The following is a 113,951-nucleotide window of genomic DNA, read 5'->3' as shown; positions in this document are numbered from 1 at the left end:
GCCGCGGTGGTGCGCGAACAGGCCGTGCTCGGCCCGGTCGTGCTCGCGGGCAACTCGCTCGGCGGCACGATGAGCCTGCGCGCGGCGCAGAACCGCCGGCTGCCGACCACCGGCGTGGTGTCGATCGCCGCGCCCGGCTTCGTCGACTCGTGGCTGGTGCGCACGGTCGGGCGCAATCCGCTGCCGCTGCGGCTGTACTCCTCGCTTCCGTTGCCAGTGCCGGGTTTCCTGGTCCGCGCGGTCGCCGAACAGCTCGTGCCGAGGATCCTCTACGCCGACGCGAAGCACGCCGACGCGGGCCAGGTCCGCCGGTTCACCACGCTTTTCCCGGACTACCGGGCCACCACGTCCCGGCTCGAACAGGCGCGGCAGCTCGTCGCGGAGCTGGCCGACGCGTACCGGCTCGACCAGATCACGATCCCGCTGCTGGCGGTCGCGTGCGGCAAGGACAAGCTCGTGACGGCCGCGTCCGGGCGGAAGCTGCACACCCTGGTGCCGCACAGCAGGCTCGTCGTCCGGGAGGACTGGGGCCACTGCCCGCAGCTGGACGATCCGGCCGAGGTCGCGGAGCTGCTCACGTTCTTCGCCGCGGGCGCGGTCCGCTCCGCCGCCCGCCCGGCGCCCACGGTCAGCGACGTCGAGGACGACTCCGCGACCGGGTGACCCAGGCTGCCGAAATCGTCACACAATGGAGTCGGTGACAGGCGCGGCGCCTCCGGGTACGGTGCCCTGCCAGGGCCCGGAACCCGGGTCCGGCGAACCACCAGTCTGAGGAGACACCGATGTCAGCTCCGCGCGGCCCTAACCTGGGCACCGGGTCCGGGATCTTCCGGCGGAAGCCGATCGAAACCATCGAGCAGGCCGGCGAAAGCGGGCTGCAGCGCACGCTCGGCCTGCGGCAGCTGACCGCGATCGGCGTCGGCGGCATCATCGGCGCGGGCATCTTCTCGCTCGCCGGCGCGGTCGCGAACAAGACCGCCGGCCCGGCCGTGCTGATCTCGTTCCTGATCGCGGGCATCGCGAGCGCCGCGGCGGCGTTCTCCTACGCCGAGTTCGCCGGCCTCATCCCGCGCGCGGGCTCCGCCTACACCTACGGGTACGCCGTGCTCGGCGAGATCGTCGGCTGGTTCATCGGCTGGGACCTGCTGCTGGAGTACACCGCGATCGTGTCCGTGGTGGCGATCGGGATTTCCGGCTACTTCAACGACCTGCTCGGCTTCCTGCACATCTCGCTGCCGCACTGGATGTCCGGCGCGCCCGGGACGGAACCGGCGGGCGTCGAGCCGGGGTCGTACAAGATCAACCTGTTCGCGGTGCTGCTCTGCCTGCTGATCGCGTTCATTCTCAATCAGGGCATGAAGAACGCGGCGCGCTTCGAAACGCTGCTGGTGTACCTGAAGGTCGGCCTGGTGCTGCTGGTGATCGTGGTCGGTGCCTTCCACATCCAGAGCGGGAACTACAGCAACTTCTTCCCGTTCGGCCTGAGCGGCGCGTTCACCGGCGCGGCAACGGTGTTCTTCGCGGTCTTCGGCTACGACGCGATGTCCACCGCGGCCGAGGAGTCGCAGGACTCGCAGAAGCACATGCCGAAGGCGATCATCTACTCGCTGGCGATCTCGATGGTGCTGTACGTGCTCGCCTGCCTGGTCCTGACCGGCATGGTGAAGTACACCGACATCAACCCGGAAGCGGCGTTCTCGAGCGCATTCGCGAAGGTCGGCCTGGGCTGGCTGGGCGCGATCATCGCGGTAGGCGCGATCATCGGCATCCTGACGGTCCTGTTCACCTTCCTGCTGGGCGCGACCCGAGTGGGCTATTCGATGAGCCGCGACGGCCTGCTGCCGAAGTGGTTCTCGAAGACCCACCCGGTGCGCAAGGTCCCTTCGCGCATCACGTGGATCCTGGGCGTCGCTTCGGCGCTGATCGCGGGCGTGCTCCCGATCGGCGAGGCCGCGGAACTGACGAACATCGGCATCCTGCTGGCCTTCGTGGTCGTCTGCATCGCGGTGATCGTGCTGCGCTACAAGCGCCCCGACCTGCCGCGCACGTTCAAGACGCCGGGCATGCCGGTGGTCCCGGTCATCGGGGTCGTGTTCTCGATCTGGCTGATCACGTTCCTGAAGCCGGAAACCTGGCTGCGCTTCGCGATCTGGTTCGCGATCGGCATGGTGATCTACTTCGCCTACGGCAAACGCCACTCCGCGATGGAACGCGGCGAGGACGCCGGCGACGGCGAGCCCGGGGTCAAGTCCACTTCGGACTGATCCGGCGTTGGAACGGTTCGGACGCGGGGGACGCCTTTGGTGGCGTTCCCCGCGTTTTCTTTGCGTTGCTGGGCTTGCCGGGCTTCTCCTGGGCTGCGGCCGCTCGGGGGCCTTCGGATCGCTGGGCTGCTGGCCGCTGGTCCGGTGGCTTGTCCGCTGGCTCTTGGTCGCGTGCACTGTCGGGTGTTCCCAGCGCACGTCGCCTCCGCGCTCGTGGCTCTTCTTGTGACCGGCGCACGCACGGTCATCCGGGCCGTTCCGCCGCTACCCGGTCAGCGCTAGAACCCCCTGCCCGCGCCGGAACCCCGTGCGGGCAGCAAATCCCTCGCGCAACTAGAACAACCGCCCAACCCAATCAGGCCGTCACGGCTCCTGCCCGCACCGGAAACCCCAGCGCAGCCAGCAGATCCCTCGCACGGCTAGAACAACCAGCCAAGCCACAGTCCCAGCGAACCACCGCACAATCCAGTCACCCACTCGCGGCTCCTGCCCGCACCGAAAACCCCAGCGCAGGCAGCAATCCGTCGCGCGACAAGAACAACCGCCCAACCCGCAGCCCCAGCGAACCTCCCCGCACCCAGTCACGCCGCCGCGGCTTCTGCCCTCTCCTCAGCGCAGCCGGTCGAGCCGTTCCGCCGCTGCCTTCGCCTCGGTGCGCAGGCGGGCCACGATCGAGGCCGCCGAACCGTCGCTGGCGAGCGGGTAGGTCTGCCCCGCCCACAGCGACATCGCTTCCGGGTCACCGGCCTTGGCTGCCGCCGCGCGGACCGGTTTGCTCAGGTGGTGCAGCTGCGGGTAGGCGGCGGGCGCGTCCGCGGAGAGGTCGCTCAGGACGCGGTTCACCATGCCCCGCGCCGGACGTCCGCTGAACGCGCGCGTGAACGCCGTCGCCCGCCCGGCTTCTGCGAGCGCGCGCCGCTGGGTATCGCCGGTGCCGGCCTCCGTGGCGAGCAGGAAGGCCGTGCCCAGCTGCGCCGCCGACGCACCCGCCGCCAGCACCGCCGCGATGTCGGCGCCGTTGACCAGTCCCCCGGCCGCGATCAACGGCAGGCTCGTGCGCGCGCCGAGCAGCCGCAGCAGCGCGAGCAGGCCGTACTCCTCGCCGCCGGCCGGGTTGCCCGGGTCGTCGGTGAACAGCCCGCGGTGCCCGCCGGCCTCGAAGCCCTGCACGACCAGAGCGTCGGCTCCGCGCGCGGCGGCGAGGTCGGCTTCCTCCGGGTTCGTGACGGTGACCGCGACCTTGCCGCCGGCTTCGTGGATCCGCTGCACCTCGGCGGACGTCGGCGCGCCGAAGGTGAACGACACCACCGGGACCCGGTGCCGCACGACGAGGTCGAGTTTCGCCGGGTACTCGTCGTCGTCCCAGACCGGGTCGCCGAGGTCGACGCCGTAGCGCACGGCTTCGGCGAGCAACCGTTCGCGGTGCGCGCTCAGGTCGGCCACCGACCGGCCGCCGGGGACGAACAGGTTGACGCCGAACCGCCCGCCGGTGAGGTCGGCGGTGTGCGCGATCCGGGCGTCGAGCGTCTCCGGGCTGAGGTAGCCGGCGGCGAGGAAACCGAACCCGCCCGCGTCCGTGACGGCGCCGACCAGCTGCGGAGTCGTCGGCCCGCCCGCCATCGGCGCCACGATCACCGGGAACTCGAGATCATCGAACATGTCCCCGAGCCTAGTGCCGGACCGGAAATGCGCCGGGCCGCCGCCGCGTTGCAGAAGAGCATGACGGCAACCCAGGAACAGCTCCGCGCGCTGTCGGTGCAGGAAAACGGCCTCGCCACAGTGGCCACGACCCGCGCCGACGGCACCGTGCACGCGTCCGTGGTGAACGCGGGCATCCTGGACGACCCGGTGACCGGCAAGCCGAGCGTGGGCTTCGTCGCCGTCGGCGGCGCGCACAAGCTCACGCTGCTGCGCCGCAACGGCCACGCAACCGTAACGTTCCGCCGCGGCTGGCACTGGCTCTCGGTGACCGGCCCGACCCGCCTGATCGGCCCGGACGACCCCGACCCGTCCTTCCCGGCCGACGGCCTCCCGGCCCTGCTGCGCGAGGTCTTCCGAGCCGCCACCGGCACCCACGACGACTGGGCGGAATATGACCGCGTGATGGCCGCCGAACGCCGGGCCGCGGTGTTCGTGGAGGTGGGCAGGATCATCGGGAACGGCTGAGCGTCCCGGCAGGCGCCGGACGCGAGAAGTTCGGCTCCGCTCAGCCCCTCTCGACAAGCATCTTGGGCACCACCCGGACCGGGAACGGCTGCCGCGCTTCGAAGGCCTCGGCTCCCGCGGCCTTGGCGACCTGCTGGTACAAGCCGTCCGCGTCCAGTTCGAACACAGTCAGTTCGGGTGCGGCCGGGTCGATCACCCAGTAACTCGGCACCCGCAGCCGTTCGTAGACGGCTCTCTTGGTGTTCAAGTCGTGGATCGCCGTGCTCGGCGACAGAATCTCGACGGCGAGCACGGGCGGCACCGGCAGATCCTGGTCGGTGAAGTCCTCGCTGCGGCCGACCAGAACGTCCGGTTGCAGCTCCGTCCGGTCGCCGACGTGCACGGCGAACGGTGCGCCGAGGACGTCGAACTCCGGCGGGCAGGCCGCTTCCAGCACGTGGTAGAGCCGGTACCCGATCTTCTGATGGCGGTACCCCGGCGCCGGAGTCACGACCAGCACTCCGTCGATGAGTTCGTAACGGCGGCCATCATCCGGCATCCCCTCGAGGTCCCGCACCGTCATGGGACCGGACCCGGGCGGAACCTGGCTTTCCATCATGACTGTCATGGTGCTCTCCTTTCCCTGTGCGCACCAGAGTTCCTGTCCGCAATTGAGGACACCACCCGCCACCGACAAAAAACGGCGGCCCCGGAAACCCGGAGCCGCCGTTCACCCGAAGGTGGGACTACTTCTTGTTCTTCCCGTTGTCCTCAGTGGACAGTGCCGCGACGAAGGCCTCCTGCGGCACCTCCACCCGGCCGACGGTCTTCATCCGCTTCTTGCCTTCCTTCTGCTTCTCCAGCAGTTTCCGCTTCCGCGAGATGTCGCCGCCGTAGCACTTCGCCAGCACGTCCTTGCGGATCGCGCGGATCGTTTCGCGCGCGATGATCCGCGAGCCGATCGCGGCCTGGATCGGGACCTCGAACTGCTGCCGCGGAATCAGCTCGCGCAGCCGCGTCGCCATGCGGTTTCCGTAGGTGTAAGCAGCGTCCTTGTGCACGATCGCGGAGAACGCGTCCACCGTCTCGCCCTGCAGCAGAATGTCGACCTTCACCAGGTCCGCCACCTGCTCGCCGGACTCCTCGTAGTCCAGCGACGCGTAGCCGCGCGTGCGCGACTTCAGCGTGTCGAAGAAGTCGAAGATGATCTCCGCGAGCGGGATCGTGTAGCGCAGTTCGACGCGGTCCTCGGACAGGTAGTCCATGCCCAGCAGGGTGCCGCGCTTCGCCTGGCACAGCTCCATGATCGTGCCCACGAACTCCGACGGCGCGAGGATGCTCACCTTCGACACCGGCTCGTGCACCTCGGCGATCTTGAGCCCGGTCGGCCAGTCCGACGGGTTCGTGACGATCACCTCGCTGCGGTCCTCCAGCACCACCCGGTACACCACGTTCGGCGCGGTGGAGATCAGGTCCAGGCCGAACTCGCGCTCCAGCCGGTCGCGGGTGATCTCCAGGTGCAGCAGCCCGAGGAAGCCGCAGCGGAAGCCGAAGCCCAGCGCGACCGACGTTTCCGGCTCGTAGGTCAGCGCGGCGTCGTTGAGCTGCAGCTTCTCCAGCGCCTCGCGCAGCTCCGGGTAGTCCGAGCCGTCCACCGGGTACAGCCCGGAGAACACCATCGGCTTCGGGTCGCGGTAGCCGGCCAGCGGCTCCTTCGCGCCGTTGCGCTCGGACGTCACGGTGTCGCCGACCTTCGACTGGCGCACGTCCTTCACGCCGGTGATCAGGTAGCCGACCTCGCCGACGCCGAGTCCCTTGCTGGCCTTCGGCTCCGGCGAGATGATGCCGACCTCGAGCAGTTCGTGCGTCGCGCCGGTGGACATCATCTTGATCTTCTCGCGCGGCGTGATCTTGCCGTCCACCACGCGGATGTAGGTGACGACGCCGCGGTAGGTGTCGTAGACCGAGTCGAAGATCATCGCGCGGGCGGGCGCGTCCGCGTCGCCGACCGGCGGCGGGACCTGGCGCACGCATTCGTCCAGCAGCTCGGTCACGCCCATGCCGGTCTTCGCCGACACGCGCAGCACGTCCGAGGGCTCGCAGCCGATGATGTGCGCGATCTCCGCCGCGTACTTCTCCGGGTCCGCCGAGGGCAGGTCGATCTTGTTCAGCACCGGGATGATGTGCAGGTCGTTCTCGAGCGCGAGGTACAGGTTCGCGAGCGTCTGCGCCTCGATCCCCTGCGCGGCGTCGACCAGCAGGATCGCGCCCTCGCACGCCTCGAGCGCGCGCGAGACCTCGTAGGTGAAGTCCACGTGGCCGGGCGTGTCGATCAGGTGCAGGACGTGGTCCTTGCCGTCCACCTGCCACGGCAGCCGGACGTTCTGGGCCTTGATCGTGATGCCGCGTTCCCGCTCGATGTCCATGCGGTCGAGGTACTGCGCGCGCATGGCCCGCTCCTCGACGACGCCGGTCAGCTGCAGCATCCGGTCCGCCAGCGTCGACTTGCCGTGGTCGATGTGGGCGATGATGCAGAAGTTGCGGATCAACTCCGGCGGCGTGAAGGTGGTGTCGGCGAACGTCTTGGGCGCTGTCACTCGGGCTGTCCTCGGGATGGTGGGGGATGTCCGTACCCCATCGTCCCATGGACCTCCGGGTGCGGGTGGGGGTCATCCCCGATGCGGCCCCGCGCGTCTCGTGATGACCTCGAAGCATGACCACTTCACCCTCCCCCTCGCCGCCCGGCCCCGGCGTCCTCGACGCCGCGCTCGACCGGGCCTTCGGCCACCCCAGCGGCCTGCTGGGCAGGCTCGGCGGCAAGCTGATGGCGATCGGCAACGCCGCGACCGAGCACCGCGTCGTCGACCTCGCGCGCCTCGAACCGGACGAGACCGTCCTGGTCATCGGCCCCGGTCCCGGGGTCGGCCTCGACGCGGCGAGCAAACTCGCCGGCGAGGTGATCGGCGTCGAGCCCTCCCCGCAGATGCGGGATCTCTGCGCGGACCGCTGCGGCGACCGCGCCGAGGTGCGCGCGGGCGACGCGGCCCGGACCGGCTGCGAGGACGCGTCCGCGGACGTCGTGCTGACCGTGAACAACGTCCAGTTCTGGGAAGACCGCCCGGCGGCGTTCGCCGAGCTGTTCCGCGTGCTGCGGCCAGGCGGACGGCTGCTGCTCTCGGCGCACGAGAAATGGCTTCCGGTGACCCGGCACGAGCTGGCCGGCGAAGCCGCCGCGGCGGGATTCACCGACCTGCAGACCTGGACCTGGGACCCGCCGGGGTTCGCCGCGCTCGCCGCCCAGCTGCGGGCCGTGAAACCGGGCTAGCGCTGGTCGCGGCGCAACGGGTGGTCCTCCGGGACCTCGACGAGCACGATCCGCAGCCCGTCCGGGTCGGCGATCCACGCCTCGTCGGTGCCCCACGGTTCGCGCCGGGCCTCGCGCACCGGTTCGACCCCGCGCCCGGCCAGTTCGGCCAGCGTCGCCGGAAGATCGCGGACCTGCAGGAACAGGTTGACGTCCGGACCGGGCCCGGCCTCGCCCTCACCGACCACCTCGATCGACCCGCCGCCGGCGAAAAACCGCGTGCCGCCAGGGAATTCTCGCTCGATCGCGAGGCCGAGGACGTCGCGGTAGAACGCGGTGGACACCTCGTGGTCGCGGGGGTGGATCAGCACCCGGCTGCTCAGTACGTCCATGGCTCCTGCCTACCCGAGCCGCTCAGGCGACCGCAATCGCGGCGATCCCGGCCAGCACGACCAGCGATCCGGCGAGCCGGCGGACCGCGTTGCGCTCGCGGAGCACGAGCCAGGCGGCGACCCCGCCGAAGACGATCGACAGCTCGCGCGCCGGAGCGACGAGGCTGACCGGCGCGATCCGCAGGGCGTACAGGACCAGCAGGTAGCTGGCCGGCGAGGCGAGTCCGACGATCAGCACCTCGCGCCGGTGGTCGCGCCACAGCCGCTTGATCTCGGACCGGCCGCGCACGGCGGCCGGCGCGAGCAGGATGCTCTGGCCGATCGCGCCGCCGCCGAAGTAGACGAGCGGAGGCACGCCGAGCGACGTGACCGAATGCGCGTCCCAGAGCGTGTAAGCCGCGATGACCACGCCGGTGGCGACGCCGTAGAACACCCCGGCGCGCCGGGCTTTCGCGTCGCCGGTGCTGCCGCCGAGGCTGATCACGAGGACGCCGGCGACAACCAGGAAAGCGCCGATCAGCCCGAGCACCCCCGGCCGTTCTCCCAGCACGGTGACGGCCACGAGCACCGAGACCAGCGGGCCGGTGCCGCGCGCCAGCGGGTAGACGATCGACAGGTCGCCGACCTCGTATCCGCGCTGCAGCACGATCCCGTACGCCACGTGCAGGACCGCAGTGCCCGCGGCGGCGAGCAGCCAAGTCCACTGTGGACGTTCCGGTTCGACGGCCAGCGCTGCCGCGATCACCGGGAGCATCGCGACCGCCGAGACCGTGTAGTACAGCCAGACGAACCGCGGACCGCCGGAAACCCGTTTGGCGGCGAGGTTCCACCCGGCGTGCACGACCGCGGCGACGAGAACCATGGCGAGGGCAGTGGTGTTCATCCGGACCCCTTCAGGTTTTCAGCGCACGCTGAAGACCGGGTCCTCCAGGCTTTTGTCCCGTCAGATGAACGGCAAGGCTCGGCGCCCCGCCGAAGGTGCCGCTCGGACCAGGCCCGCCCGCCCTCGTTGTCTTCGCGACCCGCTCCGCGGGACCACGGGCAGGCGACGGAACCCTAGGCACTACCGAAACCCACCGTAACGGAGCCGCCGCCGGGATGCCGCGCGATTTCCGGCTCCGGGGCCCTCGCCGGGGCCGCGAGCAGGGCTGTTAAGATTTCCGACTGTTGCCGTGCGGCATTCCGTCAGGGAGGAAACCCGGCTGGTCCCTCGGGGTCGGCTTGGAGCCACACGAACGCGGCAGCGACCTTCACCGAGTGAAAGAGGAACGCCTCCATGGCCAACATCAAGTCGCAGGTCAAGCGCATCACGACGAACGAGAAGGCGCGGCAGCGCAACCTGGCGATCCGGTCCTCGGTGAAGACCGCGATCCGCAAGTTCCGCGAGGCCGCCGAAGCCGGCGACAAGGACAAGGCCCTCGAACTGCAGCGCGACGCCGCTCGCAAGCTCGACAAGGCCGTCACCAAGGGCGTCATCCACGCCAACCAGGCCGCGAACAAGAAGTCGGCTCTCGCGAAGCGCGTGAACCAGCTCTGAGCGCAGTCTTTCCGGAAGGCCCGGCGGCTTCGGCTGCCGGGCCTTTTCCGTGCCCTGGGGACGCGGCCGCTGCGGATCCGGCCGGGTTCACCTGGTTGCCGACGGCTCCCGCCGGGTGGTCCCGTCAGCCGAGGGACAGCGGTGTCCTCGGGCGCCATCACCGGGTCCGGGCGGCGTTGACCGGCTTGCTCGCGGCTCCCGCCGGGTGGTCCCGTCGGCTGGGAGGCAGGGGTGCCCTTCGGCCGCAACCGCACCGCCCCGGCGGCGTCACCAGCTCCCCACGGCTCCCGCCAGGTGACCCCGTCATCCCGAGGGGCAGCGGTGCCCTTCGGTAGCAACCGCACAGCCCCGGCGGCGTTCACCGGCTTCCCCGCGACGACTCCGCCAAAGCGGGACCGCCTCGAAGTCAGCGGTCTCCCCTGGCCGCGACCACGTCGAGGACCGCGCGCTGCAGGGCGTAGTTCGCATCCGCCGCCGCGCCCTTGACCTCGGCGTTCAGCCTCGCCACGACGCGCATCGCGGTCGCCAGGCCGTCCTGGCCCCAGCCGCGGGCCTGGCCCTGCGCCTTGCGGATCTTCCACGGCGGCATGCCCAGTTCGCCCGCCATCTGGTTCGGGTTGCCGCGCCCGGCGGCGGACACGCGGGCGATCGTGCGCACCGCGTCGGCGAGCGCGTCGGCCACCAGGACGTGCGGGACGCCCAGCTGCATCGCCCACTGCAGCGACTCCATCGCGGCGGCCCGGTCGCCCGCGACGGCCTTTTCCGCCACCGCGAAGCCGGTCACGTCGGCGCGTCCGGTGTGGTAGCGGCGGACTGCCTGCTCGTCGACGACTCCCCCGGTGTCGGCGACCAGCTGCGTCGCCGCCGAGGACAGTTCGCGCAGGTCCGAGCCGACCGAGTCGAGCAGCGCCATCAGGCCCGCGGCGTCGATCTTGCCGCCTGACCGGCGCACCTCGTTGCGGACGAACGCCTCGCGCTCGGCCGGTTTGGTCAGCTTCGGGCATTCGGTGATTTCCGCGCCCGCTTTTTTCAACGCGCCCGGCAGCGCCTTGGCGGCCTTGCTCCGGCCGCCGCCGCTGTGCACGACGACGAGGACGATGCCGTCGGCCGGCGCCTTCGCGTAGGAGAGGACCGCGTCGGACAGCTCCTGCGAGATGTCCTGCGCCGACTCCAGCACGATCACCCGCCCCTCGGCGAACAATGACGGGCTGACCAGCTCGGCGAGCGCGGGCGGTGTGAGATCGGACACCCGCGTCCGCGTCAGGTCGGCCGTCGGGTCCGCGGCCCTGGCCGCGTCGAGGGACGCTCGCACAGCCCGTTCGATGAGCAGTTCTTCCTCGCCCGTGACGAGGTGCAGCGGCGCGGGTGCGGTGGTCACCCGGCCATCTTCTCACCCGGCCCGCGAACCGTCCGCTCCGGTGATGTGGGCCGCCTCCGTGGCACGAGCTGATCGGGATGTCGTACGGTGTAGCCGAGGACGCGCCCGCCGGCGCTCCGACAACCGAATACCGCTCATCCAGAGGGGCAGAGGGAACGGCCCGACGAAGCCCCGGCAACCGGCGTACAGCCTGTCATCCCGCGATCGCGGGGTAGCTGACGACCACGGTGCCAATTCCGGCCCGCTTCGGCGGGGCAGATGAGGAAAGGAACCTCGCGATGACTGCAGCCCTCAGCGCCACCTCCGCCAACAAGACGCTCGACCTCGGTCCGGCCGTCGAACTGGTGTCGAAGGAAGAAGGGCACCGGCAGCCGCTCGCTCCGGAATTCGTCTCCGTCGAAGACTTCTCGCCGCTCGAGGTCGCCTACGACTTCGGCCGCGTCCGCCGCGAGGACATCGAGGCGGGCCCGCGCAACATCTGGCGCTACAAGAAACTCCTTCCCGTCCCCTCGACCGTCGAGGAGACTCCGAACACCGAACCCGGCTGTACCCGGCTCGTGCGCGCCGACCGGCTCGCCAAGGAACTCGGCCTCAAGCGCGTGTGGGTCAAGGACGACACCGGCAACCCGACGCACTCGTTCAAGGACCGCGTGGTCGCCGTCGCGCTCGCGGCCGCCCGCGAGTTCGGCTTCGAGGTCCTCGCGTGTCCCTCGACCGGCAACCTGGCCAACGCGACCGCCGCCGCGGCGGCCCGCGCCGGCTGGCGGTCGGTCGTGCTGATCCCGAAGAACCTCGAGCGCGCGAAGATCCTCACCACCGCGGTCTACGACGGCGACCTGATCGCCGTCGACGGCAACTACGACGACGTGAACCGGCTCGCCACCGAGCTGGCCGCCGAGCACCCGAAGTGGGCGTTCGTGAACGTCAACGTCCGCCCGTACTACTCCGAGGGCTCGAAGACGCTCGCCTACGAGGTCGCCGAGCAGCTCGGCTGGCGCATCCCCGAGCAGATCGTCGTGCCGATCGCCTCCGGTTCCCAGCTCACCAAGGTGGACAAGGGTTTCCGCGAACTCGGCCAGCTCGGTCTCGTGGACGCCAGCCCGTACAAGGTGTTCGGCGCCCAGGCCACCGGCTGCTCGCCGGTCTCCACCGCGTACCGCAACGGCCACGACGTGGTCCAGCCGGTGAAGCCGGACACCATCGCCCGCTCGCTCGCGATCGGCAACCCGGCCGACGGCCCGTACGTGCTCGACGTGGTCAACCGCACTGGCGGCGCGATCGAGGACGTCACCGACGAAGAGGTCGTCGAAGGCATCCGGCTGCTCGCGCGCACCGAAGGCATCTTCACCGAGACCGCGGGCGGCGTCACCGTGGCGACCGCGAAGAAGCTCGTCGAAACCGGCAAGCTCGACCCGGACGCCGAAACCGTCCTCCTCATCACCGGCGACGGCCTCAAGACCCTCGACGCGGTCGAGAACCACATCGGCCCGAAGGCCACCGTGCCGCCGTCCGCCGAAGCCGTCTCCAAGGCGCTCGGCTACTGACGCACCGGCCCGGGGTCCGCCGCACTACCGCGGCGGACCCCGCGGCTCGCCTCGACGCGCCACCGCCGGTCCGCTTCCTCCGGGCAGGACGGCGGTGTCACCGTCCACATCGGTCCGGGCGACCAGCACTCCCATCGTGCCGAGGACGTCCACTGTGGACTTGCTCGGATGCCCGTATCCGTTGCCCGCGCCCACACTGATCAACGCCGTGCGCGGCCGCACCGCCGCGAGAAACTGCGGCAGCGAATACCTCGAACCGTGATGCGGCACCTTCAGGACGTCTGCTCGCAGGTCGACGCCCTCGGCCAGCAGATCCGCTTGCGCGGCCAGTTCGACGTCTCCGGTCAGCAGAACCCGGCCGGCGTCGGTGTCCGCGCGCAGGACGACCGAACTGTTGTTGATCATCGTGCCGTCCTGCAATGCCGGTGCCCGGGTGGTGGCGTAGTGCGGACCGAGCACCTCCAGCGACAACCCCGGCCACTCCAGCCGTTGCCCTTCGCTCAGCTGCGCCAACGGCACGCCGCGACGCCGCGCTTCGCCGGAAACCGACTGCCATGCCCACGCCGGAGCACGCCCTGGCCCGACCGCGATCGCGCCTACCGCCCGTCCGTCGAACACCGAGGCGAGACCGCCGATGTGGTCCGCGTGCAAGTGGCTCAGCACGAGCAACGGAACCCGGTCGACACCCAGCCTCCGCAGGCATTCGTCGACCGGCCCCGGCTCCGGCCCGGTGTCGACGACCACGGCGCGGCCGGGTTCGGCGGTGGCCAGGACGAGCGCATCTCCTTGTCCGACATCGCATTCCACCATCGCCCAGCCGTCCGGCGGCCAGCCAGGCATCAGGACTTTGGCCGGGACCACCGTCAGCAGCACGACGACCAGCCCGATGGCCACCAGCAACCGGAGCCGACGGAACCGCGCCGCCACCACGACTACGACCAGCAGGGCGGCCGCACACAATCCGCCCCACCAGCCACCGGGCCAGGACAGCGCCGCACCAGGCGCTCGCGCACCATGCCGGGCGACGGTGAGCAGCCACCGGGCTTCCGGATCGGCCAGATGGATCAGCACCTGCCCTCCGCCTGGCCACCACGGCCCGACGACTGTTGCCAGCACGCCCAGCACCGTGACCGGCGCGACCACTGGTGCCGCAAGGACATTGGTGACGACCGAGACGAGGCTGACCGTGCCCGCCATCCCGGCAATGACTGGCGCGGTAACCACGAAGGCGGCTAACGGCACGGCGAGACCTTCGGCGTACCCGGGCGGAATCCCCTTTCGTACCAACGAATCTGCCCAGCGTGGCGCGAGCAGGACCAGCCCTGCCGTCGCGAGAACCGAAAGCGCGAAACCGAAATTTCCCGCCATCGTTGGGTCCCATGCCACCAAAACGCACACCGCGAAGGCCAGGGCGGGCAGCGCTGAACCGCGCCGTCCGAGGGCAAGCGCGAGCAAGCCGATACCGCCCATCACGCCGGCCCGCACCACACTCGGTTCGGGACCCACCAGCACGAGAAATCCCGCCAGACAGGCACCGGCCGCCGCGGCGGACAACCTCGGGCCTGCGCGGACCAACCGGCACAGCAGCAGAACGGCTCCGCCGACGATGACGAGATTTCCGCCGCTCACCGCCATCAAGTGGGTGAGCCCTGAGGCGTTGAACTCCCCTTCGACCCGCTGTGGCAACGCGCTCGTGTCGCCCAGCACCAGTCCGGGCAGGAGGCCCGCTGGTTCCTCCGGCAGGATCGAGCACAGCGAATGCAAGCTGTTCCGCAAGGCCGCGGCGGCGCGCTGCCACCAGGGTGCTGGCCCGATATCGACTGGCGCGGCACGGACGGAGAGGACCGCGGCGGTCAGTTCGCCGCCGCGTGCGGGCAGGAGGCGACCGGACGTGGTTACCTGCTGGCCGGGCAGCAACCCGCTCCATCCCGCGACCGGTGCCAGCAACAGCACCCGGCCGGTCGATTCGACTGGCCGACCGTCCACTGTGGCCGTTCTGACTTGCGCGGGAATCGCCACTGACCGGGTGCCGGCCTGTTGGTCGGCATAGCCAGCTTGGTGGATTGAGCGCGGCCGCTCGCTGATCTCGACCCGCAACGTCGCTGTGCCGCCTCGGGTGGCAGCGGCTCCCAACGGGTCAGCTGCTGCGTCGTGGATACGCAGGGCGGTCGGTATTGCGGCGACGAGCCCTACCAGCAGCAACGCTCCCCCGGCACCGAGGTATCTGGTGCGGCCGCGCGCGAGCAGTACGACGGCACCGACGACCGCGACGGCTCCGACCACGGTGGCGACCCACCAGCCGAGCTGCAGTCCGGCCAGCGTGGCCGCCCATCCGGCGACGGCGGCGGGGACGAGGCGGAAATCGTGGTCCCGCCGCGACTTTTCCTCCGTTTCCAGTCTCATCCGACGGTCACCTGCTCGCGGAGCTTTTCGAACTTGCTCTCGCCGATGCCGTCGACGTCGCGAAGTTGTTCGACGCTCGAGAATCCGCCGTGCTGGGTGCGCCAGTCGGTGATACGGCGGGCGGTGACCTCGCCGACGCCCGGGAGGCTGTCGAGTTGCTCGGCGGTCGCGGAGTTCAGGTCGATCTTGCTGGCTGCGGCTCCGGAGCCGACCGGTGCTGCCTGGGCGGCTGGGACCCCGACTGCCAATTGCTCGCCGTCGGCGAGTTTGCGGGCGAGGTTCAGCGTGGTCAGGTCGACGCCTGGGTTAGCTCCACCAGCTGCGCGGAGGGCGTCGGCGACGCGGGAACCGGCCGGCACGGTGACGAGTCCTGGCGAACGCACGTGGCCGACCACGCTGATTACCAGGTTCTCCTTGGCTTTGGACGCGTGCGGCACTTGCGCGCGGGCGGTCGGGAGCGGCGGGGCGATCTCGGCTGCGGGTGCGCGGCCGAAGATTGCCAGGCCTCCGGCGATGACGGCGGCAGCTGCGAGCAGGGCCAGGGCGAAGATCATTCCCCGGCGGCCCAGAAAGCCGGGCAGGCCGGTCGGTCCGGGGAGCCACCGGCGGGTCAGGCGGTCTTCGGTGTGTTCCGGCAGCCAGCCGCGGACCAGTTTTCCGCCGGGCACTTGGCTGTCCGGCGGGGCTGGGTTGTCGGCAAGTGCGGACAATCGGGCTGTGCGGCCCGGTGTCCGCAACAACGGCGTATCAGCCGCGTCGGGCCCCGATCGGCCGTCAGGGAGCGGCGGACTGTCGGCAACTGCAGACAGTCCAGCGTCCGTGCCGCCTGCGCCTGCCAGCAGGCGACTGTCAGCGACCGCGGACAGCGAAGCCTCCTCGTTCGGCCGTCGGCCGCCCACCGCCCGGCCGAGGGGCAGCCAGCGGCGTGCCGACCGGCTGCCGGGTCCGGCGGCATGCGGGATCGCGGCCAGCTGGTCGGCCAGCCAGGTGAGCCTGACGTTGACGGGAGTGCCCTGGTCTCGGGCGGACTGCTCGAACACACGATCGACGCTAGGCGTTGGCCGGCCCGGCGGCGAGAGGGTTCCGCGCGATCTGTGGACAACCCGCCCCTTGGGGACAACTCGGCCGTCATCGCCGGTGACGCGCCCGAGTCTGTCGGGGTACGCGGTCATACTGGCGGGTTTGGCCCGCGGCACCGGTGCGTGAAAAGCGTTCGCGCCCGCCGCCCCGTCGACCAGCCGGTCCGGGGTGGAAATGCAGCGTGACGCGCCACGCCGGATCGGCCCGGCTGCCGGTCGCCAACGCGGCGACGTGGGCGACCGCGCGTTCCCAAGGCTCCATTCGGATCACTGCCAGGCCATGGTGATCGCGCGTTCGAAATTGACGTATCCCGCGCGCCGGAATGCGTTCGCCATGGGGACATTGCCGAGATCTTTCGCCGCTCGGAGGCGAGGAACCTCTTGTGCGGCAAGGATTCGAGTGACTTCGGCGAGAATCATCCGGTGGTAGACCGGCCTTCTGCCCGCGGGCAGAATTTCGCCCTCGCAGTCCGGAGCAGCCGCGCGCCGACGGGCACGTCCTCAAGATCGAAAGCGTCCAGCACAAACGGCTCCGACTCCTCGGCGCGGCCCCACCACGCAGCCCTGGCAACGAGTTCGCCGCCTCGGAGCGCGACCCGCCTCCATTCCGGTCTCCGCCGCCGAGCCGCGAGATCGTCGGCGAGCTGGCAGAAGAGATCGAGTTCGTCCGGCTCGGAGATCGGGCGCAAGGTCAGGTCGGTGTGGTCCACGGCGGCGGGATGCTCTCGTTCGACGGCTGGCTACCAGGTCTAGCGGATGCCCGGGTACACGATGTCGCGAACGACTTTCAGTTATCCCGACAGTGTTTTCGAGCCGACGTCCTTCGGCGTCGAGGAGCGCCTGTCCGAACTGGTCGCGATCGCGGAAGCGGACGGCAAAGATCTTCTCGACGACTACATCGAGGCGCAGGTGCACGGCGAGGTGGACCTGGCGCGGGACGCCGAAGCGCTGGTTCTCGATCCATCCTATCGAGGGACGGAAATCGAGGCAGCGGCACGAAAACTGGGCCCGGTCGAATGGCACGACGGCTTCCGGATCACCGCTGAAGAACTGCTTCGACACCCCGATTACCGCGGTCCGGAGTTCACCGCGCTCGGTGCCGAACTCGCCGAGGACGGACGGCTCGACCCGCGCATTCTCGGGAAAGCCGCTGGTCACGACGAGCAAGACCGCAAGCGCGTTTGGCACCTGCTCGCCCGGTTCGGCAACCGGGAACTCAGCTAGCTCGCTGTACGACCACGCCGAGCACGCCAGGTCCGGTGTGCGCGCCGATGACCGCGCCGATCTCCGACACCACGCATCCTCCGGCGCACCCCGGGATCGCTTCCTCGAGCCGGTTCGCCAATTCGACGGCCCGCTCCGGCGAGGCGAGATGGTGCACTGCCAATTCGACCGGTCCGGTGCCCGCCGCCTGCACGGACAACTCGACCAAACGCCCGATCGCGCGGTTCATCGTGCGCACTTTCTCCAGCGGCAGGATCCGCCCGTCGGACATGTGCAGCACCGGTTTCACCGCCAGCGCGGTGCCGAGCAACGCCGCGGCCGAGCCGATCCGGCCGCCGCGGCGCAGGTGTTCCAGCGTCTCGACCACGAACAACGTCGACGACCGTTCGGCGGCTTCCGTCGCCGCTGCTTCGACTTCGGCCGGGCTGGCTCCGGACGCGGCGGCGTCCGCGGCGTGCAGGGCGGCGAAGCCCAAACCCATCGCGGTGGTGCGGGAATCGACGACACGAACCCGGTCGGAGCCGACTTCTTCCGCTGCCAGCACGGCGGCTTCCCAGGTGCCGGACAGTTCGCTCGACAAATGGACGGACACGACCGCGTCCGCGCCCGCGTCGAGCGCGGCCCGGAATTCGGCTGCGAACTCGGCCGGGGTGGGCCGGGAAGTGGTGACGATTTTGCGCTCCCCCAGCGCTTCCGCGAGCGCGGCGGGACCCATTTCGACGCCGTCGAGCGAGCACACGCCTTCCACGAGGACGTGCAGGGGCACCACCCGCACCGAGTGCCGCTCGGCGAAGCCTTCGGGCAGGTGCGCGGTGGAGTCCGTGACCACGGCGACCGACACGTCGTCAGCCTACGTTGCCAGAGCCGAGGTGCGGGGCAACGAGTTTCGCCATCGCCGTGCCGACAGCTTCGTGTCCCGCCCATCCCCAGTGCATGCCGTCGGGATTTCCCGCGCCGCTCAAGACATGTTCGCCGACTACGCCGGGCGTGTCGAGCAACGGCACTTCGCGGCGCGCGGCCCACGAAGCGAGTGCAGCGGCCGCTTCGGCGCGTCCTGTGTGTACGCGGCCGTACGCATCAGCGCGGTGCACCGAAGGCAGCATTCCGAAGATAGGCAACTCAGGACGCAACGCGCGCAACGCTTCGACGGACTGGTCCAGATAGCTCACGCTCAGCCGCGCAGGAAGCACACGAGGACGTCCTCGCAGCAGGACAGACAACCGTGGCTGCGCAGCGAGATAAGCACCGCGTACGACGCGACGCACGCCGTCGGGGCGAAGGTAGCGAAGCCCCTGACGCAGATACGTCGGCAACGGCGACGGCAGTGTGTCCATGTGGCCGACTGCGAGCACGACAGCGTCGACGCGGCGCAGATCCGCCCACACGCGCGGGTCGCCGGTGAGAGACCACCACAAGTCGCGCGCGGTCCAGCCGATGCCAGCGACGAGGTCGGCGTGTCCGGACAGCGCGTTCGCGGCGACGTTGGGCCACAGGCGCGGATCGTCGGCCGCGCAAGGGCCCTCGGGGCCGTGAAAACAGAGTGAATCGCCGAAGACGAGCAGCTGCGGGCTCATCGGGTCAGCCGGTGATGCCCGCGTTGTACGCGTGCAACCGCCACTTCCCCTCGCGATGGCCGAGTTCGACCCAGTGGCAGTTCATGATCCCGCCGAGCGACGGCCAGACCTCGACCGGCAGGCCGAGCAGCTTCGCCGTCAACGCGAGGATCAGGCCGCCGTGCGAGGCGAGCAGGACCGATTCCCCGGCGCCGGAGTTCGGCTGCATCAGGTCGTTGACCACCTCGGCGGCGCGTTCGGCCACCTCGACCCGGGACTCGCCGCCCGGCGGGGCCCACGCGGCGTTGGTGCGCCACAGCTCGCGGTCGCCCGGATAGCCCTCGTCGACCTCGGCCCCGGTCAGGCCCTGCCATTCGCCGAGGTGCGTCTCGCGCAGCCGCTTGTCGATCTGCAGCGGCACGCCGATCGCCTCGGTGAGCACGGTCGCGGTGTCGGTGGCGCGGCGCAGGTCGGAAGCGATTACCAGCTCCGGCGCGAACCGCGCGAGCGCGGGAACGGCGAAGCGCGCCTGGTTCCAGCCGACCGGGGTCAGCGCCGAATCGAGGTGTCCCTGCATGCGGCCGGCGGCGTTGTAGTCCGTCTCGCCGTGCCGCCAGAGCAGCAGCCGCCGCGGGCTCACGCCTCCGGACCGTCCGCGTCGCCGGTGTCGTCGGCGGAGACCGTCGCCAGCCCTTCGACCTCGATCCGCGGGCAGTCCTTCCACAGCCGCTCGAGGCCGTAGAACGAGCGCTCGTCCGCGTGCTGGACGTGCACGACGACGTCGACGTAGTCGAGCAGCACCCAGCGGCCCTCGCGCGCGCCTTCGCGCCGCACCGGCTTGTGCCCCTCGATGCGGAGCTTCTCCTCGACGTTGTCGACGATCGCGCCGACCTGCCGCTCGTTCGCCGCGGACGCGATCACGAACGCGTCGGTGATCACGAGCTGCTCGGACACGTCCAGGACGACCACGTCGCTGGCCAGCTTGTCCGCCGCCGCGTGCGCGGCCGCCACCGCCAGGTTCCGTGCCTCGGACGTCGCTGCCACAGTGCTCCTTCAGATTTCGGGTGGACCCGGACGAGGGTACCCGGTCAGGCCTCGGCGTCCTTGCGGTAGAGGTCCTTCTTGGCGATGTAGCGCACAACGCCGTCGGGCACGAGGTACCAGACCGGCTCGCCGCGCTCGACGCGTTCGCGGCATCCGGTGGACGAAATGGCCATCGCGGTGACCTCGACCAGGCTCACCTTGCCGCTCGGCAGATGGTGCGAATTGAGCCGGTAGCCCGGCCGGGTGACGCCGATGAAATGCGCGAAGTCGAACAGCTCGTCGGCCTTGTGCCAGGTGAGGATCTGCTCGAGGGCGTCGGCCCCGGTGATGAAGAACAGCTCGTCGTCCGGGTACTCCTCGTGCAGGTCCCGCAGCGTGTCGACGGTGTAGGTCTGCCCGCCGCGGTCGATGTCGACCCGGCTCACCGAGAAGACCGGGTTGGACGCGGTGGCGATGACCGTCATCAGGTAGCGGTCCTCGGCGCGCGTGACGCGGCGGCCGGACTTCTGCCACGGCTGCCCGGTCGGCACGAAGATGACCTCGTCGAGCGCGAACCGCGACTGCACCTCGCTGGCCGCGACGAGGTGGCCGTGGTGCACGGGGTCGAAGGTGCCGCCCATGACCCCGATCCGGCGTGGTGACATAGCCGGTGAGCCTATACGCGCGGGCGCGCGAGGGCTTCCCGTCGCGGCTGCGACCTAGGTTACTGTTGTGACATGAGTCACATAAGTCTGCGTTTTCGGCTGCGAACTGTCCGTTCTGGCCCGGTCGGCTCCGGGATTGTCGGGGGCATGGGGTAGACCGGGGGACGTGGACACCACCGAAGCTCTACGGACCCGTGCGGAGACCCTGCTCCGCGCGCTCGCCGGAGACGACGCCGCCCTCCGAGAGGACCAGTGGACCGCCATCGAGGCGCTGGTCGCGCACCACCGGCGCGCGCTCGTCGTGCAGCGCACCGGGTGGGGGAAGTCTGCCGTGTACTTCCTGGCCACCGCGCTGCTGCGGGAACAGGGAGCGGGGCCGACGGTCATCGTGTCGCCGCTGCTCGCCCTGATGCGCAACCAGATCTCCGCCGCCGCCCGGGCGGGGATCCACGCGGCCACCATCAACTCGGCGAACGCGCAGGAGTGGGACCAGGTCCAGGCGTCGGTGGCCGCGGGCGAGGTGGACGTGCTGCTGGTCAGCCCGGAGCGGCTCAACAACCCGGACTTCCGCGACAGCGTGCTGCCGAAGCTCACCGCCAGCGCCGGCCTGCTGGTGGTGGACGAGGCGCACTGCATTTCGGACTGGGGCCACGACTTCCGGCCGGACTACCGGCGGCTGCGCACGCTGCTGGGCGACCTGCCCGAAGGCGTGCCGGTGCTGGCCACCACCGCGACCGCGAACGACCGGGTGGCCACGGACGTCGCCGAGCAGCTCGGCATCGGCGGCGAGACGGACACGCTCGTCCTGCGCGGTCCGCTCGACCGGGAAAGCCTGCGGCTGGCGGTGGCCGAACTGCCCAGCGACGAGGCGCGGCTGGCCTGGCTCGCCGAGCACCTGGCGGAGCTGCCCGGGTCGGGCATCATCTACACGCTCACCGTCGCCGCCGCGCACGACGTCACCGCGCTGCTGTCCGACCGCGGCTATCCGGTGGCCGCCTACACCGGGAAGACCGATCCGGCCGACCGCCAGGCCGCGGAGGACGACCTGCTGGCCAACCGGGTCAAGGCGCTGGTGGCGACGTCGGCGCTCGGGATGGGGTTCGACAAGCCGGACCTCGGGTTCGTGGTGCACCTGGGCGCGCCGTCGTCGCCGATCGCCTACTACCAGCAGGTCGGCCGGGCCGGTCGCGGCGTCGAGCGGGCCGAGGTGGTGCTGCTGCCCGGGCGCGAGGACAAGGCGATCTGGGCGTACTTCGGATCGCTGGCGTTCCCGGACGAGCTGCGCGTCACGCAGGTGCTCAACGCGCTCGCGTACGCCGACCGTCCACTTTCGACAGCCGCGCTGGAGCCGTCGGTCGAGCTTTCCCGGTCGCGGCTGGAGATGGTGCTGAAAGTGCTCGATGTGGACGGTGCGGTGCGCCGGGTGCGCGGCGGATGGGAAAGCACCGGACAGCCGTGGGAGTACGACCGGGAACGGTACGAACGCGTCGGCGTCGCGCGGGCGGCCGAGCAGGAGGCGATGCTCGGGTACATCCGCACCGCCGGATGCCGGATGGAGTATCTGCGACGGCAGCTCGACGATCCGGAGGCAGCGCCGTGCGGCCGGTGCGACAACTGCACCGGAGAGCACTGGAGCACGGCGGTATCCGAGGAAATCGCGGGTGCTACGAGGGAACGGCTCGACCGGCCCGGGGTCGAGGTGGCGCCGCGCAAACAGTGGCCGAGCGGGATGAAAGGGCTCGACGTGCCGCTGTCGGGCCGGATCAAGACGGAGGAACAAGCCGAGCCGGGACAGGTGCTGGGCCGGCTCACGGACGTGGGCTGGGGCGGCCGGCTGCGCGAACTGCTCGGTCCGGGCGCGCCGGACGCCGAGGTCCCCGACTCGGTGTTCGACGCGTGCGTGAAGGTGCTCGCGGGATGGCAGTGGGCGCAACGTCCGGTGGCGGTGGTGGCGATCCCGTCGGCGACGCGGCCGCAGTTGGTGGACAGCCTCGCGCTGCGGCTGTCGGCGATCGGCAGGCTGGACTACCTGGGAGAACTGGCGTCGGCCGGACCTCCGCCGCGGCAGGCGAACAGCGCGCAGCGACTGGCCGATTTGTGGCGCCGGCTGAGCCTGCCGGAGGACGTGGCGGCGAGCGTCGCGCAGACCCGCGGACCGGTGCTGCTGGTAGACGACCTGATCGACACCGGCTGGACGATGACGCTGGCGGCCCGGCTGCTGCGCAGGGCCGGGGCGGAGGGGGTGTTGCCGTTCGCGTTGGCGACCACTGCTTGAGGGGGGCTGGGGTCTGGCTGGCCGGGTTGGCCGGGTTGGCTTGGCGGCCGGGGTCGGCGGCCGGTGAGTGCGCTCGGGTCTTGGGTGGCTGGCGGGCTCGGCTGACCATCCAGACCGGATCGGCCTGGATGGTCAGGACCGGCGGCTGGCGAGCGCCTTTAGGCCTGGGTGGCTGGGCGGAGTCGGCTGAGCGGCCACGACCGGCGGCTGGCGAGTGTGCTCGGGTCTCGGTGGCTGGGCGGCCAGACCGGTTCGGCTTGGACGGCCGGATCGGCGGTCGGCGGGCGCGCCCAGGCCTAGGCGACCGGGCAAGTCAGCTTGGCAGTCGGGATCGGCGGCGGCTGACAGGTGCGGCGGGCTGAGACCGGCGGCGAGGCCTGGTCAGGGCTTGCGCACACCGAGGCGTCCAGGCGGGTTGCGGCAAGCACGAGTCGTGGCACGGCGGATGCTGCCGGGGTGCGGCGGCCCACGGCGTGGTCGCTGGATCGGTGCTGCATAAGTGACGGCGCAGCGGCACCGATGCACCGGTGCAGCGGTGCGCCCGACGCGCGTCGTGCGACCGCCGACGTTCCATGCGATCGCGAGGCGGCCGTGTGGATGCGGGGATGCCGCACGAAGCGGGGCGGGGCGGGGCGGGGCGGGGCGGGGCGGGGCGGGGACGAGCTTCCGCCAAGCAGCCCGGCGGTCAGCCTCGGCCAGAGCGGCTTGCGCATCCGTGCCGCCGGTCAGCCACCGCGCGACGGCTGGCCGCTCCTCCGCTCGATCTCCGGCGGCCGCCGCCCGCGTCGCTTCGCACGGCAACCGCCCGCGCCACCGCCCAGTCTCCGGCCGCCACCCGCAGACCCCGCCACCCGCAGCCCGGCCCCCGCACCGCAACCGGCCGCGCAACCCGTCCCGGGTGCGGCAACCATCCGCGCCGTCTCCCGAGTCACCGCACGATTCCCTGCGGCAAAAGCGATCCCGCGTCACCCACCGCAGTGGGACAAGCACCAACTGGCATCCTTCGCCGAGATCTACCGATCTCCGGGCATTTCTGGCAAAGTCCCGTTCCGCCCGTGCGGGCGTGTGGACGTGTGGAGGTTGCCGAATGCCCGGTTCTACGGCCGAAGGCGTCGCCCGGCATCGGTTGCCGGTGCGGAAGTTGTTCGCTGCCAGTGCGGGCAATGCGCTCGAGTGGTTCGACTGGACGATCTACGCGACCTTCAGCATCTACTTCGCCGGCGCGTTCTTCCCTCCTGGCAACGAAACCCTCGCGCTGATCAACACCTTCGCCACCTACGCGCTCGCGTTCTTCTTCCGGCCCCTCGGCGGCGTGCTGCTGGGCCGGTTCGCCGACGTGCACGGGCGCAAGCCCGCCATGCTCCTCACCATTTCGCTGATGGCGGGCGGGTCGGTCGCGATCGGGGTGCTTCCGACGTTCGCGCAGGTCGGGTGGCTGGCTCCGATCCTCCTCCTGCTCGCGCGGATCGCGCAGGGGCTTTCGCTCGGCGGCGAAGTGTCCAACGCTTCCGCGTACCTCGGCGAGGTCGCGCCCAAGGAACGGCGGGGGCGGTACTCGTCCTTCTTCTACATCTCCACCGGGTCCGCGGTGCTCATCGCGACGGTGCTCGGGTTCGTCCTCGCCCGCACCATGGACAAAGCCCACCTGACCTCGTTCGGCTGGCGGATTCCGTTCCTGCTCGGCGGCGTGCTCGGGCTGGTCGGGCTGTGGCTGCGCCGCAGTCTCGCGGAAACCGAGCTGTACCACGAGAAAAAGGACGTCGCGCGGCGGGTTCAGCGGCCGCTGCTCACCACCGTCACCCAGCATCCGCGCGCGGTCGGGCAGCTCATCGGGTTCTCGATGCTCAACACGCTCTGCTACTACACCTTCTTCAGCGCCCTCCCGTCGTTCGCGGTCAAGGGGCGCGGCGCGAACGACGTCGACACGTTCCTCGCGCTTTCCATCGCGACCGCGTTGTTCGTCGTCCTCCAGTATCCGATGGGCGCGCTCGCCGACCGGTACGGGCGACGGCCTCAGCTGCTCGTCTGGGCGGGGGCCACCGCGCTGGTGATCGTGCCGCTCTCCTACCTCGTGCGGCCCGGGATCGGGAACCTGCTCATCGTGTTCTGCGTCGGTCTCGCGCTCTACACCGCGATGACCTCGCTCGCGCCGGCGATCATGAGCGAGCTCTTCCCCACCGAGCTTCGCGGGCTCGGCATCGGAGCCTGGTACAACCTGACCGTCGCCGTGTTCGGCGGGACCGCGCCGCTCGTGCTCAGCGCGCTCTCCGCGGCGGGCGCGGCCACCGCCTTCTTCTGGTACGTCGCCGGCGGAGCCGTGATCGCGTTCGTCGTGATCCTCCGGATGCCCGAGACGAAGGGCAGCGAACTGCGGTAAACCCCCTCGCGCGCGGTCGGTAGGCTTCACCGATCGACTACGCGAAGGAGGGACACCGTGCGCAAGCCCGAGGTTAGTGAGGAACTGGCCCGACGCGTGGTGGCCGCGCTCCGCCGAGCGTTCGACGTCGACCTCGACCCGTCCGCCGCGCTCGTCGCGGTGTCCACTCGCGACGGTGTCGACTACCAGTGCAACCTGGCGATGAGCCTCGGCAAGCGGCTCGGCAAACCGCCGCGCGAGGTCGCGGCCGGGATCGCCGAGAACCTGGAGCTGGACGGCGTCGCCGACCGGCCCGAGATCGCCGGGCCCGGATTCCTGAACTTCGTGCTGCGCCGCGAATGGCTCGAGCAGCGCGTCGCCGAGCAGGCGCGCGACGACCGGCTCGGCGTCCCCGAAGCCGAGCAGCCGCGGCGGATCGCGCTCGACTACAGCAGTCCCAACGTCGCGAAGGAAATGCACGTCGGGCACCTGCGTTCCACGGTGCTCGGCGACGCGATCAGCAGGCTGCTGCGTTTCGTCGGGCACGAAGTGCTGCCGCACAACCACCTCGGCGACTGGGGCACCCCGTTCGGCATGCTCATCGAGCACCACCTCGACGAGCCGTCCGGCGACCGCAGCGACCTCAACGCGTTCTACCAGGCCGCGCGCCGGAAATTCGACTCCGACGAGTCCTTCGCGACCCGTTCCCGCGAGCGCGTCGTGAAACTCCAGAGCGGCGACCCGGCCACGCTCGCCTTCTGGCAGGAACTGGTCGACGAGTCGACAAGGCACTTCAACGCGGCCTACCGCCAGCTCGGCGTCACGCTCACCGACGACGACATCTACGGCGAAAGCTTCTACAACCCGTACCTGGGCGAGGTCGTCGACGAACTCGAGGCCGACGGGCTCACCGAGATCAGCGACGGCGCGGTCTGCGTCTTCCCCGAGGGCTTCACCAACCGCGAAGGCGACCGCCTCCCGCTGATCGTCCGCAAACGCGACGGCGGCTACGGCTACGCGGCCACCGACCTCGCCACCATCCGGTACTGGACCGCCGAACGCGGCGCGACCGACCTGCTGTACGTCGTCGGCACCCCGCAGGCACAGCATTTCGCGATGATCTTCGCGGTGGCGCGCGCGGCGGGCTGGCTCGACGGCGTGCACGCCGAGCACATCGGGTTCGGCTCGATCCTGGGCGCGGACGGCAAGGTGATGCGCACCCGCGCCGGCGAGACGGTCAAGCTCGCCAGCCTGCTCGACGAAGCGGTCGCGCAGGCCGCGGAAGTCGTTGCCGAGCGCAGTAAACTCAGCAAGGAAGAGCAGCGGGAGGTCGCGCGCGCAGTCGGAATCGGCGCGGTGAAGTACGCCGACCTGTCCAGCGACCGCGAACGCGACTACGTGTTCGACTGGGACCGCATGCTCGCCAAGGACGGCAACACCTCCGTCTACCTGCAATACGCGCACGCGCGAATCGAGTCGATCCTCGCCAAGGCCGGCGACACCGACGACAACGCGCCAGTGCTGCTTGAAAAACCAGAGGAACGCACGCTCGCTCTGACGCTGCTGCGGTTCAGCGAAGCGATCAGCGCGGCGACGTCCGCGTACGCGCCGCACAAGCTCTGTACGTACCTGTACGACACCGCGGTCACCTTCTCGCGCTTCTACGAGGAGTGTCCGGTGCTGACCGCGGAGACGCCGGAGCTGCTCGCGTCGCGGGTACAGCTGGCGAAACTCACATCGCGCACGCTCGTGCAGGGTTTGGCGTTGCTAGGCATCGAGGCCCCGCGCCGCCTCTAGAGCGGGACCGGTCCCCAGCCGCTTCCGTAGTTTCGGGCACGAGAGAGGGGAGAATCTCGTGTCCCGCAACGATCCCGACTACACCCGCGCCCTCGCGCTGGTCGAGGAGGCGCTGTCCCGGCTGCGCGGGCCGATCCGGCGCGAACGACTGCGGCTGCGCTGGGAGCAATGGCGCCGGCGGCCGTACTACCGGTTCGAACCGGACGGCAGGAAACCGCAGCTCGTGCACCTCGCCGGGCTCCGCGTCACTCCACTGTGGACGATCGTCGGCACCGGCGTGTCCGATGTCGACGTGCGGTATCCGGTGACCGCGCGCCGGCGGTTCACGATCGGGTGGCGCTGGCTCGTGCGGCACGACTACGACGAGTACCGGGCGCCGGTCTCGCTGGTCGCCGACGCGAGCGGCCAGGCCGTGCTGATCGCGCCGGGCGGCCGGACGTACCCCGCGGACGAGACCGGCTGGCACACGCTGGCCGCGCTTCTGTACACGGAGTACGCCATGCCGCCGGGCGGCCGCTGGTACGGGGCGGGCTGACCTCAGCCGCGCAGCTTCCGGCGCAGCGAGAGGCCCGCTCCCAGCGCGGCCATCGACGCGCGCGTCGCTCCGCGGCTGAATCGGCTCTCGGTCACGAACTGCTCGGCACTGCGCAGCGAACCCCGCACTTGCGGGTACGCGTACTTCCGCATCTGCCGTTCGTAGTCGGCGACCGCAGCGGGCACGTCGCCGCCGCGGGAAAGATTGCGGCACAACACTTGTGCGTCGCGCAGAGCGATGTTCGCGCCGATGCCGCGGAACGGCGTCATGCTGTGCACGGCGTCGCCGAGCAGGGTGACCGGTCCGGTCTTCCACTCGCGGACCGGCACCGACGTGCGGATCGGCAGCATGCTCACCGTCGCGTCCGGCGAATCCCGCACCAGGCGGCTGAACGCCGGATGCCAGTCGCGGATCCGGCCCACGATCAGCGAACGGAGCGCGGGAGCGTCCAGTTCGGCGAGGTCAGCCGGGAAACGGGCGGCTTTCGCGCCGTAGGACCACATCACGTAGCTGCTGGTGTTGTCGAACAGCACCGGGTCGACGGTCGCGGTCTCGTCGTTGACCGAAGCCGCCGAAAATTCGTGCGGCGCGGTGAACATCCCGCTGCCCGGCGGGGGCAGCACGAGCGTCGGGGCCGTCGCCAGCCGCTCCGGCAGCTGCGCGCGGGACTCTTCGGTCAGCGGGAATTTGCCGATCACGGTCCGGATTCCGGTGTCCACTCGCTTCGCGTGCGGCAGCAACTGCGCGCGCACCCGGGAACTCGCGCCGTCCGCGCCCACGACCAGATCCGCCTCAGCGGTGGTGCCGTCGGCGAAATGCAGGCCGACCCCCTTGGAATCGGTCTCGTAGCGCACGAATTCCTTGTCGTACCACAGGATTCCGTCCAATCCGGACGACAGCACCTGGTGCAGCGAAATCCGGCTGACCGAATGGTGCGCGGCGGCCGGGCCGGCGCTCGGCGGAGCGTCGAAGGCCGCCAGCTCGCGCATCTTCTCGGTGACGAAGCCGAATGTCGCCCCGCCGATCCCCGTGGTGGCCAGGAACTGCTCCCACGCCGCCGGCGGGAGGCATTCGTGCAGCGCGGCGGACCCCATCGGCGCGATGTGCACGCGATAGCCCTGCAACCGCTCGGTCCGCGTCCGGCTGCGCTCGTACACCGCCACCTCGATTCCGGCCCGCGTCAGGCCGTGCGCCAGGCACAACCCGCCGGTGCCGCCGCCTACCACCGCCACCTTGATCTTCTTCACGGTCGTTCCCCTCTCGGTCGCCTGCCTCCATAATTATCCATACGGATGATTGGGTCAACCTTCAGGATGATTAACCGGTCGGTTAGGCTGCTCCGGTGTCCGAGACCAGCCCGCGCCGCGCTCCCCGACCCGGGGAGCGCCAGCGTGACCCCGAACGCACGAAGGCCCGCATTTTCGAGGCGGCCAAAGCCGAGTTCGGCAGCAAGGGGTACGCGGCCGCGCGGGTCAGCGACATCGCGCAGCGCGCCGGCGTGAACAAGCAGCTGATCTCGTACTACTTCGGCGGCAAGGAAGGCCTGTACGCCGAGGTCGCCAGCGAACCGTTCGCCGGGTTCGCCGCGATGACCACGCCGGACCGGCCGCTCGCGGACGTGCTCGCGGACTTCGCCAAGGGCGGGCTCGCCGACCAGGACCAGGCCCGGCTGTTCCTGCGGGAGAACATGGCCGAGAGCACCCCCGGCGACGCGGGCGCGGAGTCGCAGCGCGAATTCCTGGAGGGCCAGCTCAAGTACATGCGGGCGCGACAGGACGCGGGCGACTTCCCGTCCGATGTGGACCCGAAGACGCTGCTGCTGATGCTGATCGCGGCGGCGAGCGCGCCGACGTCGCTTCCCCGGGTCGCCGAGGCGCTCACCGGGGAGGACCCGTCGTCAGAGTCCTTTGTGGAGTACTACGCGGAGCAGCTCGCCCGCGTAGCGCGGCATCTCGCGGGTTCTTAGCGGCTGCTGCTCAGCGGCGCAGCGGGACGAGGTCGTCGGCGTGCACGACCTCCCGGCGGTGCTCCACCGGGACCTCGTGGCTCGACCGGCCGATCAACGCGGGCAGCTCCCCCGCGTCGAACCCGACCACCCCGCGCGCCACCGGCACGTCCGCGGAATCCACCAGGTCCACGACGTCCCCGGCCTCGAACTCCCCCTCCAGCCCGGTGATCCCCGCCGCCAGCAGCGAACGGCGGCGCAGGATCGCCCGCACCGCGCCGTCGTCGAGGCGGAGGCGGCCGGACGTGTCGGCGGCGTAGCCGAGCCAGAAACGGCGGGCGGACAGCCGGGTGTCGGCGGGCGCGAACGCGGTGCCGACGTTCGCGTCGCGCAACGCCTCCCCCGCGTCGGCGGCAGCAGCCAGCAGGACCGGGATTCCGGCGCCGGCCGCGGTGCGCGCCGCGGACAGTTTCGAGACCATGCCGCCGGTGCCGAGCCCCGAGGACGACATCCCGACCGCGATGCCCTCCACATCGGACTCGCCGCGCACCTCGGTGATCTTGCGGGTCGCGCCGTCGCGCGGATCGCCGTCGTACAGACCGTCCACATCGGACAGCAGGACCAGCGCGTCGGCTCCGACGAGGTGCGCCACCAAAGCGGCGAGGCGGTCGTTGTCGCCGAAGCGGATCTCTTGCGTGGCAACGGTGTCGTTCTCGTTCACCACCGGCACCGCGCCGAGCGCGAGCAGCCGGGAGAACGTGCGCTGCGCGTTGCGGTAGTGCGAGCGGCGGACGACATCGTCGGAGGTGAGCAGGACTTGGCCGACGGTCAGGGAGTAGCGGCCGAACGATTCCGCGTACGCGTGCGCCAGCGCGAGCTGTCCGACGCTCGCCGCCGCCTGCTGCGTGGCGAGGTCACGCGGCCGCTTGCCCAGCTTCAACGGCGCGAGCCCGGCGCCGATCGCACCCGAGGACACGAGGACGATCTGCGCGTCGCGGGCCACGCGGTCCGCGATGGCGTCAACGAGCGCGTCCAGGCGAGCCACGTCGAGTCCGCTGCCCGCGGTGGTCAGCGCCGAGGACCCGACCTTGACGACCAGCCGGCGCGCTTCCGCGATCTCGTGCCGCGTGCCGCTCACCGGTCGCGCTCCGCCTGCTCCTCGTCGTCCCACACGTCGTCCAGCTCAGCGTCGACGGACGGGGCGGTCTCCTCTTCGACCAGGTCCTCGTCCTCGCCGGTGCCGTCGCGGCGGATCCGGCGGGCTTCCTTGCGCTCGGACGCGCTGACGCGGTCGTTGCGCTCCAGCCGGACGTCCGTGCCGCGGCCGGAAAGGTGCACCGCGACGCCCGGCGTGGAAGGCTGCCATTCGAACTGGATGTCGCCGATGGTGACCGGGCTGCCCGGGCGGGCGCCGTGCTTCGCCAGCGCTTCCTCGACGCCGAGCCGGTTGAGCCGGTCCGCGAGGTAGCCGACGGCCTCGTCGTTGGCGAAGTTCGTCTGCCGGATCCACCGCTCCGGGCGCGGGCCGCGGACGATGAACCCGCCTTCTTCCTCCGGATCGCGTTCGACGGTGAACCCGCTGTCGTCGATCGCGTGCGGGCGCAGCACGATCTTCTCCGGCTCCAGCACCGGCTGCGCCTCGCGGTAGGCCTCGACGACCTCCGCCAGCGCGAAGCTCAGCTCCTTCAGGCCCTTGCGCGACGCGGTGGAGACCTCGAACACGCGCAGGCCGCGCGCCTCCAGGTCGGGGCGCACGAACTCGGCCAGCTCGGCCGCTTCCGGGATGTCGATCTTGTTCAGCACCACCACGCGCGGGCGTTCCTCGAGCTTGCCGCCCAGCCCCGGCGTGTAGCGGGCCAGCTCCTCCTCGAGCGCGTCCACATCGGACAGCGGATCGCGGCCCGGCTCCAGCGTCGCGCAGTCGACCACGTGCACCAGCACGGCGCAGCGTTCGATGTGGCGCAGGAAGTCCAGGCCGAGGCCGCGGCCCTCGGACGCGCCCGGGATCAGGCCCGGCACGTCGGCCATGGTGAACACCGACGACCCGGCGGTGATCACGCCGAGGTTCGGCACGAGCGTGGTGAACGGGTAGTCGGCGATCTTCGGCTTCGCCGCGGACAGCACGGAAATCAGCGACGATTTGCCCGCGGACGGGAAGCCGAGCAGGCCTACGTCGGCGACCGAACGCAGCTCCAGCACGAGGTTGCGGCTCTCGCCGGGCTCGCCGAGCAGCGCGAATCCGGGAGCCTTGCGGGCCTTCGACGCGAGCGCGGCGTTGCCGAGCCCGCCGCGGCCGCCCTGCGCGGCGACGAACCGGGTGCCGGGGGTGGTGAGGTCCGCGACGAGTTCGCCGTCCTCGGTGAACACGACGGTGCCCGGCGGAACCTTCATCTCCAGTCCCTCGCCGGCGGCGCCGTTGCGGTTGCTGCCCATGCCCATTTTGCCGTTGCCGGCGCGGGCGTGCGGGCGGAAGTGGAAGTCGAGGAGGGTGTGCACGTTGGCGTCGACGACGAGCGTCACGTCACCGCCGTTGCCGCCGTTGCCTCCGTCCGGGCCGCCGAGCGGCTTGAATTTCTCGCGGTGCACCGAGGCACAGCCGTTTCCCCCGTCCCCGGCGGTCAGATGGATGACCGCGCGGTCCACGAACCGGGACGCCATGGTTCTGCCTCACTTCACGTGCGAAAAAAGTATCCGGACAAAAACGAACGAGGGGTGGCACCGGAGTATTCCGGCCCCACCCCTCGTTCGGAGGTTCTGCTGCGCTGAAGCCGAAATCAGGCTTCGACTGGCACGATGTTGACCGTCTTGCGGCCGCGCTTCGAGCCGAACTCGACCGCACCGGCGGCGAGCGCGAACAGCGTGTCGTCGCCGCCGCGGCCGACGTTGACGCCGGGGTGGAACTTGGTGCCCCGCTGGCGGATCAGGATCTCGCCCGCGTTCACCTCCTGGCCGCCGAAGCGCTTGACGCCCAGTCGCTGGGCGTTCGAATCACGACCGTTGCGGGAGCTGGACGCACCCTTCTTGTGAGCCATCGCTCAAGCCCCTTCTGGGAAAGTTTCGGTTTTCGAAGATCCGGAGAACTACTTGGAGATGCCGGTGACCTCGACGCGGGTCAGCTTCTGCCGGTGACCCTGGCGCTTGTGGTAGCCGGTCTTGTTCTTGAACTTGTGGATCCGGATCTTCGGACCCTTGGTCTGCTCGACGACCTTGCCGGTGACCGAGACCTTCGCCAACGCGTCGGCGTCCGTGGTGACCTCGCCACCGTCCACGAACAGCACGGCGGGGAAGGTGTGCTCGGTGCCCGGCTCGCCCTCGAGCTTCTCGACCTCGACGACGTCGCCAACGGCAACCTTGTACTGCTTGCCGCCGGTCTTGACGATCGCGTACGCCGACACGGATGTCTCCTGCATTACTCGACAATGGGTTAGGGGGCTGGCGCGGCCGGCCCGCCCGGGGGCGGTCCAGGTGCTCGCGCAGCGGCTCATGCTTGCGATGAGCCGTACTACAGGTTACGGGAGGCCCCGGGCGCCGCTGCACCCGGGGTACCCGTGGTGGATCAACTCTGGTCCGAAGCCTTCACCGGCGGCCCTGCCGGACGCGAAGCGGCGCGGCGCGGACGGCGCCGGGTGCTGCGCACGGCCGGGGCCGGGACGTCGACCTCGGGTTCTTCTTCGGAGGCCGCCTCGGCGGTCTCCTCCTGGGCTTCCGCCACCGGCGCGGCCTGGCCGGCCGCGGGCTCCGGCCGCGTCGGCTCCGGCTGCTGGACGGGGGCCGGGGCCTCCGTCTTGTCCTCGGCCTTTTCCGGCGCGGCGGCCTGCTGAACCGCTTCCGGCTCCTTCGCCTCGGCGGCTTCCGGAACGTGGTGCTCGTGCTTGGCCTTGGACGCGTTGGCCATCGCCTGCACCGCCGACACGACCGACTCGCGCTGTTCCGGGGTCGGGGCCGGGGCGGCCGGCTCCGGCTTGGGCTCGTGGTGCTGCTCCTCGCCCTTGCCGCGGCCGCGGGACCGCCGCGAGCTCTTGGTGTCGCCGCCGTGGCTGTGGCCGTTGTGCCCGTTGGCGCCGTTGTGGCCGTTCCCGTTGCCTCCGCCGCCGGTGCGCTGCGGTTCGGTGGACACGACGACGCCGCGGCCCTTGCAGTGCTCGCACGGCGTGGAGAACGCCTCGAGCAGCCCGGTGCCGATCTTCTTGCGCGTCATCTGCACCAGGCCGAGCGACGTGACCTCGGCCACCTGGTGGCGCGTGCGGTCGCGGCCGAGGCATTCGGTGAGCCTGCGCAGCACCAGTTCCCGGTTGGACTCGAGCACCATGTCGATGAAGTCGATCACGATGATGCCGCCGATGTCCCGCAGCCGCAGCTGGCGGACGATCTCCTCCGCCGACTCCAGGTTGTTGCGGGTCACCGTCTCCTCGAGGTTGCCGCCCGAGCCGGTGAACTTGCCGGTGTTGACGTCGATGACGGTCATCGCCTCGGTGCGGTCGATGACCAGGTAGCCGCCCGAGGGCAGCCAGACCTTGCGGTCGAGCGCCTTGGTGATCTGCTCGTCGATCCGGTGGTCGGCGAACGCGTCGCCGGTGCCGGTGTAGCGCTTGAGCCGGTCGGTCAGGTCGGGCGCGACGTGCTGCACGTAGCCGTGGATGGTCTCCCACGCGGTCGAGCCCTGGACCTCCAGCTTCGCGAAGTCCTCGGTGAACAGGTCGCGCACGACCTTCACCAGCAGGTCCGGCTCCTCGTACAGCATGGTCGGGGCGCCGCCCTTCTTGGCGGACCCGGCCGAGGCCTTCTCCTTGATGACGTCCCACTGCGCCTTGAGCCGCTGGACGTCCCGGTCGAGCTCCTCCTCGCTGATGCCCTCCGAGGCGGTGCGGATGATGACGCCCGCGTCCTCCGGGACGATCCGCTTGAGGATGTCCTTGAGCCGGCGGCGCTCGTTCTCCGGCAGCTTGCGGGAGATGCCGGTGGCCCCGCCGGCGGGGACGTAGACGAGGAAGCGGCCGGGCAGCGAGATCTGCGTGGTCAGCCGGGCGCCCTTGTGCCCGACCGGGTCCTTGGTGACCTGCACCAGCACACTGTCGCCGGTGGACAGCGCCTGCTCGATCTTGCGCGCCTTGCCCTCCAGGCCGGCGGCGTCCCAGTCGACCTCGCCCGCGTAGAGCACGGCGTTGCGGCCGCGGCCGATGTCGATGAACGCGGCCTCCATGCTGGGCAGCACGTTCTGGACGCGGCCGAGGTAGACGTTGCCGACGATCGAGCCGGTGCCCGACGACGTCACGAAGTGCTCGACCAGCACGCCGTCCTCGAGCACGGCGATCTGCGTGGAATCGCCCTTCTCGGCGACGACCATGGTGCGGTCGACCGACTCGCGGCGGGCCAGGAACTCGGCCTCGGACAGGATCGGGGCGCGGCGGCGGCCCGCCTCGCGGCCGTCGCGGCGGCGCTGGCGCTTGGCCTCCAGCCGGGTGGACCCGCGGACGCTGCGCACCTCGTCGCGCGCCGGGCGCTCGGGCTCGGCGGCCTTGGCCTGGCGGACGTGCGTGACCGTGTTCGGCGGGTCGTCGCCGCCGGTCGTCTCGGCCGCGTCGTCGTCCCCGCCCTTGCGGCGGCGGCGACGGCGGCGGCGCTTGCTGCCGCTCTCGGACTCGGCGTCGTCCTCGGACTCCGCCTCGGCTTCGCCCGCCTCGTCCGGCTTCTCGGTCTTGTCCTTGCTGTCTTTCGACTGCGGGACCTGCTGGTCTTCGGAGGTTTCGTCCTCGTTCTCGGACTGGGCCTCGTCGCCGCCCTTGCCCCGGCCACGTCCGCGACGGCCGCGGCGGCGCCGGCGGCGGCTGCCCGCGTCGTCGCCGTCCTCGTCGGAACGCTCGTCGCGGGTCTCCTCCGAGGTCTCTTCCTCGGCGGCGTCGGCGGCGCGCTCGGACCGGCCCGGACGCTCGGCCTGTGCGGGAGCCTCGCCGACGCCGAACAGCGGTTCGGGCTTGCTCCGCACCGGCTGCGCGGGCTCCGGCGGCAGGAAGACCGGCGACGGCGCGGCGAAGACCGGCACGTGCACCGGGCCGCGGGCCGGGGTGGCCTGCTCGGTTTCCTGCTGTTCGGCCGGGATCGCGGGCGCGACGGCCCGGCGGGTGCGACGGGTGCGGGTGCGCTTCTCGCCGGGCTCCGGAGCGGCTTCCGGCTCGGCGGTCGCGGCGGAGAACGGGCGGGCCGGGGCGGTCGCCTGCGACGCGGCACCGGTTCCCTCGGCGGCGGTGTCCGGACCGGCGGCGACTGCCTGCGCGGCAGCGTCCTGCTCGGCGGCGGTTTCCGGCGCGGTGCCGGTTGCCTGCGCGGCAGCTTCCGAAGTGCTGGACTCGGGCGAAGCGGCGCCCTCCGCGGCGGAGGTTTCCTGAGCGGCGGTCTCCGGCGCGGTGCCAGCTGCCTGCGCGGCAGCGGCTTCCGAAGTGCTCGACTCGGGCGAAGCGGCGCCCTCCGCGGCGGCGGTTTCCTGAGCGGCTTCCGCCGGACCGGCGCCCGGCGCGGCGGCGTCCGGGGCCGCGGTCTCCTGGGCAGCGGCAGCCGGGGCGGCCTCGCTGTCCGGGGTTCCGGCGGCTTCGGTCCCGGCGGGCGCGTCCTGCTCGGCGGATCCGGCGGCCTCCGCGTCGAGGATGACCGCGACGCGGTGCGCGACCTCCTTGGTCACGCTCGACTGGGCGCTGCGGGGGCTTTCCCCCAGCTCGGCGAGCTTGCCGAGCAGGTCGCGGCTGCTCAGGCCGAGCAGCTTCGCCAGCGCGTGCACGCGGATGCGCGGCGGCAGCTCGCCCAGCCTGCTGCTCGTGGGTGCGACGGTATTCCCGCCGGTCTGATCGGCGGGTGTGTCCGCGTTCGACATGTGTCTCCTCCGCCCCCGGGCGCGTCAGCCGGTTCGCACCGGTGGTGACGCGGCCGCGCAGGGGCCCTTTCTGTTCCGTGCCCGCCGTGGTGGTGACCAGCGGCGGGAATCCTGCTGGCAGCCGTGCGGTCCGCCGGGTCGGCGGCCGCTCGGTTCCTGGTCTGCTCGGCGGGGTGCCGGCCTGCTCGCGACCCCCGGGCCACCCGCCACGACATCGACCTTGGCCCGGCCTCCCGGGGGCGACGCGCGTGGTGCCGGTCCGGCACTCCTCCGGGCCGCTCACGACGCGGGCGGGATGCCCGTCGGCGCAGCGGCCAACGCGAGTATCCCACACCCGGGGGGACACCCGGTGTAGTCGGTGTCCCGCGGCAGGCGCCCGGGCGTGCCGCGCTCATGCGCCCGGGCGAACTTCCGCGGTCGGCTTGTCGCGCCGGGCCCGGGGTGGTTAGCGTGCGGGCTCGGGCGCTCGCGCGGGCGCCCGGTTCAGCCCCGCGCGCGGTGGGAGGTCCGGTGTCTCTGCTGGCGCGGCCGCTGCGGGCGGCCGTGTGCTCGCTGCTGGTCCTCGCCGGATGCGCGGCGGTCTCCCCCTCCGCCGCCGGCGCGAGTCCGGGATGCGCCCCCGGCGGCCGGGAGGTGCGCTACGTCGTCGCGTTCGACCGCGGCACCCCGGAATCTTCCGCCCGCCAGCAGACGAGCGCGGGCTGCGGGCAGCTCGTGGGCTACTACCCGCAGATTTCCGTGGCGGTCGTCACGTCAGCCGATCGGGCGTTCGCGGACCGGCTCGGCCCGGAGCGGGCCTTCAGCGCGCAGGCCACCCGCACCGCCGCCGAACAGCCGGGCGCGGCCGCCCAGCCCGCGCGCGCCTCGCTCCCGCTCAGCGACCCGGCGCGGGTGCCGGCCGCGGACCTGTCCTCGCAGCAGTGGGACATGAACCTGATCAACGCTCCGGCCGCGCACCAGGTGACCGGCGGCAGCCGCTCGGTGGTCGTCGGCGTCTTGGACTCCGGCGTCGACCCGAAGCACCCCGACCTCGCCGCGGCGATCGATCCGGACGATTCGGCGGGCTGTCTCACCGGCGTCCCGGACCCGGGCCCGGCCGCCTGGCAGCCGACGACCTCGGCGCACGGCACGCACGTCGCGGGCATCATCGCCGCGGCCGACGACGGCAAGGGCGTCACCGGCGTCGCGCCGGGCGTGCGGATCGCTTCGGTGAAGGTGATCGACGACCGCGGCTACGCCGATCCGGAGGCGGCGGTCTGCGGGATCATGTGGTCGGCGGCGCGGCATCTGCCGGTCGCCAACAGCAGCTGGTTCGTGAATCCGTGGTCCCTGTCCTGCGTGCGCGGCAACGACCGCGGGGTGGTGCACGAGGTGCTGGCGCGGGCGGTGGAGTACGCGACTTCGCAGGGCACGCTGAACGTCGCCGCCGCGACCAACGAGGCGGTCGACCTCACTCCGTCGGCCCGCTCGGGTGCGCCGTCCGCCGCCGGGAAGTGCGAAGCGCTGCCCGCGGGACTGCGCGACGTGGTGACCGCGTCGGCGATCAGCCCGGAGCGCGTGAAGTCGGGCTACAGCTCCTACGGGCTCGGTGTGGTCGATGTCACCGCCCCGGGAGGCGACGACGACCGGTGCGTGGTTTCGACCGTGCCGGGCGGATACGCCCCGATGTGCGGGACGTCGATGGCCGCGCCGCATGCCGCCGGGGTGCTGGCGTTGCTGAAGTCGGTGCATCCCGCGTGGACGGCCGCCGAACTGCGCCGGGCGCTCGACTCCCGCGCGACGCCGATGCCGTGCCCGGACAACTACGACCTGACCGGAGACGGCGCCCAGGACGCCTACTGCTCCGGCTACGACGGATACAACGGCTTCTACGGACACGGCCTCGTCGACGCCCGCACCGCGGTGGCCTCCGCACAGACCGGACTGCCCAGCCCCGCCCGCTGACCAGACCCGGCCCGGCCCGGCCCCGTTCAGGTAAGCAGGAGCTTCGCGATCCTCCTTGTCGCACCCCAGATCCCGATCGCGGCCAGCACCCACAGGCCCGACCGGCGGCGACACCCAGGACGCCTGCTCCGGCTTCTACGGACACGGCCTCGTCGACGCCCGCACCGCAGTGGCCTCCGCACAGACCGGACTGCCCAGCCCGGCCCGCTGACCAGACCCGGCCCGGCCCGGCCGCGTTCAGGTAAGCAGCAGCTTCGCGATCCTCCTTGTCGCGCCCCAGATCCCGATCGCCGCCAGCACCAGCAGGTACGCCAGGTTGCCCAGCATGCTCCACGAGAAGATGCCGGTCGCGAGCCCGCGCATCAGTTCGATCCCGTGGTAGAGCGGGAAGCAGCGGACCAGCCACTGCAGCGCTTCCGGGTAGACCGTGATCGGGAAGAACGTGGTGGAGAACAGGAACATCGGCATCAGGACGAGCTGGATGTAGTCGAACTGCGACGTCGACTTCAGGAAGCTCACCAGCGCGATGCTGATGGCCGCGAACGCGAACGACACGAGCAGCGCGGCGGGCAGGAGCAGCAGCGCCCACCACGACGTGAGCAGTCCCATCACGCCGGTGACCGCCAGGAACGCCACCGAGTAGAGACCGCCGCGCATCATCGCCCACGCGATCTCGCCGAGTGCGACGTCGAGCGGGCCGATGGGGGTGGCCAGCATCGCGTCGTAGGTCTTGGCGTAGCGCAGTTTGAAGAACAGGTTGTACGTGCACTCGAAGACCGCGCCGTTCATCGCCGACGACGCCAGCAGCGCGGGCGCGACGAACGCGACGTAGCTCATCGGCTGCCCGTCCGGACCCGGCACGGTGGTGACCAGCTTGCCGAAGCCGACCTGGAACGCGAGCAGGTAGAACAACGGCTCGAGCGCGCCGGACGCCAGGATCGTCCACGACCGCCCGTAGACGGTGAGCGCGCGTTCGATCAGCGCGGTGGCGCGCCCGCTGTACATGCCCGCGGGCAGGACGCGGAGCAGAATTCCCCGCCGCTGCGGGAGAATCGGAGCGGTTCGCAGGTCGGTCATCACGCCACCAGCCGTCGGTAGAAGCCGCGGTGCGCGATCGTCCAGCCGATCGCGACCAGCGCGGCCAGATACGCGAGGTGCCCGAGCACCGGGAGCAGTTCGCGCCCGCCGAGCGTGGCGGCGCGGGACAGCTCGGTGCCGTGCCACAGCGGGGAAATCCAGGCGAGCCAGCGCAGGTACAGCGGCAGCTGGGCGATCGGGAAGAACGTGCCGGAGAACAGGGTCATCGGGATGACGACGAAGCGGAAGAGCAGCCCGAACCGCTGTCCCTCGTCGAAGGTCCACGCGGCGAGCGCGGCCATCAGCGACCCGCAGGCGAGCCCGGTGAGGACGCCGACGAGGATCACCAGCAGCGCTCCGGCGTTGGCCCAGGCGCCGAACAGCAACGCGATGAGCGCGTAGACCGCGCCGGACAGGGCGAGCCGCAGTGCGGTCCAGATCTGGTGGCCGCCGAGGACCTGGCCCGGCGACACCGGCGTCGCGGTGACCGCCAGATAGTCCTTCTGCCATTTGAATCCGCTGAGCACCGGATAACTCGACTCGCTGACGCCCTGCTGCGCCGCACCGGCCACGAGCAGCGCCGGGGCGACGTACATCAGGTACGACACGCCTCCGGTCGCCGGACCGGCTTGGACCTGCGAGCCGAAGCCGAGCCCCATCGCGGCGAGGAACAGCACCGGTTGCAGGCCGGTGGAGTAGAGCGTGCTGAGCCAGTGCCTGCGGTACCAGGTCCAGTGGCCCTCGACGCGCAGCCAGGCGCCATGGAACCGGCCGACCACGCGGCCGGTGGCGGGAACGGTCATCAGTCCACCAACGTCCGGCCGGTGAGGCGGAGGAAGACGTCTTCCAGGGAGCTGCGGCGGACCAGGCTCGACAGCGGGCGCAGACCGCGTTCGTGCGCGCGCTCGAGGGTGGCCTCGCCGGTCATCGTGTAGAGCAGCACCCGGTCCGGGAGGACTTCGACGCGTTCGGCCAGCCCGTCGAGCCGGTCGGCCGCGCCCTGCTGCTCCCCCGGCGCGAACCGCAGTTCGACGACTTCCCGGGTGGAATGCCGCGCGATCAGCTCGGCGGGCGAGCCCTCGGCGGCGATCCGGCCGCCGTCCATGACGACCAACCGGTCGCAGAGCTGTTCTGCTTCGTCCATGTAATGGGTCGTGACGATCAGCGTGGTGCCGCGCGCCTTGAGCCGGAAAAGCCTGTCCCACAACAGATGCCGCGCCTGCGGGTCGAGCCCCGTGGTCGGTTCGTCGAGCAGCAGCAGTTCCGGGTCGTTGACCAGGGACCGGGCAATGGTGAGCCGCCGCTTCATGCCGCCGGACAGGGAGTCGACCGGTTTCTCGGCCCGGTCGGACAGCTGCGCGAACTCCATCAGCTCGACCGCTTTCTTCCGCACGTGCGCGCGGGACAGGCCGAAATAGCGGCCGTAGACGTGCAGGTTCTGCCGGACGGTCAGCTCCACGTCGAGGTTGTCCTCCTGCGGCACCACGCCCAGCCGCGCGCGGATCCGCGGCCCGTCGACGTCCGGGTCCATGCCGAGGACGCGCAGATCGCCGTCGCTGCGCGGGGACACGCACGCGATCATCCGCATCGTCGACGACTTCCCGGCGCCGTTGGGCCCGAGGAAGCCGAACGCCTCCCCCGGCCGCACCTCGACGTCGACGCCGCGTACTGCCTCGAATTCTCCGAACCTTTTGACCAGCGCCTTCGCTTGCACGAGCGCGGGTTCCGCTGCCGACTCTCCCACGAGGAACGACAGTAGAGGGAGGGACCGACAATTCTCGACCGGTTTGCTCAACCGCCGGACGGATCGAGCGCACCGATCGCCCGCCACAACGTCATCCGGCACCGGTCCAGCTCCTCGCGCCCCACCGCCTCGGCCATCCGGGATTCCAGCGCGCGAACGGCTTCCGCCGCCGCGTCCGCCAGATCCCGGCCCGCCGCGGTGAAATCGACGAGTTTCGCCCGGGCGTCGGCGGGGTCGTCACGGCGAGCGAGATAGCCCCACGCGACGAGTTCGTCGATCACCGGCCCGGTCGTCTGCTTGGTCGTCCCGAGAAGCCGGGCGACGGCGACCGCTCGCGCCGGCCCGTCCTCCAGCGACGCGAACACCCGCAGATGGACCGCGCGGATCCGGGCGTCCCGTCGCTGCACTTCGGCGAGCACCCCGGCGGTCACCGCCTGGGCGAGCCGCCGGGCCAGCGCGCCGAGCCGCGACGAGCCGGTCAGCGCGACGAGGGCGGGCGGCTCCGGAGGGCTGCTTCTTGACACACCCGTCAGGCTACCTTACTTTTTTGGTCAGGTTACCTGACCGTTTGGAGGCTCGGCCGTGCTGCTCTCCCCCGCGGTTTCGCAGGCCCGTTCCCGGCTGCTCGGCTCGATCCTCGCCCTGTCGGCGGCGACCCACGTGAGCCAGCTGACCGTCTACGGAACCGGTTCGGACACTGTCGGATCAGCGGCCTTCGGGGTCCTTTACGCGGCGATCGCGGCGGGAGTGTTCCGGCGAGCGCGACCGGCCTTCCTCGCGGCCGCGATCCTCCCGGCGATCGGCGGACTGCTGGGGCTCTACCGGCTGGTCGCTGTCCATCCCAACCCGTTCAGCGTGTTCCACCCGATCCTCGACGTCGTGATCGTTCCGCTCGCGATCAGCCTTTGGCGCGGCACCACGGGGAAATAGCGGGGCGGCCCGAAGACCGCCCCGCTCACGACAGCTCAGCGCACCGTCACCGGGACCGAGCGGGTCGCCCCGTTCACCGTCACCGAGATCTCCGCCGTCCCCGGGCGCAGGCCCCGCACCGTCCCGGTGGCCGGGTCGAGCGAAACCACGTCCCACGGCGCGGGCGGCCAGCTGCCGACGTGCACCCCGCGACCGCCCCACGCGGCGCTCACCGGGTACGCCACCGGAACCGACCGGCCCTCCTGTGTCACCGCAGCGGTCACCTTTCCGGTCCCGCCCCGCGAAAGAGTGCCGGGGCCGGTCACCGTCAGCGCGTCGACGTTCGGGCGCGTCTCGAAGCGCACCGGCTGGTTGCGGTCCGCCGGGTCGACCTGCACCAGGGTCCAGCCGACGAAACCGCCGTCTCCGGGGGCCGCGGCAGGGGTCTTGCCCGAGTTGCCGTTCACCAGGTACGGCACGCCGTCCGTACGCGACAGGCCGAACACCCCCGCGTGCGAAGCCAGCGAAGCAGCCGGTTTGCCGGACTTCTCCTCGAAACCGGTCAGCCACGTCTGCAGCAACGCCGCCTCTTTCCGGTCGCCCAGCTGCGAATTGCCGGTCGGGCTCGGGTCCTTTACCGGGTGGTGCATCGCGACGACCACGCCGCGCACCGAACGGTCCTGCGCTGCGTTGTCGAGCGCCTCGCGCATCATGCGCACCTGGTCGAAGCCACCCGCGCGCAGCGAACCTCGCGAGGAATCCATCAGGATCAGCCGTACGCCGTGCACGTCGACCACGCGGTGCGTTTCCCCGAAGGCAGCCTGGAAGTTCTTCAGACCGTCGCCGCCCTCGGCCTCGTGGTTGCCGGGGACGTAGTACCAGGGGACGCGGCCGTCCAGTTCCTCCGTGATGATCTTGCGGGCCAGGACGAAGTCCGGCGCGGTGCCGCGGTCGACGAAGTCGCCGTTGAGCAGCACGAGATCCGGTTTCGCCGCGACGGCCTCGCGCAGTGCCCGGCGGGCTTGGGCGACCAGGGGGCCGTCCGGGGCGTCGGCGGTGAACTGGGCGTCGCTGACGACCGCGATCTTCAGGCCGCCCTTGCCGAGCGTGCCGTTGGCGACCAGAGCCGGGTCCGGAACGGCCGGATCGTGCGGCACCGCGGTGGTCGGCGCGACCTCGAAGGTGAGATCGTTGAAGACCAGCTTGCCCTCGTATTGCTTGCCTGCCACGGTTTCCACGGCATAGAACCGGGTGAGCCGCTGGCCGTCCGGCAATCCGGCGGGCACCCCGGCGGTCACGTACCGCCAGCCGGTCCAGTCGACGCTGCGCGAAAGGTCCACAATGGACGCGGTGTTGGCTCCGTCGCGGAGTTCGGCGCGGATCCAGGCGCCCTTGCCGTCGCCGTTGATCCACATGCCGATCTTCTGCGTGCCGGCTGGCACCGGGATCGGGCTGGCCGCGTTGACATACGCGGCGCGGGTTGCGGTGGTGCCGGTGAGCCGGTAGTCGAGCGCCAGGCCCTTGCCGCCGTTGCGGCCGTCCGCCGACGACAGCGCGGCGCCCACGACCGCCGGGTACACGGTGGCGGACCAACCCTCCGGGCCGGCCAGCGGAGCCGCGACGCGCGCTTCAGTGCCCACCGAAGCCGCCAGGTGCATTGTCTTCCCGCCCGCGTGCACGGTGACCGCGGTAGCCCCGGAGGCGGTCTTCGCGGTGACAGCGAATCCCTTGCCGGACGGTTCGATCTTCACCACGGCGGGGTCGTATTCCAGCTTCACGTCCGACGGTTCGATCCAGGTGCCGTAACCGTCCGCGTCGTAGCCGTAGACCTGGAACTCGCCGCGCGCTTCCGCACCGGACAGCGCGACCTGCTTGGTGCTCGCGCCGAGACGGACCGGCTTGCCCAGCACGGTCAGCTTCGTGTGGCCGTTCACGAACTTCTGGTGCGCGGTGACGGTCACGTCGACCCGCGCGTCCGGGTGGAGGAAGTCGGGTTGCGCGGTGAACACGTTCTTCGTGACGGTGCCGCGGAACGGGTTCGACGTAGTCCAGAACGGCCGCGACGCCACTGCGGCACCCGTCTCGTCGTGGCCGTTCGGCACGAGCACGCGGCTCAGGCCGGACAACACGCGGGTCGAGTTGTCGCCCTCCTGCGCGGGGGCGGGCGCGAAGCCGGTCAGCCGTCCGCTGCCGGGCACGGTCGCGACGCCGATGCCGTTGGGCACCAAGCGTTCCTCGCCGTCCGAAGGCGAGTTGCGCACCGCCGGCGCGGCTTCTCCTTCGCCACGCGCGAGCAGCGTCGAGGAGCCGCCGCCGTCGAGGTTGATCGCGTCGTCGGCACCGAGCCGTTTCAGCTGCCGGGCCATTTCCAGCTCGGTCATCCCGCGGCTGTCGGCCTGGCGGCCGTCGACCGTGACGAGCCACATCCGCTTGCCGTCAGCGGAAAACCCGACGCCGGTACGTGGGGCGAGCGTGACGTCGTCAAGTTGCTGGAGCTGCCCGTCCTTCAGCAGCGTCTTGTTCCCGCCGACCGCGACCGCGATCTTGCCCGCGTCGGTCCGCGGCGCGTACGAAACGCCCACGCGGTCACCGACGTGCAGCGCCGACAACGCATCCGCGCCAGCTTCCCGGCCGAGCAGCAGCGTGCTGCCCGCCGGAATCGGGCCGTCGGCGGGCTTCGGCCGCACCTGCGTCACGACGCCGTCGCGGACCTCAACCTCGGCAACCCGCTGTGCACCGGCAACCGATGTCGCGCGCGCCGAAGCACCCCAGAGCGGCGTGTAGACGCCAAGCGCGTCCTTCGCGAGCACCGGGCTGTTGAAGTTCGTAGCCGGAACCGCGCGGCCGTCCGGCAGCGTGACCGACGCTTCGAGGAAGATGTCGGCGAGCTTCGCGCGACCCTCGGCGGTGATCGCGGCAGTGGTGTTGTGCCCGGAAGCAGGCGCGTTGCGCAGCTCGCTGTTGTCGATGCCGACGCCGAGCGGCGCGCCGGAGGCGTTGATGTCGAAGAAATCGCCGTTGACGCCCGCGACCGCACCGGCGCGAGCGACCTGCTGGGACAGCGGGGTGCGCGCGGAAACGGTGCCCGGGCTGAGGTAGGTCGGCTTCAGGACCTTGCTGGTCAGGTCGACGCTCAGCGCGTCGCCGCGGATCCAGCCCTTCGGGTCGAAGCGGTCGAACTGGGTGAGGTTCAGACCAGGCGCCACCGCGTTGGTGGCGCTGCTGGTCTCGAGGCCGTCGTCGGCGGCGGGCGCCGCGGCGACGGCCGGGGCCTCCCGGGCCGAGGAGAAGGCGGAGGCGCTCTCGACCGGCGGCGGGCCGAGCGGAGCGGAGAGCGGGTCGGCCTGCGCCGGTGTGGCCAGCGGCAGCACCAGCAAGGCGCCGAGCAGGACGGATCTTGATCTTTTCACCAGGTACCCCACAGTCGCGAAAATGGCTCAGCTCAGCCAAATCCATCGGCGCGACCGCGGGAAGTCCCCGCGGTGAACGGGACCTGAATGGGCGCAGGATTATCCCCTCAAGGGGTCATGCGCGCGGCGAGGAACTCCTTCGCGACGGCCTCGTCGCCAGCGATCTGCGGCTGGCTGTCGGTGCGATTCCACAGCAGCACCAGCAAATCCTGCGCGGGTGCGGTGACGGTGGCCACCGCTTCGCCCTCGCCCAGCTCGGGCGGTTCGCCGGGCACGACGGTCCACGAGTGCGCGGTGTCGGCGGTGCGCAAGGTGATCGGCGCGGCCAGCGGAACCTCGTGCTTCCAGCGCGCGACGCGCGGCAGCATCGTGCCGAGTACCTCGTCGACGCCGTCGGCCGCGATCAGCGGATCGAGCCGCGGAGTTACGCCGCGCGCACCGAACAGATCGACCAGATGGACGGCAGTTTCGTGCACCTGACGGCGGAACCAGAAGGCTTTCGTCTTCTCCGCGGCGCCGAAAACCCAGCACTCGTCGGCGGGATCGGCCGCGTCGAGCGCGTCCAGCAGTTCGGCGGCGCTCTCGGCGTACCAGGGCGCGAGGTCGTCGCCCGGCGAGACGTCGAATTCCTGCTTGCTCAGCTCGCCGGTGCGGACGATCCCGGCGGCCCACCGGTGCACGTTGCCCAGGTGCGTGACGAGGTCGCGCTTGGTCCAGCCGCCGCAGTGCGGGACCGGCTTGTCGAGGTCGCCCGGCGCTTCCTCGGCGAAGGCAGAGGTGAGCGAGCGCAGATAGGGCAGGTAGTCGCGCGGCGGCAGCGGAAGAGCAGTCACCGGTGGAGGTTAACCGATCTGCTGGGTTTCGAGCACCGGCAATAATCGCAGCGCCCCGGCGAGCCCGGAGCGGCGGCGCCGCCGGGGTCTGAGAAAACGCGAACGCCGGGCCGGAACCGAAGTCCCAGCCCGGCGTCGCGGGGGTTCAGCGCCGGATCACAGGTCCGGGAACCACAGCTTCAGCTCGCGCTCGGCCGACTCCGGCGAGTCCGAGCCGTGCACCAGGTTGTACTGGGTCTCCAGCGCGAAGTCGCCGCGCAGGGTGCCCGGGGTGGCCTTCTCGACCGGGTCGGTGCCGCCGGCGAGCTGGCGGAACGCGGCGATCGCGCGCGGGCCCTCGACGGCGATCGCGACGAGCGGGCCGGACGTGATGAACTCCAGCAGGTCGCCGAAGAACGGGCGCTCCTTGTGCTCCGCGTAGTGCTCCTCGGCGACGGAGCGCTCGACGGTGCGCAGTTCCAGCGCGGCCAGCTTCAGGCCCTTGCGCTCGATGCGCGAGACGACCTCGCCGACGAGGCCGCGCGCGACGCCATCGGGCTTGACGAGGACCAGCGTGCGTTCAGTCACGACGGTATTTCTCCTTGTGCGGATTCGTGTTATTCGGCGGTGAGCCTATCCGACGCCCTTTCCGGGCCGGTCAGCGCCGCTGCGGCCGCAGCGTCTTCGACCACAGCGAGGCCCCGGTCGCGTCGCGCAGGTCGACCGTCAGCTCGCCGCTCGCACCGTCCACATTCACCTCGCCGAAATGCTGGAATCCTTGCAGCGGCGAGGAATTCTGCGTCTGCGGGGCGTGCACGAACACCGCTTCCGGACCGAACGTCGGGTCGAGTTTGTTCGGGCCGAAGGCGCCGGCGTTGAGCGGTCCGGAGACGAATTCCCAGAACGGGTCGAAGTCCTGGAACGCGGCGCGCTCGGGCGAATAATGGTGCGCGGCGGTGTAGTGCACGTCGGCGGTCAGCCACACGACATTGCGCACGCGGTGCCGCGAGATCTGGCTCAGCACCCAGGCCAGTTCGGTCTCGCGGCCGCCGGGCGCGCCGGGCAGGCCGTTGGCGACCGCCTCGATGTCCTTGCCGTCCGGGACGACGAGGCCGATCGGCATGTCCGCCTGGACGATCTTCCAGGTCGCGGTGCTGCGCCGGAGCGCGTCGGCCAGCCAGCGGGCCTGCGCCTCGCCGAGGATGTGGCCCGGCTTGGCCCGGTCGGAGGTGTTGGCGTCGCGGTAGGTGCGCATGTCGAGCACGAACACCTCGACCCGGCTGCCGTAGCGGAAGTTCCGGTAGACCCGGCCGTCGACGGCCTGGCGGCGGTCGATCGGATGCCATTCGTGAAACGCCTGGAACGCGCGCCGGGCGAGGACGTCGGCCCGCTTTTCGGTGTATTCGGGGCGGTCGTTGAGGATTTCGCCGGGGTACCAGTTGTTGACTACTTCGTGATCGTCCCACTGGACATAAGCGGGCACCTCCGCGGCGAACCGGCGGAAATTGGCGTCGAGGCGGTTGTACGCGTGCTGGCCGCGGTATTCGTCGAGGGTTTCGGCGACCTTCGACTTCTCCGGCGTCACGATGTTGCGCCAGGTGCCCGCGCCGCCGGGCAGCGTGACGGTTTCGGTGAGCGGGCCGTCGGCGTACACCGTGTCGCCGCTGTGCAGGAAGAGGTCCGGGCGGCGGTCGGCCATCGCGGAGAAGATCGTCATGCCGCCGAGCGCCGGGTTGATGCCGCAGTTCTGGCCGACGACGTCGCCGCTCCACAGGATGCGGGTGTTCGCGCGGCCGGCCGGCGCGGTGGCGAACCGGCCGGCGACCGGTTCGCTCGCGCCGCGGCCGTCGAGGTCCACGGCGGTGACGCGGTAGTGGTACTCGGTGCCCGGGGCCAGCCCGGCGACGCGGACCTTGCCGGTGCCGCCGGTGGCGGGCGTGACGAACGGGCCGGGCACCCGGCGAGCGTGCCGGAACGACGGGTCGCGCGCGACCTCGACCATCAGCCGCGCCGGGCGGTCGGCCCGCGACCACACGATGCCGGAGCCGGTGGTCACGTCCCCGGACGCGACGCCGTGGGCGAGCACCGGACGGTCGCGGCGGATCAGCGGCGCGGCCGAGGCGGCGCCGGGCAGCAGCAGGCCGCCCGCCGCGGCGAGCGCGGGGACGGCGATCCCGGCTTTGAGCACGGAGCGCCGGGAAGGGGTCGTTTCGGTCATGGCGGCCGTTCTATCCGGCGACCGCGGCCAAGCGGCCAACTCGGGTTGGCCGCCGGGTGAACGGCTCACCCGGCAGGAGGAAGCTCACAGCCGGTCGTCACGCTCGGTGTGCTTCCCGCACCATCTCGTGCTCGCAGGGGCCTTCCTGGGCAGGACGCGCCACGAACCCGTGCCGCTCGTACAGCGCCAGCGCGTGCTCGTTGCCGCCCGCGACGCGCAAGGCCAGCTCGGCTGCCCCGCGTCCTTCGCTCCAGCGCACGACGGCCCGGACGAGCGCGTCCCCGACTCCCCTGCCGCGCGCCGACGGGGCCACCCACATCGACAGCAGCTCGGCTCGGTCGCCGCGTTCGGAAAGATGCGCGCTGACCATCCCGGCCGGCACGCCGTCGAGGTCGGCCAGGACGTTGAGCGCCACGTCGCGCAGCCGGGCCCGCCAGCGCGGTTCGGCGTCGTTTTCGCCTTGCCAGTCCGCGAGTTTCGAGCTGAACGCCTCCGGGTCCTCGCGCAGCGCCGCCAGCCGGAGGTCGCGCCACTCCGCCCAGTTCTCCGCGCTCAGCTCGCGCACCACGATCACACTTGCACCGTCGCCGTGGCGGCCCGGCCGTTACAGCGGAATAGGGTGAAACCATGCGCATCGACCGGCTCGACCACCTCGTCCTGACCGTCGCCGACCTGGCCGCGACGGTCGATTTCTACACCCGCGTCCTCGGCATGACCGAGGTGACGTTCGGAGCCGGCCGCACGGCGTTGGCGTTCGGCGCGAGCAAGATCAACCTGCACGAGGCCGGGCACGAGTTCGAGCCCAAGGCGGAGCGGCCGACGCCGGGCAGCGCGGACCTGTGCCTGATCACGGCCGATTCGCTGGAGCAGGTCGTGGCGGACCTGGCCGCGCACGGGGTGCCGGTCGAGGAGGGCCCGGTCGACCGCACCGGCGCGACCGGGCCGATCCGCAGCGTGTACTTCCGCGACCCGGACCGGAACCTGATCGAGGTCAGCGTCTACCGCTGAGCCTGCGGCTGCTGGCTCGGCAGGGTCCCGGCGGCCATCCGGCGCGCGACGTCGCGGCGCAGCCACAGGAACCACAGGAACGCGGCCAGGAAGATGATCCCGATGATCGCGATCGCCGGCTGCGTGACGCCGACCGCGATGATCGCCAGCTGCAGCAGCAGGATCACCGGCACTGCCCAGACGTGCTTGAGCATCCCGCACAGCGCGATCAGCACCACGGCCAGCGCGATGACCGTCCAGCCGGTGAAGCTGGTGATGCCGCCGCCGAGTTTCGCGACGACCGGCAGCGCGAGCGCGACGGTGATCGCCTCCATGATCAGCGTGCCCGCCATGACCCCGCGGAAGCCCTTCATCGGGTCCTTCGCGGGCGGTTTGACCGGGGTTTCCTCGCTCATGCCGGTTCCTTCCCGAACAGCGTGCGCGCGTCGCCCGCGGTGACCACCGAGCCGGTCACCAGCACGCCGCCGCCCGCGAGCGGTTCCTCCGGGTCGTCGTTCTGCTCCACGAGGCCGATCGCGGTCTCGATCGCGGTCTCCAGATCTCCTTCGGCGAGCACGCGGTCCTCGCCGAAGATCGACACGGCCAGCTCCGCCAGGTCCTCGACCGGCAGCGACCGCGGCGACGAACTGCGCGTGACCACGACGTCGGACACCACCGGCTCCAGCGCGTCCAGGATGCCGCGCGCGTCCTTGTCGGACAGCACGCCGACGACCGCGACGAGCCGGCGGAAGTTGAACTCGTCGGCGATCGTCGCGGCGAGCGCCCGCGCGCCCATGGGGTTGTGCGCGGCGTCGACCAGCACCGCCGGGGCGGCGCGCACGCGTTCGAGCCGGCCCGGGTTCTCGACCTCGGCGAACGCCTCGCGCACCGCCTCGACCACGAGCTGTTTGTCTTTGCCCGCCCCGAAAAACGCCTCGACCGCGGCCAGCGCGAGCGCCGCGTTCGCCGCCTGGTGCGCGCCGTGCAGCGGGAGGAAGATGTCGTCGTAGACGCCGCCGAGGCCCTGCAGTTTCAGCAGCTGCCCGCCGACCGCGATCTCGCGTTCGAGCACGCCGAACTCGCTGCCCGCGCGCGCCACCGCGGCGTCGACCTCGACCGCGCGCTTCAGCAGGACCTTCAGCACCTCGGGGTCCTGTTCGCCGATCACCGCGACCGATCCGGGCTTGATGATCCCGGCTTTCTCCGCGGCCGCGTCGACCGCCGTCGGGCCGAGGTATTCGGTGTGGTCCAGTCCGATCGGCGTGATGACCGCGACCTGGGCGTCGGCCACGTTCGTCGCGTCCCACGCGCCGCCCATGCCGGCTTCGAGCACCGCGGCCTCGACCGGGGCGTCGGCGAACGCCGCGAACGCCATCCCGGTGAGCACCTCGAACTTGCTCATCGGCACGCCGTCCTCGCTCGCGCCGTCCACCATCGCCACGTACGGCGCGATGTCGGAGTACAGCTCGGCGTAGCGGGCGGCGGAGACCGGGCGGCCGTCGAGCGCGATCCGCTCGGTGACGAGCTGCAGGTGCGGGCTCGTGTAGCGGCCCGAGCGCAGGCCCATGCGGGTCAGCAGCGAATCGACCATCCGCGCGACCGAGCCCTTGCCGTTCGTGCCCGCGACGTGCACCACCGGGTAGCCGCGGTTCGGTTCGCCGAGCAGCGTCACCAGCGCCTGGATCCGGGCCAGCGACGGTTCGAGCTTCGTCTCCGGCCAGCGCTGGTTCAGCTCGGCCTCGGCGGCCATCAGGTCGCGGCGGGCCTCCGGGCCGTTCTCGTCGCCGAACTCGGCGGGCGCGCCCTCGTCGTCCAGCTCGTGCAGCTCGGCGCCCTCCTCGGGACGCAGGTCCGGGACCGGGCCGAGCGCCAGGTTGTCGCCGAGCTGGCCGATGCCGCCGATCCCGCCGCGCGACCCGCCGCCGACGGTGTAGGCCGCGTCCGGCGCGTCGAGGTCCGGCTCCAGCTCGCCGCCGTCGTCGTCCTCGCCGTGCGCCAGCGCGCCCAGTTCGTCGACGCCCGCGAAACTGTCCGGATCGGCGAGATCCGGCCGCCGGGTCTCCTCGGGATCCTCACCGCGCGGCACTCGTGCACTCCTCGAAGTCGTTGTCCCGGCGCGGTCGCGCGACCGGGAAGACCAGGCGAAAGGTTCGGCCCGGCACACCGTCGAGCGTACCCGGGGCCGCCTCGCGCCCGGCGGCCCCGGGGCCTCGGCGCGATCAGGCCCGCGGCGATCCGTGGCAAGGTCGGGCGCATGCCCTTCGACCACAACCACCACTACCACCCGGCCCTGCTCCGGCTCCTGCCGCCGGGCCCCGGCCGAGCCCTGGACGTGGGCTGCGGCGACGGCCGGTTCGCCCGCAAGCTGGCCGCCGCCGGGATGACCGTCGAAGGCATCGACACGTCGGCCGAAATGCTCGCCCGGGCCACCGCCGCCGGTTCCCCCGGACCAGGCACGGTGGAATACCGCCGCGCGGACGCAACCAGCGCATCCCTGGAACCCGAGTCCTACGCCTACATCTCCTGCCTGGCCTCCCTGCACCACGTCCCGTTCGAAACCGTCACCAGGCTGCGCGCCGCCCTGGCCCCCGGCGGCGTCCTCGCCGTTCTCGGCTGCGCCCGCCCCAGCCGCCCCGGCGACTACGCCCGCGAACTCGTCGCCGCCCCCGCGAACGCCCTGGCGAGGCTCGTCGTCTTCGCCGGAGACCTCCTCAACGGCGGCCCGGACCCGGTCGCCAAGGCCCCGGTCCAGATGACGTTCCCGCCGCTGAACGACGTCCGCCGCGACGCCGCACGCCTGCTCCCCGGCAGCACAGTCCGCCCGCTGCTGTTCTGGCGGTACCTGCTGGCCTGGCGGAAGCCCGCGAATCACCCCGCAGCAGGGTGAAAACCGGCCCCGACCACCCGATCGGCGGAGAGCGGAAGCGCCCGCGGCGCCGAAAGCTAAAGCGGGTTCGTACCGCTAGGGAGGACGGGTTTCGCATGCGCATCATCCGAATAGTGCTGGCGGCGATCGCCGCGATCGCACTGCTTCTGTCGACGACGGCGGCCGCGAGCGCCGCGCCCCGGCACTACCGCCACTACGTCGCACTGGGCGACTCGTACACGTCGGGCCCGCTCATCCCGCTGCCGAGGCTGGATCCGTTCGGCTGCTTCCGCTCGACGTCCAACTACCCGTCGCTGCTCGCGGACTCCCTGGACGTGGACCGCTTCACCGACGTCAGCTGCGGCGGCGCGAACACGTCGCACATGACCGCCCCGCAAAACGTCCCGCTGGGCCAGAACCCCCCGCAGTTCACCGCACTGCGCCCCGAAACCGACCTGGTCACCGTCGGCATCGGCGGCAACGACTCGGGCCTGTTCGGCAAACTGGTGGACACCTGCCCGACCCTCCGGGACTCGGACCCGACCGGAAACCCGTGCCAACGGCACTTCACGGTAGACGGCGTAGACACGATCAAGGCACTGCTGCCGAAAACGCAAGCAGCCATCCAGCAAGTACTGGCCGGAATCCACGCCCGCTCGCCACACGCGAAGGTGCTGGCCATCGGCTACCCCCGCATCGCCCCCGCGGAAGGCTACTGCCCGAACGTCCTGCCCTTCGCGAACGGCGACTACGCCTGGCTCTCCAGCGTGGAAGAAGGCCTGAACGCAGCAGTAAGCAATGCAGTAGCAGCGGACGGCAAATCGTCCTATGTGGACACCTACACCCCGTCCCTCGGCCACGACGCCTGCAAACCCCAAGGCGTAGCCTGGATCAACGGCAAAGACCTGAACCTGCTGGCCGCAGCCCCCTACCACCCGTTCTACGCAGGAATGGCAGGCGAAGCACACGTAATCCGCCAACAACTCCGCTAAAAAACGTGAGGGACCCTGAGGGAATCAATTTCCCTCAGGGTCCCTCACGTCCCTAAAAACAGGCACCGATGCACCCAAACAGCGAGGCACCCAGCCCCTCCCCCGCACCCCGATACGAAGCCTCCCTGCGGTTCGGGGGTGCTTGTCAAGGCATCTTTCCCGCCTTGACAAGCACCCCCGAACCGTCAGCACAATCAAGCTTCGGGGTGCCCCACGCAACCACTCAAGGCGCAATGTCGCCCGCAAGGGCGACGAGCCGCCGGAGACCTCAAGAAGCAGGCAAAGCAGCCAACCGAGCCTCAATCCGCTCAATATCCGCCACCGCAGTCTCCCGCCGCACCTTGATCTTCTCGATCACCTGCTCAGGCGCCTTGGCGATAAACGCGTCATTCCCCAGCTTCCCCTCAGTCTGCGCCAATTCCTTCCGCGCAGCCCCGAGATCCTTCTCCAGCCGCTTCCGCTCCGCAGCGACGTCAATAGTGCCGGAAGTATCCACCTCGACCGTCACCACACCGCCAGCCAACGCGACCTCCAACGAAGCGCTGGCAGAGAACCCCTCCCCAGGCTCAGTAAGCCGCACCAGCGACCGAATCCCGGCCTCGTGCCCAGCCGGAACCGCCTCCCCGGCCAGCCGGGCCGCCACCTTCTGCCCCGGCTTCAGCCCCTGATCCGCCCGGAACCGCCGGATCTCGGTAATCAGCTTCTGCACGTCAGCGATCCGAGCGTCCGCCACCGGATCCGCATATCCCTCGACCGCCGACGGCCAAGCCGCGACGACCAACGACTCCCCGCCGGTCAAGGCAGTCCACAACTTCTCCGTGACGAACGGAATGAACGGATGCAGCAACCGCAGCACCGTGTCCAGAACCTGCCCAAGCACCTTCCGCGTAGCCTCGACCCGCGCGGAATCCCCTTGGTACAGCTGAACCTTGGCCAGCTCCAGATACCAGTCGCACAGCTCGTTCCACGTGAACTGGTACAACGCGTTGGCGACCTTGGCGAACTGGAAGTCCTCGAACAATCCGTCCACTTCGGACACCAGCGCCGCGAGCCGCCCGAGAATCCAGCGATCCGGCTCGGTCAGCTCGGCGGCCTCCGGCAGCGCCCCCTCGGCGGTCGCCCCGTTCATCATCGCGAACTTGCTGGCGTTCCACAGCTTCGTGCAGAAATTCCGCGACCCGGCGGCCCACTCGTCGGCCAACGCCATGTCCGCCCCCGGGTTGGCCCCGCGAGCCAGCGTGAACCGGGTGGCGTCCGCCCCGTAAGCGTCCATCCACTCCAGCGGATCGATCACGTTCCCGCGCGACTTCGACATCTTCTTGCCGTTGGCGTCGCGAATCAGCCCGTGCAGGTACACGTGATCGAACGGCTGCTTGCCGTCCATCTCCTGCACGCCGAACATCATCATCCGGACAACCCAGAAGAAAAGAATGTCGTAGCCGGTCGACAACACGCTGGTCGGATAGAACTTCGCGAGATCCGCGGTCCCCTCCGGCCACCCCATGGTCGACATCGGCCACAGCCCCGACGAGAACCACGTGTCGAGCACGTCCGGATCCTGCGTCCAGCCGTCCCCGGACGGCGGCTCCTCGTCCGGCCCCACGCACACGACCTCGCCGTCCGGCCCGTACCAGACCGGGATCCGGTGCCCCCACCACAGCTGGCGCGAAATCGTCCAGTCGTGCATGTTGTCGACCCAGTCGAAGTACCGCTTCTCCAGCTCCGCCGGGTGAATCTTCGTGCGCCCGTCGCGCACCGCGTCGCCCGCGGCCTTGGCCAGCTCGGCGACCTTGACCCACCACTGCAGCGACAGCCGCGGCTCCACGACCGTGTCGCAGCGGGAGCAGTGCCCGACCGCGTGCACGTACGGCCGCTTCTCCGCGACGATCCGGCCCTGCTCGCGCAGCGCGGCGACCACCGCGGGGCGCGCCTCGAACCGGTCGAGGCCCTCGAACGGGCCGGGCACGGTGACCTCGGCGCGCTCGTTCATCACGGTCAGCATCGGCAGGTCGTGGCGGCGGCCGATCTCGAAGTCGTTCGGATCGTGCGCCGGGGTCACCTTGACCGCGCCGGTGCCGAACTCCGGGTCGACGTGCCGGTCCGCGACCACCGGGATCTTCCGGCCGGTCAGCGGCAGCTCGATCTCGGTGCCGACCAGGTGCGTGTAGCGCTCGTCGTCCGGGTGCACGGCCACCGCGGTGTCGCCCAGCATCGTCTCGGCGCGAGTGGTGGCCACGACGATCGAGGCGTCGCCGTCGCCGTAGCGGATCGACACGAGTTCGCCGTCGTCGTCGCTGTGGTCGACCTCGATGTCCGACAGCGCCGTCTGGCAGCGCGGGCACCAGTTGATGATGCGCTCGGCGCGGTAGATCAGGCCCGCGTCGTAGAAGTTCTTGAACACCGTCTGGACGGCCTTGGACAGGTTCTCGTCCATGGTGAAGCGCTCGCGCGACCAGTCGACGCCGTCGCCGAGCCGCTTCATCTGGCCGAGGATCTTGCCGCCGTACTCGGCCTTCCACTCCCAGACGCGCTCGACGAACTTCTCACGGCCCAGGTCGTGCCGCGAAAGCCCTTCGCCGGCCAGCTGGCGCTCGACGACGTTCTGCGTCGCGATGCCCGCGTGGTCCATGCCCGGCAGCCACAGCACCTCGTAGCCCTGCATCCGGCGGCGGCGGCTCATCGCGTCCATCAGGGTGTGGTTGAGCGCGTGGCCCATGTGCAGGCTGCCGGTGACGTTCGGCGGCGGCAGTACGATCGAGAACGGCGGCTTGTCCGACGAGGCGTCAGCCGTGAAGTACCCGGCCGCTACCCAGCGGTCGTACATCGGGGCTTCCTCGGCGGCCGGGTCCCAGGCACCCGGAAGGTCGGTTTTCTGCTGCGGAGCGTTCTCGGTCACAATGGACAAGTCTACGAACCCGCCGCGGCGGGGTTACGCAGGGGGAAAGGCGGTGCGCCGATGACTCGGCCGGAGGATCCGGACGACCGGATGGAAACCCATCCGGACCTCATGGACCCGGAGTGGCGCAAGCACGCCCAGCGGGACGCGTGGCTCGGCGCCAAGAAGGACCTGAAGAAGCGGCGCAAGCGCGAACGCCGCAACGCTCCGTCACCGGTGTACGGCCGCGGCGGCGCGGCGCCGAGCCGCTGGCCGGGCATCGCCGCGATCGTCGGGCTGGTGCTGCTGCTCGCCGCGGCGATCGTGGTGCACCAGGTGCAGCCGGCCGGCGTGAACGACGGGAAGATCGGGTACATCGTCGGGCTCGGCTCCTCCGCCGCGCCCAGCAGCCAGCCGCTCTAGGACGCGGCCCTCACATCCAGGATCGCGGCGCCGATCCTCTTCACCGTCACCAGCCGCTTGACCTTCTTGCCCGGAAGGCAGCGTCGCTGCTGACGCGTACCGCCCTTTCACCGTGGCGCCCAGCTCGGGCCGGAGCGGGGACAGCCATGCCCATCTCGACGCTGTCGTCGTTGATCTTCCGCACCGAGGGGCCCGATGCCGCCCTGGTCACCGGGCTTGCCGGGACCAGCCTTCGGCCGAGGATGCACAGGCTGAACTCAACAGGCTAGACTGTGCTTATGCCCGAGGAGCCGTCCGTCCCGCCCCGCGTCGCCGAGTCCGCCGGCTGGATCCGCGGCGTCGTCGGCCAGCTGCACCGCAGGCTGCGGCAGGTCGACAACGCCGAGATCCTCACGCCGACCCAGACCGCGGTGCTCAACCGGCTGCACCGCGAAGGTCCCGGCACCCAGGCCGAACTGGCCGCCGCGGAGCACGTCCGGCAGCAGTCCATGGCCGCGACGCTCGGCGTGCTCGACTCGCTCGGCTACCTGAACCGCACGCGCGACCCGGCCGACGGCAGGCGCGTCGTGATTTCGCTGTCCGAACTCGGCGAGAAGACCGTCATCGGGATCCGGCAGCACCGCGACGAATGGCTCGCCGCCGCGCTGGCGGACGAACTCACCGAAGACGAACTCGAAACGGTCCGGCGCGCGCTGCCGCTGCTGCAGCGGATCGCCCAGCGCTGACCCCGCCAACCCTGAGGAGCACTGACGAACACCGCGACCGCCCCCGCGAAATCCCGTTTCGGCGCGCGCCTGGTGACCCCGCTGGTCGCGAGCGCCGTGCTGAACCCGATCAACTCCACGCTCATCGCCGTCGCGCTCGTCCCGATCGGGCAGGCCTTCGGCGCCGGGCCGGGCCGCACCGCCTGGCTGATTTCCGCTTTGTACCTGGCCACCGCGGTCGGGCAGCCGGTCGTCGGACTGCTCGTCGACCGCTACGGCGCCCGGCGCGTGCTGCTCGGCGGCGCGTCCGTGGTGATGGCGGCCGGGATCGCCGGGATGATCCCGGTCTCGGTCGAATGGCTCACCGGCGTCCGGGCGGTGCTCGGCGTCGGCACCTGCGCCGGCTTCCCGGCCGCGATGGCGGTGCTGCGCCGGCGCGCCGACGAGATCGGCGAGGGCGTTCCCGCGCGGGTGCTGTCCGTGCTGGCGATGTCGGCGCAGACCATCATGGTGATCGGCCCGACGCTCGGCGGCGTGCTGATCGCGCTCTTCGGCTGGCCCGCGATCTTCGCGGTGAACCTTCCGCTGGCGGGCGTTTCCCTCGTGCTGACCCTGCTGTGGGTGCCGAAGGACACGCCGGCGAAGAAGCCGGCCGAGCGGATCGACGTCTCCGGGATCGCGTTGTTTTCCGCCGCGCTGCTGGTGTTGCTGTGCTACCTGATGGAGCCCGGCGTCGGCGATCTGTGGCTGCTGGCCGCGGCGATCGTGCTCGGCGGGCTGTTCGCGCGGGTCGAGCTGCGCGCCCGGAAGCCGTTCATCGACCTGCGGATGCTGGCCGCGAACGGCCCGGTGCTGCGCACGTATTTGCGGCAGGCGCTGAGTTTCCTGGCGATCTACACGATCATGTTCGGCTACGTGCAGTGGCTCGAGGAGGCGCGCGGGTTCGCCGAATCCGCCGCCGGGCTGCTGCTCCTGCCGATGTCCGGGATGGCGGTGGGCGCGGCCGCGCTGTCCGGCCGGCCGACCGGCGTCCGGCTGCGGCTGCTGCTGGTCGGCGTCGCGCTCCTGGCCGGTTCGGTCGCGCTGCTGTTCGTCGACGACGGCACCGCGCTGATCTGGCTGCTCGTGCTCGCCGCGTTGTTCGGCCTGGCGCAAGGGCTCACCAGCGTCGCCAACCAGACGACGCTCTACCGCGAAACCCCGGCCGAGACGATGGGCACCGCGAGCGGGCTTTTCCGGACCGCGCAATACCTCGGCGCGATAGTCGCGGCCACGGTCATCGCCCAGTGCTACGGCGGGCACGCCGATTCCGGCGGGCTGCACCGGCTGGCCGTCGTGCTGGTCGTGACCAGCGGTTTGCTGCTGGTCGTGACCGCCGCGGACCGCGCGCTGGCGAGGGCCGAACGCCGCGAACGCGACCGGCAGGCGGCGGTGTGACGACCCCCGTCTTGGGTTCCGCTGCGCCAAGGCGGACGATGTCCGCATGACTCGCGAAGCTCCGACTGGTGACGTGGACGAAGCCCGCCTCGAAGTGGGCAAGCCGAAAGGCTGGGCGGCCGGAATCCCGGGAGTCGCGGTCTCGCTGGCGCGCGGGGTCGAGCAGATGGGCCCGGTCCGCACCGCGCGCACGCTGCGGCTGCTGAACCAGCGGGACGGCTTCGACTGCCCGGGCTGCGCGTGGCCCGAACCGCGGCAGATCGACGGCGAGAAGCGCAAACTGGCGGAGTTCTGCGAAAACGGCGCGAAGGCGGTCGCGGAGGAGGCGACGAAACGCCGGGTCGGCCGCGAGTTCTTCGCCGCGCATCCGGTGTCCGAGCTGAACGAGCGCACCGACTACTGGCTGGGCCAGCAGGGCCGGCTCACCGAGCCGATGGTGCTGCGCGAGGGCGCCTCGCACTACGAGCCGATCTCCTGGGACGACGCGTTCGGCCTGATCGCCGACGAGCTGCGCGGCCTGGCGAGCCCGGACGAGGCGATCTTCTACACCTCCGGCCGCACCAGCAACGAGGCCGCGTTCGTGTACCAGCTGCTGGTCCGCTCGTTCGGCACGAACAACCTGCCGGACTGCTCGAACATGTGCCACGAATCGTCCGGCGCGGCGCTGTCGGCGACCACCGGCATCGGCAAGGGGTCGGTGTCGCTGGCCGACATCCACCAGGCCGACCTGATCGTGGTCGTCGGCCAGAACCCGGGCACGAACCACCCGCGGATGCTGTCCGCGCTGGAGCAGGCGAAGGGCCACGGCGCGAAGGTCATCGCGGTCAACCCGCTCCCCGAAGCCGGGCTGATGCGGTTCAAGAACCCGCAGAACGTGCGCGGCGTCGTCGGCAAGGGCACGCCGCTGGCCGACGAGTTCGCGCAGATCCGGCTCGGCGGCGACCTCGCGCTGTTCCAGGCGGTCGGGCATCTGCTGCTGCGGTGGGAGGACGCCGCGCCGGGGTCCATTGTGGACCGCGAGTTCGTGGAGAAGTCCACGCACGGTTTCGAGGACTGGGCCAAACAGCTGCGCGAGATCGACTGGCCGGAGACCGAGAAGGCGACCGGTCTGGCCCGCGAGCAGATCGAGCGCATCGCGCGGATGATCGCCACGTCCGAGCGCACAATCTACTGCTGGGCGATGGGCTTGACCCAGCACAAGCACGCGGTGCCGACGATCGCCGAGGTGGTGAACCTCGCGCTGGTGCGCGGGATGATCGGCAAGCCGGGTGCGGGCCTGTGCCCGGTGCGCGGCCACTCGAACGTGCAAGGCGACCGCACCATGGGCGTGTGGGAGAAAATGCCCGAGCCGTTCATGGACGCGCTCGAGGCCGAGTTCGGCATCACCGTGCCGCGCGAACACGGCTGGGACACCGTTGATTCGATCCGCGCGATGCTCGACGGCCGCGGCAAGGTGTTCTTCGCGATGGGCGGCAATTTCGCCTCCGCCACCCCGGATTCCGACCGGACCGCGGACGCGCTGCGGTCGTGCTCGCTGACCGTGCACGTGTCGACGAAGCTCAACCGCTCGCACGTCGTCCCCGGCCGCACCGCGCTGATCCTGCCGACGCTCGGCCGCACCGAACGCGACGAGCAGGAATCCGGCCGCCAGTTCGTGACGGTCGAGGATTCGATGTCGCAGGTGCACGCCTCGCGCGGCCGGCTGGCCCCGGCGAGCGACGAACTGCTGTCCGAGGTCGCCATCGTGTGCCGGCTGGCGGAGCGGCTGCTCGGTGCCGACCATCCGGTGCCGTGGCGGTCGTTCGAGAAGAACTACGACCTGATCCGCGACCGCATCGCCGCGGTGGTGCCGGGCTGCCACGACTACAACCGCCGCGTCCGCGAACCGGACGGCTTCGTGCTGCCGCACGCCCCGCGCGACTCGCGGGAATTCACCGGCACGGCGACCGGCAAGGGCACGTTCACCGTGTCGGAACTGGAGTACCCCTCGGTGCCCGAGGGCCGGTTGCTGCTGCAGACGCTGCGCAGCCACGACCAGTACAACACCACGATTTACGGCCTGTCGGACCGCTACCGCGGCATCGAGGACGGCCGCCGGGTGGTGTTCGTGCACCCGGACGACCTGGCCGCGCTGGGGGTCGCGGACGGAGAGATCGTCGACCTGGTCTCGGAATGGCGGGACGGGGACCGGCGAGCGCCCAGCTTCCGCGCGGTGGCCTACCCGACGGCGCGAGGATGCGCGGCGGCGTACTTCCCGGAGGCGAACGCGTTGGTGCCGCTGGATTCTGTCGCGGAGAAGTCGAACACGCCGGTGTCGAAGGCCGTGGTGGTTCGGCTGGAACCGCATCGGCACGGGTGACCTGCTTCGGGGGCGGCGGTTCGTGCCTTGGCCGTCGCCCACTCCGCGGCAGAAGCCCATCCGGCTGCGATCGGATGGGCCTTAGGCGGGGCTGCGCCCGGTCTCGAAAGCCGTGGTGATCCCGCTGGAACTGCACCGCCACGCCTGACCCGCTCGGGGCGGTCAGCACCTCGGCCGCCGCCCACGACACAGCAGAAGCCCATCTGGCTGCAGCTGGCTGGACTTTAGGCGGGACTGCGCCGGTGCCGAAAGCCGTGGTGATCCGGCTGGAACCGCACGCCACGCCTGACCTCCTCGGAGCGGCGGTCAGCTCTTTGGCCGCCGCCCCCGACACGCCAGAAATCCATCCGGCTGGACCCGCCTGGACCTTATGCAGGGCTGCGTCCGGTCTCGAAGGCCATGGTGATCCGACTGGAACCGCACCGCCACGCGCGACCTGCCCGGGGGCGGCGGTCAGTGCCTTGGCCGCCGCCCACGACACCTCACAAGCCCATCCCGCTGCAGCCGGATGGACCTTATGCAGGGCTGCGCCGGTGCCGAAAGCCGCGGTGATCTCGCTGGAACCGCACCGCCACGCCCGACCTGCCCCGCGGCGGTCAGCACCTTCGCCGCCGCCCACGACACGTCACAAGCCCATCCGGCTCGAACCGCCCGGACCTGATGCGGGGCTGCCCCGGTTTCCCCACTCACCCGGCGTCAGTCGATGCAGTTGTCGCCGTCGGAAGTGACGGGCGGCGGCTGGTCGGCCTTCGCCGGGGCGCCCGCCGCGGATCCGCCGTCCGACACTCCCGGTCCGGAGTAGACCTTCCCGAGCACCACCTGGATGTGCCCGGCCGGGACGTCCGCTGATTCCTTTGTGGACAGTCCGCCCAGCGCCTTCGCCACCTCCGCGCCCTCGGCGGCCAGTGCGGCCGGGTAGCGCACGATCGACGTGCGCTGCGACGGTGCGTTGCCCGCGGCGGTCGCGGCGAATCCCTTGCCCTTCAGCACATCCGCGACCCGCGCCGCCAAGCCGGATGCTTCTCCTGCGTTGGAGATCTCCACCGCCGCCTTCGCCGCACCCGCTGGGGCGGCCGGCGGCGCGGCGCCGATCAGGCTGGCCGCAAACGCTTTCACCTGCTGCGGATCCACCTGCACCGCGGTCGCCGTCGGATGGGACTTGTCGTAGCGGTAGTCCTGGTTGACCACCGGGATCGTCGTGAACTGGATGCCGCCGCCGGACACCCCGCGCATTTTCCCTACGAAGTCCAGGATGTTCCACGACTGGTCCAGCACCACCGACCGCTTCACCGCGTCGATGAGGTCGCTCAGCTTGCCCGGGTCGGCGAGCGTCCCGGCCGAGAGCACCTCGTGCGCCATCGACGCGAGGAACACCTGCTGCCGCCGCATCCGGCCGAAGTCGGTGCCGGGCAGGTTGTCGCGCTGCCGCACGAAAGCCAATGCGGCGCCGCCGGAGAGCCGCTGTTTGCCCGCCGGGAAGTCCGCGCCCGAGTTCTCGTCCTTGGTGGCCTTCTTCAAGCACACCTCGACCCCGCCGACGGCCTTGCTGATCTCGGAAAAGCTCAGCAGGTTGACCTCGGCGTAGTGGTCGATGGTGACGCCGGTGAGGTCCTCGACGGCCTGCCGCGTCGCCTTGCGCGCCGCGGTCATCGATTCCTGCTCGATCTTGTCCTTGTCGGTTTCCCCGGCCGCGCGCAGCCTCGACGCCTCGGCCGCCTTGCCGCGGCCGAACGCGGCGTTGATCTTGCCTTTGCCGCCGGGCATCGAGACATACGAGTCACGCGGGATGGAGAACGCCTTGACCTCCTGCTGCCCGTCCGGGATCCGCAGCACGATCAACGTGTCGGTCAGGTCGTCGCCGTTCGCGCCCGCGCGCAGTTCCTGCAGCACGCTCTGCGGCAGCGGATTCCCCTGCGGATCCTTGCGCGCGTCCCGGCCGACCAGCAGGATGTCCATCGCCCCGTCGGCGTGCTTCTGGCCTTCGTCCACCGATCCGCCGCCGATCACGTCGCTGCGCGTGATGTCGTCCAGCGCGCTCAGGGTCGAAAACCCGTAAGCCGTTCCGGCGAACACCACCGTCGACAGCGCTCCGGCGATGACTTTTCCTGCGATCCGCACGCCCCTCTGGACGTCCGGCGGCCCGGATCTGCTGCATTCGTGACTCAGCTCACAAGTCAGCGCAGGTGCGAGGCTCCGTTCAGGTCCAGGATCGACCCGGACGCCCAGTTCGACTCCGCCGACGCCAGGAACACCACCGCTTCGGCGATCTCCTCCGGTTCGGCGACCCGGCCGAACGGGCTCTGCCGCCGCACCTCGTCGGTGACCCGGTCGGCGACCCGCTCGGTCGCGGTGAAGCCCGGGGCCACCGAGGTGACCGAGATGCCGTGCGGGGCCAGCTGGACCGCCAGCGACTGGCCGAACGCGTGCAGCGCGGCCTTGCTCGCGCCGTACGGCAGGTATTCCGGCTCGCCGCGGAACGCCCCGCGCGACCCGACGTTCACGATCCGGCCGGGCGCGCCGCGGGCGATGAGGTGGCGCGCGACGTGGAACGACACGTTGGCCGCGCCGAGGAGGTTGACGTCGAGCGTGTGCCTCCACGCCTCCAGCCAGTCCGCATAGGACATGTCGGCGATCGGCGTGCGCGTGGCCGGAACCGTGCCGACCGCGGCGTTGTTGACCAGCACGTCGACCCCGCCGAGCTGTTCCTCGGCCACGTCGGCGATCCACTGCGCGGCGTCCGGGTTGGCGAGGTCGCCGGACACGAGCACGTGCCCGGAACCGGGCAGCGCCTCGAGCGTTTCGCGCGCGGCCTCCCGGTTGGATCCGCAGTGGACGGCGATCCGGTCGCCCCGGGTGGCGAAGGCGACGGCGATGGCGCGGCCGATCCCGCGCGAGGCTCCGGTGACGAGGACGTTCATTTCGCGAACAGCTGCGTCTCGTCGCGGAAAGCCTTGAACTCCAGCGCGTTCCCGGCCGGGTCGTGCAGGAACATCGTCCACTGCTCCCCCGGTTCTCCGGCGAACCGCTGGTACGGCTCGATCACGAATTCGACGCCCGCCGCGCGCAGCCGCCCGGCCAGCTCGTGGAAGCCGTCGACGTCGAGCACCAGCCCGAAATGCGGCACCGGCACGTCGTGCCCGTCGACCGGATTGCGGCCCGCTTCGGCGCGCGCGCCCGGGACCACGTGCGTGACGACCTGGTGGCCGTGGAAGTCCCAGTCGACCCACGCGTCCGCGGAGCGGCCCTCCGCCAGCCCGAGCACGCCGCCGTAGAACTCGCGGGCCTTGGGCAGGTCGTCGACCGGAATGGCCAGGTGGAAGGCGGGACGGACAGCCATGCGGTGCTCCTTCGGCACGGGGATCGGTCTCTTCACCTTGACTCGCGGATGTCCTAATGTCAACATTAGGACGTGGAAGTCACCCCCCTGAGGAAGGCGGCGCGCCGCGGGCTCGCCGACGAGGCCGCCGACCGGGTGCGCGAAGCGATCTTCGCCGGGCATTTCCGGCCCGGCGCGCCCCTGCGCGAGGTAGAACTGGCTGCTTCGCTGGACATCAGCCGCGGTTCCGTGCGCGAGGGCATCGCCCAGCTCGCCCGGGAAGGCCTGGTCCGCTGCGGCTGGCACCGGCCGACCACGGTGGTCGACGTGACCGCCGAGGACGTCGACGAGGTCTACTCGGTCCGCGCCGCGCTGGACCGGCTCGCCGCGGTCACCGCGCGCGCCAACGCGGCCGAAGCGGACCTGAACGCCTTGGACGCGCTGGTCGCCGACCTGGAGAAGGCGGTCCGGATCAAAGCCCCCGGACCGCAGCTGCTGGCGCTGGACATCGCCTTCCACGACCGCGTGTACGCCGCCGCGGGCAACGGCCGCCTGACCGAAGCGTGGCACGGGGTGCGCTCGCAGGTGTTTCTCTTTCAGCTGCAACGGGTTTCGCTCGGCCACGAGCACTACCGGGCCCGGGTGGTCGACGAACACCGCGAACTGGCGGAACTGATCCGCGGCGGCGACCGGGAACGGCTCGCCCGGGTGGCCGAACAGCACGTGGAGTCCGCCCGGGAAAGCCTGCTCGACCGCCTCCGAACCGAGTAGTTTCCCGCATCCGCCGAAGACCGCGGCCTGGCAGGATCAGGCCGTGCCCCTCGAAACCGGCCAGCCGAGCCGAGCCCGCGTCGCGCTCACCGGCGTCCTGCACGGGGTCAGCGCGCTGGCCGTGTGCGCCCTCGTGCTGTGCGGAATCTCAGCCGTGCTGCTGGCCGCCGGACAGGTCCTGAGCGCCCCGGGCCTGGTCGGTCTGATCGTGCTCGCCAGTTACCTGCACGTGGGGCTCTACCTGGTCCCGATCGCCGCCGGGATCGGGGCGCTCGCCGCTTCGCTCGGCTCCCCGGAACGAGCGAAGCGGCGAGTGTGGATCACGCTCTCAGTGCTTTCCGTGCTGTTCCCGGCCGTCGTGTTCGCCACAGCGACTATGCAACTGGCGTAACCTCTTTCGCTCCGGCGAGGGCAGCTTCGCAGCCGAGATCGGCATCCGGCGCACGGTCTCCGTGCTTACCGTGCCGTCCCGATCGTCCTCGCGACGGCTATCCGATCGGCGCAGCCTCCTTCGCCCGCGCGAGAGCCGCTTCGATCTTCTTGTTGCTCGTCATGCTCATCGTCACCAAAGTCATCGACACGAGCACCACCGACGCCGCCACGTACGGCACTCGCACTCCGGCCGTCGCGGCGAGCCAGCCGCCCAGTACCGCGCCCGCTGGTGCGGCCGAGGCCGAGACCAGGCGGGACGCCGCGGCTACCCGGCCCATCAGCCGCGCCGGGACGATGACCTGGCGCAGCGACGCGCCGAGCACCATGGTCGTCGCCATCGCGCAGCCGCACAGCGCGAACATCGCCCCGGCGAGCCACGGGTTCCCGGCGAGCCCGAAGGCCAGCACCGCGCCGCCCTCGACGACCGCGGTGACGGTGAGCGCGGTGCCGGTTCCCAGCCAGTTTTCCAGGGGTCCGGCGAGCACCATCGCGCCGATCAGTCCCCCGGCGGCTTCGGCGGCGAGCAGGAAACCGTATCCGGCGGAATCCAGTCCCAGCGCGTCCTTCGCGAACACCACCAGCACCGCCGCGAACGCGCCGAACGCCAGGTTCCCGACCGCGGGCCGCAGCGCGAGGCCGAGCAGCAGCCGATCCTTGACCGCGTAAGCGAAACCCTCCTTCGAGTCCGCCCACACCGACCGGCCCGGCGCGCGCTCCGGCACCGGCGCCGGCGGCAGCGTCCGGATCAGCACCGCGCTGGCCAGGTAGGTCAGCGCGTTCACCCCGAACGGCAGCGTTCTTCCCACGGTGAAAAGGAAACTCCCGGCAGGCGGTCCGGCGAACTGCCCGGCCGCGGTGGACGCGCCGCGCAGGTAGCCGTTGGCCCGGCGGAGCAAGTTCTGGTCCCGCGCGAGCAGATCCGGCAGGTACGCCTGCGCTGCGGTGTCGAAGAACAACGTGCCGGTGCCGAGCAGGAACGCCACCCCGAGCAGCACCGGGATGCTGAGCCAGCCGAACGCGCCCGCGGCCACCGTCAGCGCCAGCAGCACCGCCCGCACCACGTCCGCGATCCACATCGTGCGCCGCCGGTCCCAGCGGTCGACCAGCGCGCCGGCGAACAGCCCGGCCACCGGATACGGCGCGAGCACCGCCACCGTCACCAGGCTGACCACCAGCGGATCGCTGTCCAGCAGCACCGCGAGCAACGGCAAAGCCGCGGAATACGCGCCGTCGCCGAGGGAACTGACCGTCGCGGCTGTCCACAAGCGACTGAACGCGGGAGGCATCTTCGGCTTGGTCATCTGGCCGCCCCCGGCCCCGGACGGAAGAACGCGACCGCGACGGTGGCGGCTTCCTCGTCGGCGTCGCGCGCGTCCCGCATCTCGTCGAGCAGCCCGGCCAGCCGGCGCTCGAACTCCTCGAACTTCTCCTCGCTGATCCGCGTGTGCTGCATCCGGACGTACCGGCGCGAGCCCTCGGGCGCGGTCGAAAGGTCGTCGAGCGCGTGCTGCAGCAGCACGTCCCGCTGCCCCGTGGCCGGTTCGGGCAGTTCGATGCTCTTCCCGACGTGCGCGTAGTAGCGCTCCAGCACGCCGCGCACCTTCCGCGTGCGCACCACGTGCACGATCCCGGCCCGCTCCAGCACCCGCATGTGGTAGCTGGAACTGCCTTTCGCGATCCCCAGCTGCTCGGCGACCTGCGTGATCGTCGCGGGCCCGTCGCGCAGCACCGCGAGCACTCGGTGCCGCACGACGTTGCTCACGGCGCGCAGCTGGTCGGTCGTCTCAACCTGGACAGTGTCTTGCGGCGGGACGTAGCCCGCTTGATCGTCCCCAGTCACGGGGACAATGGTCAACGACTCTTGACCATTTGTCCAGTGCTTATTTTCCCGGCGATGCTCAGCCGCCGAACAGCCCGACCACCTTCCGGATCAGCTCGACCACGCCGTAGCCGAACGGCGCGAGCACCCACAGCCACGCGATCGCCAGAAGAAGGGTCCGGCGCCCGGAACGGCCCTCGGCACTCGTCATCACGCCTCACTCCCCACCGCGGCCTCGCCGGCCGGTTCGTGGAACTTCTCCTTCACCGGGCGCACGCATTCGTTCGCGACGAACCCGACCACCAGCAGGCCGATCATGATCCAGAAGGACAGCTGGTAGAGGTCCGGCCCGGTCTTGCCGGCGGCCTTCTGGCTGTCCGCGATCCCGTCCACGATCAGCGGCCCGAGCACGCCCGCCGCGGACCACGCGGTGAGCAGCCTGCCGTGGATCGCGCCGACCTGATAGGTGCCGAACAGGTCCTTGAGATACGCCGGAAGGGTGGAGAATCCGCCGCCGTAGAAGGACAGGATCAGCATCGCGCACAGCACGAACACCAGCTTCGAGGCGTTCGTGGTCAACGCGATCACCAGGTACAGCAGCGCGCCGACGCCGAGATAGAAGCGGTAGATGTTCTTGCGCCCCACCAGATCCGAGGCCGACGACCAGACGAACCGGCCCAGCATGTTGGTCAGCGAGAGCAGCGCGACGAACCCGGCGGCGGACGCGGCGCCGACCGGCGCGGAGGTGCCCTTGAAGAAGTCGGTGATCATCGGCGCGGCCTTCTCCAGGATGCCGATGCCCGCGGTCACGTTGAGGCACAAGACAATCCAGAGACACCAGAACTGCGGCGTCTTGAGCGCGTTCGCCGCCGAGACGTTCGCCGTGGAGATCATCGGCTTGGCCGCCGCCTGCTTCACCGCGCCCGCCGGACGCCAGTCGTCGGCCGGGACCCGGACGAGCAGCACCCCCATCGTCATGAACACCGCGTACACGATCCCGTGGACCAGGAACGCCGTCGCGATGTCGCCGGTCGCGGGCGACGAGCCGAGCATCGCCGACGACCACGGCGACGCGATCAGCGCGCCGCCGCCGAAGCCCATGATCGCGATCCCGGTGGCCATGCCCGGCCGGTCCGGGAACCATTTGATCAGCGTCGAGACCGGCGAGATGTAGCCGATGCCGAGCCCGATCCCGCCGACGCCGCCGTAGCCGAGCACGACGAGCCAGAACTGCCCGGTCGCGACGCCGAGCGCGGCGAGCAGGAACCCGGCGGAGAAACACCCGGTGGCGACCGCCATCGCCCAGCGCGGGCCGTTGCGCTCCACCAGGGTGCCGCCGAACGCGGCGGACAGCCCCAGCATCACGATGCCGAGCTGGAAGGGCAGCCCGGATTGCGTGCCGGACAGTCCCAGGGTCTTCTCCAGCGGCGTCTTGAAGACGCTCCACGCGTAGGCTTGGCCGATCGACAGGTGGATGGACAGCGCGGCGGGCGGCACGAGCCAGCGGGTCCAGCCGGGCGGTGCGACGATGCGGGAACGGGCAAGGAAGCCGGGGACAGCCATCGGCGGTCTCCTCCCAACAGTGACGAGGTGCTGGGAATGGTTTACCAGATCCTGTGCGTTGCGCCGGATGACTGTCGAATGACCTGAGAATGTCTTGCCGGCGACGGCAAAGACAGCGCCGAAAACGACAAAAGGAGCGGAGCGGGCGATGGGCAGAGTGACGGTGCGGCGGCCGGTACGGCGGATCTCCGCGGCCGGCGAACGGCGCCGGCCGGACTCGCTGGCCGCCGAGGAGCCGCTGGAACTGCGGGTCGGCGGCAAGGCGCTGGCAGTGACAATGCGCACGCCCGGCCACGACGTCGAACTCGCGCACGGCTTCCTGCTTTCGGAAGGCGTGCTGGGGGCGCGGGAGGACGTCGCCGTGGCGCGTTACTGCGACGGCGTCGACGACCAGGGCCGCAATACCTACAACGTGCTCGACATCGCACTCGCCGAGGGCGTCGCCCCGCCGGACACCGGCGTCGAGCGGAATTTCTACACCACCTCCTCGTGCGGTGTCTGCGGCAAGGCCGCGCTCGACGCGGTGAAGCTGCGCAGCCGGTTCTCCCCCGCCGCGTCCGAGTTCACGGTGAAGACCGACGTCCTCTCGCAACTGCCGGACCGGTTGCGGGAACAGCAAAAAGTGTTCTCCTCCACCGGTGGCCTGCACGCCGCCGGACTGTTCACTTCGGACGGTCAGCTCGTCGTCGTGCGCGAGGACGTCGGACGGCACAACGCGGTGGACAAGGTGCTCGGCTGGGCCCTGCAGGCGGGCCGGATCCCCGCGCCCGACCTGGGCCTGCTGGTCTCCGGCCGCGCCTCGTTCGAACTCGTGCAGAAGGCCGCGATGGCCGGCATCGGCCTGCTCGCCGCGGTGTCCGCGCCGTCGTCGCTCGCGGTCGAACTGGCCGAGGAGAACGGCATGACGCTGATCGGATTCCTGCGCGGCGACAGCATGAACCTCTACACCGGGGACCGGCGCCTGCTCACCTGATCACGCCCCGGCGGGCACCCAGTTGCCGTGGAAACCGTGCGGGACCCGGTCCGGCAAGTGCACCGCGGCGACGGTTTCGAGCGTGCCCGCGTCGAGCAAGACAAGATCGCTGCGCGCCTCGGCCGCGTCGTAGACATAGCCCATCAGCACGCCTTCGTCCTCGGCGGCGTCCGGGCTGGACGGGACGAACACGAACTCGCCCGGCTCGCGCCCGGGACCGAACCGGTGCGCGTCGACCGAACCCTTGCGCAGGTCGTGTTTGTACACCGCGCCGACACTGCGCGACCGGTCGTCGAGCGCTGTCGCGTAGCCGTACCGGTGCGGCAGACCGACCAAGCGCTCGTCCACGCGCGGGAATTCCTGGCCGTGTTCGTCGATCCGTTCCTCAGTGACCTTTCCGAGCGCGAGGTCGACGGTCCACCGGTCGAGCGTCGGCTCGCCCTCGGCCGGGCCGTGCAGCGCGCGGTCGAACATCTTCGGGTGCCGGACCACGTCGAGCACGATCCGGTCGCCCTCGTCGTAGGCGTTGAGCGGGTGGAAGACGTAGCACTGGCCGACCTCGAACCAGCGGACGTCACTGTTGTCCCCTTCGCGCGGCATCACGCCGACGCGCGCCGGGTAGTCCGGATTCCACCGGTACGGCAAGGAACTCACGCCGCGGCCGGTGCGCGCGGTCAGCGGATCGGGCACGTCCACCGGAACCGGGACCTGGTCCGGCTCGAAGGTGACCGGCAGGTCGTAGAACACGACATAGCGTTCGGTGAGCGAGAAATCGTGCATCATCGGCGCCCCGGTGACCTCGACGTCGAGCGTGCGCCGCGCCCGGCCGTCGGTGCCGACCACCGAATACTGCACCCGGTTGCCGAGACCGAACTGGTACGAGACGGCGTGCAGTTCGCCGGTCCGCGGGTCGCGCTTCGGGTGTGCGGTGTAGCCGGAGAGGGTGCCGTCGAAGTCCCAGACGCCCAGGGTGTCCAGCTCCTCGCTGAGTTCCCACTGCGGCAGCCCGCCCTCGACCAGCGCGATCGTGCGCCCGGCGTGCCCGATGACGTTGGTGTTGGCCCCGCTTTCGTCGGTGCCGACCCGGCGGCTGCGGTACCACTCGGCCCGGCCGTCGCGCAGCCGTACGCCGTGCACCATGCCGCGGCCGAGGAACCAGTGGTGCGCCTCCGGGTCCGGATCGGACGGGTTCGGCCCGTTCCGCAGATAGCGGCCGTCGAGGTAGTCCGGCAGCGTGCCGCTCACCGGCAGCCGGGTGCTCGTGCACTCGCGTTCGACCGGCGCGAAGTTGCCTTCGAGGAAGAGATTGCCCATGACCCGCTCCCGTCCATAACGAGGTTATGCCCATCGGTATAACAGGGTTATGGGATACTGGCAAGCATGAGCGAGCGGACCCGGGGAGCACACGCGCGGACGGAACTGGTCGAGGCGGCGATCCGGCTGCTGGCCGACGGCGGCGCGGAAGCACTGCAGGCCCGCAAGCTGGCTGCCGAGATCGGCGCCTCCACGATGGCCGTGTACACGCACTTCGGCGGAATGGCCGCGCTCATGGATGCCGTTGCGCGGGAAGGGTTTCGGCGGCTGATCGCGAACATGGCGACGGTCGAGCAGACTGACGACCCGGTCGCCGACCTGTACCAGCTGGCGCTGGCCTACCGGCGCACCGCGGTCGAGCATCCGGAGCTGTTCACGCTCATGTTCCGCGAGGCGGGCGCGCAAGGACACCCGGTGAGCGACCTGATGAAAGACGACCAGGACGGCGAGGCCGCGACGTCGTTCCGGGGCGTGGTCGCCGCCGTCGGGCGCACCATCGAGGCCGGACGGCTCCGGGGCGAGCCGCTCGCCGTCGCCGCACAGGTGTGGAGCGCGGTGCATGGCTACGTCACGCTCGAACTGCTGGGCCACTTCGGCCGGGGCGACCGCGGGGTGACCGAGGTGCTCGCGCCACTCTGCGTGACGCTGATCGTCGGGCTCGGAGACCGGCCTGCCGCCGCCCGGGCGTCCGTGGGACTGGTCACAACAACCGAGTGAAGATCTTCCGAAGGCAACGTTTCGCCCGTTCCTCACGTCTTACGCTATATGGGTGAGGGGGAACGGGTGACCGAGGAGACTGAGGGCCGAAGGCGGGTGAGCCGCCGGTCTTTGCTGATCGCGGGTGCTTCGGGCCTCGGCATCGCCGGGCTCGCGGTGGGGAGCGCGACCGGTGTGGTGCCGTTCAACCAGGCGATGCAGCGGGCGCTCGGCGTCACGTCCTCGACGCCGGTCACCCAGCTGGGCAGCATGCGGGTGGAGAGGGTGTACTCGCACGCCCGCGGCCGGGAAGTGGACCTCGTTTTCCTGCTGCCGAGCAAGAAGCCCCCGGCGGGCCTGCCGATGTCGCTGATGCTGCACGGCCTGCACGGTTCCGCGCGTTCGGCGGCCCCGAGCGGTCTGCTGAAGCAGCTGGGCAGCGACGTCGCGCGCAAGGCCGTGCCCGCGTACGGCTTCGTCGCGGTCGACGGCGGCGACAACTACTGGCACCAGGTCCGCCCCGGCGACGACCCGATGGCGATGCTCCTGGAGGAAATCCCGCAGTGGCTGCGAGCCCGCGGTTTCGGCGGCACGGACGGCGTGCCGTTCGCCTGCGCCGGAGTCTCGATGGGCGGCTTCGGAGCGCTCCTGTACGCCCGCCGCCGAGCCGAACGCCGCCAGCCGCCCGCCGCGGTCGCCGCGATCGCGCCGGCGCTGATCACGTCGTGGCCGGAAATGGCGAAACGCCGCATTTTCACCGGCATGGCGGATTGGACGTCGCTGGATCCGCTGCGCCACCAGTCCGCTTTGCAGGGCATTCCGACGGCGGTTTACTGCGGCACCGAGGACCCGTTCATCACCGGGGTGCGGCGGTATATCGCGGAAACGCGGCCGGCCATCGGGTACACGGCGCACGGGAAACACAGCGACACGTTTTTCCGGACCACGGTGCCCAGCATGGTGGGGTTCTTGGGGAAGCACTTGCGGCAGAAGGCTTGAGCCTGCCGGTCTCGTGAGCGTGGCTCACGGGCCAAACCGGAATGCCGGAATGCCACGCCCCAGTGGTCGTGCGCCAGAAGTCAGCGGCAGCCCCGCATTCGCCTGAGACAAATACGCCGCCGCGCGGAATCAAAAGGCAAGGGCGTCAGAGCATTACGAGACCCAACGGGCCATAACCGACATCACCCAGAACCCCACCATCGCCGCCAGCGCCATCAGCAGCGACCAGCGCAATTGCTGCGCCCGGGTCTCCGCCGAGCGCAGGCGGCGCAGGAACAGCCACGACACCACGAACTCCGGGATCGGCAGCAGCGGCAGCGCTGAGAGCCGGGTGCCGACCGCGACCAGGCACACCAGCGTGCACAGCGCGAGCATGATCTCGGACGCGCGGAGCAGCCACGGGAAGCGCGTCAGCACGGACGCGGCGACCCGCTCGCTCAGCTCCACGAGGCCGACCGGAGCGGCGGGAGGCTCGGTTTCGACGGGTACCGCTTCGCCGGGGCCGGCAGTGTCGTCCCCCCGGGGTGCGGTCAGCGGCACGGTTGTCATCCTGTCCATTATCGCGCCTGCCGCCGACACCCGGGCAGCCGACTCCTGCTAACGCCCGGCGGGCCGCCGGGTCAGGCCGACTTCTCGCCGCGCTCGCTGCGGGTGCGGCGCGACGGCTGGCGAGCCACGATCGTGGGGTTGACGTTCTCCCGCACGGTCTGCTCGGTGATCACGACCTTCGCCACGTCCTCGCGGCTCGGGATGTCGTACATGACCGGCTGGAGGACTTCCTCCATGATCGCGCGCAGGCCGCGGGCGCCGGTGCCGCGGAGCACGGCCTGGTCGGCGATGGCCTCGAGCGCGGTCTTGGTGAACTCCAGCTCGACGTTGTCCATCTCGAAGAGCTTCTTGTACTGCTTCACCAGCGCGTTGCGCGGCTGCGTCAGGATCGAGACGAGCGATTCCTTGTCCAGGTGGTTCACCGTCGCCACGACCGGGAGCCGGCCGATGAACTCCGGGATCAGCCCGAACTTGATCAGGTCCTCCGGCATGGTCTCGGAGAACACGTCGCTGCCCTCGATCTCGGCCTTGGTGCGGATCTCCGCGCCGAACCCGAGGCCGCGCTTGCCGACCCGCTCGTTGATGATCTTTTCCAGCCCGGCGAACGCGCCCGCGACGATGAACAGCACGTTCGTGGTGTCGATCTGGATGAACTCCTGGTGCGGGTGCTTGCGCCCGCCCTGGGGCGGCACCGACGCGGTGGTGCCCTCGAGGATCTTCAGCAGCGCCTGCTGCACGCCCTCGCCGGACACGTCGCGGGTGATCGACGGGTTCTCGCTCTTGCGGGCGATCTTGTCGACCTCGTCGATGTAGATGATGCCGGTCTCGGCGCGCTTGACGTCGTAGTCGGCCGCCTGGATCAGCTTCAGCAGGATGTTCTCGACGTCCTCGCCGACGTAGCCGGCTTCGGTGAGCGCGGTGGCGTCGGCGATCGCGAACGGGACGTTCAGCAGCTTCGCCAGCGTCTGCGCGAGATAAGTCTTGCCGCAGCCGGTGGGCCCGAGCATCAGGATGTTGGACTTGGCCAGCTCGACCGGCTCGTCCTTGGAGTCCTTCGGCCCGGACTTGTCGTCGGCCTGGATCCGCTTGTAGTGGTTGTACACCGCGACCGCGAGCGTCTTCTTCGCCTCGTCCTGGCCGATGATGTACTGCTCGAGGAACTCGTGGATGTCGGCGGGCTTCGGCAGCTCGTCGAGCTTCACGTCGCCGGCTTCGGCCAGCTCCTCTTCGATGATCTCGTTGCAGAGGTCGATGCACTCATCGCAGATGTAGACCCCGGGCCCGGCAATGAGCTTCTTCACCTGCTTCTGGCTCTTGCCGCAGAAAGAACACTTCAGCAGGTCGCCGCCGTCACCGATCCGTGCCATGGCCGTTGACCTCGTCCCCTCCGGTGCGCGGGGCGCACCTGCACAACTGGATGGCGGCCCCGGGACTGCCAGCCGTTCCCGGAACCCGCACGCATTGCCATCGACGGTACCCGTCCGAAGGCGCGGTCGGGAACACCCGACCCCTTCGGGCACGTCGACGACCGACAGTAGACCAGCGGACCGGTGCGCGTCGCGGATTCGCCGCGCACCGGCCCGTCGCGGTCAGTTCGCCGAGGCCTTCCGGTACGGGAGCACCTCGTCGATCAGGCCGTAGGCCTTGGCCTCCTCGGCGGTGAGGATCTTGTCCCGCTCGATGTCGGCCTTGATCTCGTCCGGTTCCTTGTTCGTGTGCTTCGCCAGGATGACCTCCATCTGGCGGCGCACGCGCTGGATCTCGTTGGCCTGGATCTCCAGGTCCGAGACCTGCCCGTAGGTGCCCTCGGTGGCCGGCTGGTGGATCAGCACGCGCGCGTTCGGCAGCGCCATGCGCTTGCCCGGCGTGCCCGCCGCCAGCAGCACCGCGGCGGCCGAGGCGGCCTGGCCGAGGCACACGGTCGAGATGTCCGGGCGGATGTACTGCATGGTGTCGTAGATCGCCATCAGCGACGTGAACGACCCGCCCGGGGAGTTGATGTAGATGCTGATGTCGCGGTCCGGGTCCTCGTGCTCGAGGTGCAGCAGCTGGGCCATCACGTCGTTGGCCGACGCGTCGTCCACCTGCACGCCGAGGAAGATCGTCCGCTCCTCGTACAGCTTGTTGTACGGGTTGGACTCCTTCACGCCGTAGCTGGTGCGCTCGACGTAGGACGGGAGGATGTACCGCGACTGGGGAGTCTGCGGGGCCCGGAAGTCACCCGGGAGCCGGAAGTTGCTCATGACGCTCTCCTGTGTGCTTGCGGGCTCAGTTGCTCGAGTTCATGCCGCTGTCGCGGGTCAGCACGTGGTCGACGAAGCCGTAGTCCTTCGCCTCCTGCGCGGTGAACCAGCGGTCGCGGTCGCCGTCCTTGATGATCTGCTCGGTGGTCTGCCCGGTCTGCTCGGCGGTGATCCGCGCCAGCTCCTGCTTCCACTTGTTGAACAGGTCCGCCTGGATCGCGATGTCGGAGGCGGTGCCGCCGACGCCCGCGGACGGCTGGTGCATCAGGATGCGCGCGTGCGGGAGCGCGTAGCGCTTGCCGGGGGTGCCCGAGGACAGCAGGAACTGCCCCATCGAGGCCGCCATGCCCATCGCGTAGGTCGCCACGTCCGGGCGGATCAGCTGCATGGTGTCGTAGATCGCGAACCCGGCCGTCACCGAGCCGCCCGGCGAGTTGATGTAGAACCGGATGTCCGATTCGGCGTCGTCCGCGTCGAGCAGCAGGAGCTGCGCGGTGAGCCGGTTGGCGACCTCGTCGTTGACCTCGGAGCCGAGAACGACGATGCGCTCCTGGAGCAACCGCTCGAACACCGAGTCGGCGAGGTTGAGCCCCGCGGTGCCGGTCCGCCCCTCGGGCATGTGCTGCTTCACGTCTGCCTGCCTTTTCACCGGCGGCGGGCCGCCTGTGAGAGCCGCGCCGCCGCTGTCGTGTTCATGCTTGAGATCTTGCAACCGACCCTAACGAACTTGGGCGGTGCAGAATGCCTGACACCGCCCAAGTTCGCTCACAGCTTTACTCGGCGGGGGTCGCCGCCGCTTCTTCGGTGACCTGCGTCTCCTCGGCGGGGGCTTCTTCGTCCGCGCCGAACAGCTCGCTGAGGTCGACCTCCGCCCCGGACGCGTCCTTCACCGTGGTGCCGCGCACGACGGAGGCGAGCGCCTTGCCGCGGCGGACGTCGGCGTAGATGGCGGTCAGCTGGCCGGACTGCTGGGCCCGCTGCACGTACTCGTCCGGGCTGACGCCGAAGCGCTGCGCCTGGTAGATGATCCGCTCGGTGAGCTCGCCGTCGTTGACCGAGGTCTTCTCCTTGTCGGCGATGGTGTCCAGCAGAAGCTGCGTGCGGACGGCCTTCTCCGACTCCTCCTTGACCTCGGCGTTGAACTCCTCGAGGGTGCGCCCCTCGGCCTCGAGCGCCTTGGCGAACTTCTCCTCGTCGTGGTCGAACGGGTGGACCGCGTCGTGCTTGCGGTTCTCGATCTCGGCCTCGACGACCTTCTCCGGCAGCGGCACCTCGGTGCGCTCGAGCAGGATCTCGAGGACCTTGTCGCGCGCCTGGACGCCCTGCTGCATCTTCTTGACGCGGCCGAGGCGGGTGCGCAGGTCCTCGCGCAGCTCGTCGATCGTGTCGAACTCGCTCGCCAGCTGGGCGAACTCGTCGTCGGCCTCGGGCAGCTCGCGCTCCTTGACCGACTGCACGGTGACGGTGACCTCGGCGTCCTGGCCGGCGAACTCGCCCGCGACCAGCTTGGTGGTGAACACCTTGGTCTCGCCGGCGGTGGCCCCGACGATCGCCTCGTCGATGCCGTCCACGAGCTGGCCGGAGCCGATCTCGTAGGACAGGCCGGTGGTGGAGGCCTCTTCGACGGCCTTGCCGTCGACGGTGGCCGAGAGGTCGATCGACACGAAGTCGCCGGTCTGGGCCGGGCGCTCGACGCCGGTCAGGGTGCCGAAGCGGGCGCGCAGCTCGTCGAGCTGCTCGGCGACCTCGTCGTCGGTGGTCTCGACGTCGTCGACGCTGATCTCGAGGCCGGCGAGGTCGGGCAGCTCGATCTCCGGCCGCACGTCGACCTCGGCGCTGAACTCCAGCACCTCGCGGTCCTCGAGCTTGGTCACCTCGAACTCGGGCTGGCCGAGCGTCCGGACCTCGCCCGCGCGGACGGCCTCGATGTACTTGGCCGGGATGGCCTCGTTGACGACCTCGTCGAGCACCGGCGCGCGGCCGATCCGGCTTTCCAGGACGCGAGCGGGGACCTTGCCGGGGCGGAAACCGGGGACGCGCACCTGCTGGGCGATCTTCCGGTAGGCGGCGTCGAAGTTCGGCTTGAGCTCGTCGAACGGCACCTCGACATTGATCTTCACTCGCGTCGGGCTGAGCTGCTCGACGGTGCTCTTCAAGGTCTTCTCCTCGAGCGGTAAACGATGGGGGCGGACAGTCCCTCGGGACCGCCCCGGTCACCTGCTGACCGGGATATCCGAGTCTAGGCCAGAGGCTTGACAAGACTGGCTGCGGGGCACCCCGCCAGCGTCTCGATCAGCGGAGGCCCTCGGAGACCCGTAGCGTTCGGGCCGTGGTTTCCGGGCAGCAGAGCGAAGGTCCGGCCGCCGCCGCCGCGCGGCTCACCGGATTCAAGGCAGTCTCACAGGGCTCCTCGGGTACGCTCAGCGAGATCACCCTAACGGACGGTAGCCAAACTTTCGACACAGTGGTCAAACGCGGCCACGCTCCCCGCGCGACCCGCGCCGAAGCAGCCGGACTGCGCTGGCTAGCCGAAGCGAACGCCGTCCGAATCCCCCGGGTGCACGCCGCGGACGACACCTGGCTGGTCCTGGACCGGGTAACGGAGAGCACGCCAGCGCACGCCGAAGAATTCGGCCGAAACCTGGCCCGCCTGCACGCGGCCGGAGCCCCCGCGTTCGGCTCCCCTCCGCCAGACGGCTTGACCGACGCGTGGATCGGAACCGCCCCGATGCGCAACACCCCAGCCGACTCGTGGCCGGAGTGGTACGCCGAAGACCGAATCCTCCCGTACGTCCGAATGGCCTCCGAAATCCTCGACCCGGCGGTCTTCGAACGAGCCTGCGCGCGAATCCCGTCGGTAACGGGCCCTCCAGAACCCCCGGCCCGCCTGCACGGAGACCTGTGGAGCGGCAACGTCCTGTGGGACGCGACCGGCGCGGTCCTGATCGACCCGGCCGCCCACGGCGGTCACCGAGAAACAGACCTGGCCATGCTGCACCTCTTCGGCTGCCCGCACCTGGACCGGATCATCGCCGCCTACGACGAATACGCCCCCCTCGCAGACGGCTATCGAGAACGGATCCCCCTGCACCAGCTCTTCCCGCTCCTGGTGCACACCGTCCTCTTCGGACGCGCCTACGCCGGACAAGCAACCGCGGCCGCACGCTCCCTGGGCTGACCGAGCCACCTGCCTGAGCCACCCCACCGGGGCGCTAGCCCCGCCCTAAAACCGCCGCCGATGCACCCAAAAGGGAGGCACCCGGCCCTCCAACCGCAACCGCTGCACCCAAAAAGCGAGGCACCCAGCCCCTCCCCCGCCCCCGATACAAAGCCGCCCTGCGGTTCGGGGGTGCTTGTCAAGGCATCTTTCCCGCCTTGACAAGCACCCCCGAACCGTCAGCACAATGAAAAATCGGGGTGCCCCACGCAACCACTAACCGGCAATGTCGCCCGCCAGGGCGACGAGCCGAACCACAGCCCCCTCACAGCACCCACACATCACCCCCACACCCACCCGCCGCACCCTCGACCCATGCCCGCCCGCGCAAAGCCCCCTCCCCACCGGGGCCAGCACTCCCTGCGCGCCAAGCTCACCCTCTCCGCGATCACCCTCCTCTCCCTGGTCTGCCTGACCATCGGCGTGATCAGCGAACTGGCCCTCCGCACCTTCCTCCTGGCCCAAACCGACACCCAGCTCTCCGCAGCCGCCTCCCGCGCCCTGGACTACGCGACCCACCCAGCCCCTCCCGACGACCGCACCCCGCTCGACGCCCCCGGCCAAGGCGCGGGAACGATCACCGCCCACTTCTCCGCAGACGGCGCCGACGGCACCGGCGGCTGGCTCTCCCCGCACGGCCAGCGCCTGCCCCTCGCCGAAGACGAACTGGCCGCCCTCCAAGACCTCCCCGCCGACGGCCGCCCCTATACCCGAGCCCTCGGCACCCTCGGCGACTACCGCCTGACCGCCTTCCCAGTCCCCGACGGCGTAGTCATCACCGGCGTCCCCCTGGCCCCCATGCAGCAGACGCTCCTCACCGTCGGCCTGATCCTCTTCGGCGTAGCCGCCGCCGGAGTAACCGGCGCGGCATTCCTGGGCGCCTTCGCCGTCCGCCGAACCCTCCGGCCCCTGGAACGCGTCGCCGAAACCGCCTCCCGAGTCTCCGAACTCCCGCTGGACCGAGGCGACGTCGACCTGTCCGTCCGAGTCCCCGTCGAAGACACCGATCCCCGCACCGAGGTCGGCCAGGTCGGCGCGGCGCTGAACCACATGCTCGGCCACATCTCCTCCGCTCTCGAAGCCCGGCACGCCAGCGAACTCCGCGTCCGCCGCTTCGTCGCCGACGCCAGCCACGAACTCCGCACCCCGCTCGCCGCCATCCGCGGCTACGCCGAACTCGCCGGACGCTCCGGCAGCCACGCCCCGCCGGACGTCGCGCACTCGATGTCGCGGATCGAGTCCGAAGCAGACCGCATGACGGCCCTGGTCGAAGACCTCCTCCTGCTCGCCCGCCTGGACGCGGGCCGTCCGCTCGACGCGGCCGAAGTCGACCTGACCCGCTTGGTCGCGGACGCGGTCGGCGACGCGCACGTGGCCGGCCCGCACCACGTCTGGCAGCTCGCGCTGCCGGACGAACCGATCCTCGTGCTGGGAGATGTCCAACGGCTGCACCAGGTTTTGGCCAATCTGCTCGCGAACGCCCGCGTCCACACGCCGCCCGGCACGACGGTGGTCACCACCCTCACGCGAGCCGCGGACGGCAGCGCCGTAGTGACGGTGACCGACAACGGCCCAGGCATCCCGCCGGAGCTGCAGCCAGCGGTGTTCGAACGCTTCGCGCGCGGAGATTCGTCCCGGTCCCGGGCAGCCGGTTCGACCGGCCTGGGCCTGGCGATCGCCTCCGCCGTGCTGGCCGCACACGACGGCGCCATCGCGATGCGCAGCCGCCCCGGCCAGACGGAATTCTCCGTGCGGCTTCCGATCGCGGTTCCGGCGCAGCGCACTCCACGCATGGCCGACCGCAAGTTCCACAGCGGGCACACAGGGTAGGCACATCCCGGCTCCAGGTCGCGCCGCGAGGCTGTCCCGGTTGTTCGGAGACGAGCTGCCAGCCCGGTGGCGAGAACCACCGAGTGACCACAGTGGACGGTCTCCCGGGGTATGACCTGACGGCCTGATTCGCAGTCACACAGCGCAGGCACAGGAGCACCACAAGGTGGCCAAAGCCCGGCAGACGACGGTGAACGCATGAACGCCACCGCCCCCTCCCGCAGCGGCGCCCCGCGGCCCGGGACGACTCCGGTCGGCCTCGGCGGCCCGCATCCCGTCCTCGACGTCGTCATCCCGGTCTACAACGAGGAGTCCGGCCTCGAACCGTGCGTCCGCAGATTGCGGGCGCACCTCGCCGAACGCGCCGGGTACCCGTACCGGATCACTGTCGCGGACAACGCGAGCACCGACAAAACCCTTGCCGTGGCCGAAGAACTGGCCCGCGAGTTTCCCGAGGTCGAGGTGCGCCACCTGGACGAGAAGGGCCGCGGCAACGCGCTGCAGGCCGTCTGGTCCTCTTCGGACGCCGCCGTGCTCGCGTACATGGACGTGGACCTGTCCACCGACCTCGCCGCGCTCGATCCGCTTGTCGCGCCGCTGTTGTCCGGACATTCGGACGTCGCGATCGGCAGCCGGCTCGCCCGCGGCGCCCGGGTGGTGCGCGGGCCGAAGCGGGAGTTCCTTTCCCGCTGCTACAACCTGCTCCTCCGCGGCACGCTGGCGGCGCGGTTTTCCGACGCGCAATGCGGATTCAAGGCGATCCGCGCCGACGTCGCCCGCGCGCTGCTCCCGCACGTGCGCGACACCGGCTGGTTTTTCGACACCGAACTGCTCGTGCTCGCCCAGCGCGCCGGGCTGCGGATCCACGAGGTGCCGGTCGACTGGGTCGACGACCCGGACTCGTCGGTCGACCTCGTCGCGACCGCCGCCGCGGACCTCAAAGGCATCGCCCGGGTCACGCGCGCGACCCTCACCGGCGAGATCCCCGTGCGCCGGCTGCGCGAACAGCTCGGCCGCGAACCGATCGGCGTGGAGGCCCCCGGAGTGTCCCCGAGCCTGGTCAAGCAACTCGTGCGGTTCGCCGCGGTCGGCGTCGCCAGCACCGTCGCGTACCTGCTGCTTTTCCTGCTGCTGCGGACGATGGCCGGCGCGCAGGCGGCCAACTTCACCGCGCTGCTCGTCACCGCCGTCGCGAACACCGCGGTGAACCGGCGCGTGACGTTCGGCGTCCGCGGCCGGGCCGGAGCCGGGCGGCACCAGTTCGAAGGGCTGCTCGTGTTCGGCCTCGGGCTGGCGCTGACCAGCGGTTCGCTCGCGCTGCTCAACCACACCACCCATCCCGGGCTCGTCCTGGAGACGACCGTGCTCGTGCTGGCGAACCTCGCCGCCACGGTGCTCCGTTTCCTGCTGCTTCGGGGCTGGGTCTTCAATCCGCGCCGTACCGCGAAGGAGTCGTCTTGAGCACTGTCCTGTCCGCCCGGCCCGCCGCCCCGGATCGCGCGCGGGCGCGCTGGGTCCGCCCGTCGGTGTTCGGCCTGCTGGCGCTCACCGCGGTGCTGTACTTCTGGAATCTGACCGCTTCCGGGTTCGGCAATTCGTTCTACGCCGCGGCCGTGCAATCGGGCACGCAAAGCCTGAAGGCGTGGCTGTTCGGTTCGCTGGACGCCGGGAACGTGCTCACTGTCGACAAACCGCCTGCCGCGTTGTGGGTCGAGACGGCCTTCGCGCGGGTTTTCGGGTTCTCCAGCTTCACCGTGCTCGCCCCGCAGGCGCTGATGGGCGTCGGCTCGGTCGGGTTGCTGTACCTGACTGTGCGCCGGGTTTCCGGGCCGCTGCCGGGGTTGTTGGCCGGGGCGATGCTGGCGCTGACGCCGGTCGCCGCGTTGATGTTCCGCTTCAACAACCCGGACGCGTTGCTGGTGCTGTTGCTGATCGCCGGTGCGTACTGCACGGTGCGGGCGGTCGAGCAGGCCAGCCCTCGGTGGCTGGTTTTCGCTGGCGTGGCAATCGGTTTCGGGTTCCTGACGAAGATGATGCAGGCGTTCCTGGTGCTGCCCGCGTTCGCACTCGCGTACCTGGTCGCCGCGCCAACCGGCCTGGGGAAACGGTTGCTGCACTTGGTTTACGCCGGGCTCGCGGTGCTCGGATCGGCGGGCTGGTTCGTGGCGCTAGTGGAGATCTGGCCGTCGGCTTCGCGGCCGTACATCGGCGGGTCGACCGGGGACAGCCTGCTGGAGCTGGCCCTCGGGTACAACGGGCTCGGGCGGATCTTCGGCGGGCAGGGCAACGGCGGTGGCGGTGTCGTCGGCGGCGGGACGGGCGGCGGGAACACCGCGTTCGGCGGCAGTTCCGGCCTCGGGCGGATGTTCGGCGCGAGCTTCGGCGCCGAGATCTCGTGGCTCCTGCCTGCCGCGCTGATCGGGCTGGCGGCCGGGTTGTGGTTCACCCGGCGGGCCGCGCGCACCGACCGGACCCGGGCGTCGCTGCTGGTCTGGGGCGGGTGGCTGCTCGTGACCGGGCTGGTGTTCAGCTTCATGAGCGGCACCGTGCACCCGTACTACGCGGTGCAGCTCGCGCCCGCGATCGCCGCGCTGGTCGCGATTTCCGGGCAAGCGCTGTGGCGCGGCCGGGTGCATACCGCACGGCGGATGGTGCTGGGCGGGATGATCGCGGCGACCGCGGTGTGGGACTTCATCCTGCTGGACCGGACGCCGGACTGGTTTCCTTTGCTGCGCTGGATAATCGTGGGTCTGGGGTTGCTCGTGAGCACTGTGGTGGTGGTCGGAGTCCCGCGCGTGCGGACCGTCTTCGCGGTGGCGGTCGTGCTGACGCTCGGGATCGGCACCGCCGGGTATGCCGTGGAGACGGTTTCGTTGCCGCACAATGGTTCCATCCCGGCTTCAGGTCCGCGTACCGGCTTGCGCGACTTCGGCATGCTGGACGAGACCAGCGGCGCCGTCGGCCAGCTATTGGGCGGCACGACGACGAAGTGGGCCGCCGCGACGACCGGATCGCAGTCGGCGGCGAGCCTCGAACTGGCCAGCGGCAAGTCCGTGATCGGCATCGGCGGCTGGAGCGGCAACGATCCGGCCCCGACGCTGGAGGAGTTCAAACAGTACGTCGCGGCGGGCGAGGTGGCGTACTACGTGGACGGCGGCCGGGCCGGCGAGTCGAACGACATCGCCGAGTGGGTGGCCGCGAACTTCGCCGCGACCACGATCGGTGGCGAAACTGTTTACCAGCTCACCCGGTAGGTCCGGAAATCCTCAGCCTCCTCCCAGGAACGAGGCGCATTCTGGAGAGCACGGAGAGTCGTCCGCCGCGAACGTCCGGGAGGTCACGATGGCCGGATACCCACGCTGGCACACCGCGAGCGAGCAGGGGCCGCGCGAGCGCAACGCCGACGCGGTGAGCGCCTACGCGGCCGCCGGAGCACGCGGAATCACCTTCGCGCTCGCCGACGGCGTCGGGGACGACCCCGGCGCCGGGCGGGCCGCCCAGGTCGCCGCCGCGGCCGCCGCGCGCACGCCGGTCGAATCCGGCCCGGTCACGGCGATTTTGGCGGCCCAGCAAGCAGTTCGCCGCCTGGGCGGCACCGGAGACGCGGTTCTCGTGGTGGCGATGCCCTTCGCCGGCGGATACCGGATCGCGTGGGTCGGCGACGCGCGAGCGTACTCGTGGGACGGGTCGATGATCCACAAACTCACGCAGGACCACACGATGGCGGAGTACTTCCGGTCGCGGCACCAGCCGTACTCGCCGCGGATGGAGCACCTGGTGACCACGAGCGTCCGCACGACGAAACCGGAGGAGATCGGCACGACGGAAGCCCCGAGCGGCGGCCTCCTGCTCACCAGCGACGGAGTGCACAAGGTCCTGCCGCCCGCGACGATCGACGAAATCCTCGCCGACCCGGCCCGCGGCGCCTCGGCGTTGGTCGCGACCGCCATCGCCCTGGGCGGCCGTGACAACGCGACGGCGCTGTTCGTGGAAGCCCCGGACGTGGCCGCACTGGCCACCGAGAGGTTTCCGACGGCCGCCTGAGCGAGGTCAGGCGCGCTCGCGTTTCAGGTTCCGGTACTCGCGATAGACGAGCACGATGATCACCGCGTCGAGCGCTGCGAAGAACGGCAGCGCGATCGAATGCGTTTCGAAGGCGCGGTAAATCTCGTACACGACGAACGCGGCGAGCACGACCATCGCGACCGGATAGGCGCGCACCCACTTGCGCGCGAGCGCCCACACGAGGCCGAGCTTGAGCAACCCGTGGGCCAGCAGGTACGCGACGGCGAACGTCTTGGTGCCCCCTCCGGCGAAGTGCTCGGCCGCGGACTCGAGATGCCGCGCGAGCGTGCCGGAGGGGTCGCCCAGCAGGTCGCGGGTGATGATCGCGTTGACGACCCCGGTGACGACCGTCGCGGGGATGAACGCCAGGATCAGCGCCCCGATCAGCTGGAGGGCTCCGTCGAGGCCCTTCAGCGTGATCGCGATCTTGAACAGCCGCTCGGTGGAACGGGTGGAGGTCTCCTCGCTCATCGGTACAGGAAACCGGAAAAGGCCCGAGGCCGCTGGGTTGACGGCCGGGTTTCGGACGGCTGATCCGGTTTGTGCGGCCTGGTGGGCGCCTCCTTTCGCGCGGCCCCATGGTTCCGGCACCCGGCTCGGGTCGCAGGCTGCTGGTACTTATCCCGCAGCTCCAATCTCGCGGCACAACCCACGCCGAGCGGTTCGCTCACCGACACTCCCCTGGCGGCACCTGATCCCCGTTCGCGTAGCCCTTCATTCGCGAAGCATCGCCGCACCGCCCTTGCTCTGGCATTCCGCGCACCGCGCGTACCGTTTCGTGTGATCGTGCGGATCCCGCCCGAACACCGGAAAACACGCGGCTCCGCACAGCCCGAGATACACCGGCCCGCAGCGAAGCGGACGGCGTCCGACCTGATGCGCGAGCCGCGCCGCGTTCGCCGGCGCGCCCGCCTGCGGCAGCCAGCCGTGCGCGGGCAGGCTCGCCAGGACGGTCTCGTTCAGGTGATCGGCCCGCCGGATCAACGCCCGGCCGAGGTCGAGAAGCCGCTCGCCGAGATCCCGCACCGCGTCCGGGCGCGGACATCGTTCGTCGAGCGCCCGGGTCAGGAAGGTGAGATCGAGGGCCAGGGTGGCCTGCAGGTCGCGAATCCAGGTGACCAGCTCGGGACCGGTGAGCCCGACCGCCGAATTGCGCTGCTCCGGGAGCCTGCTCCAGTGCCCGGTCATGCGCCGGTCCTCGCGAGTGCCCTGCCGCCCGCGCGGGCTCCCACTGCGCTGAACGCCCGCCACGACCCCGAACTGGGTGCTCCGACTGCCAACTCTCGAACCGGAGCCACTTCCCAACGCGTCGCCAGCCGCAACGCCGGTACCAGCCTGGGCTCCACCGCTGGCGGTATCGGCACCACTCCGTGCTCCCGCCACGGCGTCAACGTCCAGCGCTCCGAGGCAGCTGCCCCGTCCGGCACCGCCGCGATCCGCGCGCGCGAGGCCGTCACCGCACTGCTCACGCCAGGCACCGTTCTTCGCTCGAGCGGTCCTGTCCCTGGAGGCGGCGCCATTCGTCCGCGCATTCAAGGCACGTCGGATCGAACCAATGCCCGCCGAGCTGCGGCACGTCCCGCCGGGCGACCGTGACTTCCGCTCCGCACAGCGCGGTGAACGTTTCGCCGGGTCGCGGCGCGAACGGTCCGTCCAGTGCGTGCCGTTTTCCTTCCGCCTGCTGCCATCTGAACACCGGACTCCTCCCCTTGTGGTGCTTGGAGTCACATTTGGGATGTCGCCGCCGCGTAACGCAAGCCCCCGTTCCGGGTGATCATCGGAACCGGGTTTTTCCTGCGGCCACAAGGACTTTCCGCGTCCGTCCGGCGACTGGACGCGGGTTACCGACGGGTTAGCTGTCACCAGGTGGTGACACCCCCGGAGGGCGGACGCCGCCGCGGCGGTTACGGCACCGGTGCTGCCTCAGCGATGCGAGGCGCGGCAGCAGCCACGGCGCCGCGAGGGGGAAGAGCGGCGGGCGTCCGTACGGGCATCACCTCGCTTTCGGGAGTGCGGTCGCCGTCATGACTGCTGTTGCCAAGCGCATACGCAACCCCCGCGCGAGGGTTGTCACACGACCGTGGCGCTAAAAGCCAGGATGCGGACCCGATCTCGCCACGATGGTGTGGTGGACGACTCAGGCGCTTTCGGATCGGCCACGCCCCCGTGCCGTGCTCCGGCCAGGCACCGGGCAAGGTCCGCCGCACTCCTTGGCTGTCCGCCAGCGCCAGCCGCCGGAGTCGGACCCGGAATCACGCCACTGTCGTGCGGCTGATCAACACGTCGAGACCCGGTCCGGTCAGGTCGTCCGCCGCCGCGCGACGGCCTGCCAGGGCTAGCAGCAGGGCCTCTGCCGGGCCGCGGACTTCGATGCCGTTTCCGGACGTCCAGTCCACGTCCGTCGCCACCGCGCGCAAGCCGGTCAGCCGCCGCGACACTCCGAGCGGCGGCGCGCGCAGCGACAGTTCCAGCGCCCGGCGCAGCCGCGCCGCCGGGATCGTCCGCGGCAGTCCCAGCGGGCGGCGGATGTCCTGCTGATGGATGAGGCCGTCGAGAAATCCGATCATTCCGCCGAACTTGCCCAGGAGCCGTCCCGGTTGCGGGTGCCGTCGCAGGACGCCGATCAGCTCCTCCGGCGCGCGCACCCGGTACTCGGCGAGGCCGATCTCGTTGGCCCGCTTCAGCGACAGCCGGGCGCGGACGAGCCGTCGCGCCAGCTGGCGACCGCTCAGTTCGTCATAGCTCACGACGTGCGCGACGACCGAACGCACGTTCCAGCCGGCACACAGCGTCGGCTGCTCCCATTGCTCCGGCGCGAGGGTCTCCAGGAAGTCCGCGAAGTCGGCCCGTTCCTCGCGCGCCAGCGTCCGTACGTCCATGTCCTCCCCGTCCGCAGCGGACACTCACCGTAGCAGCGGCCCGGTCGCGTTCGCCGGGTCGATCAAGGTGGAGACCCCCAAAGTGGACCTCGGCGCATCTTCACCTGATCGGGTCGAATATGCGTGGCTTGATAACGTCCGGAATAGTTCGGCAGATCGCGAATACCCGTTTCCGGAAACACCAGGCAGGACGGCTCCGGCGAAGATTTTTCCGCCCCGGGTTAGCGCGATCGGCAGTGGGCATGCAAAGATGGCGTTGCCGCAGGCAGGAGGGGTTAAGAGGGTGGAATATTCCATTCCCCGGACGCCCGCCGCGGCCGCCGGAACCAGTTCCCCTCGGGGGCGGGCTGGGAACTGTGTTCCGGCACTTTTCCGGCGGACGAGAAAGGATGCGCAATGACCGTTCCTGGCGCGGAAAATGCAGGCCAGGCATACCGTCGGACAGAAGAATCGGACATCCGCGACGACAGACCGTATGCCGTCGCCGTGAGTCAACGCCCCGGCCGGGTGACCGTGACGTTTCACGAACCGGGCATGCCGCAGCCAGCTCCGGCGGCGCCCTCGCCGCGACCGTGCACCCGCCCGGCCTATCCGTCGTGGAAGACCGCGCGGACGTCGGTCGAACTGGCCGCGCGGCAGCCGGACGGCGGGACCCGGCCGTGGCAGCTGATCGCGCTCCTGCTGACGCTGCTCGCCGGGGCGACCGCGATCGTTTTCGCGACCGCCGGAGCCCCGGCCGGCCTCGCCACCGCGGGCGGAGTCGCCCTCGTACACGTCACCGGCGCGATGCTGCGCAAGCGGCACACCGCGAACCGGGACGCCTGACCACCCTCGAAGCGGACGCCGGCGGCGGCTTACGGCCGCCCGCGTTCTGCGCTCCCGGTGCCCGGCTGGGCAGAGCCGGGCACCGGGAGACGAGGGATATTCCGGACTTGGAGCCAGGGCCGCGCACTGGCCGCAGGCGACGGCGGGCGGGCGGCAAGACCGGCATCGGGATCGCTGCCGCGCGGAGGCGGGGAGGGCTCGCTCGTGCGGCTCGCGCTCAGCCCGGCTCCGGTTGACCCCGACCGCTCGGCTCGGGCTTGGCCGCCCGGCTCTGCTCGGGCTGGGGTCACTCGACACGGGCCGGGCCGTTCAGTTCGGCCCGGGCTGGCCACTCGGCATGGGCTGGCCACTCCGCATGGGCTGGGCCGCCGGCTTGCTTGGCCACTCGGCTCATTCCTGGCCGCCCGACATGCGCTTGGCCACTCGGCTCATTCCTGGCCGCCCGGCTCGGGCCTGACCGCTTGGCTCGCGCTTGGCTGCTCGACCCCGGCGTAGCTGCTCGACTCGGGCCTGGCCGCTCGGCGCGCGCTTGGCCGCTCGACCCCGGCGTGACCGCTCGATTCGCGCTGGACCACTCGGCACGGGCTTGGCCGCTCAACTCGGGTGGCCGCTCGGCACGGGCTTAGCCGCTCGGCTCGCGATTGGCTGCCACGCCGGTTGGCCCGCCTGATTCGGCCCGTCAGCCTGGGTCTGGCTCGGACCGCCCAGCCCGCACTCGCCGCTGTTCGCCCGCTTCGGCATGGTTCTATGCCCCAGGACAACTCGGCTCGAGCGGGATCGAGTCGGCCAGGCTCGACGTCGCCCGTTCGCCATGCCCCGCTCGGCTCGGCTCGGCTCGGCTCGGCTCGGCTCGGCTCGGCTCGGCTCGGCTCGGCTCGGCTCGGCTCGGCTCGGCTCGGCTCGGAGAAGCGTCCCCGCCGCCGAAGATCCGCGCCCCGCTACCGAAGCAACGCAGGTCAAGCCGCCAATCCCAACGCAGCCGAGCGCGGCAACCGCAGACAGCCCACCGGCCCACCCCGGCCCACCCGTCCGCGCAGCATCACGAAGCGGCACAAGCGAAGCACCACCCACGCAGCCCACCGATCAACCGCTGAACAGGTATCACCAGCCACAGAACCCCCAACCCCCGAAAAGCCACGAAAAAAGCAACCCCCACCCACAACCCCAACGAAATCCGCACCACCAATTCAGAATTGCACGTGCGAAAGCATTCCCGAATGCACGAGAAGTGTCCATTCAGGTGAAATCCCCGACGCACAGCGCCAGAGATCGACCAGCCCACTACCCTCAGGAATATTCCGAGCACATTCCGTACTCCGCGGAATATTCCAATTCGCCGACCGAATACGAGAAAACGAGGGGTTGCAGTGGACACCTACGACCCGCACGAGCGCCAGCACGCGCAGCCGACCGACGCGCGCCGTTTCCCGGCCGCTGGGCCTGGTGCGCGGTTCCCGGACCACGCCTGGCGGAAGCCGTCGGCTTGCGGGCCGAATTCCGGGAACTGCGTCGAGGTCAACCTGGCCGCGCACGGGATGGTCGGGGTGCGGGACAGCAAGAGCGGCGACTCTCCCGTCCTGGTCTTCGACCGGGGCGAGTGGGCCAGCTTCGTCGAGGCCGTGCGGCGCGGGGAATTCGACTGCTGACCAGGCACGACCGCGAAACGCCCCGCCGGAGCCGCCGTCCGGCGGTGGCGAACCTCGCGCAAAAAGGCGCCGACCCGGCGGGCCATCCCCCGGGTCGGCGCATTATCATCGGAGGTTCTCACATCGGCCCCTGGACGAAATGACGGAGCCCCTGGTGACCTCGCCGATCCGGCAACCGCCGCCCTCCCTGCGGACCCAGCGTTCCCGGCTGGGCTCCCGGATCCTCCGGTGGCGCACCGCACGCGGGCTGACCCAGGTCGAACTCGCCGACGGGATCGGCTGCAAACAGCCCAAGATCCAGAAGATCGAGTCCGGCAAGGCGGGCACCCGGCCCGAGGATCTCGAGCGGATCGTCGAGGTCCTCGGCATCCCGCCCGCCGAGGCCGACCAGCTGCGGGAACTCAACCAGGCCAACGATCCCTCCGCGCGCCGGGCCGAGCGCCGGATGATCACGCCGCAGTGGTTCCGCGAGATCCTGGAACGGGAACAGTCCGCCGCGGAAATCCTGAGCTGGACCGGCAATCGCATCCCGGGACTGCTCCAATCGGAGTATTACATGCTGGCCCAGTTCCAGGCCAGCCGCCAGGAGCGGGTCACCGACCGGGTCGCCGAACGCAAGGCGCGGCAACGGCTTTTCGACGCCTGCCCGGCTCCGCGGGCGGTCTTCATGCTGGAGTACAGCTGCATCGAGAAACTCGTCTACGGCACCAAGGCCAGCATCGCCACCGACCAGCTCGAGCACATGATCCGGCTCGTCGAAACGCATCCGTTCGTCGAGGTCCGGATCCTGCCGCGCGACGCCGCCGCGTACCCGGACGAGGATTTCACCATCCTGCGCTTCGCCCAGTCCGACCTTCCCGATTTCGCTTACCAGGAAAGCAAGGTCAAGCTCATCACCGTCCCGCGGAGCCAGGACGAGTTCGCCTCCTACGAGGAGTCGTGGGAAGCGCAGCTCGCCGCCACGCTGCCGCGCGAGGAATCCCTGCAGTACCTGAAGGAATGGGCGAGCCGCTGCGCGACCCCCGCCCGCTGACCGAAAAACCGAAGCACCGAACGAAAGGAACCCCCGCCGGTGGCCGACGAACCCTTCCCGCCTCCCGGGGTCGACCTCGACCACCCGAGCGTCGCGCGCGTATACGACTACTACCTCGGCGGCACCACGAACTGGACGATCGACCGGGAGTTCGCCGACGAGGTGATCCGCGAGTTCCCGCTGATCCGCCCGATCGCCAAGGCCAACCGGCTGTTCCTGCACCGGCTCGTGCGGCATCTGGTGAAAAAGGGCGTGCGGCAGTTCGTCGACATCGGCTCCGGCGTGCCGACGATGGGCCACGCGCACCAAGTCGCGGACGAACTCGCGCCGGGCGAGAGCCACGTCTGCTACGTCGACTACGAACCGGTCGCCGTCGCGCATTCGGAGACCCTGCTGCGCGAGTCGGGCGACCTCGACCGGCACGCGGTGATCCACGCCGACATGCGCGATCCGCGGCGGCTGTGGGACCAGATCGCCGCCACCGGCGTGATCGACGTCGAGAAACCGCTCGCGTTGCTGCTGATCGCGGTCCTGCACGTCCAGCAGCCGCCCGCCGAGGACAGCGGCAGCACCGAGGACCTCGGTCCGTCGATCGTCGCGCAGTACCGCGATCTCCTCGCCCCCGGCTCGTTCCTCGCGATCTCGCACATCACCGACCAGGGCGTGCCGTCCGACGTGGGCCCCGGGCTGGTCGAGCTGAAACAGCTGTACGACCGGTCGAGCAGCCCGGTGATCTGGCGGTCGCGCGAGGAGATCCAGGCGCTGTTCGGGTCGTTCGAGATGCTCGAACCGGGGCTGACCTGGACGCCGTCGTGGCATCCGGAGGAGTCCGGCGAAGGCGCGCCCCAGGTGGAATTCCCGACGCCGGCGCATTCGGTGATCCTCGCCGGGGCCGCGCGGAAACCGTGATTCGCGCGGACGTTGCTCACCGGAAGGCGTCGACGCTGCGGCTGGCCCACGAAGCGAACGAAGTCGCCGGACGGCCCAGCACCTTCTCCGCATCGGGGCTGACGCGCAGCTCCTCCGGGAGCGGCTGGCCGAGGATGTCGAGCGTGCCGTCGGCGACCGGTTCCGGCATCTGCCGCAGCATCTGCTCGCGGGCCCGCGCCCGGTCGAGTTCGACGAACTCCAGCGGTTCGCCGAGGGCAGCGCCGAGGATCTCCGCGCGCTGCCGCGGGCTCATCGCCGCCGGTCCGGTGAGGACATAAGTCCGCCCCGCGTGACCGGCGTCAGTCAGCGCGGCCGCGGCGGCTTCAGCGATGTCGAGCGGGTCCACGGCCGGGAGCGCGACGTCGCCGAACGGCGAGAAAACCGTGCGCTGGGACCGAATCGACGGGATCCAGGCGAAGCTGTTGGTCGTGAACCCGGCAGGCCGGAGGACTGTCCACTCCAGACCGGACGACCGCACCGTCTCCTCCAGCGCGGCGAGCGGCGCGTGCGAAACCGCCTCCGGCCGGGTTCCCGCGGCCTGCGACGACTGCAGAACGATCCGCGAGACACCAGCGTCGGCCGCGGCCCGCAGAACGGCCTCCCCGTCGACGTGCGCTCCCGCGCCGGAGACCAGCAGAAACAGTGCGTCCGCGCCCTTCAGCGCCGGAGCCAGGCTGGCCGCGTCAGCCAGATCCGCGACCATCGGGGCGACCCCGGGCAGCGACGGCGGCGGCGAACTCACTCCGCGGGAAACGGCGGTCACCGCGTGGCCGGCTCCGGTCAGGGACTCGACCAGCAGGCGGCCGACGTTGCCCGTGGCACCAGTGACGACGATCATGACTTGCTCCTCGGCTAGGGGTCGAAAGCGACCCAGCGAGGCTAAATGCCGTCCTACAGTAGGTTCCCCAGGGAAAGTATTGGAGCCGCATGACCACCACCGAGCGCACCGGGGCCGATCCGCTCGCCGCGTGCCGGATCAGCCCGGCCGTCGACCTGCTGTTCAGCCGGTGGACGACCCCGATCCTCTGGACGCTCAGCCAGTCCGGGCCGGTGCGGTTCGTCGAGCTGGAACGGCGGCTCGGCGCGACCGGGAAGGTCCTGACGCAGCGGCTCCGCCAGCTCGAGCGCGACGGCTTGGTGGAGCGGCGCTCCTACGCCGAGGTGCCGCCCCGCGTCGAGTACGAGATCACCGAACTCGGCCGGAGCCTGTCGCCGGTGTTCGCCGCGCTCGCCACCTGGACCGACGAGCATCTGCCTGCCGTGGAGAAGGCCCGCGACGCGTACACCGGGCCGCTTCCGCGCTGAGGCCTCGTGCGCGGCGATCCCGGTTCTAACCGGCAGCAGCACTCACGACGTCCTGGCTAACCGGCGAACTGCTCGTTGCCCAGCACGCCCAGCAGCTGGATCTTCTCGAACGCCTCGCTGCGCGGCGGCGCGGTCAGCACCAGCAGCGCCTGCGACTGGTCCTCGGTGAACAGCACCTGGCAGTCCACCTCGATCTCCCCCAGCTGCGGATGCACGAGCACCTTGTGGTCCTCGAACCGTTTGGCCACCTGGTGTTCTTCCCACAGCCGCGCGAATTCGGGGCTCTCGCGGGTCAGCGCGCGCACCAGTTCGCCCGCGCGCGAACGCGGCCCCATCGACCCGTGCACCACCCGCAGGTTCGCCACCAGCGCGCGGCTTTGCCGGTCCCGGTCGTGCTCGGGGTAGACGAGCCGCTCGTCCGGGTCGGTGAACCACCGGTAGATCTCGCTGCGCGCCAGTCCGGTGTAGTGCGACCGGTCGCCGTACAACGCTTCCGCGAACCGGTTCTGCACCAGCACCTCGCCGAGATTCGACAGGATCAGCGCGGGCGTGTCCGACAGCCGGTCGAGCACTCGCAGCAAGGCCGGGGCGACGTGCGTCGCGGCGACGATCGGCGACGGCGCGTTGCGGCCGGCGAGGTGGAACAGGTAGTCGCGCTCGTCGTCGGTCAGCCGCAAGGCCCTGGCCAGCGCGGCCAGCATCTGCTCGCTCGGCTGCGGTCCGCGTTGCTGCTCCAGCCGGGTGTAGTAGTCGGTGGACATCGCCGCCAGCGCCGCGACCTCCTCGCGGCGCAGTCCAGCCGCCCGCCGCCGCGCGCCCGCGGGCAGCCCGACGTCCTCGGGGCGCAGTCCCTCGCGACGGCTGCGGAGGAAAACCGCCAGCTCAGCTCGATCCATGCGTCCAGTATCGGCTCGCTCCGGCCCGCCAGCCAGGGATCGCCGATCCCCCGATGTGCGCTCTCTGCCGCCGCCGCGGCGGCCGGCCGAAACTCGGTGGCATGAACATCACCGGAAACACCGTCTTCATCCCCGGCTCGACCAGCGGCATCGGCCTCGCTCTGGCCCGCGAACTGCGGGCGAAGGGCAACACCGTGATCGTCGGCGGGCGGCGCGCCGAACTGCTCGCCCGGATCGCCGCCGAGAACCCCGGACTCGACACCGTGCGGATCGACACCACCGACCCGGCGAGCATCGAGGCCGCGGCCAAGGAGGTGCTCGCGAAGCACCCGGACCTCAACGTGCTCGTGCCGATGGCGGGCATCATGCGCGTCGAGGACTGGCGCCGTCCGGAGTCCTTTTTGGACAGCGCAGAAGCGACGGTGACCACCAACGTCCTCGGCCCGATCCGGCTCATCGCCGCGTTCGTCGAGCACCTGCAGAGCCGGCCGGACGCCACCATCCTCACCGTCTCCTCGGGACTCGCCTTCGCGCCGCTGAAGGCCACGCCGAGCTACAACGCGTCCAAGGCCGCCATCCACCTGCTCAGCGAATCGCTGCGGCTGCAGCTGGCCGACACCTCGGTGAAGGTGGTCGAACTGGTGCCGCCGTCCGTGCGCACCGCGCTCCTGCCCGGCCAGGAGGAAAGCGAGTTCGCGATGCCGCTGGACGCCTTCGTCGACGAGGTCGTGGAGCTGCTCGAAACGCAGCCGGACGCCACCGAGATCCAGGTCGAGAACGTCAAATTCCTCCGGCACGGCGAGGCCCGCGGCGACTACCACCAGGTGGTGGCGATGCTCAACGCCGCGGACCCGCACGGGAAGTGAGCTACGCCAGGTACGTCGGCCTTCCCGCCACGATCGTCGCGGACACCGGCATCTCGCGGAGTTCCTTTGTGGACAGTCCACTCGGGTCGGCCGCCGTCAGCACCAGATCGGCCACGTCGCCGACCCGCACGCCGCGGCGGCCGCCCGAGGACGCGGCCAGCGCGTCCGCGAGCGGAATGGCCTGCTCCGGATGCCACGGCGGCCGTTCGTCGTCGGTTCGCCCGACCGCGGCGGCGATCCCGTCCCACGGATCGAGCGGCGCGACCGGCGCGTCCGAGCCGAGTTCCAGCCGGGCGCCGGATTCCAGCAGGGCACGGTAGGCGTACGCGCGGTCGGTGCGGCCGTGCCAATGCCGGTCGGCGACGTCGCGGTCGTCGGGCTGGTGCGCGGGCTGCACGCTCGCGACCAGCCCGAGCGCGGCGAACCTCGGCACGTCCTCGGGCCGCAGCAGCTGCGCGTGCTCGATCCGGCCCGGGCAGCCGACCTCCTCGAACGCGTCCAGCGCGATGGTGTTCGCGTAGTCGCCGATCGCGTGCACCGCCGGGATCAGGCCGTGTTCGGAGGCGCGGCGCATCAACGGCACCAGCTCCTCCGGCGGCAGCTCCAGCAAGCCCTTCTCGCCGGACCCCGGGTACGGCTCGTGACAGTAGGCAGTGCGGGTGTTGAGCGAGCCGTCGACGAACAGCTTGAACGGACCGACGGTGAGCAACCCCTCGCCCGCCTCGAGCACGTCGCCGGTCCGGTGTCCTCTTTGGATGGTCTCGTCCAGCAAATACCTCGCGATGACACAGGAAACCCGGGTCGCCGGCTTCGCCTTGGCGGCCCGGCGGGTCCAATCCGCGACCGTGTCCGCGTATTCGTAGTCGGCCACCGCGGTCACGCCCCGCTTGGCCGCGGCGGCCAGCGCGTCGGCGACCCAGCGGTCCTGGACCTCGACCGGCGCGGTCGGCAACGCCGCCGTGGCGCTCATGCAGTCGTTCTCCAGCAGGACGCCAGTCGGATGCTCGCGGCCGATCAGCTTCAACGCGGCCGGACTCAGCCACAGCGTGTGCAAATCCGCGCTGAACAACGCCACCGCGCGGCCCGGGAGCGCGCGCTGCAGCAGATCCTTGTGCGGCCGGTCGGGCCACAGCCCGTCCCGGAACCCGACGCCGACGACAAGGTCTTGTGCGGGCGCGTCGAGCAGCTTCTCCATCAGCAATTCGACCGCGCCCACCGCGGATCGCGCACTGTCCAGCGGGATGCGCCTGCGGAAACCGGCCCACTGAACGAGATGCGCGTGCGCGTCGACGAGGCCGGGCAGGAGCGTGCCGCCGTGCCCGTCGAGCACGCGCGCGGCGAACCCGGTCCCGGCGCCAGGTTCCTCGACAGCCGACACGACGCCGTCGCGCACCCGAACGTCCGCGAGCGGCCCCCGCAACCCGACCCGGACGCGGCGGAGGAGAAGATCGTCCATGCGCCCAGCCTGCCAGCCAGCCCCGTTCGGGTGAAGCCGGAATTCGGGTGCTGGGGCGGGCGTTGAAACGGGTATTCAGGAAGCATGGCAGCCGTCGCCCGCCGAAGGGTCAGGGCCGGTTCAGGAGCGCCGCCTTCACAAGCCGCGCAGGGTTCGACTCCCTCGGTTGCCGCTGAGTCTTGCTGAGCCGCGGCGGGGCGGCGTGGCGGGAGTTGCTCGGGCTGCGGGGACTGGCTTTTGACGCCGGACAGGCTTGACCGGAGGCTGACCGGACCGAAGCTGCGACCGCGGCTTCGGCGGACCGGGATCGCCGGATCGCTTCGACCGAAGCCGCCGGGCGGCTCTGATCACCGGGTGCGCCCCCCGAAACGCTTCGCCCCCGAGCATGCGCACTCTTCCGCACCCCGGAGGCCTTCCGCGGCCATCGCGAACCCCGGCCACCTCCGACTGCGCGGGCAAGCACGCCGCACCTCCCCCGCCGACCGCCAGACCCCAACACTTAGCCCTTGCGCTAACCATCGCACCGCGGCAATACTTAGCCCCATGGCTCAGTATTCATCCGCCCTCGACGGGGTCTTCGCCGCCCTCGCCGATCCGACTCGGCGGGCCGTCGTGCGGAGGCTCGGGCAGGGGCCGGCGAGTGTCGGGGATCTCGCGGGCGAGGCTCCGATGACGTTGCCGTCCTTCATGAAGCACGTGCGGATGCTCGAATCGCACGGCTTGATCCGCACCGTCAAATCCGGGCGGGTGCGCACGTGCGTGCTCAACCGCGACCGGTTCGCGCTCGTCGAGGACTGGCTCGCCGAGCAGCGGCGCGTCTGGGCCGGGCGCACCGACCGGCTCGACCAGTTCGTCACCGGCCAGGAGGACCAGCCGTGAACCCCGACCTCGATCTTTCCCTCGACCGCGTCATCCGCGCGCCCCGCAAGCGCGTCTGGGACGCCTGGACCGACCCGGCCAGCCTCGCCCAGTGGTGGATTCCCGCGCCGCTGCGGTGCCGAGTCGAGAAGCTGGACGTGCGCGCTGGGGGTGCGTTCGTCACGCGGATGAGCGAGGACGGCCGGACTTTCGTCCCGCATCTCGACGCGTGCTTCCTCGTCGTGGAGGACTGCGAGCGGCTCGTATTCACGAATGCCCTCGACAGCGAGTGGCGGCCGGCGAATCCGCAGCCGGTCGCGATGACCGCGGAAATCGTTCTTCGCGATCATCCGGAGGGCACGGATTACCGCGTGGTCGTCCGGCACGGGGATCCGGCGGCCCGGGAACGGCACGCCGACCTCGGGTTCGCCGACGGGTGGGGCACGGTCACCGGGCAGCTCGCCCGGATCGCGGAAAGCGGTGCCTGATGCGGATATCGCTCACCGCGTTCGTCACCCTCGACGGCGTCAGCCAAGGGCCGGGATCGTCCACAGAGGACACCAGCGGCGGGTTCTCCCGCGGCGGCTGGTTCGTCCCGCACCTCGACCAGGCCTTCGTGCAGCGTGCGTCCGAGTGGCTGGATCTCGCCGACGGGCTGCTGTTCGGCCGACCCGGACGACCCGTTCGCCGGGCGAATGAACTCGCCGCCGAAGTACGTCGTGTCCAACACCCTTGAGACCGGCACTTGGGCACCGGCCACCGTGCTGCGCGGCGATCCCGCGACCGCGGTGCGCGAACTCAAGGCAGCACAGGGCCGGGAGCTGCAGATTCACGGCAGCGCCCGGCTCGGCAACACCCTGCTGTCCGCCGGAGTCGTGGACACGGTCCGGCTGGTCGTGGCCCCGACCGTGCTCGGCGCGGGACGCCTGCAGTTCCCGCATCCGGCGCCGGCGACCGGGTTGCGGCTCGTCCGGCACGAAGCCACGCCCAGCGGATTGGTGCTGCTGGAGTACGACGTCACCGGAGAAGCCGCGCTCGACGACTACGCCGGGGCGTCATGAAAGGTGCGCGGCGGACACCATCGCACGGTAGACGTCGGTGTTGTCCAGAGTCCCGTCGAGCCGGTCCGAACCGGGGCCGGTCGCGGTGACCGGGGTCGGCACGCCGCTGTGGTCGCCGGTGGTCCAGTCGACAGTCAGCGAAAGTTTGGTGCCGGGAACGGGAAACGGACCGTCCTCATTGCCCTCGGGAGCGCCGTCGGTGTTCTCGATGGCCAGTCCGCCGGTCTCGTGGTCGCCGCCGATGATCACCAGGGTGTCCGGGTGCGAGCGGGTGAAGCGAAGCACCTCGGCGACCGCCGCGTCGAGGGCCCGGCCCGCGTCGAGGACGCCGTGCGCGTTGTTTTCGTGCGACATTCCGTCGATGCCTTCTTCTTCCAGGAACAGGAAGAAACCGCGCGGGTTGGCGGACAGCGTGTCGAGCGCCTTCTTCGCCATCACCGGCAGCGCGACCTTCGGCTGGTACGCGCCCTTGCCGTCCGGGCCGTAGTCGACCATGTCCTCGTTCGCGAACAGCCCGAGCAGCCGCGGCGCGCGGGTCGCGGCGAGTTCGCCGGCATTCCGCACATAGGTGTAGCCGGACCGCTTCGCCTGCTCGATGAGATTTCCGTGCGTGCTGCGGCTTTCCTCGCCCGGCTTGTCCGGCCACGCCCCGGGATCGCCCTTCGGCAGCCACCAGTCCTCGCCGCCGCCGAGGAGGACTTCCGGGCGGCTTTCGGTGATGTACTGCTTCGCGATGTCGCTCTGCAGATCCCGCGAAGGCACGTGCGACGCGAACGCGGCCGGCGACGCGCCGGTGACCTGCGCGGTAGTGACCAGCCCGGTCGACTTGCCGGCGCGTTTCGCCTGCTCAAGGACGGTCAGCAGGCGACGGCCCTGCGCGTCCTGGCCGACCGCGCCGTTGCGGGTCTTGTGGCCGGTGGCCAGCGCGGTCGCCGCCGCGGCCGAGTCGGTGACGAGTTCTTCCGGGTCCGCGGGGTCGGTGTGCACCAGGCCGGTGACCGGGAGCCGGTTCATCACCAGGTCGCCCGCCCGGCCGGTCGTCGCGAGCCGGACGAACTCCCGCTGCGCCGCGCCCATGCCGTCGCCCTGGATGTAGACGATGTTGCGTGCTTTCGGATGCCAGCCGCCGGAATCCGCGGCCGGGCCGTCGCCCGCCGTCGCGACCGCGGGCACTGCTCCGGCCACCGCGAGCACGGCCGCGGCGAGCACCATCGTCTTGCGCATCCGGATCCTCCTTTAGTTAGGAAGCTTTCCTAACATGTTTCCCGGAGCACCGCGAGAGGGTCACCTGAACGGACGTGTCCGCCGTCGGTGAACAGCACCCCGCCGGGCCGCGGCGCTCACTACGGTTGGCGCTCATGGAGACCGTCACGACGCGCACCGTCGAATACCCGGCCGACGGCCTCACCATGGTCGGGCACCTCGCGATCCCCGCGGGCACGGACCGGCGGCCCGGGGTCCTGATCGGCCCCGAAGGCACTGGTCTCAACGATTTCCAGCGCGCCCGGGCCGACGCGTTGGCCGAACTGGGCTACGTGGCGCTGGCCTTCGACCTCCACGGCGGCCGCTGGTTCACCGATCCCGACGAGATGCTGGCGCGCTGCCTTCCGCTGCTCGACGACCCCGACCGGTTGCGCGACATCGGCCACGCGGCGCTCGACGTGCTGCTCGCCGAACCGCGCACCGACCCCGGCCGGATCGCCGGAATCGGGTACGGCACCGGGGGCGCCGTGGTGCTGGAACTCGGCCGCGCCGGCGTCGAACTGCGTGCGATCGGCACGATCAACGGCCTGGTCACCGGCCGCCCGGGCGAGGCCGCGAACATCCGCTGCCCGGTGTGGGCGGGCGTCGGCTCGGAGGACCCGATCATGCCGCCCGCGCAACGGGACGCGTTCGCCGCCGAGATGCAGGACGCGGGCGTCGACTGGCGGCTCACCGTCTACGGCGGTGCCCAGCACGCCTTCCATCACCCGCCGGTCGGCCCGGAGCAGCGGCTGCTGCCCGGCGTCGGCTATCACGCGGTGCACGCCGAGCGGGCCTGGCGCGACGTCGTGACACTGCTCGCCGACAACCTGGGCTAACGGGCGAGGAACGGTCCCGGATCAGCCAAAACGCCGTGGATGGTGCGACCCGCCGCGCCCAGTGTCGCGGCGGAATCGCCGAGGGCGGACGGGCTCAGCACCGGCACTGAACCACGCAGGCCGGTCAACCGTGCCCGCAGCACCGTTTCCGCGGCGGGAGCCAGCCAGGGGAACAACGGCCCGAACACCCCGCCGAGCACGACGCGGTCCACGTCCACCAGATTGACCGCCGACGCCAGCGCCAGCCCCAAAGCCTCCCCCGCCGCGGCCGCGGCCGACAACGCCGCGTCGTCCCCTTCGGCCAAGGCGGCGGACAATTCGCCCACTGTGGACACTCCGGCCGCGGTCAGCATCGCGTCCTGCCCGGCGTAAGTCTCCAGGCAGCCCACCGCGCCGCAGCGGCAGGACGGGCCGGACGGAGACACCAGCACGTGCCCCAGCTCGCCGCCGGTGCCGCGGAACAACCGGGAGTCCACCACCAGCCCCGCGCCGATGCCGATTTCCCCGGACACGTAAAGGAAATCCGCCGCACCCGCACCGAACCACAGCTCGCCGAGAGCACCGAGATTGGCCTCGTTGTCCACCGAAACCGGGACCGGCAGGTCCAGCGAAACGGGCACGTCCCGCCACCCGAGGTTCGGCGCGCTCAGCACCACGCCGTCCCGCACCGGGCCGGACACCGCGAGCACCGCACCGGCGACCGTCAGGCCGAGTTCCCGCGCCTCAGCCAGCTCCGAAGAAGCCAGTTCCCGCACCGCCTCCAGCACGGTTTCCGCCGGCACACCACGATTGTCCCGCTCGATCCGGACCGACCGGCGGACCGTGCCGGCGAGATCGAGCACGCACGCGGCGAGATAGTCCACATTGGCCTCGAGCCCCAGCGAAGCCATCCGCTCCCCGCTCAGCGACACCTCGACGCCGGGGCGGCCGCGCTCCCCCGCCCGCACGGCGGCGGTCTCGGCCAGGAAACCCGCCTCCAGCAGCGAGCCGACCAAAGCGGACACGGTCGATTTGGTCAGCCCGGTCCGCTCCGCCAGCGCGGCGCGGGTCAGCGGGCCGCCGCGGCCGATCTCGCCGAGCACCAGCTCGAGGTTCCGCGCTCGCATCGCGTCGTGCCGAACCGGCTCCATCCGAACCTCCGCTCTTGACGGCCGGGGCGGCCGCGGCGCAGTATTTAGTCTACATCGTGAACTAAATGAAGGGACGGGCATGGCCGACTACGCCCCCGCGCCGGAGGACAAATTCTCGTTCGGGTTGTGGACCGTCGGCTGGGCCGCGGCCGACCCGTTCGGCGTCGCCACCCGGCCGCCGCTCGACCCGGTCGAGAGCGTGCACCGGCTGGCCGATCTGGGCGCGTACGGCGTCACCTTCCACGACGACGACCTGCTGGCCACCGAACCGGACCGCGACACCGCGATCGCCAAGTTCAAGAAGGCGCTGGCGGACACCGGCCTGCGCGTGCCGATGGCGACGACGAACCTGTTCAGCCATCCGGTTTTCAAAGACGGCGGCCTGACCAGCAACGACCGCGACATCCGGCGGTACGCGCTCGCCAAGGTCCGGCGCAATCTCGACCTCGCCGCGGAACTCGGCGCGCGGACCTACGTCCTGTGGGGCGGCCGCGAGGGCGCGGAATCCGACGCGGCGAAAGACGTCCGCGCCGCGCTCGCCCGGTACAAGGAGGGCCTCGACGTCCTCGCCGACTACGCGGTCGGACAGGGCTACGACCTGCGGTTCGCGCTGGAGCCCAAGCCGAACGAACCGCGCGGCGACATCCTCCTGCCGACCATCGGCCACGCCCTCGGGTTCATCTCGCAGCTGGAGCGGCCCGAACTGTTCGGGCTGAACCCGGAGGTCGGCCACGAGCAGATGGCCGGGCTGAACTTCGTGCACGGCATCGCGCAGGCGCTGTGGCAGGGCAAGCTGTTCCACCTCGACCTCAACGGCCAGCACGGCCCGAAGTACGACCAGGACCTGATTTTCGGCCACGGCGACCTCGCCAGCGCGTTCTTCCTCGTCGACCTGCTGGAGCACGGCGGCTACGACGGCCCTCGGCACTTCGACTACAAACCGCTGCGCACCGAGGATCCCGAGGACGTCTGGGTTTCCGCGGCGGCGAACATGCGCACTTACCTGATCCTGCGGGAGAAAGCCCGGGCGTTCCGCGCCGATCCGGAAGTCGCCGAAGCGCTCGCCGCGTCGCGGGTGCCGGAGCTGGCCACGCCGACGCTCGCGCCCGGCGAGACCCTGGACGACCTGGCGGCCGACGAGTTCGACGTCGAAGAAGCCGGCCGGCGCGGTTATCACTTCACCCGGCTGAACCAGCTGGCCTTGGAGCACCTGCTCGGCGTCCGCTGCTGAGCCGATCGTTACTGATCCGACCACAGCCACGGCCTAATGGCTTCGTAGCAACGGTGGCGTGCCGGATGGGGGGTCGGCCTGCTTTTGGTCGGATCAGTAAATCGGGCGACACGGGCGGCGGCGGTGTTTTACCGTTGCGGGCAACACGTTGACGGAGACAAGTAGCGCAGGGCCCCGCGAGGGACAGAGAGCTGCCGCCGGTGAGAAGGCAGCGTCGCGGCCCCGCGCGAAGACACTCCCGAGTGCGGGGAGGAAATGCCCCGCCGGCCCGGCCGCCGTCATCCGGCCAGAACGAGGCCGCCCACCGGCGGCGAAGGTGCGGTGGCACCGCGAGTGTCCCTTCTCGCCCGCACCCCCAAGGGGTCGCCGAGTGCGCTCAGGAGAAGGAATTGAGTACCCGCACCCCGGTGGCCTGCCTGCGCGACCGCGTGGGCTCCACCGTGACGATCGCCGGCTGGGTGCACCGCCGGCGCGTGCTGAAATCCGTGGCGTTCCTGGTCGTGCGCGACCGGTCCGGCACCGCGCAGGCGGTTTTCGCCGAGCCGCCGGCGGTCGCCGAGGAGACCGTCGTGCGGCTCACCGGGCAGGTGGCCGCCAATCCCCAGGCGCCCCAAGGGGTTGAGCTGCGCGAGCCGGAGCTGGAGATCCTTTCCGCGCCGGAAAAACGGCCGCCGTTCGATTTGTATCGCCCCGAGGTAGCCGCCGGTTTGCCGGTGGTGCTGGACAACGCGGCGGTCGCGTTGCGGCATCCAGTGCTGCGGCGGCGGTTCGAGGTGGCCGCGGGCAGCGTCGCGGCGTTTCGCCGAGCATTGGACGCGCAAGGATTCACGGAAATCCACACGCCGAAGATCGTGGCCACCGCGACGGAATCCGGGGCGAATGTGTTCCGGCTCGACTACTTCGGACGCCCGGCTTATCTCGCGCAGTCACCGCAGTTTTTCAAGCAGGCCATGGTGGGCGTGTTCGAGCGGGTGTACGAGGTGGGACCGGTCTTCCGGGCCGAACCCCACGACACCGCCCGGCATCTGGCGCAATACACGAGCCTCGACGCGGAACTGGGCTTCATCGCCGACCACCGCGACGTGATGGCGGTGCTGCGCGACGTCGTCGCGGAAATGGCCGCTGCCGCCGGACCGGACGCGCCGGCGGTGCCGGAAGAAATTCCGTCGATCGATTTCGCGGCGGCACAAGAACTTCTGGCCCGCAACACCGGCGAAGACCCGCGCGGCGAACCGGACCTCGCGCCCGCGCACGAACGGTGGCTGTGCGAATGGGCCGAGCGAGAACACGGGTCGGAATTCTTGTTCGTGACCGGATACCCGATGGCGAAACGGCCGTTCTACACCCATCCGGACCCGGCGAACCCGGCCAGCTCGAACAGTTTCGACCTGCTCTTCCGCGGCCTGGAACTGGTGACCGGCGGCCAGCGGCTCCACCGCCACGCGGACTACCTGGCCGTGCTCGGCGAGGCGGCCGGGCAGTACTCGGACTACCTCGACGCGTTCGCGTACGGCATGCCGCCGCACGGCGGGTTCGCGATCGGGCTCGAACGCTGGGTCGCGCGGGTGCTGGGCGTGGCCAACGTGCGCGGCGCGACGCTGTTCCCGCGAGACCTGCACCGCCTGCGGCCCTGACTGCCGGTGAGGGGAATCCTGAGGGACTTTGATTCCCTCGGGGTTCCCCTCACGTCACTTGGCCGCGAAGGTGAGCGCGCCCAATGCGGTGACCAAGGGAGCCAGCTCCGGAAGCTCCTCCGCCTCGGCGAGCGCGGCCGACAGCGCCGCGTCGTGCGTCGGGCGGGCGGCGGCCAGCAGCTTCTGCCCGGACGGCGTCACCTCGGTGTAGATGCCGCGCCGGTCGTCCTGGCACAGGTACCGCGACAGCAGGCCGCGCTCCTCCAGCCGCGTGACGAGGCGGGTGGTCGCCGACTGGCTCAGCACCACCGCGTTGGCCAGCTGGCTCATCCGCAGGTGGAAGCCGTCCTGGCGGCCGAGCACGTCGAGCACCGTGTACTCGCTCACCGACAGCTCGTGCTCGGCTTCGAGCGCGCGGTTCAGCCGGTCTTCGATCCGCGCGTGCAGCGCCGCCAGCGTCCGCCAGCCTTGCGCGCGCGCCTCGACAGCGTCGTCCGACACCGACATGGTGCACCTCCTCCAGGCGGCCCCGGTTGCGGGCGGCCGCGGCCCCGGGCACTGTCGGCGCAGGTCAATGCGGTTGCAAGTATTGCGTGCGCCGGTAGTGCCCGTAAGCCACTCTACCCGCGAACCTCCGCGAGGGCCGGTGCCGCGGGTTTTCCGCGGCCGACTCCGCGTTTGCCGCCGCCCGGGGGCGGGTAAATTGACCGGGCTGCCCCGGCGGAAGGTGAACCGGCGATGACCGACTCTGGCGATTCGGACGCGGCCACGACCGCGAGACGGTTCGCGCTGGGCCGGTACGGGCCCGCTCCGCTGGTCCTGGCCGGCCGGTACGAGCTGGTCGAACGGATCGGCGAAGGCGCGACCGCCAGCGTGCACCGCGCCGAGGACCGCGAAACCGGGGCCGAGGTCGCGGTGAAGCTGTTCCACGCCGGAGCGGTCGAACTGGGCCGCAGCCGCCGGGACCAGGAGATCGCGGCGCTGCGCGCGGTGCGGCATCCGGGGCTGGTCGGGTTCGTCGACGCCGGGGTGGACGAGGGGCACGCGTACCTCGTGATGGACTTCGTCCCCGGGCCCAACCTGTCCGAATGGCTGCGCTCCGGGCCGCTGCCGCCGGACCGGGTCGTGGAACTGGGCGCGCAGCTGGCCGAGGCGCTCGCCCACGTGCACGCGCACGAGGTGACCCACCGCGACCTCAAGCCCGCCAACATCCTGATGTCCGGCGACGGCCCGCGGATCGCCGACTTCGGCGTCGCGCGCATCGTGGACGCGACCCGCGTGACCGACACCGGCGCGGTCGTCGGGACGGCGGCCTACCTCTCGCCGGAGCAGGTGCTCGGCGAGCACCCGGGCCCGGCCTCGGACGTCTACGCGCTGGGCCTGGTCCTCCTGGAATGCCTCACCGGCGTCCGCGAGTACCCGGGCACGGCGGCGGAAACGGCGGTCGTGCGGCTGCACCGGGCGCCGCGGATTCCGCCGGACGCGCCGGAGCCGCTGGCGAGGACGCTGCGCGCGATGACGCTGCGCGATCCGGAAGAAAGACCCTCCGCGACGGCCGTCGCGCGGGCGTTGCGCGGCACGGAATCGTTGCGCCTTCCGATCAAGACGCGGCTGGCGGTCTTCTGCCGCCGCCACGAGGTGTCTCGGCGGCGCGCGGTGCTCGCGGCGGGCCTGCCGGTGGTGCTGGTCGCGGTGGGGGCCGTGCTGCTCGCCGCGCCCCTCCACCCGGACACCGGCTCCGCGCCCGGCCCCGGACCGGCTCCGGTTTCCCCGTCTTCTTCCGCCGCGTCCCATGCGCCGGACCCGGCTCCCCGGCTTTCGCCGTCCGCGCCGCCGGTCCGTTCGACGAACGCGGCCGCTCCCCCGCAGACCACGACGGTTCCGCCCGGCACGACGCCTCCGACCGCGTCGGCCCCGGACAATCCGGAAAGCCAGTCGAGCCCGGCGAGCCAGCCGGGCCGGACCCCGCCGAAAACCCCGCCGGGACAGACGAAACCGCCCCGCAACACGGCGACCGGCCCGCCGAGCGACAAGACTCCACATTAGACAGACCCGGACCGCCGCGGACCACCCGGTCGGCTGACGCCGGGCAATTCGGTGGCGAAGTCCGTCCCGGCGCGCGATCCTGGTGGCGAGCCGGGGAGGTGATGGCGATGACCGCACACGCGCGTCGATTCGGACGGCAGTGCCGCGAACACTTCGAGCGCCCGGAACCCGCCCGCGCGTCCGAGCCGGAACCGGACGCCGCGTCCGCACCGGCGCCGGAACCGGCCGCGGAACCGGAGCCGGAAGTCCAGCCGGGAAAGTAGTTTTCCCTTGCCCGGCAAGGAAATCCTGGGCTACTCCGCGCGCGGCGCGGCCTCGATCGCCAGCACCGCGATGTCGTCGTGGCCGGAATTCCCGAGCCATTCCCGCACGGCCTCGCGCAACCGGCGCACGACTTCCCGCGCCGGCTGCCCGACGCAGTCCTCCAGCACCGTGTAGAGCCGTTCGTCGCCGAACAGTTCGGTGGATTCCGTGCGGTTGCGGGCTTCGGTGACGCCGTCGGTGTAGAGGAGGCAGACGTCGCCCTCGTCCAGGTGCGTCGTCGCCTCGGCGAAGCGCGCCTGCGGCGAGACGCCGACGAGCGTGCCGGGCACGCTGATCTCCTCGACCCCTCCCCCGCGCCGCAACACGAGCGGCGCGGGATGGCCGCCGGAGGCGAGGGTGACGTCGAGGCCGGACTCCGCGGCCGCGACCGAACCGAGCACGAGCGTCGCGAACCGGTTGCTGCCGCCGGAGATCAGGAGTTCGTTGAGCAGCCGCAGCATCGTCCGGCCGTCGCGTTCGACCAGATGCAGCGCGGCCAGCGAATGCCGCACCCGGCCGGTCAGCGCGGCGGCCTCGGCGCCCTTGCCGCAGATGTCGCCGACGACCACGAACGCGCTGCCGTCTTCGCGGGAGAGGACGTCGTAGAAATCGCCGCCGACCCCGAGCACTCCGCCGGCCGGTTCGTACCACAGCTCGAAATTCGCGCCGTCGACCTGCGCGGGCGGCGTCGGCAGCAACGTCGATTCCAGCCCGCGCGTGGCTTCCTCCTGGCGCGCGTAGCGCTGCGCGTTCGCCAACGCCGTGCCGGCCGCGTCCGCGAACGCTTCGACCGCCTCGCCTTGCGAAAGCCCGAACGCGGGCTCGCCGCGCCGGCCGAGCAGCACCGCGCCCGCCATGCCGGAGCCGAACGAAACCACCGAAACCTCGAGGTGCCCCTCGAACGGCTCGGCGACCGCCGCCGGAAGCGCCGCCACTTCCGCCGCGGGAACCGAGCGGACCTCTGGCCGGGCGACGTCGGTCACCGCGTCGGACACCACCGGCGCGAGCTGCGCCGGAACCCGCCGGATGCGGCCGTGGCCCGCGGCGCCGTGTTCGGTGCAGCTCCACCATTCCCAGCGGCCGCGGGTGGTCGGCAGCAGCACGAAAGCGCAATCGGCCAACGCGGACGCGGCCAGTTCGGCGATCACCCGCGCGGTGCCGTGCCGTCCGCGCGCGAGCGCCAGTTTCGGACCGGCCTCGGCGAGGAACTCCTCGGGACGGCGGCGGCCGTCGTCGACCACGGTCCAGGCGCGCCAGCCGCCGGGCAGCGCGCGGACCTTGGCCGGCCGGTGGCCGACCTTGCCGGTGGTCTCGGTCACGCTGACGAGCTCGGCCGGGCCGAGCCGCTGCGCGGCCGCGTTGGCCCAGCGCAGGGCGCCTTCCGGGTCCTGGAGGTACACCGGCTCCCGGACGTCGTCGAGGACCGGGCGCCAGAACCCGGCGTGGCCGGGCAGCTCGGCGCCGGGTGGCAGGGCCGACGCCGGAGCGGGCCGTGACACCATGCACGAACCTCCTGCCTCCGGGTCGACCTGACGGTCCTGGTCCTTCCAGGTTGGCACAGTGTGCGCGGGCGGACTGGGTCGAAGTGTAGGGCGAACCGTGGCAGGCTGGGTCGACGACCATGGCTGGCACACGCGTGGTGGGAAGGTCGGCAGAGATGACAGAGACTCCCCAGGCTTCCGGGAGCCCCCGGAACTCCGGGGCCCAGGACCCGGAGTTCGTCCCGGCGAACGAGGCCGCGGCGCTGGAACGGCTGCTCGCCGCGGTCCACGACCTCGGGGACGGCAACTTCCGGCGGCGGTTCGTGGCGCACGGCGACGGGATCACCGCCCGGCTCGCGTCGGCGTTCAACGACATCGCCGAACGCAACCAGCGGCTCGTGACGGAACTCATGCGCGTGCGCGGCGCGGTCGGCCAGGAGGGCAAGCTCAACGAGCGCGTCCGCACCGAGATCGGGCCCGGCGGCTGGGCCACCGCGGTCGACACGGTCAACGGGCTGATCGAGGACGTCAGCCGTCCGGTCGTGGAGCTGGACCGGGTGCTGGGCGCGGTCGCCGAGGGCGACCTGTCGCAGCCGATGGCGCTGCAGCTGGACGGCCGTCCGCTGCGCGGGCAGTACGCCGAGCTGGCGAAGACCGTGAACGGGCTCAACGCGCAGCTGTCGCGGTTCGCCGCCGAAGTGATCCGGCTCTCCCGCGAGATCGCCGGCGAGGGCCGCCTCGGCGGGCAGGCCGAGGTCCCCGGCGTGGCCGGGACCTGGCGCGACCTCACCGACTCGGTCAACTTCCTCGCCGACAACCTCACCGAGCAGGTCCGCAACATCGCCTCGGTCACCACCGCGGTGGCCCGCGGCGACCTGACGCAGAAGATCAACGTCGACGCCCGCGGCGAGATCCTGGAGCTGAAGAACACCATCAACACGATGGTCGACCAGCTGTCGTCGTTCGCCGACGAGGTCACCCGGGTGTCGCGCGAGGTCGGTTCCGAAGGGCGGCTCGGCGGCCAGGCGCGCGTGCCGGGCGTCGCGGGCACCTGGCGCGACCTCACCGACTCGGTGAACCTGATGGCGGACAACCTGACCGACCAGGTCCGCAACATCTCGCAGGTCGCCACCGCGGTCGCGGCGGGCGATCTGACGAAGAAGATCGACGTCGACGCGCGCGGCGAGATCCTGCAGCTGAAGACGACGCTGAACACGATGGTCGACCAGCTCTCGTCGTTCGCCGACGAAGTCACCCGGGTCGCCCGCGAGGTCGGCAGCGAGGGCCGCCTCGGCGGGCAGGCGGAAGTCCCCGGCGCGGCGGGCACCTGGCGCAACCTCACCGACTCGGTGAACCAGATGGCCGACAACCTGACCGACCAGGTCCGCAACATCTCGCACGTGACCACCGCGGTCGCGAAGGGCGACCTGACGCAGAAGATCACCGTGGACGCGCGCGGCGAGATCCTCGAGCTCAAGACCACGATGAACACGATGGTCGACCAGCTCTCCTCCTTCGCCGACGAAGTCACCCGGGTGGCCCGCGAAGTCGGCACCGAGGGGCAGCTGGGCGGACAGGCCACCGTGCCCGGGGTCGCCGGCATCTGGCGCGACCTGACCGGCTCGGTGAACTTCATGGCGAACAACCTCACCGCGCAGGTCCGCAACATCGCACAGGTCGCGACCGCGGTGGCACGCGGCGACCTGACGAAGAAGATCGCGGTCGACGCGCGCGGCGAAATCCTCGAGCTGAAGACGACGCTGAACACGATGGTCGACCAGCTCTCGTCCTTCGCCGACGAGGTCACCCGAGTGTCGCGAGAGGTTGGCACGGAAGGAAAACTCGGCGGTCAGGCGACCGTGCCGGGCGTGGCGGGGACCTGGAAGGACCTCACCGACAACGTCAACTTCATGGCCAACAACCTCACCGACCAGGTGCGGAACATCTCGCAGGTCACCTCGGCCGTGGCGCGCGGCGATCTGACGCAGAAGATCACCGTCGACGCGCGCGGCGAAATCCTCGAGCTGAAGAACATCCTCAACACGATGGTCGACCAGCTGTCCGCCTTCGCGGACGAGGTCACCCGCGTCGCCCGCGAGGTCGGCACCGAAGGCCGACTGGGCGGTCAGGCGCGCGTTCCCGGCGTCGCGGGGATCTGGAAGGACCTCACCGACAACGTGAACGTCATGGCGGACAACCTGACCGTGCAGGTCCGGAGCATCGCCACGATGGCGAGCGCGGTGGCGAACGGCGATCTGTCGAAGAAGATCTCGATCGACGCGGCGGGCGAGGTCGCGGCGCTGGCCGGGACGCTGAACGACATGGTCGAGACGCTGCGCGCGTTCGCCGACGAGGTCACCCGCGTCGCCCGCGAAGTGGGCACGGAAGGCATCCTCGGCGGTCAGGCGCGCGTGCCGGGCGTGGCCGGGACCTGGAAGGACCTGACCGAGAACGTCAACTTCATGGCGCACAACCTGACCAGCCAGGTGCGGAACATCTCGCAGGTCACGACGGCGGTCGCGCGCGGCGACCTGTCCCGCAAGATCGACGTCGACGCCCGGGGCGAGATCCTCGAGCTGAAGACCACGATGAACACGATGGTCGACCAGCTGTCCGCGTTCGCCGCGGAGGTCACCCGCGTCGCCCGCGAGGTCGGCACCGAGGGCAAGCTGGGCGGCCAGGCCGAGGTCGAGGGCGTGTCCGGCACCTGGAAGCGGCTGACCGAGAGCGTGAACCAGCTGGCGGGCAACCTGACCACGCAGGTCCGCGCGATCGGCCAGGTCGCCACGGCGGTGACCGCGGGCGATCTGACCCGGCACATCACCGTGGACGCGTCCGGCGAGCTGGCGGACCTCAAGGACAACATCAACCAGATGATCGCGAACCTCAAGGAGACCACCTCCGCGAACCGCGAACAGGACTGGCTGAAGACGAACCTGGCGCGGCTGTCCGGGCGGATGCAGGGCCACCGCGACCTCGCGTCGGTGGCGACGCTGATCCTGTCCGAGCTGGCCCCGCTGGTCAGCGCGCAGCAGGGCGCGTTCTTCATCGCGCACGACGACGAGGACGGCGACGGCCAGGACAAGCTGCTCGACTGCATCGCCGCCTACGGCCTCGCCCAGGCCCGCACCGGCCTGCGGTTCCGGCTGGGCGAATCGCTGATCGGCCAGGCCGCGGTGGACCGGCGGACGATACTGGTCAACGGCGCGCCCCCGGAGTACGCGCTGGTGTCGTCCGGGCTGGGCTCGGCCCCGCCGGTGAACGTGATCGTGCTGCCGGTGCTGTTCCAGGGCGAGGTGCTCGGCGTGCTGGAACTGGCGTCGGTCAACGAGTTCTCCGCGGTGCACCTGGACCTGCTGGAGCAGCTGCGGCACACGATCGGCGTCAACGTCAACACGATCCTGTCGAACTCGCGCACCGAGGCGCTGCTGACCGAATCGCAGCGGCTGGCCCAGGAACTGCGCGCGCGGTCCGAGCAGCTGCAGGCCCAGCAGGGCGAACTGCGCCGGTCGAACACCGAGCTGGCCGAGAAGGCGGCGTTGCTGGCCCAGCAGAACCGCGACATCGAGGTCAAGAACATCGAGATCGAGCAGGCCCGCCAGGAGCTGGAGGAACGGGCCGGGCAGCTGACGGTCGCGTCGCAGTACAAGAACGAGTTCATGGCGAACATGTCGCACGAGCTGCGCACGCCGCTCAACAGCGCGCTGATCCTGGCGAAACTGCTGTCGGAGAACCCGGAGGGCAACCTCACGGAGAAGCAGATCCAGTTCGCGAAGACGATCTGGGCGGCGGGCAGCGATCTGCAGCAGCTGATCAACGACATCCTCGACCTGGCGAAGGTCGAGGCCGGGAAGCTGGACCTGCAGATGTCGGACGTGACGCTGCCGGAGCTGGTCAACTACGTCGAATCCCTGTGCCGCCCGCTGACCGCGGACAAGGGCCTGGAGTTCGCGGTCCTGATCGACCCGCCGGTGCCGGGCAGCGTGCACACCGACGAGCACCGCCTGCAGCAGGTGCTGCGGAACCTCCTGTCGAACGCCGCGAAGTTCACCGACGAGGGCGGCGTGCGCCTGCACATCCGGATGGCCGACCCGGAGGAGGTCGAACAGGAGTCCCTGCGCTCGGCGGCCGGCATCATCGCGTTCGCGGTCGAGGACACCGGCATCGGCATTCCGGAGGAGAAGCTGGAGGTCATCTTCGACGCCTTCCGCCAGGCGGACGGCACGACCAGCCGCAAGTACGGCGGAACGGGCCTGGGCCTGTCGATCAGCCAGCAGCTCACGGAGCTGCTGGGCGGCGAACTGCGGGTCAGCAGCGTCCCCGGCAAGGGCAGCACCTTCACGCTGTACCTGCCGGTCGGCGCCGCGAACCTGATCGCCCCGACGACCCCGGTGCGTCCCACGCCGAAGCTGCCGGTCCTGCCGAGCACCATCACCGTGGCCGAGCCGAACAGCGCCCCGAAACGCTTCAACGGCGAAAAGGTCCTCATCGTCGACGACGACCTGCGCAACGTCTTCGCCCTCGCCGCGGTCCTCGAGCAGGCAGGCCTGGAAGTCATCTACGCCGACACCGGCGTGGCCGGAATCCGGGCCCTGGAACGCCACGAGGACACGGCGCTGGTCCTGATGGACGTGATGATGCCCGAACTGGACGGCAACGCGACCATCGCAGCCATCCGAGCCGAAGCGGCCCACGAGGACCTGCCGGTGATCGCCGTCACAGCGAAAGCGACGGAGGAAGACCGCGAACGCACCCTGGCGTCGGGAGCGGACGACTACATCACGAAGCCGGTCGACACGGATCTCCTGCTGGACGTGATCGCCGCCCGCCTGGAGGCGGACGCGGCGTCGTCCTCGGAGAGGGAAAACTTGGAGCGGGTGACGGGAATCGAACCCGCGTAGCTAGTTTGGAAGACTAGGGCTCTACCATTGAGCTACACCCGCAGTGCCCTCGGTGACCCGGGAGCGAAGCCAGTTTAGCGTGCCCGCTAGGGTGGGTCGCACACCCCCCGGGTACTCCGGCTTCCAGGCTTCCGGACCTCGGGGTTTCGGGGGTGCCGGGATGTGGCGCAGCTTGGTAGCGCATCCGCTTTGGGAGCGGAGGGTCGCAGGTTCAAATCCTGTCATCCCGACTCTGAGGGGCTGGACCTGCGGGTTCAGCCCTTTTTTGGTGCCGTGGGGCGCGGGGTGGGAGCTAGCACAGCGCTCAGTGACACTCCTATTCGAGGATTTTCACATGCGCACCCGAGCTCTGAAGCCCGCTCCGCCGGCCTGGCAGGCGCTGATCGACGAGTGGGCTATGTCACTCGAGGCAGAGAACAAGAGTGCCCGGACGATCCGGGCTACTGCGACTCCGTGCGCTTCTTCCACATCTGGCTCGCGGACCCGGTCGCGCCGGAAGCTGATGACCCCGACGCGTGGCTCGCCTCCGTTCCGCCGGAACCGGCCGAGCCCGCAGACTGCGAA

The 113,951-nt window shown here is 70.7% G+C and carries 104 protein-coding genes, 2 tRNA genes and 1 riboswitch (2 of these 107 cut by a window edge); of the genes, 49 read left to right on the top strand and 57 right to left on the bottom strand.

The window, feature by feature from the left end:
• Together F9C12_RS36930 and F9C12_RS36925 are read left to right on the top strand one after the other, a co-directional pair.
• A protein-coding gene (locus tag F9C12_RS36930; RefSeq protein ID WP_409463541.1) for an alpha/beta fold hydrolase crosses the window boundary here: on the top strand, positions 1-663 show its 3' portion. It extends 360 nt beyond the left edge of the window; 663 of the gene's 1,023 nt are visible here — the last part of the coding sequence; the start codon falls outside the window, past its left edge; it ends in the stop codon at positions 661-663.
• Positions 664-782: 119 nt separating this feature from the next.
• Positions 783-2,264, top strand: a complete 1,482-nt coding sequence (locus F9C12_RS36925; protein ID WP_409186365.1) for an amino acid permease — start codon at positions 783-785, stop codon at positions 2,262-2,264.
• A 609-nt stretch (positions 2,265-2,873) separates the two neighbouring features.
• Here F9C12_RS36925 and F9C12_RS36920 read toward each other — a convergent pair.
• Positions 2,874-3,923, bottom strand: coding sequence for an NAD(P)H-dependent flavin oxidoreductase (locus F9C12_RS36920; protein ID WP_409463540.1), 1,050 nt, complete (start codon positions 3,921-3,923; stop codon positions 2,874-2,876).
• A 60-nt stretch (positions 3,924-3,983) separates the two neighbouring features.
• On the opposite strand from F9C12_RS36920, the gene F9C12_RS36915 reads away from it, so the two are divergent.
• The gene (locus F9C12_RS36915) at positions 3,984-4,430 is read left to right on the top strand and encodes a pyridoxamine 5'-phosphate oxidase family protein (protein WP_409463539.1); all 447 of its coding nucleotides are present in this window, start codon (positions 3,984-3,986) and stop codon (positions 4,428-4,430) included.
• Positions 4,431-4,470: 40 nt separating this feature from the next.
• On the opposite strand, the gene F9C12_RS36910 is transcribed toward F9C12_RS36915, so the two are convergent.
• Positions 4,471-5,037, bottom strand: a complete 567-nt coding sequence (locus F9C12_RS36910) for a Uma2 family endonuclease (protein WP_409186362.1) — start codon at positions 5,035-5,037, stop codon at positions 4,471-4,473.
• A 118-nt stretch (positions 5,038-5,155) separates the two neighbouring features.
• Positions 5,156-7,006, bottom strand: a complete 1,851-nt coding sequence (gene lepA, locus F9C12_RS36905; RefSeq protein ID WP_409186361.1) for a translation elongation factor 4 — start codon at positions 7,004-7,006, stop codon at positions 5,156-5,158.
• A gap of 116 nt (positions 7,007-7,122) precedes the next feature.
• Here lepA and F9C12_RS36900 point away from each other — a divergent pair, with 116 nt between their 5' ends.
• Positions 7,123-7,734 (top strand): class I SAM-dependent methyltransferase, encoded by a 612-nt coding sequence (locus F9C12_RS36900; protein WP_409463538.1) that lies wholly within the window; start codon positions 7,123-7,125, stop codon positions 7,732-7,734.
• Here F9C12_RS36900 and F9C12_RS36895 read toward each other — a convergent pair.
• Positions 7,731-8,105, bottom strand: coding sequence for a VOC family protein (locus tag F9C12_RS36895; RefSeq protein WP_409186359.1), 375 nt, complete (start codon positions 8,103-8,105; stop codon positions 7,731-7,733). The genes F9C12_RS36900 and F9C12_RS36895 overlap by 4 nt on opposite strands.
• A gap of 22 nt (positions 8,106-8,127) precedes the next feature.
• On the bottom strand, positions 8,128-8,988 hold the full coding sequence (locus F9C12_RS36890; RefSeq protein ID WP_409463537.1) for an EamA family transporter: 861 nt from the start codon (positions 8,986-8,988) through the stop codon (positions 8,128-8,130).
• A 393-nt stretch (positions 8,989-9,381) separates the two neighbouring features.
• On the opposite strand from F9C12_RS36890, the gene rpsT reads away from it, so the two are divergent.
• Positions 9,382-9,642 carry a 30S ribosomal protein S20 gene (rpsT, locus tag F9C12_RS36885; RefSeq protein ID WP_409463536.1) on the top strand — a complete coding sequence of 87 codons (261 nt, stop codon included), beginning with the start codon at positions 9,382-9,384 and terminating at the stop codon, positions 9,640-9,642.
• 406 nt (positions 9,643-10,048) lie between these two features.
• On the opposite strand, the gene holA is transcribed toward rpsT, so the two are convergent.
• On the bottom strand, positions 10,049-11,020 hold the full coding sequence (gene holA / locus F9C12_RS36880; RefSeq protein ID WP_409186356.1) for a DNA polymerase III subunit delta: 972 nt from the start codon (positions 11,018-11,020) through the stop codon (positions 10,049-10,051).
• A gap of 131 nt (positions 11,021-11,151) precedes the next feature.
• A riboswitch (SAM riboswitch) is annotated at positions 11,152-11,285 on the top strand.
• A gap of 13 nt (positions 11,286-11,298) precedes the next feature.
• Here holA and thrC point away from each other — a divergent pair.
• Positions 11,299-12,564 (top strand): threonine synthase, encoded by a 1,266-nt coding sequence (thrC, locus tag F9C12_RS36875; RefSeq protein ID WP_409186355.1) that lies wholly within the window; start codon positions 11,299-11,301, stop codon positions 12,562-12,564.
• Between the two features lie 24 nt (positions 12,565-12,588).
• On the opposite strand, the gene F9C12_RS36870 is transcribed toward thrC, so the two are convergent.
• The 3 genes from F9C12_RS36870 to F9C12_RS36860 all read right to left on the bottom strand — a co-directional run bounded on the left by F9C12_RS36870 (position 12,589) and on the right by F9C12_RS36860 (position 16,756).
• A complete protein-coding gene (locus tag F9C12_RS36870) occupies positions 12,589-14,967 on the bottom strand; it encodes a ComEC/Rec2 family competence protein (protein WP_409463535.1) in 2,379 nt (792 codons plus the stop codon).
• A complete protein-coding gene (locus F9C12_RS36865; RefSeq protein ID WP_409463534.1) occupies positions 14,964-16,007 on the bottom strand; it encodes a helix-hairpin-helix domain-containing protein in 1,044 nt (347 codons plus the stop codon). Before F9C12_RS36865 ends, F9C12_RS36870 begins: the two co-directional genes overlap by 4 nt.
• A gap of 455 nt (positions 16,008-16,462) precedes the next feature.
• On the bottom strand, positions 16,463-16,756 hold the full coding sequence (locus F9C12_RS36860; protein WP_409463533.1) for a hypothetical protein: 294 nt from the start codon (positions 16,754-16,756) through the stop codon (positions 16,463-16,465).
• Between the two features lie 61 nt (positions 16,757-16,817).
• Between F9C12_RS36860 and F9C12_RS36855 the strand changes: the two genes are divergently transcribed.
• Complete coding sequence (locus F9C12_RS36855; protein ID WP_409463532.1) at positions 16,818-17,270, top strand: DUF3626 domain-containing protein; 453 nt, start codon at positions 16,818-16,820, stop codon at positions 17,268-17,270.
• On the opposite strand, the gene F9C12_RS36850 is transcribed toward F9C12_RS36855, so the two are convergent.
• Genes F9C12_RS36850 through nadD form a run of 5 tightly spaced genes read right to left on the bottom strand, consistent with a single transcriptional unit; the run spans position 17,263 to position 20,487 of the window.
• Entirely contained in the window at positions 17,263-18,111 is an 849-nt protein-coding gene (locus F9C12_RS36850) for a DegV family protein (protein WP_409186350.1), read from the bottom strand. The two genes, F9C12_RS36855 and F9C12_RS36850, sit on opposite strands and share 8 nt — an antisense overlap.
• Before the next feature lie 4 nt (positions 18,112-18,115).
• A complete protein-coding gene (gene octT / locus F9C12_RS36845) occupies positions 18,116-18,844 on the bottom strand; it encodes a diglucosylglycerate octanoyltransferase (RefSeq protein ID WP_409186349.1) in 729 nt (242 codons plus the stop codon).
• Between the two features lie 4 nt (positions 18,845-18,848).
• Positions 18,849-19,463 (bottom strand): histidine phosphatase family protein, encoded by a 615-nt coding sequence (locus F9C12_RS36840; protein WP_409186348.1) that lies wholly within the window; start codon positions 19,461-19,463, stop codon positions 18,849-18,851.
• Positions 19,460-19,867, bottom strand: a complete 408-nt coding sequence (gene rsfS, locus F9C12_RS36835) for a ribosome silencing factor (RefSeq protein ID WP_409186347.1) — start codon at positions 19,865-19,867, stop codon at positions 19,460-19,462. Before rsfS ends, F9C12_RS36840 begins: the two co-directional genes overlap by 4 nt.
• A 44-nt stretch (positions 19,868-19,911) precedes the next feature.
• Entirely contained in the window at positions 19,912-20,487 is a 576-nt protein-coding gene (gene nadD / locus F9C12_RS36830) for a nicotinate-nucleotide adenylyltransferase (RefSeq protein ID WP_037714940.1), read from the bottom strand.
• Positions 20,488-20,677: 190 nt separating this feature from the next.
• On the opposite strand from nadD, the gene F9C12_RS36825 reads away from it, so the two are divergent.
• The 4 genes from F9C12_RS36825 (at position 20,678) to F9C12_RS36810 (ending at position 27,474) form a co-directional block, all read left to right on the top strand.
• Entirely contained in the window at positions 20,678-22,786 is a 2,109-nt protein-coding gene (locus F9C12_RS36825; RefSeq protein ID WP_409463531.1) for a RecQ family ATP-dependent DNA helicase, read from the top strand.
• Between the two features lie 1,087 nt (positions 22,787-23,873).
• Positions 23,874-25,163, top strand: coding sequence for an MFS transporter (locus tag F9C12_RS36820; RefSeq protein ID WP_409186345.1), 1,290 nt, complete (start codon positions 23,874-23,876; stop codon positions 25,161-25,163).
• A gap of 57 nt (positions 25,164-25,220) precedes the next feature.
• Positions 25,221-26,939 (top strand): arginine--tRNA ligase, encoded by a 1,719-nt coding sequence (argS, locus tag F9C12_RS36815; protein ID WP_409463530.1) that lies wholly within the window; start codon positions 25,221-25,223, stop codon positions 26,937-26,939.
• 58 nt (positions 26,940-26,997) lie between these two features.
• Positions 26,998-27,474, top strand: coding sequence for a hypothetical protein (locus F9C12_RS36810; protein ID WP_409463529.1), 477 nt, complete (start codon positions 26,998-27,000; stop codon positions 27,472-27,474).
• A 2-nt stretch (positions 27,475-27,476) separates the two neighbouring features.
• Here F9C12_RS36810 and F9C12_RS36805 read toward each other — a convergent pair whose 3' ends face one another.
• Complete coding sequence (locus F9C12_RS36805) at positions 27,477-28,721, bottom strand: FAD-dependent oxidoreductase (protein ID WP_409463528.1); 1,245 nt, start codon at positions 28,719-28,721, stop codon at positions 27,477-27,479.
• Between the two features lie 95 nt (positions 28,722-28,816).
• Here F9C12_RS36805 and F9C12_RS36800 point away from each other — a divergent pair, with 95 nt between their 5' ends.
• Positions 28,817-29,440, top strand: a complete 624-nt coding sequence (locus F9C12_RS36800) for a TetR/AcrR family transcriptional regulator (protein ID WP_409463527.1) — start codon at positions 28,817-28,819, stop codon at positions 29,438-29,440.
• Between the two features lie 10 nt (positions 29,441-29,450).
• Here the strand turns inward: F9C12_RS36800 and proB are convergent, their stop codons facing one another.
• The 5 genes from proB to F9C12_RS36775 all read right to left on the bottom strand — a co-directional run bounded on the left by proB (position 29,451) and on the right by F9C12_RS36775 (position 36,281).
• The gene (gene proB / locus F9C12_RS36795; protein ID WP_409186340.1) at positions 29,451-30,557 is read right to left on the bottom strand and encodes a glutamate 5-kinase; all 1,107 of its coding nucleotides are present in this window, start codon (positions 30,555-30,557) and stop codon (positions 29,451-29,453) included.
• Positions 30,554-32,077 carry a GTPase ObgE gene (obgE, locus tag F9C12_RS36790; protein ID WP_409186339.1) on the bottom strand — a complete coding sequence of 508 codons (1,524 nt, stop codon included), beginning with the start codon at positions 32,075-32,077 and terminating at the stop codon, positions 30,554-30,556. The genes proB and obgE overlap by 4 nt, the downstream gene beginning before the upstream one ends.
• Positions 32,078-32,193: 116 nt before the next feature.
• Positions 32,194-32,451: a 50S ribosomal protein L27 gene (gene rpmA, locus F9C12_RS36785; RefSeq protein ID WP_009081082.1), complete on the bottom strand. Its 258-nt coding sequence runs from the start codon at positions 32,449-32,451 to the stop codon at positions 32,194-32,196.
• 48 nt (positions 32,452-32,499) lie between these two features.
• Positions 32,500-32,814, bottom strand: a complete 315-nt coding sequence (gene rplU / locus F9C12_RS36780; RefSeq protein ID WP_009081084.1) for a 50S ribosomal protein L21 — start codon at positions 32,812-32,814, stop codon at positions 32,500-32,502.
• Between the two features lie 161 nt (positions 32,815-32,975).
• A complete protein-coding gene (locus tag F9C12_RS36775; protein ID WP_409463526.1) occupies positions 32,976-36,281 on the bottom strand; it encodes a translation initiation factor IF-2 N-terminal domain-containing protein in 3,306 nt (1,101 codons plus the stop codon).
• Between the two features lie 510 nt (positions 36,282-36,791).
• On the opposite strand from F9C12_RS36775, the gene F9C12_RS36770 reads away from it, so the two are divergent.
• Positions 36,792-38,225: a S8 family peptidase gene (locus tag F9C12_RS36770; protein ID WP_409463525.1), complete on the top strand. Its 1,434-nt coding sequence runs from the start codon at positions 36,792-36,794 to the stop codon at positions 38,223-38,225.
• A gap of 237 nt (positions 38,226-38,462) precedes the next feature.
• On the opposite strand, the gene F9C12_RS36765 is transcribed toward F9C12_RS36770, so the two are convergent.
• The 4 genes from F9C12_RS36765 to F9C12_RS36750 are packed head-to-tail and all read right to left on the bottom strand — an operon-like array spanning position 38,463 to position 41,570.
• Positions 38,463-39,302, bottom strand: coding sequence for an ABC transporter permease (locus F9C12_RS36765; protein ID WP_409186336.1), 840 nt, complete (start codon positions 39,300-39,302; stop codon positions 38,463-38,465).
• Positions 39,302-40,105 (bottom strand): ABC transporter permease, encoded by an 804-nt coding sequence (locus F9C12_RS36760; protein WP_409463524.1) that lies wholly within the window; start codon positions 40,103-40,105, stop codon positions 39,302-39,304. The genes F9C12_RS36765 and F9C12_RS36760 overlap by 1 nt, the downstream gene beginning before the upstream one ends.
• Positions 40,105-41,046, bottom strand: a complete 942-nt coding sequence (locus F9C12_RS36755) for an ABC transporter ATP-binding protein (RefSeq protein ID WP_409186334.1) — start codon at positions 41,044-41,046, stop codon at positions 40,105-40,107. Before F9C12_RS36755 ends, F9C12_RS36760 begins: the two co-directional genes overlap by 1 nt.
• Positions 41,047-41,093: 47 nt before the next feature.
• Entirely contained in the window at positions 41,094-41,570 is a 477-nt protein-coding gene (locus F9C12_RS36750; protein WP_409463523.1) for a MarR family winged helix-turn-helix transcriptional regulator, read from the bottom strand.
• A 58-nt stretch (positions 41,571-41,628) separates the two neighbouring features.
• Here F9C12_RS36750 and F9C12_RS36745 point away from each other — a divergent pair, with 58 nt between their 5' ends.
• A complete protein-coding gene (locus tag F9C12_RS36745) occupies positions 41,629-41,976 on the top strand; it encodes a hypothetical protein (RefSeq protein ID WP_409463522.1) in 348 nt (115 codons plus the stop codon).
• Between the two features lie 35 nt (positions 41,977-42,011).
• Here the strand turns inward: F9C12_RS36745 and F9C12_RS36740 are convergent, their stop codons facing one another.
• The 5 genes from F9C12_RS36740 to F9C12_RS36720 all read right to left on the bottom strand — a co-directional run bounded on the left by F9C12_RS36740 (position 42,012) and on the right by F9C12_RS36720 (position 48,969).
• Positions 42,012-45,377, bottom strand: coding sequence for a phosphodiester glycosidase family protein (locus F9C12_RS36740; RefSeq protein ID WP_409463521.1), 3,366 nt, complete (start codon positions 45,375-45,377; stop codon positions 42,012-42,014).
• A gap of 95 nt (positions 45,378-45,472) precedes the next feature.
• Positions 45,473-46,198 carry a maleylpyruvate isomerase family mycothiol-dependent enzyme gene (locus F9C12_RS36735; RefSeq protein WP_409463520.1) on the bottom strand — a complete coding sequence of 242 codons (726 nt, stop codon included), beginning with the start codon at positions 46,196-46,198 and terminating at the stop codon, positions 45,473-45,475.
• 156 nt (positions 46,199-46,354) lie between these two features.
• The gene (ndk, locus tag F9C12_RS36730) at positions 46,355-46,765 is read right to left on the bottom strand and encodes a nucleoside-diphosphate kinase (RefSeq protein WP_009081097.1); all 411 of its coding nucleotides are present in this window, start codon (positions 46,763-46,765) and stop codon (positions 46,355-46,357) included.
• A 70-nt stretch (positions 46,766-46,835) separates the two neighbouring features.
• Positions 46,836-48,395 carry an alkaline phosphatase D family protein gene (locus tag F9C12_RS36725; RefSeq protein ID WP_409463519.1) on the bottom strand — a complete coding sequence of 520 codons (1,560 nt, stop codon included), beginning with the start codon at positions 48,393-48,395 and terminating at the stop codon, positions 46,836-46,838.
• Between the two features lie 97 nt (positions 48,396-48,492).
• A complete protein-coding gene (locus F9C12_RS36720) occupies positions 48,493-48,969 on the bottom strand; it encodes a GNAT family N-acetyltransferase (protein WP_409186329.1) in 477 nt (158 codons plus the stop codon).
• Positions 48,970-49,022: 53 nt separating this feature from the next.
• On the opposite strand from F9C12_RS36720, the gene F9C12_RS36715 reads away from it, so the two are divergent.
• Entirely contained in the window at positions 49,023-49,403 is a 381-nt protein-coding gene (locus F9C12_RS36715) for a VOC family protein (RefSeq protein ID WP_409186328.1), read from the top strand.
• Here F9C12_RS36715 and F9C12_RS36710 read toward each other — a convergent pair.
• Complete coding sequence (locus F9C12_RS36710) at positions 49,394-49,798, bottom strand: DUF4233 domain-containing protein (protein ID WP_409463518.1); 405 nt, start codon at positions 49,796-49,798, stop codon at positions 49,394-49,396. The genes F9C12_RS36715 and F9C12_RS36710 overlap by 10 nt on opposite strands.
• Positions 49,795-51,468 carry a bifunctional tetrahydrofolate synthase/dihydrofolate synthase gene (gene folC, locus F9C12_RS36705; protein WP_409186326.1) on the bottom strand — a complete coding sequence of 558 codons (1,674 nt, stop codon included), beginning with the start codon at positions 51,466-51,468 and terminating at the stop codon, positions 49,795-49,797. Before folC ends, F9C12_RS36710 begins: the two co-directional genes overlap by 4 nt.
• A 168-nt stretch (positions 51,469-51,636) precedes the next feature.
• On the opposite strand from folC, the gene F9C12_RS36700 reads away from it, so the two are divergent.
• Both F9C12_RS36700 and F9C12_RS36695 read left to right on the top strand, forming a co-directional pair.
• On the top strand, positions 51,637-52,269 hold the full coding sequence (locus F9C12_RS36700; RefSeq protein ID WP_409463517.1) for a class I SAM-dependent methyltransferase: 633 nt from the start codon (positions 51,637-51,639) through the stop codon (positions 52,267-52,269).
• Positions 52,270-52,364: 95 nt separating this feature from the next.
• Positions 52,365-53,240, top strand: coding sequence for an SGNH/GDSL hydrolase family protein (locus F9C12_RS36695; protein ID WP_409463516.1), 876 nt, complete (start codon positions 52,365-52,367; stop codon positions 53,238-53,240).
• A 268-nt stretch (positions 53,241-53,508) separates the two neighbouring features.
• Here the strand turns inward: F9C12_RS36695 and F9C12_RS36690 are convergent, their stop codons facing one another.
• Complete coding sequence (locus F9C12_RS36690; RefSeq protein ID WP_409463515.1) at positions 53,509-56,136, bottom strand: valine--tRNA ligase; 2,628 nt, start codon at positions 56,134-56,136, stop codon at positions 53,509-53,511.
• Between the two features lie 60 nt (positions 56,137-56,196).
• Between F9C12_RS36690 and F9C12_RS36685 the strand changes: the two genes are divergently transcribed.
• The 4 genes from F9C12_RS36685 to F9C12_RS36670 all read left to right on the top strand — a co-directional run bounded on the left by F9C12_RS36685 (position 56,197) and on the right by F9C12_RS36670 (position 61,038).
• Positions 56,197-56,538: a hypothetical protein gene (locus F9C12_RS36685; protein ID WP_409463514.1), complete on the top strand. Its 342-nt coding sequence runs from the start codon at positions 56,197-56,199 to the stop codon at positions 56,536-56,538.
• Positions 56,539-56,816: 278 nt separating this feature from the next.
• Positions 56,817-57,263 carry a MarR family winged helix-turn-helix transcriptional regulator gene (locus F9C12_RS36680; protein WP_409463513.1) on the top strand — a complete coding sequence of 149 codons (447 nt, stop codon included), beginning with the start codon at positions 56,817-56,819 and terminating at the stop codon, positions 57,261-57,263.
• A gap of 72 nt (positions 57,264-57,335) precedes the next feature.
• Complete coding sequence (locus tag F9C12_RS36675) at positions 57,336-58,679, top strand: MFS transporter (RefSeq protein ID WP_409463512.1); 1,344 nt, start codon at positions 57,336-57,338, stop codon at positions 58,677-58,679.
• 46 nt (positions 58,680-58,725) lie between these two features.
• The gene (locus F9C12_RS36670; RefSeq protein WP_409463511.1) at positions 58,726-61,038 is read left to right on the top strand and encodes an FdhF/YdeP family oxidoreductase; all 2,313 of its coding nucleotides are present in this window, start codon (positions 58,726-58,728) and stop codon (positions 61,036-61,038) included.
• Positions 61,039-61,734: 696 nt separating this feature from the next.
• Here F9C12_RS36670 and F9C12_RS36665 read toward each other — a convergent pair.
• Genes F9C12_RS36665 through F9C12_RS36655 form a run of 3 tightly spaced genes read right to left on the bottom strand, consistent with a single transcriptional unit; the run spans position 61,735 to position 64,375 of the window.
• A complete protein-coding gene (locus tag F9C12_RS36665) occupies positions 61,735-63,156 on the bottom strand; it encodes an LCP family protein (protein ID WP_409186318.1) in 1,422 nt (473 codons plus the stop codon).
• Between the two features lie 56 nt (positions 63,157-63,212).
• Positions 63,213-63,956, bottom strand: coding sequence for an SDR family NAD(P)-dependent oxidoreductase (locus F9C12_RS36660; protein WP_409463510.1), 744 nt, complete (start codon positions 63,954-63,956; stop codon positions 63,213-63,215).
• Positions 63,953-64,375 carry a VOC family protein gene (locus F9C12_RS36655; RefSeq protein WP_409463509.1) on the bottom strand — a complete coding sequence of 141 codons (423 nt, stop codon included), beginning with the start codon at positions 64,373-64,375 and terminating at the stop codon, positions 63,953-63,955. The genes F9C12_RS36660 and F9C12_RS36655 overlap by 4 nt, the downstream gene beginning before the upstream one ends.
• A gap of 72 nt (positions 64,376-64,447) precedes the next feature.
• On the opposite strand from F9C12_RS36655, the gene F9C12_RS36650 reads away from it, so the two are divergent.
• Together F9C12_RS36650 and F9C12_RS36645 are read left to right on the top strand one after the other, a co-directional pair.
• The gene (locus tag F9C12_RS36650; protein WP_409463508.1) at positions 64,448-65,125 is read left to right on the top strand and encodes a GntR family transcriptional regulator; all 678 of its coding nucleotides are present in this window, start codon (positions 64,448-64,450) and stop codon (positions 65,123-65,125) included.
• 43 nt (positions 65,126-65,168) lie between these two features.
• Positions 65,169-65,516 carry a hypothetical protein gene (locus F9C12_RS36645; RefSeq protein WP_409186314.1) on the top strand — a complete coding sequence of 116 codons (348 nt, stop codon included), beginning with the start codon at positions 65,169-65,171 and terminating at the stop codon, positions 65,514-65,516.
• Between the two features lie 97 nt (positions 65,517-65,613).
• Here F9C12_RS36645 and F9C12_RS36640 read toward each other — a convergent pair whose 3' ends face one another.
• Genes F9C12_RS36640 through F9C12_RS36625 form a run of 4 tightly spaced genes read right to left on the bottom strand, consistent with a single transcriptional unit; the run spans position 65,614 to position 68,939 of the window.
• Entirely contained in the window at positions 65,614-66,858 is a 1,245-nt protein-coding gene (locus F9C12_RS36640) for an MFS transporter (RefSeq protein ID WP_409463507.1), read from the bottom strand.
• Entirely contained in the window at positions 66,855-67,397 is a 543-nt protein-coding gene (locus F9C12_RS36635; RefSeq protein WP_409186312.1) for an ArsR/SmtB family transcription factor, read from the bottom strand. The genes F9C12_RS36640 and F9C12_RS36635 overlap by 4 nt, the downstream gene beginning before the upstream one ends.
• Before the next feature lie 58 nt (positions 67,398-67,455).
• Entirely contained in the window at positions 67,456-67,587 is a 132-nt protein-coding gene (locus F9C12_RS36630; RefSeq protein WP_409463506.1) for a hypothetical protein, read from the bottom strand.
• Positions 67,587-68,939 carry an OFA family MFS transporter gene (locus F9C12_RS36625; RefSeq protein ID WP_409463505.1) on the bottom strand — a complete coding sequence of 451 codons (1,353 nt, stop codon included), beginning with the start codon at positions 68,937-68,939 and terminating at the stop codon, positions 67,587-67,589. The genes F9C12_RS36630 and F9C12_RS36625 overlap by 1 nt, the downstream gene beginning before the upstream one ends.
• Before the next feature lie 148 nt (positions 68,940-69,087).
• Here F9C12_RS36625 and fdhD point away from each other — a divergent pair, with 148 nt between their 5' ends.
• Positions 69,088-69,912, top strand: a complete 825-nt coding sequence (gene fdhD / locus F9C12_RS36620; RefSeq protein ID WP_409463504.1) for a formate dehydrogenase accessory sulfurtransferase FdhD — start codon at positions 69,088-69,090, stop codon at positions 69,910-69,912.
• Here fdhD and F9C12_RS36615 read toward each other — a convergent pair whose 3' ends face one another.
• Positions 69,913-71,226, bottom strand: a complete 1,314-nt coding sequence (locus tag F9C12_RS36615) for a carotenoid oxygenase family protein (protein WP_409463503.1) — start codon at positions 71,224-71,226, stop codon at positions 69,913-69,915. It lies immediately after the preceding gene.
• Positions 71,227-71,292: 66 nt separating this feature from the next.
• Here F9C12_RS36615 and F9C12_RS36610 point away from each other — a divergent pair, with 66 nt between their 5' ends.
• Together F9C12_RS36610 and F9C12_RS36605 are read left to right on the top strand one after the other, a co-directional pair.
• The gene (locus F9C12_RS36610) at positions 71,293-71,943 is read left to right on the top strand and encodes a TetR/AcrR family transcriptional regulator (protein ID WP_409463502.1); all 651 of its coding nucleotides are present in this window, start codon (positions 71,293-71,295) and stop codon (positions 71,941-71,943) included.
• Positions 71,944-71,991: 48 nt separating this feature from the next.
• Complete coding sequence (locus F9C12_RS36605) at positions 71,992-72,921, top strand: alpha/beta hydrolase (RefSeq protein ID WP_409463501.1); 930 nt, start codon at positions 71,992-71,994, stop codon at positions 72,919-72,921.
• A gap of 153 nt (positions 72,922-73,074) precedes the next feature.
• Here the strand turns inward: F9C12_RS36605 and F9C12_RS36600 are convergent, their stop codons facing one another.
• The 5 genes from F9C12_RS36600 to tig all read right to left on the bottom strand — a co-directional run bounded on the left by F9C12_RS36600 (position 73,075) and on the right by tig (position 77,869).
• A complete protein-coding gene (locus tag F9C12_RS36600) occupies positions 73,075-73,470 on the bottom strand; it encodes a hypothetical protein (RefSeq protein ID WP_409463500.1) in 396 nt (131 codons plus the stop codon).
• A 71-nt stretch (positions 73,471-73,541) separates the two neighbouring features.
• Positions 73,542-74,837: an ATP-dependent Clp protease ATP-binding subunit ClpX gene (gene clpX, locus F9C12_RS36595; RefSeq protein ID WP_409186304.1), complete on the bottom strand. Its 1,296-nt coding sequence runs from the start codon at positions 74,835-74,837 to the stop codon at positions 73,542-73,544.
• Between the two features lie 222 nt (positions 74,838-75,059).
• A complete protein-coding gene (locus tag F9C12_RS36590; RefSeq protein ID WP_009081146.1) occupies positions 75,060-75,713 on the bottom strand; it encodes an ATP-dependent Clp protease proteolytic subunit in 654 nt (217 codons plus the stop codon).
• A 25-nt stretch (positions 75,714-75,738) separates the two neighbouring features.
• Entirely contained in the window at positions 75,739-76,344 is a 606-nt protein-coding gene (locus F9C12_RS36585) for a ClpP family protease (protein WP_409186303.1), read from the bottom strand.
• Positions 76,345-76,486: 142 nt separating this feature from the next.
• Positions 76,487-77,869, bottom strand: coding sequence for a trigger factor (tig, locus tag F9C12_RS36580; protein WP_409186302.1), 1,383 nt, complete (start codon positions 77,867-77,869; stop codon positions 76,487-76,489).
• 173 nt (positions 77,870-78,042) lie between these two features.
• On the opposite strand from tig, the gene F9C12_RS36575 reads away from it, so the two are divergent.
• The 5 genes from F9C12_RS36575 to F9C12_RS36555 all read left to right on the top strand — a co-directional run bounded on the left by F9C12_RS36575 (position 78,043) and on the right by F9C12_RS36555 (position 84,804).
• Positions 78,043-78,891, top strand: coding sequence for a fructosamine kinase family protein (locus F9C12_RS36575; RefSeq protein ID WP_409463499.1), 849 nt, complete (start codon positions 78,043-78,045; stop codon positions 78,889-78,891).
• A gap of 354 nt (positions 78,892-79,245) precedes the next feature.
• Complete coding sequence (locus tag F9C12_RS36570) at positions 79,246-80,760, top strand: sensor histidine kinase (protein ID WP_409463498.1); 1,515 nt, start codon at positions 79,246-79,248, stop codon at positions 80,758-80,760.
• A 198-nt stretch (positions 80,761-80,958) separates the two neighbouring features.
• Positions 80,959-82,221 carry a glycosyltransferase gene (locus F9C12_RS36565; RefSeq protein WP_409463497.1) on the top strand — a complete coding sequence of 421 codons (1,263 nt, stop codon included), beginning with the start codon at positions 80,959-80,961 and terminating at the stop codon, positions 82,219-82,221.
• Positions 82,218-84,014 carry an ArnT family glycosyltransferase gene (locus tag F9C12_RS36560; protein ID WP_409463496.1) on the top strand — a complete coding sequence of 599 codons (1,797 nt, stop codon included), beginning with the start codon at positions 82,218-82,220 and terminating at the stop codon, positions 84,012-84,014. The genes F9C12_RS36565 and F9C12_RS36560 overlap by 4 nt, the downstream gene beginning before the upstream one ends.
• A gap of 88 nt (positions 84,015-84,102) precedes the next feature.
• A complete protein-coding gene (locus F9C12_RS36555; protein WP_409186297.1) occupies positions 84,103-84,804 on the top strand; it encodes a PP2C family protein-serine/threonine phosphatase in 702 nt (233 codons plus the stop codon).
• A 6-nt stretch (positions 84,805-84,810) separates the two neighbouring features.
• On the opposite strand, the gene F9C12_RS36550 is transcribed toward F9C12_RS36555, so the two are convergent.
• From F9C12_RS36550 to F9C12_RS36535, 4 genes are all read right to left on the bottom strand, one after another.
• Positions 84,811-85,296: a DUF2127 domain-containing protein gene (locus F9C12_RS36550; protein WP_409463495.1), complete on the bottom strand. Its 486-nt coding sequence runs from the start codon at positions 85,294-85,296 to the stop codon at positions 84,811-84,813.
• A 243-nt stretch (positions 85,297-85,539) separates the two neighbouring features.
• Entirely contained in the window at positions 85,540-86,013 is a 474-nt protein-coding gene (locus tag F9C12_RS36545; protein ID WP_409186295.1) for a hypothetical protein, read from the bottom strand.
• Between the two features lie 277 nt (positions 86,014-86,290).
• Entirely contained in the window at positions 86,291-86,521 is a 231-nt protein-coding gene (locus F9C12_RS36540; protein ID WP_409186294.1) for a zinc finger protein, read from the bottom strand.
• 556 nt (positions 86,522-87,077) lie between these two features.
• On the bottom strand, positions 87,078-87,704 hold the full coding sequence (locus tag F9C12_RS36535; RefSeq protein ID WP_409186293.1) for a maleylpyruvate isomerase family mycothiol-dependent enzyme: 627 nt from the start codon (positions 87,702-87,704) through the stop codon (positions 87,078-87,080).
• Between the two features lie 486 nt (positions 87,705-88,190).
• On the opposite strand from F9C12_RS36535, the gene F9C12_RS36530 reads away from it, so the two are divergent.
• The 4 genes from F9C12_RS36530 to F9C12_RS36515 all read left to right on the top strand — a co-directional run bounded on the left by F9C12_RS36530 (position 88,191) and on the right by F9C12_RS36515 (position 92,117).
• Positions 88,191-88,529: a hypothetical protein gene (locus tag F9C12_RS36530; protein ID WP_409463494.1), complete on the top strand. Its 339-nt coding sequence runs from the start codon at positions 88,191-88,193 to the stop codon at positions 88,527-88,529.
• A gap of 1,367 nt (positions 88,530-89,896) precedes the next feature.
• Positions 89,897-90,175 carry a DUF397 domain-containing protein gene (locus tag F9C12_RS36525; RefSeq protein ID WP_409186291.1) on the top strand — a complete coding sequence of 93 codons (279 nt, stop codon included), beginning with the start codon at positions 89,897-89,899 and terminating at the stop codon, positions 90,173-90,175.
• 139 nt (positions 90,176-90,314) lie between these two features.
• Positions 90,315-91,208, top strand: a complete 894-nt coding sequence (locus F9C12_RS36520) for a helix-turn-helix domain-containing protein (RefSeq protein ID WP_409186290.1) — start codon at positions 90,315-90,317, stop codon at positions 91,206-91,208.
• Between the two features lie 39 nt (positions 91,209-91,247).
• Positions 91,248-92,117: an SAM-dependent methyltransferase gene (locus tag F9C12_RS36515; protein WP_409186289.1), complete on the top strand. Its 870-nt coding sequence runs from the start codon at positions 91,248-91,250 to the stop codon at positions 92,115-92,117.
• Positions 92,118-92,133: 16 nt separating this feature from the next.
• On the opposite strand, the gene F9C12_RS36510 is transcribed toward F9C12_RS36515, so the two are convergent.
• The gene (locus tag F9C12_RS36510; RefSeq protein ID WP_409463493.1) at positions 92,134-92,976 is read right to left on the bottom strand and encodes an NAD(P)H-binding protein; all 843 of its coding nucleotides are present in this window, start codon (positions 92,974-92,976) and stop codon (positions 92,134-92,136) included.
• A gap of 89 nt (positions 92,977-93,065) precedes the next feature.
• Between F9C12_RS36510 and F9C12_RS36505 the strand changes: the two genes are divergently transcribed.
• Entirely contained in the window at positions 93,066-93,443 is a 378-nt protein-coding gene (locus F9C12_RS36505; protein WP_409186287.1) for a winged helix-turn-helix transcriptional regulator, read from the top strand.
• Positions 93,444-93,499: 56 nt separating this feature from the next.
• Here the strand turns inward: F9C12_RS36505 and F9C12_RS36500 are convergent, their stop codons facing one another.
• The gene (locus F9C12_RS36500) at positions 93,500-94,339 is read right to left on the bottom strand and encodes a helix-turn-helix domain-containing protein (protein ID WP_409186286.1); all 840 of its coding nucleotides are present in this window, start codon (positions 94,337-94,339) and stop codon (positions 93,500-93,502) included.
• Positions 94,340-94,440: 101 nt separating this feature from the next.
• On the opposite strand from F9C12_RS36500, the gene F9C12_RS36495 reads away from it, so the two are divergent.
• Positions 94,441-95,205: an SDR family oxidoreductase gene (locus tag F9C12_RS36495; protein ID WP_409186285.1), complete on the top strand. Its 765-nt coding sequence runs from the start codon at positions 94,441-94,443 to the stop codon at positions 95,203-95,205.
• Between the two features lies 1 nt (position 95,206).
• Here F9C12_RS36495 and F9C12_RS36490 read toward each other — a convergent pair whose 3' ends face one another.
• Positions 95,207-96,661 carry an amidohydrolase gene (locus tag F9C12_RS36490; protein WP_409463492.1) on the bottom strand — a complete coding sequence of 485 codons (1,455 nt, stop codon included), beginning with the start codon at positions 96,659-96,661 and terminating at the stop codon, positions 95,207-95,209.
• Positions 96,662-97,204: 543 nt separating this feature from the next.
• On the opposite strand from F9C12_RS36490, the gene F9C12_RS36485 reads away from it, so the two are divergent.
• From F9C12_RS36485 to F9C12_RS36470, 4 genes are read left to right on the top strand one after another with little or no spacing between them, the layout of a single operon-like run.
• Entirely contained in the window at positions 97,205-97,540 is a 336-nt protein-coding gene (locus tag F9C12_RS36485; protein ID WP_409463491.1) for an ArsR/SmtB family transcription factor, read from the top strand.
• A complete protein-coding gene (locus F9C12_RS36480; RefSeq protein ID WP_409463490.1) occupies positions 97,537-98,007 on the top strand; it encodes an SRPBCC domain-containing protein in 471 nt (156 codons plus the stop codon). Before F9C12_RS36485 ends, F9C12_RS36480 begins: the two co-directional genes overlap by 4 nt.
• On the top strand, positions 98,007-98,255 hold the full coding sequence (locus F9C12_RS36475) for a hypothetical protein (RefSeq protein ID WP_409463489.1): 249 nt from the start codon (positions 98,007-98,009) through the stop codon (positions 98,253-98,255). The genes F9C12_RS36480 and F9C12_RS36475 overlap by 1 nt, the downstream gene beginning before the upstream one ends.
• Complete coding sequence (locus F9C12_RS36470; protein ID WP_409463488.1) at positions 98,239-98,580, top strand: dihydrofolate reductase family protein; 342 nt, start codon at positions 98,239-98,241, stop codon at positions 98,578-98,580. The genes F9C12_RS36475 and F9C12_RS36470 overlap by 17 nt, the downstream gene beginning before the upstream one ends.
• Here F9C12_RS36470 and F9C12_RS36465 read toward each other — a convergent pair.
• Positions 98,575-99,804: an alkaline phosphatase gene (locus F9C12_RS36465; RefSeq protein ID WP_409463487.1), complete on the bottom strand. Its 1,230-nt coding sequence runs from the start codon at positions 99,802-99,804 to the stop codon at positions 98,575-98,577. The genes F9C12_RS36470 and F9C12_RS36465 overlap by 6 nt on opposite strands.
• A 134-nt stretch (positions 99,805-99,938) precedes the next feature.
• Here F9C12_RS36465 and F9C12_RS36460 point away from each other — a divergent pair, with 134 nt between their 5' ends.
• Positions 99,939-100,661, top strand: a complete 723-nt coding sequence (locus F9C12_RS36460) for a dienelactone hydrolase family protein (protein WP_409186278.1) — start codon at positions 99,939-99,941, stop codon at positions 100,659-100,661.
• Here the strand turns inward: F9C12_RS36460 and F9C12_RS36455 are convergent.
• On the bottom strand, positions 100,658-101,791 hold the full coding sequence (locus tag F9C12_RS36455) for an ROK family protein (protein ID WP_409463486.1): 1,134 nt from the start codon (positions 101,789-101,791) through the stop codon (positions 100,658-100,660). The genes F9C12_RS36460 and F9C12_RS36455 overlap by 4 nt on opposite strands.
• Before the next feature lie 79 nt (positions 101,792-101,870).
• On the opposite strand from F9C12_RS36455, the gene xylA reads away from it, so the two are divergent.
• Both xylA and aspS read left to right on the top strand, forming a co-directional pair.
• The gene (gene xylA, locus F9C12_RS36450; RefSeq protein ID WP_409186276.1) at positions 101,871-103,022 is read left to right on the top strand and encodes a xylose isomerase; all 1,152 of its coding nucleotides are present in this window, start codon (positions 101,871-101,873) and stop codon (positions 103,020-103,022) included.
• Positions 103,023-103,411: 389 nt separating this feature from the next.
• Complete coding sequence (gene aspS, locus F9C12_RS36445; RefSeq protein WP_409463485.1) at positions 103,412-104,656, top strand: aspartate--tRNA(Asn) ligase; 1,245 nt, start codon at positions 103,412-103,414, stop codon at positions 104,654-104,656.
• A 54-nt stretch (positions 104,657-104,710) separates the two neighbouring features.
• Here aspS and F9C12_RS36440 read toward each other — a convergent pair whose 3' ends face one another.
• Positions 104,711-105,163, bottom strand: a complete 453-nt coding sequence (locus F9C12_RS36440) for a MarR family winged helix-turn-helix transcriptional regulator (RefSeq protein ID WP_409186274.1) — start codon at positions 105,161-105,163, stop codon at positions 104,711-104,713.
• A gap of 231 nt (positions 105,164-105,394) precedes the next feature.
• On the opposite strand from F9C12_RS36440, the gene F9C12_RS36435 reads away from it, so the two are divergent.
• Together F9C12_RS36435 and F9C12_RS36430 are read left to right on the top strand one after the other, a co-directional pair.
• On the top strand, positions 105,395-106,702 hold the full coding sequence (locus tag F9C12_RS36435) for a protein kinase domain-containing protein (RefSeq protein ID WP_409463484.1): 1,308 nt from the start codon (positions 105,395-105,397) through the stop codon (positions 106,700-106,702).
• Positions 106,703-106,809: 107 nt separating this feature from the next.
• Positions 106,810-106,965 (top strand): hypothetical protein, encoded by a 156-nt coding sequence (locus tag F9C12_RS36430; RefSeq protein WP_409186272.1) that lies wholly within the window; start codon positions 106,810-106,812, stop codon positions 106,963-106,965.
• 30 nt (positions 106,966-106,995) lie between these two features.
• On the opposite strand, the gene F9C12_RS36425 is transcribed toward F9C12_RS36430, so the two are convergent.
• Positions 106,996-108,507 (bottom strand): PP2C family protein-serine/threonine phosphatase, encoded by a 1,512-nt coding sequence (locus F9C12_RS36425; protein WP_409463483.1) that lies wholly within the window; start codon positions 108,505-108,507, stop codon positions 106,996-106,998.
• Positions 108,508-108,662: 155 nt separating this feature from the next.
• Between F9C12_RS36425 and F9C12_RS36420 the strand changes: the two genes are divergently transcribed.
• Positions 108,663-113,387, top strand: coding sequence for a HAMP domain-containing protein (locus F9C12_RS36420; protein WP_409186270.1), 4,725 nt, complete (start codon positions 108,663-108,665; stop codon positions 113,385-113,387).
• On the opposite strand, the gene F9C12_RS36415 is transcribed toward F9C12_RS36420, so the two are convergent.
• Positions 113,356-113,429 (bottom strand) — tRNA-Gly (locus F9C12_RS36415). The genes F9C12_RS36420 and F9C12_RS36415 overlap by 32 nt on opposite strands.
• 114 nt (positions 113,430-113,543) lie before the next feature.
• On the opposite strand from F9C12_RS36415, the gene F9C12_RS36410 reads away from it, so the two are divergent.
• Both F9C12_RS36410 and F9C12_RS36405 read left to right on the top strand, forming a co-directional pair.
• A tRNA-Pro gene (locus tag F9C12_RS36410) sits at positions 113,544-113,617 on the top strand.
• A 223-nt stretch (positions 113,618-113,840) separates the two neighbouring features.
• Positions 113,841-113,951, top strand: the 5' end (the start) of a protein-coding gene (locus tag F9C12_RS36405) for a tyrosine-type recombinase/integrase (protein WP_409463482.1). Its footprint extends 393 nt past the window's final position; the window shows 111 of its 504 coding nt (coding positions 1-111); its start codon is at positions 113,841-113,843; its stop codon lies off the right edge, out of view.

Source organism: Amycolatopsis sp. GA6-003, assembly GCF_046267895.1.
Taxonomy (GTDB): domain Bacteria; phylum Actinomycetota; class Actinomycetes; order Mycobacteriales; family Pseudonocardiaceae; genus Amycolatopsis.
Note: the sequence above shows the minus strand (reverse complement) of the source record. Positions and strands in the feature narration are given on the sequence as shown.

Coding starts and splice junctions, on each gene's coding strand:
- F9C12_RS36655 (WP_409463509.1), bottom strand. CDS start 64,375: ATGGCTGTCCGTCCCGCCTTCCACCTGGCCATTCCGGTCGACGACCTG.
- F9C12_RS36870 (WP_409463535.1), bottom strand. CDS start 14,967: ATGAGACTGGAAACGGAGGAAAAGTCGCGGCGGGACCACGATTTCCGC.
- obgE (WP_409186339.1), bottom strand. CDS start 32,077: ATGGCGTCCCGGTTCGTGGACCGCGCGGTCATCCATCTGACCGCCGGG.
- F9C12_RS36760 (WP_409463524.1), bottom strand. CDS start 40,105: ATGACCGTTCCCGCCACCGGCCGCGTGGTCGGCCGGTTCCATGGCGCC.
- F9C12_RS36820 (WP_409186345.1), top strand. CDS start 23,874: ATGCCCGGTTCTACGGCCGAAGGCGTCGCCCGGCATCGGTTGCCGGTG.
- F9C12_RS36555 (WP_409186297.1), top strand. CDS start 84,103: ATGGCCGGATACCCACGCTGGCACACCGCGAGCGAGCAGGGGCCGCGC.
- F9C12_RS36460 (WP_409186278.1), top strand. CDS start 99,939: ATGGAGACCGTCACGACGCGCACCGTCGAATACCCGGCCGACGGCCTC.
- F9C12_RS36920 (WP_409463540.1), bottom strand. CDS start 3,923: ATGTTCGATGATCTCGAGTTCCCGGTGATCGTGGCGCCGATGGCGGGC.
- F9C12_RS36605 (WP_409463501.1), top strand. CDS start 71,992: ATGGGTGAGGGGGAACGGGTGACCGAGGAGACTGAGGGCCGAAGGCGG.
- F9C12_RS36535 (WP_409186293.1), bottom strand. CDS start 87,704: ATGGACGTACGGACGCTGGCGCGCGAGGAACGGGCCGACTTCGCGGAC.
- F9C12_RS36700 (WP_409463517.1), top strand. CDS start 51,637: ATGCCCTTCGACCACAACCACCACTACCACCCGGCCCTGCTCCGGCTC.
- F9C12_RS36465 (WP_409463487.1), bottom strand. CDS start 99,804: ATGCGCAAGACGATGGTGCTCGCCGCGGCCGTGCTCGCGGTGGCCGGA.
- F9C12_RS36485 (WP_409463491.1), top strand. CDS start 97,205: ATGGCTCAGTATTCATCCGCCCTCGACGGGGTCTTCGCCGCCCTCGCC.
- rpmA (WP_009081082.1), bottom strand. CDS start 32,451: ATGGCTCACAAGAAGGGTGCGTCCAGCTCCCGCAACGGTCGTGATTCG.
- F9C12_RS36420 (WP_409186270.1), top strand. CDS start 108,663: ATGACAGAGACTCCCCAGGCTTCCGGGAGCCCCCGGAACTCCGGGGCC.
- F9C12_RS36910 (WP_409186362.1), bottom strand. CDS start 5,037: ATGACAGTCATGATGGAAAGCCAGGTTCCGCCCGGGTCCGGTCCCATG.
- F9C12_RS36430 (WP_409186272.1), top strand. CDS start 106,810: ATGACCGCACACGCGCGTCGATTCGGACGGCAGTGCCGCGAACACTTC.
- F9C12_RS36505 (WP_409186287.1), top strand. CDS start 93,066: ATGACCACCACCGAGCGCACCGGGGCCGATCCGCTCGCCGCGTGCCGG.
- F9C12_RS36500 (WP_409186286.1), bottom strand. CDS start 94,339: ATGGATCGAGCTGAGCTGGCGGTTTTCCTCCGCAGCCGTCGCGAGGGA.
- rpsT (WP_409463536.1), top strand. CDS start 9,382: ATGGCCAACATCAAGTCGCAGGTCAAGCGCATCACGACGAACGAGAAG.
- F9C12_RS36915 (WP_409463539.1), top strand. CDS start 3,984: ATGACGGCAACCCAGGAACAGCTCCGCGCGCTGTCGGTGCAGGAAAAC.
- F9C12_RS36775 (WP_409463526.1), bottom strand. CDS start 36,281: ATGTCGAACGCGGACACACCCGCCGATCAGACCGGCGGGAATACCGTC.
- F9C12_RS36495 (WP_409186285.1), top strand. CDS start 94,441: ATGAACATCACCGGAAACACCGTCTTCATCCCCGGCTCGACCAGCGGC.
- F9C12_RS36630 (WP_409463506.1), bottom strand. CDS start 67,587: ATGACGAGTGCCGAGGGCCGTTCCGGGCGCCGGACCCTTCTTCTGGCG.
- F9C12_RS36685 (WP_409463514.1), top strand. CDS start 56,197: ATGACTCGGCCGGAGGATCCGGACGACCGGATGGAAACCCATCCGGAC.
- F9C12_RS36640 (WP_409463507.1), bottom strand. CDS start 66,858: ATGACCAAGCCGAAGATGCCTCCCGCGTTCAGTCGCTTGTGGACAGCC.
- F9C12_RS36855 (WP_409463532.1), top strand. CDS start 16,818: ATGTCGCGAACGACTTTCAGTTATCCCGACAGTGTTTTCGAGCCGACG.
- F9C12_RS36490 (WP_409463492.1), bottom strand. CDS start 96,661: ATGGACGATCTTCTCCTCCGCCGCGTCCGGGTCGGGTTGCGGGGGCCG.
- xylA (WP_409186276.1), top strand. CDS start 101,871: ATGGCCGACTACGCCCCCGCGCCGGAGGACAAATTCTCGTTCGGGTTG.
- F9C12_RS36725 (WP_409463519.1), bottom strand. CDS start 48,395: ATGACCGAAACGACCCCTTCCCGGCGCTCCGTGCTCAAAGCCGGGATC.
- F9C12_RS36680 (WP_409463513.1), top strand. CDS start 56,817: ATGCCCGAGGAGCCGTCCGTCCCGCCCCGCGTCGCCGAGTCCGCCGGC.
- F9C12_RS36670 (WP_409463511.1), top strand. CDS start 58,726: ATGACTCGCGAAGCTCCGACTGGTGACGTGGACGAAGCCCGCCTCGAA.
- thrC (WP_409186355.1), top strand. CDS start 11,299: ATGACTGCAGCCCTCAGCGCCACCTCCGCCAACAAGACGCTCGACCTC.
- F9C12_RS36550 (WP_409463495.1), bottom strand. CDS start 85,296: ATGAGCGAGGAGACCTCCACCCGTTCCACCGAGCGGCTGTTCAAGATC.
- F9C12_RS36615 (WP_409463503.1), bottom strand. CDS start 71,226: ATGGGCAATCTCTTCCTCGAAGGCAACTTCGCGCCGGTCGAACGCGAG.
- F9C12_RS36890 (WP_409463537.1), bottom strand. CDS start 8,988: ATGAACACCACTGCCCTCGCCATGGTTCTCGTCGCCGCGGTCGTGCAC.
- F9C12_RS36900 (WP_409463538.1), top strand. CDS start 7,123: ATGACCACTTCACCCTCCCCCTCGCCGCCCGGCCCCGGCGTCCTCGAC.
- F9C12_RS36765 (WP_409186336.1), bottom strand. CDS start 39,302: ATGACCGACCTGCGAACCGCTCCGATTCTCCCGCAGCGGCGGGGAATT.
- F9C12_RS36440 (WP_409186274.1), bottom strand. CDS start 105,163: ATGTCGGTGTCGGACGACGCTGTCGAGGCGCGCGCGCAAGGCTGGCGG.
- F9C12_RS36925 (WP_409186365.1), top strand. CDS start 783: ATGTCAGCTCCGCGCGGCCCTAACCTGGGCACCGGGTCCGGGATCTTC.
- F9C12_RS36660 (WP_409463510.1), bottom strand. CDS start 63,956: ATGAACGTCCTCGTCACCGGAGCCTCGCGCGGGATCGGCCGCGCCATC.
- F9C12_RS36435 (WP_409463484.1), top strand. CDS start 105,395: ATGACCGACTCTGGCGATTCGGACGCGGCCACGACCGCGAGACGGTTC.
- F9C12_RS36475 (WP_409463489.1), top strand. CDS start 98,007: ATGCGGATATCGCTCACCGCGTTCGTCACCCTCGACGGCGTCAGCCAA.
- F9C12_RS36545 (WP_409186295.1), bottom strand. CDS start 86,013: ATGACCGGGCACTGGAGCAGGCTCCCGGAGCAGCGCAATTCGGCGGTC.
- F9C12_RS36625 (WP_409463505.1), bottom strand. CDS start 68,939: ATGGCTGTCCCCGGCTTCCTTGCCCGTTCCCGCATCGTCGCACCGCCC.
- F9C12_RS36590 (WP_009081146.1), bottom strand. CDS start 75,713: ATGAGCAACTTCCGGCTCCCGGGTGACTTCCGGGCCCCGCAGACTCCC.
- F9C12_RS36565 (WP_409463497.1), top strand. CDS start 80,959: ATGAACGCCACCGCCCCCTCCCGCAGCGGCGCCCCGCGGCCCGGGACG.
- F9C12_RS36715 (WP_409186328.1), top strand. CDS start 49,023: ATGCGCATCGACCGGCTCGACCACCTCGTCCTGACCGTCGCCGACCTG.
- fdhD (WP_409463504.1), top strand. CDS start 69,088: ATGGGCAGAGTGACGGTGCGGCGGCCGGTACGGCGGATCTCCGCGGCC.
- nadD (WP_037714940.1), bottom strand. CDS start 20,487: ATGGGCGGCACCTTCGACCCCGTGCACCACGGCCACCTCGTCGCGGCC.
- F9C12_RS36455 (WP_409463486.1), bottom strand. CDS start 101,791: ATGGAGCCGGTTCGGCACGACGCGATGCGAGCGCGGAACCTCGAGCTG.
- F9C12_RS36895 (WP_409186359.1), bottom strand. CDS start 8,105: ATGGACGTACTGAGCAGCCGGGTGCTGATCCACCCCCGCGACCACGAG.
- F9C12_RS36510 (WP_409463493.1), bottom strand. CDS start 92,976: ATGATCGTCGTCACTGGTGCCACGGGCAACGTCGGCCGCCTGCTGGTC.
- F9C12_RS36570 (WP_409463498.1), top strand. CDS start 79,246: ATGCCCGCCCGCGCAAAGCCCCCTCCCCACCGGGGCCAGCACTCCCTG.
- F9C12_RS36600 (WP_409463500.1), bottom strand. CDS start 73,470: ATGACAACCGTGCCGCTGACCGCACCCCGGGGGGACGACACTGCCGGC.
- F9C12_RS36695 (WP_409463516.1), top strand. CDS start 52,365: ATGCGCATCATCCGAATAGTGCTGGCGGCGATCGCCGCGATCGCACTG.
- F9C12_RS36710 (WP_409463518.1), bottom strand. CDS start 49,798: ATGAGCGAGGAAACCCCGGTCAAACCGCCCGCGAAGGACCCGATGAAG.
- F9C12_RS36425 (WP_409463483.1), bottom strand. CDS start 108,507: ATGGTGTCACGGCCCGCTCCGGCGTCGGCCCTGCCACCCGGCGCCGAG.
- octT (WP_409186349.1), bottom strand. CDS start 18,844: ATGAGCCCGCAGCTGCTCGTCTTCGGCGATTCACTCTGTTTTCACGGC.
- clpX (WP_409186304.1), bottom strand. CDS start 74,837: ATGGCACGGATCGGTGACGGCGGCGACCTGCTGAAGTGTTCTTTCTGC.
- F9C12_RS36520 (WP_409186290.1), top strand. CDS start 90,315: ATGACGGAGCCCCTGGTGACCTCGCCGATCCGGCAACCGCCGCCCTCC.
- F9C12_RS36610 (WP_409463502.1), top strand. CDS start 71,293: ATGAGCGAGCGGACCCGGGGAGCACACGCGCGGACGGAACTGGTCGAG.